We start from the raw sequence: 115,343 nt of genomic DNA, 5'->3' as shown, positions 1-115,343 counted from the left end.
GTCTCACGACGCATCGCAAAACTCTTCTCAAAACCTAATCAGTGACGCATGTCAACACTGGATTGATAAATTTTTATTGCATTTGCAGGTAGAGCGCGGACTCTCCGGCCATACGGTTAAAAATTACAGCCGCCAGCTAACCGAAGTAGCCAAACTATTGAATCTGCACGAATGGTCTGGGCTAACACCTAGCGACATCAAACGTGTGATGGCCGACGGAAAAATGTCGGGACACAGCGCGCGAAGTATTGCGCTTCGCCTCTCAGCACTGCGCACATTTTGCCATTACCTTATTGAGCATCAGCAGCTTTTCAGCAACCCATTAGAAGGTATCCAAGCACCCAAGCAAGGCAAGCCTTTACCTAAACAACTTAGTGTGGATGAAATGCAGCAGTTGCTCGGCGCACAAACAGGCAGTGAAGATGACGAGGGCATGCAACTGCGCGACAACGCCATGTTTGAGTTAATGTACGGCTGTGGATTGCGGTTGAATGAGTTGACAGGGCTTGACCTTGCCGACTGCCTAAAAGACGGTACGATTAGGGTAACGGGCAAAGGCAGTAAGCAGAGAATACTCCCACTTGGTAGACACGCACAAAAAGCACTTAATGCCTGGTTAAAGGCTAGGCCAGCCTATGCATCTCCTTATGAAAGTGCCGTGTTCGTAAGCAAACGCAAAACCCGGATATCAAATCGGCAGGTTGCAAACAGACTGGATAAAATGGCACAAACCCAATCAATTTCGCAGAAAGTCAGCCCTCACAAACTGCGCCATTCCTTTGCTACCCACGTACTAGAGTCAAGCGGTGACTTACGAGCCGTTCAAGAGTTGCTAGGGCACGCAAATTTATCTACTACACAGGTTTATACGCATCTCGACTTTCAGCATCTTGCGAATGTTTACGACGCTGCCCACCCCCGTGCACATAAAAGTAAAAACGACAAATAAACACACAATATTAAGGCTAGCCAGTTTATGCAGTTTTTTAAACCCGTTAACAAGGTGAAGGCCATGACCTTCGATCTTGACGATACGCTTTACGATAATGAACCGGTTATAAGACAGGCTGAGGCCGCGTTAGCTGCTCACTTAGCCGAGCACCACCCTCATGCGGCCACGCTCTCACCCCGTAATTGGTATGATTTAAAATGTGCCGCAATTAGACTAGACCCTCGCTTGGGATCTGACATGGGGCAACTGCGCAAAGTTATACTTACTGCAGCGCTGTCAGGCAAAAACTCAAGTACACTTTGCGTTGAAATAGCTAACGATGACAGTCACAACAGTCAGCTCAAGCAGGAAGTAGAAGCCTGTTTTAACTGTTTTTATGATGCGCGAAGCAATTTGACGCTAGCGCCAGATGTGCACCACATTCTTCAACACCTAAGCACACGCATGCCGCTTATTGGCATAACCAATGGCAATGTTGATGCGGATAAAATAGGGATTACGCCCTATTTTGACACTATCTTGCACGCAAGCCTGACACGCCCTATGAAGCCGGCAGTAGGCATGTTTAACGAGGCAGCAGCACTGTTAGAACTACCAGCTAGCCATATTTTACATGTGGGAGATAATCTTGTTAAGGATGTGTTGGGCGCAGTGAACGCAAACTTCCAAGCCGCTTGGTTCGCCTGCAATCGGCCCATGGATTTACACAATGAGCCGGTGTCGGTACTGCCTCACGTTGCGCTAAGCAGTTTATCTGACCTCGCTTATTTCTGTGAATAACAAACAGCCACGCTAATGGGCTAATGCCAGATCAGCATAAGATAGGTGTTAAGCGTTATCCTCTTTAGGTGTTGTCTTCTTTAGACGTTGTCCTCTTTAAGCATTGTCTTCTAGCACATTTTGCTGCATAGACTCGCAGGGGTTTTGGCAAATGGGCCGACCTACTACTTTTGCCGGTACACCTACTACGGTAACGTGGGGCGGAACGTTATTTAGCACCACACTGCCGGCGCCTACTTTAGAGCCCTCGCCAATTTCAATATTACCCAGTATTTTTGCACCAGCGCCCACTAGCACACCCTGTCGAATTTTAGGGTGGCGGTCGCCAGACTCGTTACCCGTACCGCCTAGTGTCACGCTTTGAAGAAGTGACACATTGTCTTCTATCACGGCTGTTTCACCTACAACAATGCCGGTGGCGTGGTCGAACATAACGCCTTTACCAATTTGTGCAGCCGGATGGATGTCTACGCTGAAGCTTGCCGAGTTACGGCTTTGAAGGAAAAGCGCTAGCTGGTGACGATTATGCATCCACAAATAATGTGCCATTCGGTGAACCTGCACCGCGTGAAAGCCTTTAAAATGGAGCAATGGCGTAAGATAGTCATCAACAGCAGCGTCGCGAGCTTTTATCGCTAAAATATCTGCCATTGCTGCCTCGCTAATGCCAGGCTCTAACAAATAAGCCTCGTCAAACACCTCACGAATAGCTAATGCAGGCATAACATCGTCGGCCATTTTGTTAGATAAAATAAAACTTAAGCACGACTCAAAGTTATGGTGAGCCAATACACTGGCGTGAACATAGCTCGATAACAAGGGTTCGTTATCAGCGACTACTTTTGCTTCTTGTTTCAAGGTTGACCAAAAATCGATGGGCATAGAAAGAGAAGTCATGGCATTTCCTGTTGGTGTATATCGCAGACGTCATAAACGATTGTCTTTGCCTAAAAGCGCAAAACGTTTGAAGAACCGAGTGTAGGACTCAGAGTTTACCTGAGATTACAGAATATCAATATAACACTAGTACCCAAGGTGAAGTTTTTTCGATCAACAAAGCTAAACAATTTCGTATTAGTTATTCCATTTAAGAACACTTAAAACTGCATTTTAAACGCGCAAAACTGGACTGTATAAATTAACAGGCAGCTGGCATAATAGCGGCGCGTTTAATTTGTATATGAAATAAGATAATAGGTGCCACACTATGGATGTATCCAGACTGCTAGATGAGCTAAACGACAAACAGCGTGAGGCTGTAGCAGCACCACTTTCAAACGCGCTTGTTTTGGCCGGCGCAGGAAGTGGCAAAACGCGGGTATTGGTGCATCGCATTGCATGGCTTATGGAAGTCGAGAATATCGCCCCCTTCTCAATTCTAGCCGTAACCTTTACGAATAAAGCCGCAAAAGAAATGCGCGGACGAATAGAGTCGTTAATGGGCAGAAGCCTGCACAACATGTGGATTGGCACCTTCCACGGCTTGGCACATCGCTTATTACGAGCCCATCACGCTAAAGCGAAATTACCTGAAAATTTTCAAATTATCGATTCAGACGACCAATACCGCCTTATCCGTCGCATACTAAAAGCCATGAACTTAGACGAAAAGCATTATCCGCCCCGTCAAATTCAGTGGTACATAAACGGCAATAAAGACGAAGGCTTGCGCCCGCAACACATTGAAACCCATGGCGATCATATTCAGAAAACCATGCGTGAAGTGTATACCGCTTATCAAGACGCCTGCGACCGCTCTGGCCTGGTAGACTTTGCTGAACTATTGCTTCGTGCCCACGAACTATGGGCGAAAAATCCAGAAGTGCTAGCGCATTACCAACGTCGATTTCGAGCTGTGTTGGTAGACGAATTCCAAGATACCAACAACATTCAATACGCCTGGCTGCGCATGCTGTGCAGCGGCGATAATAACAATATTATGATTGTTGGCGACGACGACCAATCGATTTACGGCTGGCGTGGCGCTAACGTAGACAACATTCAGCACTTCTTAAAAGACTTCGAATCACCTGCCACCATTCGCTTAGAACAGAATTATCGTTCCACCGGCAACATCTTAAAAGCAGCCAACACGGTAATCGACAACAATACTGGTCGTTTAGGTAAAGAGTTGTGGACAGAAGATAAGCAGGGCGAGCTTATCTCGGTGTACGCGGGGTTTAACGAACTAGATGAAGCCCGTTTTATCGTATCAAAAATTAAAGACTGGCTAAATCAGGGCCATGCGCTTAGTGATACCGCCATTTTATATAGAAACAACGCACAATCTCGTGTTTTAGAAGAAGCGTTACTTCACGAGGGTTTGGCGTATCGTATTTACGGTGGTCTACGATTCTTCGAGCGTCAAGAAATTAGAGATGCACTTGGCTATATGCGCATGGTAAGCCACCCTCACGATGATGCGGCTTTCGAGCGCGTGGTGAATACACCAAGTCGCGGTATTGGCGAAAAAACGCTGTCGCAAATTCGCGAGACCGCACGCTCTCACAACTGTTCCATGTGGCAGGCTAGCCAGCTACTTATTAACGAAGCCAGTTTGAAAGGTCGTGCCCTTAACGCCATTCAAAGTTTTGTGTTGCTAGTGACAGAGCTTGAGCAATCAACGGTTGATGACCCCCTTGAACAACAAGCAGATAAAGCAATACGCCAGTCTGGGCTCTACGCTATGTATCAGTCTGAACGCGGTGAAAAAGCCCAAGCGCGCCTGGAAAACTTGGAAGAACTGGTTACCGCATGTAAAACCTTTATTGTGCCCGATGAAGCTGAAGAAATGACGCCGCTAGCAGCGTTTTTAGCTCATGCATCGTTGGAAGCGGGCGATACACAAGCCGATAAAGACCAGGATGCGGTGCAAATGATGACCATACACACAGCGAAAGGCCTCGAGTTTCCGCTCGTGTTTTTAGCGGGTGTAGAAGAAGGCATGTTCCCCAGTCAAATGACCAATGATGAACCAGGCAGAATGGAAGAAGAGCGTCGTCTCTGCTATGTTGGTATGACTCGGGCTATGCAAAAGTTGTATATCACTTATGCCGAAAGTCGTAGATTATATGGTCAAGACAAATACCATACAGCGTCGCGCTTTATTCGTGAAATGCCCGATGATTGCATTGAAGAGGTTCGGCTAAAGTCGACGATATCGCGCCCCGTGCACAACAGATTTAGCCCAATGACGTCTCATGCGTCATTTGAAGAAACCGGCTTTAAGTTGGGCGAACGTGTGGTGCATCGCAAGTTTGGTGAGGGTATTGTGCTGAATTATGAAGGCAGCGGTGAGCACGCGCGCGTGCAAGTCAACTTTGATGAATTTGGCAGTAAGTGGCTGGTTCTCGCCTACGCAAAACTGGATAAAGCGTAGTACTAACACGGCAAGGTAGCCTGTATCTAAGTTGGATTATATGCAGCAACATGTGCTGGTCATTGAAAATGGCGATAACAACCTTGAAATTATATCGAGGCTGGTGAGGCGTGCAGGCTTAACCCCTGTCGGTGCTACCTCGCTTATGGAAGGGCGCGCTCGTTTCGCACAAAACACACCCGAAACTTTCTTATGCGCTATTATTGCTTATTCTTTGCCAGACGCACCGAAGGGCGAAGCTATCGACTTTGCCATTAACGCATACATTCCTACTATTGCCACCACGGAAAGTTTAGACACGCTCATTCGAGACAAAGTGCTCGAGCGGGACGTTGTCGACTATATTCCCAAAGAGAACGCGCAAAATTACGATTATCTTATCCGCCTTATAGCAAGGCTTGAGAAAAACAAATCTACTGGCGTTGTGGTTGTAAGTACCAACAGGGTACAGCGGACCCGAACGCTTTCCCTGCTTGAACGCCACAACTTCGTTGTTTATGAGTGCATTACAGCAAGTGAAGCCATGAGTGCCCTTTCCGACCACAAGCATATTAGATTGGTTATTACAGATAACACGCTTCCCGATATGTCGGGCACGGTATTTGTGGCGAGTTTACGAAAAGCATTTTCAAAAGAGCAACTGGCTATAATGGGCATTGCCGGCGGCCAAGGCATGCTAATGTCGGCGCACTTTATCAAAAGCGGAGCAAATGACTTTTTGCGGATACCCTATTGCCACGAAGAGTTTTTGTGCCGGGTTATGCAAAACGTGGAATATATTGAGAGTGTTGAAGCCATTAGACGCGCTGCAAATACCGACTATTTGACGGGTTTACCAAATAGAAGACATTTCTTTTATACCGTTACTATGCAGCATCAGCAGCTTTCAGATGAGCACGCATTGGCACTTATCGACCTTGATTTCTTTAAGTCTATCAACGATACCCACGGCCACGATGCGGGTGATGCCGTGCTTAAGGCAGTTGCCGCATTGATAGAGTTCTACTTTCCAGATGAAATTATTTCTAGATTCGGCGGTGAAGAGTTTTGTATTTACCTACCAGACACGCCCTTTAGTGAGGCTTATGAGCGGCTTGACGATTTTAGAAAGGTGGTAGAAGCTGAAGCTATTGAGCTACCAAAAACCACCACTCATATTACCTGCAGTATAGGTATGAGCGGAACCACCACACAGCGAATAGACAATCTCATCAGTGATGCAGACAAACAGCTTTATGCTGCTAAAAACAGCGGTCGCAACAAAGTCATGTTCGATAAAACCGCGCATTTAGCTTTTGAATAGAGCGCAGAGCCAACCTTTTTAAATACCGAAGTTACCGTCGCTGTTCTTGCATTTTCTTCTCTTGCATAGCCTGATCCTGCATTTTCTTAACCTGCACTCTTGCCTCAATTCGCTGTCTGCGAAAGTGAAATATAGAGTCTGCACTGAATACCGCTAACGCTAACCACACAAATGCAAAGGTGGTGAGTCGTGCCTCTTCTAACGGCTCGCCATAAAGGTAAACCGCTAAAATAAACATTAGCGTTGGGCCAATATATTGGAAGAAACCTAGGGTGGAATACATAATTCGGCGTGCCGCGGCGGTAAAGCACAGCAAAGGCGCGGTGGTAACAATACCCGCAGCGAAAATGAGCACGTTTAAATCGATGCTATTGTTGAGTAAGTTACTGTATTCAGACCCGTAAAGTATCCAATATCCTATCGCCAATGGAGATAGCATGAGGGTCTCGATAAACAAGCCAGGTAAGGAGTCTACCGCCACCTGCTTGCGTAAAAGCCCATAAACACTAAAGCTAGAAGCTAACACCAGCGCAATCCACGGTATTTCACCGTATGAAATAACCAAAATAGCTACACCAACCACAGCCAATATCACAGCGCTTCTCTGCAGCGTTCGCAACCTTTCTTGAAGAAAAATACGCCCTAGAAAGACATTAATGAGGGGGTTGATGTAATAGCCTAAGCTGGCATCAAGAAGGTGGTCGTTGTTGATGGCCCAAATAAACAGCAGCCAGTTAGCTCCAAGTAATAGGCCAGCAAAAAACAGAATTGTCATTACCCGCTTGTTTTTTAATGCGGTTATTACTTTCGGCCACTGTTTAAGCACCGCAATAAAGCCAACAAGCAGCACCACAGACCAAATAACCCTGTGCATTAATATTTCAGCCGCAGGCAGCACCATCAACTGCTTAAAGTAAACAGGTGCTACACCCCACATACTGTAGGCGGCTATTGCACAAATAACGCCTACTTGGGCGGCGGAAGCGGGCTTAGACAATGGTGGCTCCAAAATGAAAATAGGCAAAAAAGCGCGCTATTGTTTATTACAAATGCAGAATTCACAAGCACTGTCTTGTATATCGCCACATAATGTAGCGCTATACAGCGGCCTAAATGCAGTACCTAATGCAGAATAAATGCGTTAAACATTTTTAACGCACACTATTATTATTCACTGCCGCTGACTTTAGTTCGCGCTTACTAGAGCAGAAATAGCGTACCTAAACCGAGGAAAGCAACAAAGCCTACTATGTCGGTCACCGTTGTGAGTATCACGGAGCCAGAGAGCGCAGGGTCTATCTTAAGCTTGTCGAGGATAATAGGCACAAACACACCGGCTAGCGCCGCAGCTACAATATTGAACAAGATAGCAAAGCAAATAACCACGCCAAGCATAATATCGGTAAACCAAAAATAGGCGACTATACCAATAACCAAGGCCCAAATTACGCCATTCACGCCCCCTACTTTGAGCTCTTTTATCATTAAGGCTTTTATATTCGCGGGGGTAACTTGCCCAAGGGCCAAGCCCCTAACAATGAGCGTTAACGTTTGGCTACCGGCTATACCGCCCATGCTGGCTACCACTGGCATTAACACAGCTAATGCCACTACCTGCTGTAGCGTGCCTTCAAACAAACCGATAAACCACGATGCCATAAACGCCGTTAACAGGTTTATACCAAGCCAAAGCGCTCTGTTTTTGGCACTCTTTGCAACAGGGGAGAACAAATCTTCGTCTTCATCCATACCCGCTGATGCCATAACTTGGCGCTCATAAAACTCGTTAACAAGCTCGCTTGCCGAGGTAATATCCAGCCTGCCAAGAAGCGTGTTGTTTTCATCTACCACGGGCAGTGAGGCTAGCCCAGAGCGCTGAACGGTTATCGATGCATTCATAGCATCATCTTCACCTTTAAACGTGGTGATGTTTTCTTCCGCAAGTGCAAGCAGCGATTTGTCTTCTTCAGCCGAAAACAGCTTATTTATTTTAACAAGCGCTGTAAATTGCCCCGTTCGATTCACTAAATAGATACTGTCGCAATGCTGAGGAACGTCTTTTTTCAACAAGCGTAGCGCCTCTCTCACCTTCGCGTTAGAAGGAAGCACAAGCTGTTCGTGATTAACCCAGTGCCCTATTTGGTTATCTGGAAAAAGGGACGCCTCTCTAAAGTATTTACGTTCTTTTGAATCAAGAGATTCGTAGGCCAAATCCACAAGGCGCTTGGGAAGTGAATCTAAAAGCTCGAGTAAATCATCGGCATAAATATCAGCAAAAATGGAGGCCCACTCATTGTGAGGCGTATTATCAATGAGGATTTCACGAGGATCGCTACGCATCTCTACCAGTACGTTAAGCTTTTGCTCTCGTGGTATCCCTTCCCAAACCACTAAACGAGGCTCTACGGGCAGCGATTCAAGCAAGGTGGCGATATAAACATCGTCTTGACCGTTAAGCGCTGCTAATAGCGATGCAGGATCTTCGGCCATACCTTCAGCGACAATCTCTTCGATTAAATCTGGTAGTTGATCAGCCACACTCATACTCCTGTGAACACGCACTTATTAAATTGCTACCATCTAGAATATCATGTTGATACAAATGAAAATACTGACAGGTTATTTTCAATACGTGACAACAAAACGGTTTATCCACTTATTTTTCAGTAGCCAAAAATTTTCGCGCTGAATTTTAGTCTAGTTTTTGCAATTGCCCCGTGAAGCCAAGCCAAAAAAAGCGTAAGATCCCAGGCTATGACAACTGCATTAGCTACTAGCGACTTACCAGCCCATTCACATAACGCCGTGTCTCCAGAAAGCGTCCTAAAAGATGTCTTTGGTTACGGCGAGTTTCGCGATGGTCAAGGAGAAGTCATTCACCATGTGTGCCAAGGGGGGGACGCGCTGGTGTTGTTACCCACCGGCGGCGGCAAGTCGTTGTGTTACCAAATTCCTGCCTTAGTTCGTGAAGGCACAACCATTGTTGTATCGCCACTGATATCGTTAATGCAGGATCAGGTAGAACAGCTCAAAGCCCTTGGTGTTAAAGCCGACTACCTCAACTCCACGTTAGATGCCGAGACACAGGCAAACATTAACGATTCGCTGATTACCGGAAAACTCGACCTCCTGTACGTTTCTCCGGAAAGGCTAATGCAATACGCTTTTCAGCAATTGCTTGGTCGCGCCTCCATAGCACTGTTTGCTATTGATGAAGCACACTGCGTTTCCCACTGGGGGCACGACTTCCGACAAGACTATAGGGCGCTAGGTAAAATAAAGTCTCGCTTTTCACATATCCCTGTTATTGGCCTTACTGCGACTGCAGATACGGCCACTCAAGCCGATATTTTAACGCAGCTCAACTTAAACGCGCCTTTAGTTTACAAAGGCAGCTTTGATCGGCCAAATATTCGCTACCGCGTTATGTCCAAATACAAAGCCTTCGACCAAGTTGTAAGTTATGTAAAGCAACAGGAAGGTAGCGGAATTATTTACTGCAATAGCCGCGCAAAAGTTGACGACCTACACGCCAAATTATTCAGACTGGGCTTTCGCTGCGCCGCCTACCATGCAGGAATGGACAGTGATGAGCGCGAGTTGGTACAGCGTCAGTTTCTCAATGACAAAATAGATATCGTTGTTGCTACCGTTGCCTTTGGCATGGGTATAAATAAATCCAACGTGCGCTATGTTGTTCACCACGACGTACCCCGCAGTGTCGAAAGCTATTATCAAGAAACCGGACGGGCTGGTCGAGATGGGCTTGAATCTGAAGCATTGCTGCTGTTTGACGAAAAAGACGCAGCAAGGGTAAAGCAGTGGATAGAACAGGGGGAAAGTGGCGATAGAAACCATATTGAACTTCAAAAGTTCGCCGCCATGGAGGCTTTTTCCGAGGCACAAACTTGCCGAAGACAGGTATTGTTAAATTACTTTTCCCAATTTAGCGATAGCGCATGTGGCAACTGCGATATATGCCTAGATCCGCCTAAAATGATAGACGGGCTGGTAATTGCTCAAAAAGTCTTATCATGCATATTGCGTTTGTCGCAACAGGCCTCAAGCCAGTACATTATTGATGTATTACGCGGCAAGCAGCTTAAAAAGCTTCAAGAGGCAGGACACCATAAACTGTCTACCTATGGTATTGGCAAAGATAAATCGGATAGCTACTGGCACAACATTTTAAATCAGCTTGTGCACAAAGGTCTTATTCGCGTCGATATCACCGCCTATGCAGCACTGCGCTTAACAGAGGCCGCGCGCCCAGTACTTAAAGGAGAGGTGCCGGTACAGCTAGCGGTACCAAGATTGGAATTCAAGCCCGATAAAAAGACTAAGCAAGCACCAGCAAATTACGACCGCACATTATTCACTCGGCTTAAGCACCTGCGTAAAGTATTGGCGGAAGAAAATGAGGTACCGCCATACGTTGTGTTTAGCGACGCGACTCTTGTAGACATGGCCTGCAAGCTGCCCGTAAACCGCACTACTCTGCTAGAAGTGAGCGGCGTAGGGCAAACTAAACTCGACAGGTACGGCGACGCCTTTATAAAACTCATCGACGACTATATTCATAGAGACAGCTAGAGCCATAGAGACAGCGAGTGTTGATCCGCACCGCACATTTTTGTAACGCTAAAACAAAATCAGCATGTCCTAGGCGTAAGCGTACTCTCCACCTTTCTCAAGCGCACGCTTATAAGCTGGGCGCTCATGAACACGTTTCACGTATCCACGAATGGCGGCAAAATCATCAGCTCTACCGCTAGCTACCAAGGATTCTAGCGGAAATATCATTTGTACGTCGGCACCAGTAGGCTCGTCGCCAGCAAACCAAGTGTGATTGGCTAAATAAGACTCTACGTAACGAAGGCTTTGAGCCAAGTTGGGGCCGTAATATGCATTAATGATCCCGTCTACCAGCTTATCGGTGATGGGCTTAATGAAAAACGGTTTCGACCCTTTTTGTCGCGCCTTTTCCAGCACTAAGTTTGCCACTAGCGGCGGCATTAACGAACCCTCGGCGAAATGTAGCCAAAACCAATATTGTTGTAGCGCCTCTTCATCTTTAGGCGCAGCAAAACTCGATTCGGCATGATTTCGTACTAAATATTCTACAATGGCACCCGACTCAGCGATGGCGCCGTGTGGTGTTGATAGAACAGGAGAGCGACCAAGAGGATGCACTGCCCGAAGAGAATCAGGCGCTAGATTAGTGGTACTGTCTCGCTCATAAAATTCTATTTTGTAATCAACACCTAATTCTTCAAGCAACCATAAAATTCGTTGAGAGCGAGAATTATTTAAATGATGTAGTGTTAGCATATCTTTCCTTTAAACCCGTTGATTGTACTAGTGTGGAAACTAGGGTCTGTTAATCGCGTTATTGCTTTTGTTCTTGTGCTGTACTGTATACATTTATAACAGCCTGCAGGATTACTTATTACTGCCTGTTCATGTTGAATTGTCTGCATGTAATGAAAGCGGCTGCCCACGCTTATCGACCAGTTGCTGCTGCGTAAGTGCTGTAGTTAATCGCGTTTCTGTTCTTTTTTCTTTAACGCCTTTTATTTGCACCCAACTCATACTGCATTTAACGAAGAAAAAAGTCTGCTTTGTAATAACTATGTCGATATATTATCAGAACCTATACACTTCTACTTTTTGGTTTTTTAACACGCAAGCGATGTGAAAACTTATGCACAACCCTTCTCACCACTTTGTAACAGACATCATCAGCGCCCTTCACACTACACAAAGCAGTGTTCAAATAGCCGTACCTTTGCCTATGTCGCCGTTGAAAACTGAACAATGGGTAAACCAATTTATATCCCATTTTTCATTTCAGCCGTCGCAGCCAGATTGGGGTGCCGATAGGTATCAGGTGGTACTGACCTCTGCAGACCAAAACCCTTCCACCTCAGATAAAAAAGCATTTCAATGCTTGCTGTGCATCGAATGGTTATGTGAAGCCATATGGCTTGAACCTATTGGTAATGAGCATGTGGGAATGACGCAAAACCCTGGGTTTATTAGCGACTACTTAAAACAGCAAGCCGCGCTGGTTTGATCGGAAAACATCCATTTCCTTACGTTCACCTTTGAATTACACTAATTGAATGAAAATCAGATTGTTACCATCAACAGACAATAACAACATTACTGGCCTTTTTGCGTTGGTATGGGTAACGCTGATTTTTTTTAGCTTCTGCGGCGTCGCAACAGCTAGTGTCAGAGATATTGCCATTGATGAGTCTTTTGAAAAGGTGCTTATTAATGAATACGCCGTTACTACCTACGCTGCCAACTCCGCTACCTATTTCGACATTCTAGAAGGCACTCGTTCTTTCGCAACGCCTCAAACATCTATAGCGAATTCACGATTATGGATGTCAGCTAACATCAATCACACAGGTTTTAGTGCCATTTCCTTAGTACTTAATGTCGATCGCTTAAACCTGGACGATTTACAGATTTATCTGCTCAATGATAATAACCGTATCATTAAATCTTATCGTTATCAGGCAGGAAAAGGAGACCTCTCGCTGCCACAGCCAGCGCCAACTATTCGCCAAGCTTTCACTCTACAACCCTACCAAAATGTAAGGGTACTGATAGGAATTAAAGACAATGGGTTAACTCACATTCCTATCACTCTTTGGCAAAGGGGTTTACTCGAACAATACGATAAAAATATGCTGGTGACGCTGGGCGCAATATTGGGAGTATTTGCACTTATTATCGCGTATTTTTTACTGTCTTATTTTCACCAGCGCATAGCTACCCGATTTTGGCTTACCATGGCAACTGTCGCCATGCTGGCTACGTTTTTGATTTTTCAAAGCGGTCTTGGATTTTGGCCTAGCCTAACCAATGCCGCAGAATTGGCTTTTACCGCTAGCATCACTATGCTGCTGCTGTGCTTAGCAAAAGTTACGCATCACCTCTTTCCCCGTATTCCAATACATCTGCGCACTATCAATTTCGCCGTTGCACTAGCTGGTTTATATTGCTTGTTTGTCGCACCTGCTCAGGCGGTATTTATACTACTCATTGTCTTTGCGGCAGTGGGTTTGTGCCAGGTTTTACTGGCCATCGTGTTTAATGAAAATAAGCAAACAGGCCGCTTTTTTTCTATCGGCTGGCTTTCCCTTTTCGCTTTGTTGGCCTTGTGTGTGCAAGGCCTTTATCACCTCATGGTTTACACCTTCGACGTCATGCTAGCTATGCTGTTTTTCAGCGCTTTTAGTTTGCTGTGTTTTGGAATGGCGGCTATCGCAAAAGAGAAGTTATACAACCGCAGACAGCTGGTTAAAAAAGAAGAAATAATTACCGACTTAAATCAATTTTATGACCTCTTTAGGAATTCTGCTGAAGGTCATTACACCTCTACGTGGGATGGTACCTTGCTGTCGGTAAACCCAGCCATGTATAAGCTGTTTGGCTATGATGATGAAGAAGATATGCTGGCAACGGGAGAAAGTACTCTCGCGTTTTACGCAAATACTGAAGACAGGCAGCATCTACTTGGTGAACTGTCACAATGTGGCCATTTAACCGGAAAGGAAATAAGGGCTAAGCGCAAAAATGGCGATGAATTTTGGGTGTCACTGTCCTGCCGAATGCAGGAGAAAAGCGACGGCCCTCGCATTTTTGGTTCAATTATCGATATCACGGAGAAAAAGCAGTCCGACCTTAACCTGCAATATTTGGCTACCCACGACTCGCTAACCGGTGCCTTTAATCGCCGACAATTTGAGACTGAATTTAAGAAAAACGTAGCGTCGCCATCAACGCCCCCAGTGTGCTTATTATATTTAGATTTAGACAGGTTTAAGATTGTAAACGATACCTGCGGTCATAAAGCTGGGGATGTGTTAATTAAAGATATCGCGAAGGTAATTGAAAATACGCTTTCCAGTAATGCGCTCTTAGCTCGGCTAGGAGGTGATGAGTTTGGCGTCATTTATACCGAACTTGAAGAGCATGCCGTATATTCTAATGCAGAAGACATACTCAATGTGGTACATGACTACCGCTTCATGTGGAATAACCGAATTTTCAATTTGGGGGTTAGCATTGGCATGGTTGTCTGTGACGACGCTTCTGTCAGCGCAGGGCAATATTTAAGCATGGCTGATGCTGCATGTTACTTTGCCAAAGATCAGGGTAGAAATCAGATACACAGATATAACCGAAACGATGAGAGTATGCAGCGCTATCAGCGCGAACTCGACTGGGTATCGACCATTAACGGCGCGTTGGAAGAAAATCGCTTCGAGCTTTATTATCAGCCGTTGCGACCTCTTACAAAAGCGAACGATGGCTACTATTATGAAGTGTTGCTGCGTTTGCGTGAAGCCAATGGAAAAATAGTGGAGCCGGCTAATTTCCTGCCCACTGCAGAACGATTCGAAATGAATGTTAATGTGGATAAGTGGGTAGTAACTAATACCTTTAAATGGTTATCAGAAAACCCCGAGCATCTCGAAAAACTTAAACGCTGCAGCATAAACTTAAACGGCCATTCGCTAACAGACAGAGACTTTACGCTGTTTATTTTAAACGCGTTTGAAACCTATGGCATTCCTCACGATAAAATTTGCTTCGAAGTAATCGAGTCGGTGGCCATCATCAAATTAGACGACACGCTTGCATTTATGCAAACCTTCAATAATTTAGGCTGCTCATTCGCGCTAGACGACTTTGGTAGCGGCTTTTCTTCTTATAACTATTTAAAGAGCCTGCCTGTAGACCAAGTAAAGATAGACGGAATGTTTATTAAAGACATGCTCAACGACAGTATTGATACCGCCATGGTTGCATCGATTAAAGATGTGGCGAAAGCTATGGGAATGAAAACCGTTGCAGAATTTGTAGAAAATGAAGCCACTATGACTCAGCTTGGTAATATGGGAATAGACTTTGCTCAGGGCTACGGAGTTGCGAAGCCCGCACCATTACGCCATTTCACTCCGCTTTAATAACAAACCTTAATCCTTCCTTAAACAGGACTCAGGTTAACAAATAAAAAAGAGTGATAGGGCAAACACACCAAAACCCGTCTAAATGCGTATAATACTCCAAACAATACAATTCTATCGTTTGATTGCACAGTAAAAACAATACACACAACAAATGATATAATGTAACATTGACGAACAAATGTGCTGCCAAACCCAGCAGCAATCAGTGACGATATCCGGCTTGTAAAAGCTGAGATTATCCCCACATATGGCCTACTGTCCTAAGCGTAGAAGTAACATGAGTAGCAAACAGCCTAAATACGAATTTGTCAGTTCAGCGAAATTGCCAACACGACTTGGTGAATTCAAAATCCATGGTTTTGTAGAAGCCAGTGGCCAAGAGCATGTTGCTCTGTCTTACGGCAGCTGGAAAGAAGGCGACGTTGTCCCTATTCGTATTCATTCAGAGTGCCTTACCGGCGACTCACTTTTCAGTACCCGATGCGATTGCGGCTTTCAATTAGAAAAAGCCATGCAAAACATTGTCGATAACGGCTACGGTGTATTGCTTTACCTTCGTCAAGAAGGACGCGGTATAGGGCTACTCAACAAAATCCGTGCGTATAATCTCCAAGACAGTGGAATGGATACTGTAGAAGCCAACGAACATTTAGGCTTCGACGCCGACCTTCGCAGCTATGATATCTGTAAACTCATGCTCGATACGCTGAACATAAAGCGTGTAGAGTTGATGACTAACAATCCTAAAAAGCTTGCTGCTCTTGAAGCACTTGGTATTGATGTAGTGTCTAGACGTCCTATTGACCATGGCATTACGAAGGACAACAAGCAGTATTTAAAAACCAAAACAGAGAAGCTGGGGCATGCATTCGACCCTCACGTGTTTAAATAATATAAAATGATAATGAAAACGCCCGTTTCAATTTAGCGGGCGTTTTTTGTTTGCCCAGCGAAGCTGGCAAACCCGTCAGGTTGAAAGAAACCTGAATCACCCTGACTGAGGGGAAGATAATCCGAATGGCAAGGGCGTTCTAGTAGTTCGCGTTGAATAACAGTGTGTTAAACAACGGTGATCTTCCTACAGAGGACTTTCACCTCATTAGTTCATGCCCATGCTGGGCGTACACAAAGTCGCTGAAGATTTATCAATGCTCTCTAATACTTCTGCAAAGGTATCAGCATGGTGTTGATAATCCCACGTACTTCGAACCACTACGTAATCGAACTGGTTCCAATCAACATTTTTCTCATGCCATGAGAGCGTGGTCACCGACCACCTCAGTTCATTGAAATAAGGAATAAGCAATTCGTCATAGACAAAAAACGCTTCAAGATTATCGGTAGAAAGAAAAACAACCTGGGGCATAAAATGCTCTCAAAATAAGCACCCTCGAATAAGTGCTTTTTAATAAAAATTTCTCATGTTAACTGCCTGAATAGCCGTTAAATGATAGACCAAAGTCACATGTTAAAGGATGAGTGATTCGTTTATTATCTCGCCAATTTAGCAAGCCTCAATTATTTCATCTACACTTCAGTACGAACTTATACTTTAGTGTAAACACGTTGCGGAGACCAATATGCAGTACCCTTGGTTATTAGAAGGTCAAAAAATATTTCGCGTAGTCATTGTTGTTCAACTGATTATCGCTATTGTTATTGGCCTTATCACCGGAGAACTCCTTCCTGCGTTTATCTTTGGTATCCCTATTGCTGCCGTACCATTGGTACTCAGTATTCAGTCGCCCTATTCTGCCTTAAGCCGCCATGCGATGGCTATTGGGGTTCAACTGTTGACAGCGTTACATATTCATCAGTCTTTCGGCTTGATTGAAGTGCATTTTGAAATTTTTGTTCTACTTGCGTTTTTGTCTGTGTTTAGAGATTGGAAGGTAGTAGCGACGGGTACTGGCGTAGTGGCTGTACACCATATTAGTTTCTTCTTTTTACAATCTAGCGGCGCGTCCTTATTTATCTTTGAAGAAGGTCATGTCACTTTCTCAATTCTACTTTTACACGCCGTTTTTGCTGTGGCGGAAGGTGCGGTACTCATGTACATGTCTAAAGTAGCGCATGAAGAAGGCGCTGGTGCGGCAGAACTCACCCTTGCTATCAACAACATGCAAAAGATTGACAATAAATTAGATCTCACTGTAGATATTGATAGAAACAACAAAGTGTTGCGACCATTTGGCGAGCTAATCGACCAAGTAAGAGACCTTGTCCAGCTTGCCTCTTCGTTAACTGACGACGTAGTAACAGGCTGCGGAAAAATGGAAAATGCAGCAAATAACATGTTCGATATTAGTCATAAGACAGACCAAGAAATTGCTATGGTCTCGGCCTCGTCCGAAGAAATTGCGCAGACAATGCAGATGTCGACAGAACAAACGACCATTGCAAGCGACAAGGCACAGGCCGCTCAGGCGTCATCACAAGCTACTAAAGACTCTATCGGCACTACTAGCGCAACTATCAACTCGCTGCGAAGTACATTAAGAAGCGCCGAGAAAACTAACTCAGCATTAAACGAACAGTGTTCACATATATCCGACGCCATGCGTTCTATTACCGCAGTTGCCGAGCAAACAAACTTGCTAGCACTCAACGCAGCTATCGAGTCTGCCCGAGCCGGCGAACACGGTCGAGGCTTCGCTGTGGTAGCCGATGAAGTGCGAACACTAGCCATTCGCTCTAAAGAGAGTGCTGAACAAATTACAAGTATTACCGAACAACTTGTTTCGCAAACAGCCAGCTCGGTAGATCAAATGCAATCTTGCATCAGTTTGGTAGATGAGGCAGTAACCTCAAGTGAAAGCGCCACTAATGCCATGGCAGATATCATGCTGCAAATTGGTAACGCCAGTGAAAGTATGACTGAAATTGCCACGTCAGCAGTAGAGCAAGAAACAGCGTCGGCATCTATAGCCGAGAGCACAGCGCGATTAAGTGAATTCACGTCAAAGGAACTCGCGACGGCGGAATCACTTGCCAGCGAAGTGCAAGTGCTCTCTGGAGTTTCACAAAGAATGCGCACAGCTATCGAGCGATTCAAACTGTAATGAAAAAAGGGTTATCTTGGGCGCTGCTTGTCTTGTGGGCAGGCAGCTTACTGGCCGCTATGCTTGTTTATGGCCAACGGCAGCTGTCCGAGTTCGACCCCGACGGCATTTTACTGCACAAATCTACGTCGGTAGATTTCGACTTGCAGCTTACGCTTCTGCTAAAAAGCAACGACATCCCTAGCGCCAGTATTATTCACGTGGGTGCATCGGATAATTGTTACTGTGAAACACTGACTACTCCCCATCAAACACAGCTGCTTGCCAAGTTGGATGAATCTAAATATCAAATTGTCGATATAACGCTGGATAACGTGAGAGGTCTTGGCGATTTCCTCACCACAGTACCTGCGCTTATTGTTGTCGATGAGAACTATCAGCTACGCTATGTGGGCCCATATGCAACCGGTTACGGATGCTTTACGGGAAAAAACCTCGTTGAACAGGTAGCTAGCTATACCCACCAAACGCCTTATGTAGGCGCTGTAATCAATAGCGACGCTGTCGGCTGCTTCTGCTGAGTTGGCACGTGTAGTGCAGCTCTATTACACAAAGTTATTCTAAACTAGCCGCACAAGTGGCTACAGTGAAGGTCTTTGTTCACTCACTGTGAAACTATTGCACTGTCCACTTGCAAATGTGAAAAGCTTTCAAAGGGGATTGTACGTCATGACTAAAGCAAGAGAAGCGACACTTTATAGAATGGTGACCAACGAGCATATCTGCCCGTTCGGACTAAAATCAAAAGATTTGCTTGAGCGAAAAGGCTATAAAGTAGACGACAATCACTTAAGCTCAAGAGAACAGACCGACGCGTTTAAGGCAGAGCACGACGTAAAAACCACACCACAAACCTTTATTGAAGGGCGTCGTATTGGTGGTTACGACGATTTACGAGACTTTTTTAATCTCGAGCAAGAAGAAGACAAAGGGTCTCGCTATACGCCAATTATTGTCACCTTTTCACTCGCCGCACTAATGGTATGCGCAATAATGCTGAGCGGTGAATTTTCTTTTAGCCTAGAGCGGGCAATAATGGCGTTTATTGGCATTACCATGGTGTTGTTAGCCATGCAGAAACTTCAAGATTTAGTGGCGTTTTCTAACCAATTTATCACTTACGACCTACTCGCAATGCGTCATTTACGCTACGCCTATATCTACCCGTTTGCAGAGGCTTATGCCGGCCTTGGGATGCTAGCGAGCTTTCCTGCCTATATCGTTGCCCCCATCTCCTTATTTATTGGTAGTGTAGGCGCAGTGTCGGTGATAAAAGCGGTTTACATTGATAAGCGAGAGCTAAAATGCGCCTGCGTAGGCGGCAATTCAGACTTGCCGCTAGGCTTTATTTCGCTTACTGAAAACCTTGCCATGGTTGGTGCGGCTACTTACATGCTCGCGTTTTAGGGCTGGCTTAGCCCTTTTAAGTGAGCAACCACGCTGCGGCCAAGGGCGCTAAGGTCATATCCGCCCTCTAGCATACTCACAATGCGCCCTTCGCAGCAGGTGTCGGCAACGCGCCTGAGCGCTTGGCTAACCCAAAAATAATCGTCTTCTACGAGGCGTAAGTGAGCCATTGGATCTTCAGCATGTGCGTCAAAACCCGCTGAAATCAATATAAGCTGAGGCTGAAAATTGGTCAGCGCACTAAACCAATGCTGTACTTTTTCTCTGAACACGTCGCCGGTTATTCCCGCATCAAGGGGAACTGCCAGTATATTACTGGCTGATACCGGTGCACCGCTATGAGGGTAAAACGGATGCTGAAAGCTTGAACACAGCATTATGCGCTGATCGCCAGCCACTATTTGCTCTGTTCCATTGCCATGATGCACATCAAAATCGACAATCGCTACTCGCTGCAAATTGTAATTTTGCAATGCATAGCGCGCCGCTAAAACAATGTTATTAAACACGCAAAAACCCATGGCACTATCGTAGGTAGCGTGATGCCCAGGCGGGCGAGTAGCACAAAAAGCTTGGCGCTCGGTTCCTGCCATAACATAGTCTACTGCGTTACAGCCGGCTCCCGCAGACTCAAGGGCAGCGGCTAAACTGTACTTCATTAACCCGGTATCTTCATCTAGCCATGCTGTGGCGATCTTCTCGCCTGAATACATCGTTTTTTCATCGTCACTAAACGTAACTTGCGCAGCACGTTCAAATACACTTTTTATGTAATAAGGGTCGTGTGCCAACGATAAATACGCTTCGGGAATAGGTGTAGCGTCGCCGTGCTCGCAAATCATCTCTAACCCTGAGGACAGTAGCTGATCGTCTATGGCAAACAATCTGTCTGGCGATTCTGGGTGCTCTTTTCCTAAGTCGTGTTTTGTACCGTGTTTGCCACGGAAAATTTTTATAGTCATGTCAGTGACGCCACATCAAGTACCAACTCAACCTCACTCGGGTCGCCGGTAAATTTTCGCTTAAATTTAGCATGCTCAAAAATGGTAATCATGGGCATATTGTCTCCGCGCACGTATGCCATCATCTGGCTAATAGAGCGCTTTTTCGCGATATTAATGAGCTCTTTTAATAACAACTTCGCCATGCCCTTACCCTGTTGTGTTTCGCGGGTAACAAATGCCGCCTCACAGGTATTATCTGAAGGATTAAAATAAAAGCGTCCCACCGCATGAATAGTGATACGCGAGCCCTCTTGGCGAACTATACAAAGAGCCGCATCGGAACTTTGGTCCACGCTCACTAAATTACATGATTTTTCTCGCGACATTTGCTTAGGGTCGTAGTTATAGCGAAGGCGTAACGTCTCTTTGGTATGGGAATAAAAGAATTCCTGCAGTCGCCTTTCATCAGCAGGGTTTAGGGGGCGCATATAAAAACGTTCGCCCCGAATATCGAGTTTTTTAAGCTGAATAGCGCCGAGTTCCGGAATATCGGTAGGGTACTTTTCTTGGTAGTGCGGAACCCAGTAATGCTGGCGCACCTCTTCTAATAGCGCAGAGCGAAACTTAGGGTGGGCAACCCGAATGAGTTCAAGCGCTCTTTCTCGAATACTCTTACCTTTTAGCGACGCTATCCCATATTCGGTCACTACGTATTGCACATTTCCTCGCGAGGTAACCACACCTGCGCCTTCACTTATTTTTGGCGTAATACGCGACACTGTTTCATTTTGCGCTGTAGAGGGTAACGCGATAATAGCCTTGCCGCCTTTGCTGATTGAGGCCCCGGTTACAAAATCAACTTGCCCACCTATTCCACTATAAAAATCGTAGCCCAGAGAATCGGCAACAACCTGCCCGGTGAGATCTACTTCAAGGGCACTATTGATGGCTACCATGTTGTCATTTTTAGCGATATTAGTAGGCTTATTAACGTAACTGCTCGGATAAAACTCTATGTGCGGATTATTATCGATAAGCTCATAAAGCTTGCGAGTTCCGATGGCAAAGCTAGTCACCACTTTACCTGGGTGAAATGTTTTTTTCTTATTCGTGACTGCGCCAGACTCTAGTAGCTCGATAATACTGTCGGTGAGCATCTCGCTATGAATACCTAAATCTTTGTGCGTGCATAAATATTTCAGCGTAGCACTCGGTATTTTTCCTATCCCAAACTGTAGCGTTGCGCCGTCGTTTACTAACATTGCAACATACTGACCAATACGTTCAGCCACACTATCAATGGGAGGAGTAGATACTTCTACCAGCGGCTCATCGGCCTCTATGCAGGCGTGAATTTCACTAATGTGAATATAAGAATGACCCGCGGTGCGGGGGACATGAGAGTTAATTTGCGCAATCACTTTTTTACTATGTCGCTGTGCAGACATTGCAATATCTACCGCTGCACCTAGCGAGCAGTAGCCAAACTCATCAGGAGGGCTAACATTCACTAAGGCCGCATCTAATGCCAATGTACCGTCACTGAACAAGCTCGAAATTTCAGATAGAAATACGGGTGTATAGTCTGCCCGTCCTTCATCCACCGCTTTTCTTACCGCATCTCCGCCGATAAAAAAGGTGTTGGCTTTAAACAGGTTTTTATATTCCTCTTTTACCCAGCGTGTATCGCCTAACGCCAACATATGAACTAACTCGATGTCGCTAAAACCCTCGCTGTTATCTATGAGGTGTTGTACTAGGGCGTGAGGTACTGACGCGTTACCGCCAACAAAAACCCGACATCCGGATTTTATCAAAGAGGGCCAATCTGGCTCTTGAGGTAGACTAAATGCCATTTTCTTCTGCCTGTGTAAAATCACGATAGCTTGCGTTCATCATGCCATAAATTCGCTCACTTTCCTGCACTTATAAAAAACGAACAACTAAGCGATTAGTCTTATTAAAAGCATTCCACGGAAAACAAAAACGCCCACATAAAGTGGGCGCTTTTTGTAAAAGTGCGTGTAATAGCGTACCGAAATTCATATTGCTATAAAATTAGTAGCTATATATTTAATAGCGAAACTTTTCTAACCAATTTCTGAAGAAGGGTGAAATAACAGACTTGCTGTTTGCCAAACGGTGCCCGTCATTTAAAAGCAACAACTGTGCTTTTTGATGGCGAGCGTATTTGAGGCTGTTCTCGATAGGAATAATATCGTCGTTCCAACCGTGAACTACGCTCAGATAGCCGTCGTAAGGAAAACGCTGAATTTCATAATCTGGCATATATAGCGCGGGGGCCATCAGAAAAACCCCACGAGCGGATATTTGGCTAGCTGCCGCTAACGAAACGTAACCGCCCATGCTTGAACCCACCAAAATAACGTCGTTACACTTCTCAGCAATAGTGTCTTTCAGCCGTAATAATCGAGCCTCTGGGCAATCGAGGTCTTGATAGTCGATACTTTCAACACCAAAGCCCATATCACTTGCTACGTTAGAAAGTGTGGTAATTTTACTGCCCCATGGGCCACTTTCTTTTCCGTGAGAAAATACAACAGTCGTCATCTTGCTAATGTCCTTATTGAAAAGTCGATAGATTCAATATCACGCTAACTAAACCTCTTTTTGACCTTACATTACTTGTTTTGTTTATGGAATAGTTTTTCCACCATCACATAAAACATGGGAACAAAGAAAATAGCCAAGAAAGTGGCCGCGAACATTCCACCCATCACAGCAATACCAATGGCGTTTTGACTAGCAGCGCCTGCTCCACTAGCCAGCGCCAGCGGCGTTACACCTAAAATGAAAGCCATAGAGGTCATTAAAATAGGGCGGAAGCGCTGAGACGCGGCATTAGATACGGCAGTCATTAAATCGACACCCTTCTCATATTCTTCTTTCGCAAACTCCACAATTAAAATTGCGTTCTTTGCGGCTAAGCCCACTGTGGTTAAAAACGCCACCTGCAAATACACGTCATTGGGCAGATTAAATATAAACGCTGCAGTTACAGAACCAAGGATCCCCAACGGCACTACCAGCATTACCGCAAAAGGAACCGACCAGCTTTCATATAGAGCAGCAAGACATAAAAACACCACTAGAATAGAGATAGCATAAAGCATTGGGGCCTGCGAGCCTGCCTGCTGCTCTTCATAAGATAAGCCAGCCCATTCGATGCCGTAGCCCGGTGGTAACTGCGCAACCAACTTTTCCATTTCAGCAATGGCTTCTCCCGATGAAACACCCTCGGCAGGACTGCCCTGAATATTCACCGAAGAAATACCGTTAAAGCGTTCAAGTTTAGGTGACCCGTACACCCACTCTGTGCTGGCAAACGAGCTAAACGCCACCATTTCGCCGTTACTGTTGCGCACATACCATTTTTCAAGGTCGTCTGGCGTCATGCGATGTGGAATGTCACCCTGCATGTATACGCGCTTAATACGCCCTTTATCGATAAAATCATTAACGTAGCTCGAACCCCATGCAATTTGTAGAGTTCGGTTAATGTCACTTAAGTTCAGACCCAGTGCTGAGGCTTTCTCACTGTCGATGTTTATCTTAAATTGCGGCACATCGCTTAATCCGTTGGGGCGAACGCCCGCAAGTTTAAGGTTTTGCGCAGCCATACCTAGCAACTGGTTACGGGCGTTCATTAACGCTTCGTGACCATTACCACCTCGATCCACTAGCTGCATATCAAAACCCGTAGCGTTACCTAATTCCATAATAGGTGGCGGCACAATAGGAAATGCAGATGCATCTTCAATTTGACTAAAGGCACCAAACGCTCGGCCTAGTACAGCAAATGCCGAGCTATCCTCGTCGCGTTCGCTCCAATCATTCAAATTTATAAATGCCATGCCCGCATTTTGCGCTTGACCAGCAAAGCTAAATCCAACCACTGAAAACAGGCCGTTTACCGCCTCCTGCTCTTGATCGAGAAAATAATCTTCCGCTTGCTTTATCGACTCTAGAGTTCTTCCTGCGGTTGCTCCCGGAGGTGTGCTTACTAACACCATCATGCGGCCTTGGTCTTCATCGGGCAAAAATGCCCCTGGAAGCTGGCTGAAAATAAACGCCATACCACCCACTAACAAACCATACACAACAAAATAGCGCTTAGCCCGCTTCGCCATGTGAGTTGTTGTGCGCTGGTAGGAATCTCTACCTTTATTGAAAGTGCGATTAAACCAGCCAAAAAAGCCCTTATTTTTATCGTGATTTTCGGGGTGCTTTTTTAACAAGGTAGCGCAGAGCGAAGGAGATAAAACAATGGCCACTAATACTGAAAACGCCATTGCAGATACAATAGTTACCGAGAACTGACGATAAATAACTCCTGCAGAACCACTAAAGAAGGCCATGGGAATAAATACGGTAGAAAGCACAGCTGCAATACCCACCAGCGCGCCGGTAATTTGAGTCATAGATTTTTTGGTGGCTTCGGCGGGCGGCAGTCCCTCCTCTTCCATAATTCGCTCAACGTTTTCTACAACAACGATAGCATCGTCTACCAACAGCCCGATAGCTAACACCATAGCGAACATGGTAAGCACGTTTATGCTAAACCCAAATAACAAAAGCACTGCGAATGTACCAAGCAATACAACCGGCACGGCTATGGTAGGGATAAGCGTTGCACGCCAATTTTGCAAAAACAGCAGCATGACTAAAAACACCAGTATCACGGCTTCAATAAGTGTTTTCACCACAGACTCTATAGACAATTCAATGAAAGGAGAGCTATCAACGGGGTACACCACTTTCACACTATCTGGCAGGTTAGCTCTAAGCTCTTCTACACGAGCTTTTACGTCTTTTATTGTCTCAAGCGCATTTGCGCCCGAGCTTAAGCTAATGGCCATGCCCGACGCAGGACGCCTGTCATAGCGTACAATGACATCGTAACTTTGCGCGCCGAGTTCTACGCGGGCAACATCGCGCACTCTTACCTGTGAGCCATCGGTATTAACCCGCAGCACAATGTTTTCAAAATCTTTTTCTGTTTGTAGGCGGCTTTGCGCCTGAATAGTGGCATTAATTTGCTGATTATTAATGGCGGGTAAGCCACCTAACTGACCGGCAGAGACATCGGTGTTTTGCACTTGAACCGCAGCCTGTACGTCCACAGGCGTTAGGTTGTAACTGTTCAATTTATCCGGATCTAACCAAATACGCATAGAACGCTGTGCGCCGAATACGCGCACATTCCCCACGCCATTGACACGGGAAATGGGATCTTGAAACTGCGACACCAGTAGATCACTCAAATCGTACTGATTCATAGTGTCGTCTTCAGAATAAAAACCAACCGCTAATGCAAAAGCGCTGTTCGACTTAGATACAGTAACGCCCTGTTGTTGCACTTCACTTGGCAACAGCGGCAGCGCACCCTGCACTTTGTTTTGTGTTTGTACTTGCGCAATATCTGGGTCGGTACCGGGTTCAAACGTTAAGCTAATTGAAACACTGCTGTTCGAACTGCTAGCAGAAAAATAGCGTAAGTTATCAATGCCCGACAAGCTTTGCTCGATGACCTGTGTAACAGAGTTTTCTACGGTTTCTGCCGATGCTCCAGGATACGATGCACTAATAGTAACGGTAGGTGGCGCTACTTTAGGGTATTGCTCAATGGGAAGAGAAATAATGGCAAGCACACCTGCCATCATAGTAATAATTGCTAGCACCCATGCAAACACGGGTCTGTCTATAAAAAAGCGAGCCATAACTAAAAATTCCTTGCTTGCTTATCGTGAGCCGCGTGATGAGGGTTGCCATTCAGATGCATTCACTTTGGCACCTGGTTTAACTTTCTGATACCCGGTAACAATAACGCGATCACCTTCGCTAAGGCCGCCGTTAACTACATACTGGTCGCGATATATTTGCCCAACATTCAGCGTTCTGCCCTCTACGGTGCCGTCGTCTCCTACAACATATACTGACAGCGAGCCATTCGGCTGACGGGTAGTGGCTCTTTGTGGAACAAGCAAAGCATTCTCTCGCCCAGTTATTACATGGCCTTTTACAAACAGCCCTGGTAACAAAATGCTATCGGGGTTGGGCATTTCAGCACGCAACGTTACAGACCCGGTGCTTTCATCTACAGTCACTTCTGAAAACTTTACGCTACCTGTGTGCGAGTATTTCTCGCCACTTACCTCGTCTACAGTGAGTTCAACATCCATTGAACCTTGATTGCGCATAGATTGACGTAAGGTCAGTATTGAAGCACCCGACTCCTGCATATCAATGTAAACTGGATCGAGCTGAGTAATAACCGCAAGTTGCTGCGCCTGATTCGTAGTAACCAAGGTTCCCTCAGTAACAAATGAGCGACTTATTTGACCGCTTATTGGCGCGTAAACCTTGGTGTAGCCCATGCTGACCTTGGCAACGTCTACCGCTGCTTCTGCCACACTTATAGCTGCTTGGGCTTGCTCTTTTTGAGCAATAACATCGTCGTACTCTTGTTTACTTACTGCATTTTTCTCAACTAAGTCGTCGTATCGACGCGCCTTGGCTTCCAGTGTTTTTAGATTAGCTTGTGCACTCTTTAAATCTGCTTTTGCACTATTGAGTTGCGCTAAATAGCGCGCCTCATCTATTTGGTAAAGCTGCTGACCTTTTTTTACCTGCGCACCTTCTTCAAAAAGTCGCGCTGTAATAACACCATCAACTTGCGGCCTGACCTGAGATTGCCGTGACGGGCTTACGCGCCCAGGCAACACCATTTCGTGGGTAACAGGCTGTCTTTTAATAGTTATCACAGAAACCGAAGGCGCAGGCATGGACTGCTGAGAACCTGGTGATGATGCTGACTCGTTTGAACACCCAACAACGCCTAACACGGTGAGTAGTGTTGCAGTAAGATAAAAAATGCGACTCATAAATCTTCTTTTTCCCAATAACTTATTAAATGCGGGCGGCGAAATACCAACTACATTACCTCGCCAATGACGGCGAAATGCATCGAAAGGCCTTTTGACCAAGTTTAAATATGTATCTTTACAAACTGCCGGGATACTCACTTGTGGACTGAAGCCATTAGCTGTGGAGTACCGGTTTAGGTGTGGCATAGTTAGGTGATCGTTTAACGAATCTACGCTCTTATCCTGCGTATTGTGCGCGCTTATACTAAAGAATAAAAGACCGAGCGGCTGAATTTACAAATGTTGTCGTTAAACAGCCTTCGACGTTCTTTTAATCCTTATAATACCTACAAATCAGCGTTATTTTATTCTATTTAAACGAATAAAATTTTATCAATAATTGATATGCAGAAATAACGCGCTGAGCGCCTTCTACGCTGCCACCTTTGTCAGGATGCTGTTGCTGCAGCTTTTTTCTGTAGTGTTTTTTAACATCTGCTAACGTGACGTTGCATGATGCCTTTTCTTTCATTGATAAGTACGTAGTGTATGAAAACCCTAATACTTGGTGAGCATCGTCGATTTCGTGGTCGGTATAGGTCTCGAATTGAGCATGCCCCATTTGAGTCCAAAAGCTATCAAGCAACGCTTCTACGCTTTCTTTGTCTGTCTCTTCAAAATTTGACCAATTTAGATAGTAAGACGCCAATGCGTCGTGTGCGTCAACCGCATGGTTTTCAGGTTCGTCGCTGTTGTCGCTGCTATCTTGGCTACTTTTCTGGCTGCTTTTCTGGAAGCTTTCATAAGCGCTATCACATGAAGAGGTAGGTGCAGATAGCTGGATATTGAGTGCGTGAATATCTAACTCGCCAATGCCGCTCATGCGCCATTGATTTCGCAAGCAATACAAAGCGTGAAATAAGACAAAGTGAGTTTTAAATAGTACAAGAGGGTCTCGCAATGCCTCATCGTCAAATACCGAATAAGGCGGATTTTTAAGCTTTGAGATTAACTGGTATTCGCTAACCCCTTGTCTAAAAAGGTCAGTCATCGTTGATAGTATGTCCACGAGCAAATCAGCGAGTGCTTCATGTACTTGAGAACTACTGTTCTTTGTTTCCCTGTTATTTATTTCCATGTTCTTCGTTTTCAAGCTCACCTCGTTAAACATTATTGTTAACAGCAATCTAACCGTAACATGACTGTCTTGAAAGCGTTAACATGCCTGTCCTAAAAAGCGTTACTTGGCTGTCTGCAATAACCGGTCTGCAATCACCGGCAAAAAATGCTTCTCTGCTCGGTCTTTTGCAATAACGGGGGTACTTGCAAAATTATGTTGTGAAAGTAATCCAAAAAATCACAATGCCTGTTAAAGTAGGTCCATAACATAAAAGAAAAATAATGGAGTTAACGTGAAAGTATTAATTGCCTTAGCCAGCATAGTCGGCTTTTTAATGGTGGTTTTGCCCGGCCCCCTATATCAGTTTGCAGGTGTGAGCTTAGGTACTGCCTTTACATCGTTGCGCTTTGGCTTTTATGTAGGCGGCGCAGCCCTTATTCTTATTGTACTGCAAGTGCTAATTAACCGTAAAAATGTGAACTGGGGAAGTACAGTTGCTTGTGCAGTCTTGGCGCTCATAGCCGTAGCCATGCCGGTAAGCATGATGAGCAAGGCCAGTACCGTACCTCCTATTCATGACATTACTACCGACGTAACAAATCCACCTGCGTTCGTTGCCATTGCGCCGTTACGCGAAGGTGCGCCAAATGATATTAATTACGCTGGCGGCGAAATCACTAAACAGCAGCTTGAAGCTTATCCTGAAATAAAGACCCAGCTACTTCCACAGCCTGTAAACGAAGTTTACGTAGCTGCAGAGAAAACCATTGCTATTTTAGGATGGGATAACGTCACCGCTGGCGCTTTGCCCAACACGCTCGAAGCCACAGATACAACCACTTGGTTTGGCTTTAAGGACGATGTGGTAATTAGGCTAACGGAGAAAGGCGACGACACTTTGGTGGATGTGCGCAGTAAATCTCGCGTGGGCAAAAGTGACTTGGGTAAAAATGCTGAGCGTATTAATGAATTTTTTGCGGAGCTTAGAAAGCAACTTGGCTAACGCGTAACTTATTACTAGCCCTAATCAAAGCCCGTATAACGCAAGTTTTACGGGCTTTTTCATGTGTACATGAAGCACTACGGATGGCACTCAGCGAGTGTTAACTCATAATGTTATTGATTAAACAGCCTACTAGCGAGTACTGACCTTCATTTAGTTCCAACAGATAGTACCAACTGACTTTCATTTATATTTTCAAACACTTTCTTGCATCTAAAACGCAATGCCCCCCGTTCTGTTAATTAACTTGCTACTTCATTAAGGATAACTATGAACTCAGGTTATGCACTTTCAGCACTGTCTCTCAGCGTTGCATTGATTTTATCTCCATCGTCGGTTTTTGCATTAGACGACCCAGCCGAAGGTGACATAGAGCACATTCGGGTTAAGGGTAATATGTCACAAAAAAGTGGTGAATTTGTGTCTGCGTCTCAAGGCTGGGTGTCTGGAGATACTTTGCTAGAGCGCCCCATGCTGCGCACCGGCGAGATGCTTGAGTTCATTCCAGGCATGATGGTGACCCAGCACAGTGGATCAGGTAAAGCCAATCAATATTTTTTAAGGGGCTTTAATTTAGACCACGGAACCGACTTCACCGTGAGTGTCGACGGTATGCCCATTAACATGAGAAGTCATGGCCACGGTCAAGGTTACAGCGATTTGAACTTTGTTATTCCCGAAATGGTAGATAACCTGAGCTATTTTAAGGGCACCTATTATGCCAACATTGGCGACTTCTCCAGTGCCGGTGGCGCGTTCTTTAATCTAAGAAATTCTCTAGAAAAGAATCAACTGTTTCTCACTTTAGGTGAATATGGCTATCAACGAATTACCACGGTTAATCAGGCCGACATAGGTGACGGAAAAGCTATTGCCGCCCTTGAATATCAAACCTACGAAGGACCGTGGAGCGATATTAGCGAAGACGTCAGAAAGAAAAACGCCAATATCCGCTACATAACGCCGTTATTTGATGGAGAGTTAACGGTTACTGGAATGGCTTACGACAACAGCTGGAACGGCGCTGACCAAGTGCCGGCTCGCGCCATAGAAAGCGGCCTTATCGATCGCTTAGGCTCTATCGATACCCAAGTGGGAGGCGAATCGTCACGTTACTCTTTATCTGCGAATTACAAAAGCGACGACGTCAATGCATCGTTCTATGTTATCGACACAGACTTAACCTTATTTTCAAACTTCACTTATTTTCTCGACAACCCAGACACCGGCGACCAGTTTGAACAAGCCGATGACAGAAAAATCTACGGCGGCGAAATTTTTACTACCCTTCCCCTAGAAGTAACCGAGGGAAGCACTATTACCATGGGTGCCCAATGGCGCTTCGACGATATTGATAATGTTGGCTTATACCGTACGCAAAATCTTAAACGCCTTAGCACAATCAGAGAAGACGCAGTTAAGAGCAGCAGTTATTCATTATTCGCACAATCGAATATTGTACTTTCAGATGATCTGAGTCTTTCATTAGGTGGCCGCTATGATTATTTAGACGTTGAGGTAGATAGTGACTTAGCAGCAAACAGCGGCAATAAAGGAGACGGATTATTTACTCTTAAAGCCGCACTAAAGTACGCAGTAAGTGAAAACTTAACAGCGTTTGCCAATGTGGGTCAGGGCTTTCACTCAAACGATGCACGAGGAGCAACGATCAGTATTGACCCATCCACAGGTGACGCTACCGCCCCCTCGCCTTTGTTAGTAAAATCTTTAGGATATGAAACCGGATTAAATTACACAGACGGAAGAACCTTTAACATCTCGGCGGCGCTTTGGCGGTTAGAACTTGATAGCGAGTTACTGTACGTTGGCGATGCAGGCTTCACCGAACCCAGTCGCCCTTCCGAGCGCCACGGTATAGAGATAAGCGCCTATTATTGGGTAAACCATCACCTTACTACCGACATAGAAGCAGCCTATACAAAAGCACGCTTTAGCGACCGCGTTGAGGGCGAGGGAAGACATATCGACGGTACGGTTCCTGGTGTTATTAGCGCTGGCGCGACTTACTACCAAAACAGTAATCAATTAGGCATGAGCTATACATTGCGTGCCCGCTACCTGAGTTCACGCACCGTTGAAAGTTTTGATGAAGTTTCTCCACCTTCAACTTTTCTACTTAATGCTCAGGCGGTATACAGACAGCCCAACTGGGATATTACTTTGGAAGTGTTAAACGCCCTTGATAGTGACGACCACGATATTGACTATTTCTATGCTTCGCGATTACCCGGTGAGCCCGAGGGAGGCATTGAAGATTTGCACTATCACCCAGTAGAACCAAGAAATGTGCGTTTAACATTCGCGCTAAGGTACTAGGCTTGTAAGCCATCACTCTCGTTGTTTTGTTTGGGCATTTTCTTTGTAGTGTTTGTTTTGTTAATTTGTGATTGCAAACTCAAGAACAACTAAAAGTTTCTGCCCTTTTTTCAACACTCTTATCAAGCGAATAAAGCTTGAATTCATTCTAGGCTACATAAACATTAATTATTTGTTAACATGCTTTTTTAATGTAGTTTAACAACGTAATCTCTAACCTCGTTTTAGTAGGTCTGTTGGAGCATTCGTTGAATTCATTCGCTGGAAATATGCCTTATAAATCGTTATTCCTATGCACTGGTACCTCGTCGTTGCTGCTACCTTTTCTGTTTTTTTTGACCATACATTGTGCCAACGCGTCTGCAGCAGATGCAGAAACAACGCCTAATTCTCGCGCTGAGGCGCGTTCAATACCCTTAGTCTTCAGCGGTTCAACAATTAGAAAACGCTTTTTTTTCAGTGTTTACAAAATCAGTCACTTCATGGCCTGGCCCGCGGAAAAGTCGAGCAATCCCGACGAACTTATAAAACTCATCGCTGCAGGCGATCTGTCGCAACGGGTTGAAATAGAGTTTTTACGCGACGTTTCACGAGAGCAAGTAGAAGAGGCACTTATCGACGGTATTGAGCGTAATAACCCCGGTAAAGATTTGAGCGAAATTAAAAACGACATAATACGATTGTCAGAAGGCTTCGATAACGATATAACTGAGAAATCCCGATTGGTGTTAACTCGTATAGATAAAACGAAACTTATCGTACATTTCAATGAACAAAGAATTGTAGAAACAGACAACAGAGAACTCACTGAGGCACTCTGGTCAATTTGGTTTGGTCAAAAACCAATAGTAGATAATAAAGCATTGATAGCAAATCAACTGCGCTAAGAGTAATGAGGCGATTGTGTGAAGGTTGTAAAAGGCAGTATACGTTGTGATAGGTTTCTTGTGCCCTACCGTAATTATGGAGACAAACCAGACACCATTGTATGCATTAGCGGCGCTAAACAAACGATGGCAGTATGGCGAACGTTTGTTAAGCGTTTTGTTCCCTCTTTTTCGGTAGTTGTATTTGATTTACCCGGTACAGGTAGAGCGGAAATTCTATCGGGAGAACCACAGGTAACGTTTGAAGAACAACAGCAGGTACTGTTGAATGTTATCGCAGATACCGCAAAGACCGACAAAGTGGTGCTAGCCGCCGCGTCTTGGGGAACCATACTTGCAGCTTATATTGCGGCGAAATATCCTGCAAAAATCGAAAAAATGATACTAGGTAGCTTTGGCGTATCGACCAACGATACCATTTTAGACCTTATTCATCAGGGGCAGTCGGCGTTTAAGACCGGTGATTTTGAAAGTATCGCTCCACTTATGCTCGAATGCTTTGGGCAGTACATTCCCGAATCGCAAAAACAGCAAATGATAAACCAATTTTCGAACATGGACGAGAAAGAGCTGTTGAACTTTTACGAACACTGCGAGTTTGTAAAAACAAGCCGAGATATAAGTAAACTTATCAATCTTCGGGAAATAAAAGCGAAAACCTTGGTAATTTGCGGAGAGCACGACACCATTTTAGACCACGAAGGCATACGTGCTGCAGTAACTAAAATACCCAATTGTGTATACAAACTCGTGCCAGATACTGGGCATTTCCTCCATTGGGAAAAACCCGCTATATTAGACACTTACAGTCATTTCCTACATTCTACAGAAAGCGCCTGATTAATTTACAAGTACAGTGAAATTTATTGGTAAGTTAAGTGCCTAGTTGTTAACTCGTATTGCTGACTTACAGTGTCGACTGTTTCAGCAATACGCTATTCACTGCGTTGCAGAAGCTTTTACCAATCCGCACTAAAATCGTGATAACTCATTCGTTCATCGCAGCCTCATTGACTGTTTAATTTATACGCTACACTATGAATTGAGTAGTCATACAACAAAGCAAGTAAAAATTCAGCTAACCATTGTCGTACGCATGACTTGTCTAACACATGAATGGTGATAAACGATAGGCTGGCTAATAATTACTTAGAAAAATCAGAAAGCGACAAGGGACACACATGAAATCTATACAAAAGTGGTTCGTGCTATTGCTAGGCATAGCAGTAATGCCTGCTTATTCAGCTATTCTCATGAAACCTATCAAGGATCCAGACCTACAATACAAGGGTGAGTTACTTACCGGCACTTACAACGAAAACATTACCCACCCAGATGACTTGCTGGGATTTCCTATAGGGTCTCGCGTTGCAGACCCGACGCAAATACACAGCGCCATTATGCACTGGGCCGGGCAAAGTGACAGACTGCAAGTAGTTGAATATGCACGCACCCACGAAGGGCGCCCCCTTGTAGCTGTTTTTATATCAACACCGTCGGTGCTTAACGAATTAGATACGATTAAGCAGAACATTGAGCAACTCGCTAACCCCTTAAAAACAAGCGATAGCGAAGCAAGCAAACTTATTGATTCGCTGCCAGCCGTGGCTTGGATGGCGTACTCTATTCACGGAAACGAAACATCTGGCGCAGATGCCGCGCTAACAGCCATTTATCACTTAATAGCCAGTGAAGACAAAGACGTGGAAGCCCTGCTTGATGATATGGTAGTGGTTATCGACCCCATGATGAACCCAGACGGGCGCGCTAGGTTTGCCAAATCGCTCGAGCAATACCGCGGCACAGCACCTAATGTAGATGATCAATCTTTATTGCATCGTGGTGACTGGCCTTACGGCAGAACAAACCACTACTTTTTCGATTTAAACCGAGACTTCTTTTATCTCACGCAGCCTGAAACTGTGGGTCGAGTGGAAATGATAAACGACTGGCGCCCCCAGCTAATGATTGATGGTCACGAAATGGGAAGCCAAGACACCTATTTAATGGGTCCACCCCGCCAGCCACTAAATCAGAATATAGATCCTAACTTGCAAAAATGGGCAAAAACTTTTGCGCGCGATCAATCTTCAGCGTTCGATAAGAAAGGCTGGCGCTATTACACGGGTGAGTGGTTTGAAAATTGGTACCCAGGCTATTCAAATTACTCAGAATACCGCGGAACTATGCATATTCTATATGAACAGTCTCGCATGGCCGAAGACGGCGTTCGCCGCCCTGAAGGCACAGTGCAAACTTATATCGAATCGGTTCACCATCAGTTTGTTTCTACGCTAGCTAATTTAAAAACACTCGATAAAAACAGTAAAGCCATGTATCGAGATTATTGGCAGGGGCGCAAAAATAATGTGGCCTCAAAAGGCAAATTCGCCAATCGCACTTACGTGGTAATGGCAAATGATAACGTGGGAAGAACAAGCGCACTGGTAAGCCGTTTGCAGGCACAGGATATTAATGTGTATGTTGCGGATAAAGATATTGAAGTAGACCGTGCTACCACTCAATTAGGTGAAGTGAAAGAAGACCTGATCATTCCCAAGGGAAGCCTTGTTATACCCAACCGCCAGCCTGAAGCACCGCTTATTGCCGCTATCATGGAGTTTGACGCTGGCGTTAATGACGCAGTATTACTAGAAGAGCGCCAGAAGACTTTACGTGACGGCTCATCGCTTATGTACGATACAACAGCATGGAACCTGACCATGATGTACGGCCTTGAAAGCGTTACTGTACCCGAGAATATAACGCGTAATGTTAGCCCCTATTCACCAAACACACCTTCTCATGCGTTTGTTGATAACGCGATTGCATGGATAGTAGATGGTGCTGATGACCGTTCAGTGGCTTTTGCTGCAAGACTTATGGAACGCGGTGTTCATGTTCGCTATATCGATCGCGATTCTGAGTTTCAAGATACCACGTTCAATCGTGGTTCAATCGCCGTCACCGTTACAGACAACCCCAACAAAAAAGATCTCGCTCAAACCATCAAACAAACGGCTGACGAACTTAAAATATCTGTTACAGCAACGACTAGTGGGTTTGGAGAAGGTGATTTGCCTGAATGGGGTGGCAAGCACTTTGACTTACTCACCCAGCCACAAATTGCCATTTTAAGTCATGGTAACTTTGCTAGCTACGATGTAGGCGCTACCTGGTATAGCTTAGACACGCATCTGGGCATTCGTCATAGCCAAATAGATGTAAACTCGCTAAATCGCACCGACTTGCGCAGATATAACGTTATTATACTGCCTACCAGCTACGGCGCGCTAGATAAGCAAAAACAGACGCTTTTAGACGAGTGGGTTAAAAATGGCGGAACCCTTATTGCCCACGGACGAAGTGCGGCTGCATTGGCTAATAAAGACGGTATAGCTAAAGTCAAAACAATTGAAAACAGTTTTGAAAAGGCACTCGATTACGATATTTCTCTTACGCGAGAATATATGGCAGGTGAAGACAAGGTTGATAGAAAGGCAGCTATGTCTCATACCCTGGATGCAGACTACACATTCCCTTGGGACGACCTTCCTAAGCCACTGAAAGAAGACGAGCTAACGCGTCGCGACAAATGGCTAAGTCATTTTATGCCAAGTGGGGCTATGGTAGCTGGCAGAACTGACCAACAGCACTGGTTGACAGCAGGTACCCCTGAGGTATTGCCACTACTTTACAGCAACCAGCCGCTGCTTATGTCGGCAGATAATAGCGAAGCTGTGGTTAGAGCGGGCGTATTTGGTCCAAATGATAGTAAGAAGAAAACAGCTGGTGAGAGCAAAAAGACTGCCGACCGTTGGTTTACCCTACCAGAGAATAAAGCACTAAACGTAAGAATGAGTGGCCTGTTGTGGCCGGAAGCTCAGCAGCGTATTGCCAACACGGCGTACCTAACCCGCGAACGAAGTGGTAAAGGGCAAATTATCTTGTTCTCTGGCCAGCCTAACTTTAGAGGTGCTGCACTAGGCACAAACAGGCTATTACTCAATGCCATTGTGTATGGCCCGGGCCTAGGTAGTCAAAAGCATGTGTCGCTTTAATCAGCACTGAGGCAGCACTGAGACATAACAGAGTTATAAAAAACCAGGGGGCCGTGTTTTTACACAAAGAACACGGCCCCTTTTTAATTTTCGCTGATATATTCCGTTGCTGTGTATAAAGTGCCGTGCTCCAGTGACATCTTTGATAGAGGCCGCTTTTCACAGTTTTATGAAAAGTCACTGCCTCTGCAGTTATAGCAGTCGTCTACATTAACCGAACCTCCTAACGTTCACGGCTTTGTTTATTCCATTTACTACAAAATTAAGTTTCTCTACCCCGTTTAATTTAGGGCGAGCAAAGAGGTAGCCTTGAAACCGCTGAGCACCAGCATGCTGAAGCCACAGCCATTCGTCCATGGTCTCTACTCCCTCAACAATAAGAGGAATGCCCATAGAGTTAGCAAACTCATACACTGCTTCAAAGATAGCCTGTCGCGGTCCATTTTCATGAATATTGGTGGTAATTCTGCGGTCGAGCTTAATTTTATCTGGAAGAAAATCGGCGAGTAATGATAACCCCGCATAACCGGCACCAAAGTCATCTAGGGCAACCCGAATTTCTCTAGAACGCAAATTCTCTATAGCGTCAAAAAAAAGCGCTCCCTCTTCTATAATTTCCGATTCTGTAACTTCCAAAATCAACTGCTGTGGCTTTAAGTTGTTGTCTGATGCTAAACCGAGAAGATAATTCGTAATATCAGGGCAGTGCGTTATAGCACCGGGACATAGATTAATGGCTAACGCTTGGTCTGGGCGCAGTATTTGTGCACCCTGCGCAACAGCAATAGCCTTACTATTCAAATCAAATTGATACTTTTCACTTCCGTGAAAACTATCTAAAACATCTTCAGGAAAACGTCCGTCGTTACTGCGCAATAGCGCCTCGTAAGAAACAATAGCACCTTTATGTGTATCCACGATTGGTTGAAAGGCAAATTGAATGTCGGACTGAGCATAGGCCGCTACGCTGATCTCATCTTGAACCACAGACGCCCTTAGCGCCTTCAAATCCTTATTAGATAAGCACATGCGCCATTTTCCTGAAGCGAAACCGTTCAGTAAGCCAAAAATCCTGCTATCGCGATGAAGGGAAAGATCAGACGGCAACCAATAGGCACCGCTTTTTTGGTCGAGCTTTATTGTGCGTAATGCCCAATCGCCAAAATCACGTTGATGTATGGCGTTATCTGTAATTTTAACGATGTTGCCATGTCGCGGATCTTTTTGAATATGTTCATAAAGGCCTGCGATTAAATTTGACTCACCTTCAAGAACCTGAAAAAAATATTCCCCGTCGAAGAGCAAAATACCCGTTACATCATTGTTTAGATTGAAGGGCAAAGAGTCGCTAGTTACTTTATCAAGGTCAACTTGACTCATTTGTGCAGACGCTCTACTACGATATACCAGCTGTCTTATCACGCTAAAACCCTCTATGTGAGATATTGATTGCCCCTGCTTTTTCACCTAACTTCTAATAGTGAAAAAAATACCTCCCAAATAAAATGTAGTGCCATTTGTCTGTTTTTTCTAATTTCCATAGATTACAAATTTAAAACCCAACCATTTATGCTTCTAAAAATAAAATTGAATTTCCTTTTGCCGGTGGTTTGCAGAGATAACGACATGCCGCATTATGCAAAAAAATGCAAAAAATTAATTTCTACACTAAAGTTAAGTTCAGCCTTAAAAATCGCTTTGTTGTATCTAACCTTGAAGTTAAGCGAGTATCTACATGAACAAAAGTATAATTCCCCTTCATTGCGGCCTTACCCGGCTCTTTAAACTTATTCTTTTCCCTCTTTTTAGACGACCCCGCAGCCTTCTGAGCACAAGTTTATGTCTATGCATTATTGGCTATACCGTAATTGGCAACGCAGCAGTTGCTGAAGACAGCCATCACTGGCAGCAGTCACCACATCACCTTTCAGTACTTGCTGCCACCACATACACCGATAGTCACGGTAATGCTTTTACTCTCGGGATAGATTACGAATACCGCATGAATGACTTCCTTGGCGTAGGGGTGGTTGCCGAATATGCTTTTGGTGAACTTGACGCTTACACTTATCTTGCAGTAGCCGACTTACACATTACCAATAGTTTTATTGCTCAAGTGGGTCCAGGCGTTGAGTTTTTTGAAGGTGAAGAAATAGCAGTGGCGCGATTAGGTCTATTATACGAATTTGAAATATCAGGGTTTACGCTATCCCCGCAGCTTCATTACGATTATCACCACAATCATGATGATGCCATAGTGGCAGGTTTAGCAATTGGTATTGCTTTTTAAGAAAACAAAAACTTGGCAAGCATATTGTAAGTCTGTGGTCATAGAACGCAAAAAACGCTAAAACGACGAGAATTTGACTATGCGCTTACCTACCAAACAGCTAATTAATAAAATCGAACACCTGTCTAAAGACTTATCGCCTGCACAACTAACCCACTTCCTCGACATTATTGACGCCATGACGGCGCTGGCTGAAGACGCAGCAAAGGTTGACTTAAGCGGTGACAACACACCAACTCCCAGTGTTCCACAACCCTCATCGGCTATTCATTAGGTTTAACAAGCAAGCACGTTCTCAATTTGGTTTTGCCAAATACTGACAGCGAACCAAAATCTTGTTTTAAGATAGGAAGATGCTGATAGTCTAAATCGGCATCTTCGCGATCATCAATATTGGCGTGAGAGGACCGGTCTAACCGATTTCCAGATTCGTCATAAAACCCTTCACTGCCATCAGGATCATGCAAGTACAAACAGCGGTCATCGGCATGGGTTATCACCACCCAATGGGGCGCCTTAATTCCATAGAACTGGTAAGTACTTATAAGGCAAATAACGCCATAGCCCTTGTTCAACGCCGTCTCAATTTCGCTGAGCTCAATTTCTCTTTGATATATCGGTATTTGGGCATTCGTCGCCCGCTCAATAAAGTCTTTCTCTACAATACGCATAATCGATTTTTTATGCTCGCTGCGCACGCCATCCAAGAACAGATCGTTTATTTGCGTGGAGTATACTTCAACATCGAACCCGCGCTGATGGCCAGCTAAAGCAAGACCTAACGGATGACAACCGCCGTGTCCTGACGTCATAAAAACAGTAGTAGCTTGACGCCAAATATCAATTTCAGTGGTTTGATCGAGCGGAGTACCGCTTCGCACATGCTTCATAGCCATCATCAACGCACTTGGGCCGCAGGTAAACGCCGTGGTCTGTTTGTACCACGGATAATGCTTCATAGCATTAGCCATATTCGGGTGTAATACAGGCTTTTGAAAACGAAGAGCATCTACACCTGTGGCATAGTATTGGCGATAAATACCAAATTTACGGTATCCCAACTTTTTATACATGCGAATGGCTGCAAGGTTATCTTCAGCAACCTCTAGGCGAATAAACAACTTTTCTGCACTTAACACCATTTCTTCTAGCTTAATCAGCAGCGCTGGAGCAATGTTTTGCCCCCTAGCCTTTGCAAGCACCGCCAGTGAATACAAGCGAGCAGAACGGCTGCCTCTGCGCAAAATAACCAGGCCATAAGCTAAAACCTCACTCTCGGTTTCAGCAACTAGCAATATACCGTGTTCAGCTTTTATCCAGTAGCGCATGCGCCTGCGTGAAAGCCTATCGCTATCAAAGCAGCTAAGCTCAATTCGCTCCAGCGCATCAAGGTCGCTAATTTCTGCCAAGCGCAAATTTACGGCAGCGTTAGTCACCACAGGCTCCCATTTGTTACTAACGCCCACGGGCTTCTAACCTATTAACAAACTCCTGCATAATGATCATATAAAGCTCTTTACCTAGGTATAGGTCTTCCACTTTTGCCTCAATACTAGGGTTGTCGTTTACTTCTATCACGTATACTTTGCCGTTGGCCTGCTTAATATCAACGCCATACAGGCTTTTACCTATCATTGAGCAGGCTTTAATTGCCGCATCTAACACGGGCTTTGGCACTTCAAAGGTTGGCAGAGTTTCAAACCCACCGGACGTATTGGTTTTCGCGTCATGGTTGTATATTTGCCAATGGCCCCTCGCCATGTGATATCGACACGCATAAATAGGCCGGCCATTTAATACGCCAATGCGCCAATCAAATTCGGTAAAGATATATTCTTGAACTAACACCAGTGCAGATTCGTTTAGCATGGTTTCAAGCTTATCTTTCAGCTCATCATTATCTTTTACTTTAAATACGCCCATTGAAAATGAGCTTTCTGGCAATTTCAGTACCATCGGAAAGCCAAATTCATCGGCTAGCATTTGGCACGTTGATGTCGTGTTGTCAGACACAAAGTGACTGCGTGGCGAAGGCACCTTGTGATAGCTAAACGCATCGTGCAAATACACCTTATTACAACATTTTAAAATGCTGGTCGCGTCGTCTATCACCACTAACCCTTCCTGCTCCGCCTTACGAGCAATATGATAAGTTGGGTGGTTAATGGCGGTAGTTTCACGAATAAATAGCGCATCATAATGAGTAATGTTAGCTGCAGCTTGGGCCGCATTTACTACTTCAGCGTTAATACCAACGAGCTTTGCCGCTTTAATAAAATGCTTAATTGCTTTAGCGTCGCTAGGCGGTGTCGCTTCATTTTCATTACATAAAATCGCCATATCCCAGCGGGCTTGCTTTTGCTTACTTCCACGAAGCCAGGTTTTTTCTACGTAGTGTTGAAGCGCATTAGCTAATGCCGATTTATCCTCAGCGTTAGCCGTACACCAATCGCCGAATGCTACCGTCATTACCGTAGCGCTCGATTGTTTACTTATCGAAACACGCAAAAAGGGCGCTGGAAAACGTTCGAAGGCAAACTTTGCGATTGCGCTCATTGACGCTTTTTTAGTTGTTCCAAAAAATACATCACAGCTACTGTCATCAATGGCTTCATCGCTCAACGATTTTGGTAGCGTAACGGTTTTCATTTGAAGCGACTGTTCTTCACTTTCAATAATCAAATTATTAATGGTATTCACGCTTGGCAGTACTTTGTGCGTGCGCGCTTCGGCTAACAATGAACAGTAATAGCCCTTACTTAAATAGCGGTCGGTTGCGCACAAATTGATAACGCGCATTTTGCCCTCCCCTCGCTTGGGAAATTGCGAAAGGTATTGCTCAAAATCAACCACTTCGCAGTTTTGAAAGTGCAGTTGATGAGCATCAGATAGTGAATCGACAACAATTAATGTTGTTATCATTTTTAATTCCAAATAGGTACATGTCGCACACTACGTGCGACATTGAGTTGATTGCGCGGAATATAGACTTTTTTGATGCTATATCAATGGATGGGAAGCAGTATTTAAATGAAATAATTTGTCCTTAACGGTCATATTATTTTGCTCGTATTTATCTCTATTACTCCTAAACTTTGAAGGCTAAATTGAACGATTACTAGGAGACTACATGAAGTATTTAACATTATTAGCAAGTCTATTCTTATCTACATTAGCCATAGCTCAAGAACGACCTGTAGCTGATAAAGAAATAGTTTTAGAGTTAAAAGCCTATTGTATGGAGCTTGCAGAAGATGAAGGCACAGACAATAAGTCGCTAAATGAGTACCTACTAGACTGTATTAACGAGGAACTAGAAGCTGAGGGATACCAACCCATCACTGTAGTGCCAAGTTAAACCACCTCTTCTTGATCAGCGGCTTAAGTGTCGCTGTTTGCCAACTTTTAAGGCCATAGTTGCAGTCAATAGTAAGGTTGCATCGCTTTGCTCTGGCGTTTATGATTTAACGAAAAATAAACAGTTAAGTAACAGCTCGCTAAAAATCTAGATAGCTATTCGCGCTGTATTTTCGTGAAAGGAGAAATTATGAGCTGGGCAAGTAAAGGGCTATGTACCGTTGTTTTTCTTACGTCACTTGCATTGGTATACGCCATGGGCCAAACCAATATCAATAATTTCAATAGCGTAAAGAATTCCATTGAGGAGATTTACGAAGATCGCCTTGTGGTTAACGGCATGATTTACGAGCTTGCTGGGTTCCTGCACGAAAAAGAAGTTGCACTTGCCTCTCAAAACTATGAGTTCTTTGCCAATCAAAACGCAAAAATCAACAAACAAGCTTTCGCCATTATTAACGCGTTTAAGAAAACCTACTTAACAGACTTTGAAGCCTTCACGCTAAATCACTTTGAAACCAGCTTTAATGAGCTTGTGGCGTTAGAAAAAGATATCCCATTCTCTGAAGACCAGCCAGCTGACTCCGCAGCCATCGCAACGCTTTTACTAGACCTTAAGGCATTAAATAGCGATTTAGATAAACTGTCTGATATTCAGCTCGCCGAAGGCAAGAACAAGTTAGCAATCAGCAAAAAAGCTGCTGAATCGATGAATACCTACCGTTCACTTGAGAAGTACTTTTTAATCATCACAGCAGTGCTTATCTTTATCATTATTTTACTGCCTTCGTCGAAGGAAAAAGATGAGTTTGTGTCTGAGTAGTTTTATCGCTGCGAGTTTAAAGCTGTTTAGTAGTTTCGGTGCGGTAATGGCAGCTTAAGGTTAGGCATTATAATTTCACACCCAGCTTCTCGCGCATTTTTTGTTTTTCTAGCTCAACTTGAGAAAAGAATTCTTTGAAGAAAGGATGACCGAGTTCATCTTTATAAGCATAACGCAGTGCGGGGATATCAAACCAAACAAGCATTGGCCTATACGAATAACTTTCTAACAAAGCCGAGGCTTGCTCATATTCCTTTGCAATAATGAGTAATTCTAATTCCCACCATTCGAGGTGGTAGAATTGATAAGATTCGGGATACTGTTTTTTGTATTTCCGCAGTACATTTAACGCATTCTGAACTATCTCAGTTGCTTTTTGGTTTTCACCCAACTTTTTTAATATAAAAGCATAACCAGCTATACTATGAATTTGCGACAAAGTATTTTCTGGTGGAATCAGTTTATAAAATCTCTTTCGCAATTCAGATAATTGTTCCTCTTTTTGTGCCCGGTCAAAAAATATCAATGCATATTTACTAGGTAGCTCAAAATGATCCTTTATTAGCATTCGCTCCCAAAGTTCCTCAACGTTGATAGCCGGTAGCTGATTGGGTGTAAAATAGGTATCAAAGTAAACATAAGTCGACCAAAAACTCTTACTATTCAAATCAATACTGCTGATCAGTGTTTGAACAGTCGAATGGTCCTCTAAAAGTGATAGGTGATATATGTAAGCAGAAGTGAATCGCTGATTCGGATTTTGCTCATAAAGCAATTTATATTCTTTAAACCCCGCTTCGAAATCCATTAAAATTGTATAGAAGTCAACACCTTCGGTAGTAGCAGTAGTAATGAGTTTTTTCGCTTTATCCGGCTCCAAGCATTTTAATATTAAGTAACGAATTTGATTTTGAAGCGTTTTTTCTGCGCCACTTATATCTAAATTACTGATATTCTCATTTATCTGCCCGCATGGCGTAAACGACAATACCATTGTGTATACATAACCTCCTAAAAAATAAGAATCATAAGGGTAAGCGCGAATAGCTTTGCGATATAATTGCTGTGCTTTAGTTACTGAATATCCAAAATCATCATATGTACCAGCTAAAGTGATCAGAGCATCTTTGTTGAGTGGGTCAATAGCGAGAGCGCGCTCTGCCATTGCAGTTCTGTCTTTCTCGCTCATACTAGCATTTTCTGTAAATGAAACCTCCATCGCGGCAACATACGCGCCGAGCCCCAGTATTGCCGGCGCATCCGGATATTTTTGAAGCAGTTCTTCTAATATGTTAATGGCTTGCTTTATGCCCTCGCTAGTTTCGCGGTTGGCCAATGCTCTAGCTTTCACCAATTGCTCCACCTCGATATAACTTAGTTTATCTAATGCAGCTGAATAGCGGTCGTCTTTATGAATAAGATTGAGTTTAAGTGCGGCAGCAACCTGATCACTCACTTCTTCTTGCAGCGTAAAAATATCTTTGAGGGTACGGTCAAAATTATCAGAAAATAAGTGGCTACCAGTCTCGGCCTCAATAAGCTGCACAGTTATCCTTAAATTGTTGCCGCTTTTTCGCACGCTACCCTCAATGAGATAATCTGCGTCAAGCTCACTGGCAATAATCTTTAGGTCTTTGTTTACGCCCTTATAAGCGAAACTAGACGTACGCCCCAGCACTTTTAGCTCGCGAATACGCACTAGCGTATTAAGTAATTCTTCTGTTAACCCATCAACAAAGATTTCTTGGTCGTCTTCGGTACTCAGATTTAAGAAAGGCAATACTGCTAAAACTTTGACTTCTTCTGCCTGCGAGTCCGCTTCAACGTTTTGCGCCAGAAGTTCGCTTGATGCAGCGGGCTCGTTTTCGTTGGCCAATTCACTTTGATTTTCAGCAGCAGACGAGACCGAAGCTGGCTTTGCTGTGGCAGGCGATGTTGAAAGCCATATTTTATCTACAGCAACATAAGCAATCAAAAGCACAATAAGCGTTACTAAAAGGCGATTTATTTTTTGTCCGGTTTCGTGTGCAATTGAAACTTCATCGGGAACTTTACGGGTCGGCTTTACGCCTTCGGGGGTAAGCTCAAAGGCCCATGCGAATATGCAGGCTACGGGCAAACCTATGATAAGTACAACGGTAACACCGGTTCCAAAAGCAGTGGGCAGCTTTAAATAAGGAGAGACTACAGCAATAACTTGTAAAATAAGCCATGCCGTTACCATATACACGCTGGCTACTTTTACCACGTTACGGCGCTTTAACTCAGTGATAAACGACATGCGAGTCCTTTTGCTGTACAAAATACACTCAACCAGTATAGGTAGAATCTATGGCAGATACTAGCCTTTAATATACATATCTAATTTGTCATGGATTGCTGTAGCATCGGCGGGAGAAATAGCTTACACCACCTGCCCGGCTGCCCAGCCGCTGCTCCACGCCCATTGGAAGTTATAGCCTCCTAACCAGCCGGTGACATCCACTACTTCACCAATAAAATAGAGCCCTTCCACGTTGTTGGCCATCATGGTTTTTGAAGACAGTTCATTGGTATTCACGCCACCAATGGTCACTTCCGCTGTGCGATAACCCTCTGTGCCATTTGGCTTTATGTGCCAGTTTTCTAATGTGTTCGCTATATTCTCGCATTCCCCGTGAGACAGCTGCTTTACCGGCACGTTGCGCCATTCGTTTAACTCGATAAAACTTTGCGAAACACGTTTAGGGAAAATTTTATTTAAGCAGGTAGCGAGCAACGCATCAGGAGTTTGTGCCCTCGCGTTATTTAATAACTCGTGAGGGTCGTTATCGGGAGTCGTATTGATACTTAATGTATCGCCGGCTTCCCAGTAGCTGGAAATTTGTAGCATAGAAGGGCCACTCAGCCCTCGGTGGGTAAACAGCATAGCTTCTTTAAAGGTAGTGTCGTTACAGCTTGCATAAACATCTACTGCAACACCGCTCAAATCCGCCAGTGTTTCTTTGTCTTTGTCATGCAAGGTGAATGGCACCAGGGCGGCTCGGGTTGGCAACACATTTAAGCCAAACTGTTCGGCAATTTTGTAACCGAAAGGCGTAGCGCCTAATTTGGGCATACTTAACCCGCCGGTAGCAATTACCAAGGATTTGCACTGGTAATCACCATTACTGGTAGTGAGTGAATACCCACTTTCACTTTTTTCTACAGAAAGAATGTCACAGCGAGTGGTGACGGTCACCTGCGCCTTTTCGCATTCTTTAAGCAATAAATTTACAATGTCTTTTGCACTGTCGTCACAAAACAATTGGCCAAGGGTTTTCTCGTGATAACCAATGCCGTGCTCGGCAACTAAGCTAATGAAATCCCACTGGGTATATCGACTCAGGGCAGACTTACAAAAATGGGGGTTTTGCGAAAGGAAGTTCTCTGGGCCTGCGTACATATTGGTGAAATTGCAGCGCCCACCACCAGACATTAGGATTTTGCGCCCTACCTTTTTGGCGTGATCAAGTACTTCTACGCTACGCCCTCTTGCTCCCGCTTGCGCAGCACAAAAAAGCCCAGCAGCACCCGCACCAAGCACTATCACATCACGTTTAATCACGTATTAAGCCTCTCTTGGAAATACTGCTAACGGGTGGGTAGTAATAAGCTGTATATGGGCTCGTTCACCAGGCTTTATGGCATTTTCGTGGCTTACTCTCACTTTCAGCTGACTTCCGTTATCGAGCATAACTGCATACAAGCGACTTTCACCCTCATAGCGTACCCAGTCTACTGTACCGTTTGGCGAGGCATGACTTGCATCTAAACTTAAGTCATCGGGTCTTACCAATAAATCTACGTCGCCATGAGCATTTTGGAGCGGTGTACCAGGAACATTGCCGACATCCGTAATAACGGTGTTATCTACATTGTTTTCGCTATTGTCGAATTGAGCCTTTAGAAAGCTAGCCTCGCCCATAAAGCGGGCCACAAAACGACTGTTCGGCGTTGAATAACACACTTCCGGCGTGTCTAACTGCTCTAATACGCCTTTATTCAGTATACCTATTCTGTCGCCCACACTGAGAGCTTCTTCTTGATCGTGAGTAACCCAAATAGCGGGGACATCGGCTTTTTTAAGGGCATCTCGAATTTCCCAGCGTAAGCTATCTTTCAGCGCTGCATCTAGGTTAGACAGCGGCTCATCTAGTAGAACAAACGCTGGCTCATGAGCAAGTGTACGGGCTAACGCCACCCGCTGCTTTTGACCGCCAGACAAACTGGCAGGCTTTACATTGCGAAAGTTATCCAACCCCAACAGTGTTAGCCAATGATCGGCAAGGGACGTGTCTTTTAAACGGAAACACACATTTTGCTGCACGGTTAGATGCGGAAACAAAGCAAAATCTTGAAACACCATTCCCACGTTGCGCTTTTCTGGCGGAACATGCTTGGCAGGAGTACTTACCCAATTATCTAAGCGTACTTCGCCCTCTGAAACAGGAATTAGCCCTGCTAATGCTTGTAATATGGTGGTTTTTCCACAGCCTGTAGGCCCCACCAACATGAGAATTTCGTCTTGACCAAGTTCTAAATTTAACTTGTCGACTACTCGGGTAGCCCCATAATTCACTGACAAATTACTTACACTTAGCATTACGAACGTTCATCCTCGGTAACGGTAAATTGGGCTTTTCGCTCACCCGACAGCATTAGCACTAAACCAACACCTGACAATAGCACTAGTAACAACCCTGGCACTGCGGCGCGACCAAAATAACCAGCCTCGTAAACTCGCCACATGTAGGTAGCCAAGGTCTCAAATCCTGTTGGGCCAAGCATAAGAGTGGCAGGTAACTCTCGCATGGCTTCTAAGAACACCAATGCAGCGCCTGCTATCATACCACGAAGGGTTAAAGGTAGCGTAATTCGCATAAAGGCTTCTTTAGGCGTTGCGCCAAGTACTCTTGCCGCTTTCACTAAGCCTGAATCGATATTTTCAGCGGTAGTTCTTACACTGCCTACTGCCAATGGCAAAAAGCGCAGTACGTAAGCCATAACTAATAGCCCTAAAGTTTGATATAGCGCAGGAAGCTGCAGGCCAACATAAACCAATGCGGTACCCATAACGATGCCAGGTACACCAAAGCCAAAATAGGTAATGCGCTCCATAAGCCGCCCGGCTTTGCCGGCAATAGCCGCGTGTGCCACCGGAATTGCCAAGAGAACGGCTACCAGCGCAGCTAAGAAAGAAGCGTGAGCAGAGTTCCACGCATAGCTGAATTCAAACCCTCCGGTTCCTTCGCGAACCAACCATAAGGTGAAAATAGCAAGGGGTAATACAATCGCCATCAGCACAATGGGCATAGCGCTTAGTAGCATAAGGTTGCACTGCCAGCGTGGCGGGAACAAAGAAAGATGACGGCCAGGTCGCTCGGTCGCGCCGCTTATACGGCTTTCTATAAACAGAATGAGCCCCACTATCACCATTAATTGCAAACTCAGCATAGCGGCCTGACTTAAACCAAACGCGTTGTATTCGACAAAAATAACGCGGGTAAAAGTATCTAGCCCCATAATGGCGGGAGTACCAAAGTCGGACAATGCGTAAAGGGCCGCAAGCAATGCACCTGCACCAATGCTGTTAACTACTCGGGGCAGCACTACGCGCCACAAGCTTTCACCTAATGATAACCCAAGGGTTCTGGCGGCGTTCACAAGGCTGGCATCTAAACTGAGCAGGCTTGAGCGAGTTGTCATCATCACAAAGGGGTAAGTGTAGAGGCTCATGACTAATGCAGAACCCCATAAACCGCTTATGGGTGGAGTACTTATGCCAAGTACGTTTTCTATCTCGCCGCCTCGGCCAAATGAGAAATACATAGCAAATGCCCCAATATAGCTGGGTAGGGCCAGGGGAGCAGCAAGAACAATTAGCCAAAAACGTTTAAAGGGAAGATGTACGTACGCGGTGAATATGGCTAACGGCACACCAATCAACACAGATCCAATGATGGTAAGCAGCATTAGGGCCACCGTGTTTCCTAGCACTCTTATATTATGCGTATCAAAAAGTTGGGCACTATCTTGTGCTAGAGAAAACAAAACGCCGACGGGCAATAAAGCCATCAGCGCTATGAGTAGTGCCAGTGGATACGACTTTGGCCAATTTGTCACAGTACGCCGACATCCCTCATCATGTTAAGGGTTGGACGTAAGTCTGCTAATTTACGAAGATCTAACTCTGGCGGAGAAAGCGAACTTAAACTTGCCAATCCCTCCGGCGCTGCCACATCTTGCACAAGCGGAATTTCATAGGCTTCGCGAGCCAAGTAGCTTTGTACCTCATGGGTAAGCAAGTAACGGATAAAGTTAACAGGCAAGTCGCCCTCGCTTAACGCCACAATACCCGATGCATTCACCAAACAGCCGGCGTCGTTATTGGTGTAAGCCAATGCAACGTTAGCGTCTGGCTTGCCCGATTTTAAGCGTAATGTGTAATAGTGATTGGCGAAGCCGACATCTACTTCACCGCGTTCCACGCCCATTACCACACCAAGTTCGCCAGCGTACTTTTTAGCATTTTTATTAATACCTTTAAGCCAACTGCGCGTAGCGTTTTCGCCTTCCAGTATACGCATTGCAGTAACAAACGATTGAAACGATGAGTAGGCAGGCGCCCACCCAATTTTTAAATCGCTATCGGCTAATGCCATAATGCTGTCTGGAATTTGCTCTGGCTTTACGCGTTCTGTGTTGTAAGGAAGCGTTCGCACTCTACCCGTTACCGGCGACCAACTTGGGTATTGAAAGCCGTCTTTTAACTGGCTAGTAACAGTAGATGGAAGTGGCTTAGCGGCGCCTGAATCTGTCACCATACCAATTGAGCCAGTGTCTACTGCCCAAAAAAGGTCGGCGCGTTTAACACCCGCCTTGGTTTCAGCCACAATGGTATTGGCAAGTGCCGCGGAACCGCCGCGACGAACTTTAAGATTGAGTTTTGGATTTCTCTTTTTAATGGCATCGAGTACATTTTCATACAAGCCGCCCTCACCACGACCTAAATATAAGGTCAGGTCGCCTTCTAGTTTTGGCAAAGTTTCTACAGAAACACTGCCTGCGGCAGAGACTGCATGCGCTAAACTAAAGGGGACGCTGCCCAATACTCCGGCAGCCGCTAGGCCTTGTAAGAATGTTCTTCGTTGCATTAAGGTTCCTTAAAATACGTCTTTACGACCTTTTTCTGCTTCTACCAGCAGTGCACGTGCTTTATTAAGCTTAACCTGCATGGCTTCTACCACGTCTCTTACGCTATCAACGCTTTTATTGCTGGAAATAGCTTGTGGCAAAGTCACGTTGAAGTCTTTTTCTAGTGCTTCAACCAAGTCGGCGTCTTTGGCAATTAAATCACCTTCTACACCTTCAAAGCGTTGGAGGTAAGTGTCGTGAACCAAAGTGGTAGCTACTTCGTTAAGCTGCTCGGCATATTTGGCAACAACGCGATCTAAGCGCGTTTTTATATCGTCGATAACAGCCGGCCCAGTAGTTGGCTCTACTTCAGTAGTGCGAACTTGATCAACTAGTCCTCGCTGTTGATATTGGGATGCAAGTTTAACCGCGCCTAATGCTTGCCACAAGGCGTGATTCAGTTTCTCTTGCTCTTCTCGAACAACATCAATAGGTTTGCTTTCATCAATGGCAACTTTTACGCCGTAAATTCCCTGCCAAATTGACGCATAAATAGGCACGTATTGCGTTTCAATTGCAGAGTGAAAATCGACTTCTTCCCAGTATTCCATAAGGGCATCGGTTTTAAGATTTTTGTCTTTGCTTGCATAGGCATCAACAACTGAGCCAAACTTGCTTTCCAACCAATGAACTTCTTCAGTATATTCACCAATATGTGCGTGAAGATTATTTACGTGATCGCCAATTTCGCCGTTGGCTAGCGCACTGGTGGATACCATTGATAGCGACAAAAACGACGCAGTCAAAAGGGTACTTATTTTTTTCAATGTTATTGTCATATTGGTTCCTAAAACATTGTTCTTTCACGTTGGCATCTGCGCAAATGATACTTATTATCATTAACTAAGTAAAGGCAACTCATCTCGCCCATTGGTCGTATACCTACAGGTTATGCAAGAGCGCTGGGGGTTGAGGAAATAAACTATAGGGCATAATAATCTGCCCAAGCTTATATGCTAGGTCGAGCAAAGTAGATTTGTATGCGGCCAAAAAAAGCCCGCATAGTTTGTGGGCGTGTTATATGCGGGCGTTTTATATGCGTGAGGTTTACACCATGTGGCTGTTACAGACTATCTAGCATGGTTTGAGCATCACTCACATCGAAGCGGCCCGGATCTTCAACGTTCAGCTTTTTCACTTCGCCATCTTCTACATAAATAGAATAGCGAAGCGAGCGTACGCCACCAAAGTTGCTGGTGTTCATATCCATGCCTATTTGTCTTGTGAAGAATGCATTGCCGTCTGCCAACATTATAATTTCTTCAGCATTACTCGCTTTGCCCCATGCATCCATCACAAACGCATCGTTTACCGACAAACAAATAATGCTATCAATACCCTTCGCCTTAAATTTATCGGCAAGGGCAACATAACCGGGTAAGTGAGAGTGTGAACAGGTTGGTGTAAAAGCTCCTGGCACAGCAAACATTACCACCCGCTTCTCTGCGAAAAGCTCGTTAGTGCCGGGGTTAGTAATTTCACCGTCTACCAACAAACTAAAGTCTACCTCGGGCAAGGTACTACCAACTCGTATCATGCTACTCTCCTAGTTGTTATTACATAGATATACATCAAATCTGTGTTTTTTGCTTTCTATCGCCATAGTCGGTTTTTCTCCGGCTAACACCTCAGCACTGTTTGGGCGTTTTACCACCACGCGATGGGTAGCTAATTTCCGTGCAGGCGATAAAAGCGCATCTGCGTCTGGGTCGTGTCCCAACAGTTGTTGAAACAACCGCATTTCCTTTTTTACCAGCGCCGATTTCTTTTTGTGTGGGAACATAGGATCAAGATAAATGGCGTTTACGCTCTCACCTTCAAAGTATTGCATTACATCGGCACTATTTCCATGTTGAAGTGATAATAGGTCTGCTAAATCTGGATAATCCACTTTCAGTCTTCTTATGCCGTCTTCTAATAATGCAGCAACAATAGGCGAACGCTCTATCATAGTAACTTTACAGCCAACGCTGGCCAGTACAAATGCATCACGGCCAAGCCCCGGTGTGGCATCTATCACGTGCCAGCCGTCATTACCTTTCAAACCAATGGCTTTTACAATAGGCTCTTTGCGCCCGCCGCCGTGCTGTTTGCGATACAGGCTTGCGGGAGAAGCAAAATCGACCTCTACCGGCAGTACTTTTTTCTCACTTGCATCTGCTAAACCCAACACATTATTGTGAATTTGTAGATATAAGCCTGACTCTGGCTTTTCCTCTTGCGCATCTAAGGCGTGGTGCCACTTTTCCACCGAACTTTTAGTAAGTAAGTAGTCACTTTCGTAGAATTTGCTATCTTTAGGGGTAGCTAACACTAACGGAATAGACGATGGTGTCGAAGAAGAGGGCGAGTTATCAGGCATTACCGTATTGCTCCTTGTGTCCAATCCATCGATTAATAATAGCCTGCGCGTGAGAGGGATATTTTTCCCACATGGTATAGGCAATATCTTGAACTTTGGGAATAAGGGCGGCATCGCGCACCAGATCAGCTATTTTAAGCTCTGCTAAACCAGTTTGGCGCGTTCCCATAAACTCACCCGGCCCACGTATTTCTAAATCTTTTTGAGCAATGTAAAAACCATCGCTGCTCTCTCTTAACACACCTAAACGTTGTGTCGCAGTTTTTGAAAGCGGGCTTTGATACATAAGCACGCACTGACTTTCTACAGCACCACGGCCTACCCGCCCACGCAACTGATGTAATTGAGCAAGACCTAGTCGTTCGGGGTTTTCAATGATCATAATACTTGCATTAGGTACGTCTACACCTACCTCAATAACGGTAGTGGCTACCAGCAAGTCTAGCTTTCCGTCTTTAAAGTCGGCCATCACCTGTGCTTTTTCGGCGGGCTTTAAGCGCCCGTGCACCAGTCCAACTTGTAAGTCTGGAAGCGCCGTTCGTAGCGTTACCGCTGCGTCTTCTGCAGCCTGACATTCCAGAACCTCAGATTCGTCAATTAACGTGCACACCCAATAAGCTTGCCGACCGTTGTCTTTACACGCTTGGCGCACACGCTCTATAACATCGCCACGGCGTGTGTCAGGCAGTACCACTGTGGTAACTGGGGTACGCCCAGGCGGAAGTTCGTCAATAATTGACGTATCTAAATCGGCATACGCCGTCATAGCCAAGGTTCGCGGGATTGGTGTGGCTGTCATAATAAGCTGGTGCGGATATCGCCCTTGCTGTTCACCTTTATCGCGCAGAGCTAATCGCTGGTGAACTCCAAAACGGTGTTGTTCATCAACAATGACTAAGGCTAACTGTTGGTAATTCACGCTTTCTTGAAAAATAGCGTGAGTACCCACAAGCATTTGAACATCTCCCGCCTCAAGCCTTGCCAGTACCTCGCTACGTGCTTTACCTTTAAGCTTTCCGGCCAACCACCCTACTTCTATACCCAAAGGCGCTAGCCATTCTCTAAAGTTATTGGCGTGCTGTTCTGCTAATAATTCAGTAGGTGCCATTAACGCCACTTGATAGCCTGCGCCAATAGCCGACAGCGCTGCTAAGGCGGCAACCAGCGTTTTACCAGAGCCTACGTCCCCTTGTACCAGTCGCATCATGGGTCTGGCTTTTTGCATATCTTGCTGAATATCCTTTACTACTCGTTGCTGTGCACCGGTAGGCGAAAAAGGAAGCTGAGCCAGCATTTTTTCTATTAGCGTAGAATCAACCTTTATCGCTATTCCAGGCTGAGCGTCAGACTGTTTACGCACTTTTAGTACGCTGAGGTGGTGTGATAGTAGCTCTTCAAGAATAAGACGATATTGAGCCGGATGAAGCCCCTCTTCAATTTCATGAACATCAGCATCTGGCGGCGGCCGATGCACGGTATGCAGTGCCTCGTTGAGCGACACTTGATTGTCGTAAATACCCTCTGGCAGCAAATCTGTTAGCGCACCTTTGTCTAATAGGGCTAGCGCTTGTTCGGTTAAATTACGCAAGGTAAGTTGTTTAATACCCTCGGTTGTAGGGTATACCGGAGTTAAGGATTCTTCTGAGGGCGGAGCATCTTCGTCAACCACTTTGAATTCGGGGTGCATCATTTCAATGCCCCACTTGCCCGTGCGCACTTCACCAAAGCAGCGCACAATATTACCCGGTGTCATCATAGTGCGCTGCACGGCACCAAAGTGAAAAAAACGCAGCGTAATGGTGCCTGTACCATCGCTTATTTTTACCACCAGCATACGTTTTTTGCCGTACTGAATATCGGCGTTCATCACTTCACCCTGCACACTTACATGGGTAAAAGGACGACATTCAGCCACGCTATATATTCTGGTTCGGTCTTCGTAGCGAAGCGGCAGGTGAAAGAGGATATCTTGAAGGGTAAACAAGCCAATTTTATTGAGCTTTTCTGCCACCTTTGCGCCAACCCCTTTAAGGGCAGTAATAGGTGTGGTGGCGAGTGCTTGCATGCAGCCTTATCCTCAAGTCAAACGGTTGATTAGCGTAAAAAAACAATAAATGAAGTGTAAAGGATTGTCACTGAGTTGGCGAGTACGCTTTGGGCCAGTTTTGAACAACTGGCCATTTGCATAAATCAGAGTTTAGCTTGCTTCTAACGCCTCAGCTTCGGCTTTGGTAATTTGCATTTCGCGCCACCAGCTTTCGTCGGCATCTACTTCACCTATGTCGTTAATACGCGGCATAGGCAGGCCCTTTCGCATACAGAGCTTATACAATCTAGGGTATCCATTTTTAAACGCTAACGCATGGCACTCTTCTTCTGGCAACTGTTGGCGTTCATACATACCGGCTATGGTGCGCTGACGCTGAGCTTCGTAAAGCACAAGGGCTGCAGCAACCGATACGTTTAGCGACTGCACCATGCCCATCATAGGAATAACAATATCCTGATCGGCCATAGCAATGGCTTCGTCGGTGGCGCCGTACTTTTCTTGACCGAACAAAATCGCCGTCGGCTTAGTGTAATCTACGTCGCGAAAATCTACGGCAGTGTCAGACAGGTGTGTTACCAGCACCTGCATATTTTGGGCTTTGAGCGTATGCATGGCATCGCTAATATTGTCGTGATTTGTTTGGCGCACCCAGTCTTGGCTGCCCATCGCCGTACCGCGACGTATTTGGTATTTCTTTTCCCACACCGTATGCACTTGATGAATACCTACGGCATCGCAGGTACGCACTATGGCCGAAACATTATGCGGCTTGTGCACGTTTTCAAGGCAAACGGTAAGATCGGTTTGCCTTTTTTCCAGCACGGATCGTATGCGCTGGTAACGCTCAGGCGACATAGTTTACTCCGGTAATTCCATAACGCCGTCTATTTCAATTTGCGCGCCTTTTGGCAACGCAGAAACCTGTACAGCAGCGCGGGCTGGATAAGGCTTATTGAAGTAACGAGCCATAATTTCGTTTACCAACGCAAAGTGACCTAGGTCGATAAGGAAGATATTCACCTTAACTAAGTCATTGGTACTGCCACCGGCGGCTTCACATACCGCTTTAACGTTTTCAAAAACCTGTACCGCTTGCGCCTCAAATTCTTCAGACACCATTTCCATGGTTTCAGGAACCAGTGGAATTTGCCCTGAAAGATATACCGTAGTACCCGCTTTTGCGGCTTGGCTGTATGTACCAATAGCAGCAGGTGCCTTATCGGTCTGAATAATAGACTTAGACATAAATATTCCTAATGTTTTATAAAATTAGTGTCGAGATTGACTATGACGTGACACTTTTTGAACCTCTGGCATAGTGCGTATTTTCTTCATCACGCGGGCCAGGTGCACGCGATTATGCGTGGTAAGCTCTAGGTCAATAAAATAGATGTTACTCTCTTTTTCTTCGGTTTGCAGACCAATGATATTGGAATCGCACCCAGAAATGGTGTTCGTTAATGTTGCCAGTGTACCCTGGTGATTAAACAGCTCGATACGCAGTGATGCTTTGAATTCGCCCTGAGGTTCGTCATCCCACTGCATGGGTAACACACGCTGAGGTTCTTCTTTGCTAAGCTTGCGAATATTGTTACAGCCCGTTTGGTGAATGGTCATGCCTCGACCGGGGCTTAATACCGCCACAATTTCATCATCGGGAATAGGATGGCAGCAGCGCGAATAATTTACTAATAAACCTTCGGTACCACGAATGGCCACGTTACCTTTTTTATTCGATAGATCGGTTGTACTCTCGCCCAACAATCGTCTTGCTACTATGGCACTTAGCTCGTTTCCTAAACCAATGTCTATTAGCAGTTCGTCAAAATCATTGTGCTTGGTCTCTGCCACCACACGCTCAATATCTTCATGGGGTATCTCGTCTAACTTTACGCTGCCTAACGCATGTCGTAACAGTCTATTGCCCATATTTACAGCTTCTTGAGAATGCTGCTTACGCAGATATTGGCGAATACGGGTTCGCGCTCTGGCACTTACCACAAAATTAAGCCAGTTGGCGTTTGGTTTTGCTCTTGGAGAGGTAATAATTTCTACCGTCTGACCATTTTCAAGAGGTTTACTTAGGCTAAAGTTACGACGCTCAACACGCACCCCTACACAGGTGTTACCAATATCTGAGTGAACAGCATAAGCAAAGTCGACCGCAGTGGCCCCCATGGGCAATTCAATAATGCGGCCGTCGGGAGTAAACACGTAAATTTCATCGGGAAACAGGTCTGTTTTTACCGATTCAATAAATTCAAAAGAAGAGCTGGCCGACTGCTGTAGCTCTAACAAGCTTTGAGTCCATTTGCGAGCACGCAATTGCGCGGTAGTACCATTATCGCCCGGCTCTTTGTACAGCCAATGTGCAGCAACACCTTTGTCTGCCATTTGGTCCATTTCATGGGTACGAATTTGAATTTCAACCGGAATACCGTGTGGCCCAATAAGCGAGGTATGCAGCGATTGATAACCGTTAGTTCGAGGGATGGCAATATAATCTTTGAAGCGGTTTTCAATAGGCTTATAAAGCCCGTGCATGGCTCCAAAGGCGCGATAGCAGTTATCTACCGAGTCTACCACAATACGAAATGCGTAAACGTCCATGACTTCGCTAAACATCAGCTCTTTATTTTTCATCTTCCGATAAATAGAGTACAAATGCTTCTCGCGACCCAACACCTTCGACTCGATGTTATAGGCGTCTAAGCGCGTATTTAACTCTTCACGGATATTTTCGATAATTTCTTTTCGATTTCCACGGGCCTGACGCACCGCCGATTTAAGCGCACGATGGCGCATGGGGTACATGGCCTGAAAACCTAAATCTTCAAGCTCATTTTTAATATCGTGAATACCCAAGCGATGGGCAATAGGCGAATATATTTCTAGCGTTTCCAGTGCGATACGGCGGCGCTTATCTGGGCGAAGAGAGCCTAGGGTTCGCATGTTATGAGTTCTATCGGCAAGCTTGATAAGAATAACCCTGATGTCTTGCACCATGGCCATCATCATTTTTCGAAAGTTTTCTGCCTGAGCTTCTTGCTTACTGCTAAATGCAATTTTGTCGAGTTTGCTAACGCCTTCTACTAACTCGGCAACGGTATTACCAAAGGCTTTCGCTAAATCTTCTTGGCTGTAGTGGGTATCTTCAATAACATCGTGAAGTAATGCGGCCATGAGAGTTTCATGGTCTAAATGCATATCGGCAAGAATACTGGCCACTGCAACTGGGTGAGTAATATACGGATCGCCACTTGAGCGCATTTGTCCGTCGTGGGCTTCTTGCGCCAAAACGAAGGCATCTTGAACCAGCTGCACCAAGTCAGCGGGCAAGTACTCAACAACTTTCTGCTTTAAACCTTCAAACAAATACACAGCGTCAAACGGCCCCTAGTTACACTACTTCCTTAAGAATACGTTTATTTTCGCATTAATCCAATACGCTAAAAGCAAAGCGCCAGTGCTTTTTTCAAAGCACTGGCGCTAATTCACCTGTAAACCCCCTAAAAAGGGAGAATTACTGATCAGATAGGATATTAGCTACTGACGCGAATTCAGCATTGTCTTGCTGTTCTTGCGTGTGAAGCTCATCTTGTTCAAGAGATGCAGCTGTAACCAAACCTTCTTCAATTTCACGCAAAGCCGTTACGGTTGGCTTGTCGTTTTGAACGTCAACCATAGGATCTTTACCACCAGTGGCTAATTGACGAGCACGACGTGCAGCAACAAGCACTAGGTCAAAGCGGTTACCAATTTTATCTACGGCATCTTCTACAGTTACGCGAGCCATCTATTTCTCCGAAAATCAGGTTGAGCGAGGAATACAAAAAACAGCCACGCAGTATACACGCATAGGCTTTGCGATCCTAGTACTTTGTTGAAATATAACACAGCGTGATCGCGGTGATCTTACTGTTTTTTCCCTTCTACCAATAGTGGATTAAGTATTAGCAACCACAAGTAACAATTAAGCCGTACCAAGTAATGCGTCGAGCAAAGGCTGATGGCGAATTTGCTGTTTAACCGAGCGCAGACGCTGCGCAGTTACTATAGCTTCGAACTCACTAAGTGCGGTGGCAAAATCGTCGTTAACAATAATATGGCCAAATTCATTAAAATGAGACATTTCATCCACGGCTTGGGCCATTCTTCCTGCGATGACATCTTCGCTGTCTTGGCCGCGATGGTTTAATCGCTGCTCTAGCACCTCAAGCGAGGGCGGTAAGATAAAAATACCGCAAGTGTCTGGCATAAGCTCCTTCACTTGCCTGGCGCCCTGCCAATCGATATCTAAAAATACGTCGATACCGCGATAAAGAGTTTGCTCTATGGTAACGCGAGAAGTGCCATAGTAATTGCCAAACACTTCTGCATATTCGAAAAATACGCCCTGTTCAATAAGTGATTCAAATTGCTTTCTAGTAACAAAGTGATAATGCACGCCATCTATTTCGCCAGGCCTGGGTTGCCGCGTGGTGTGAGACACAGACACCTGCATTGGAGTATTGGTGTTACCCTCGTATTTTTCCATTAACGCCTTAATAAGGCTTGATTTCCCAGCGCCTGAAGGTGCTGCAAGAATAAATAAGTTACCGAGTAGTGAAGCCATGGGTAATAAAGTTTCGTTAAACTGTGGTGATTTTATATGTCGATGATAGCATATAAATCTGCTGTCCAGCAGACAACAATTGAGTTGTGCATAAAGCCGATAAAATACGACTAACAGGAATAAAAACAATGACCGAGCCGCTACTACAATGCGTAGAAAATACGCCCGCATCAACACCCGACGCCTGCGTTATTTGGCTACACGGGCTTGGCGACTCTGGCCATGGCTTCGCCCCCATTGTCCCTGAACTCAAGCTTCCCGGTTCTATGGCGGTTAAGTTTTTATTTCCTCATGCTCCAGAGCGCCCCATTACTATTAACGGCGGTATGCGAATGCGGGCATGGTACGACATTAAATCCCTCGATTTTGAAAGTCGTGCCGATTTAGACGGCGTTGAAGCATCTGCACAGCAAGTAGAGCAATTAATTCGCGCACAAATAGAAAGTGGCATCCCTGCTAGTCGCATTGTGCTGGCTGGATTTTCTCAAGGCGGCGTTATTGCGCTGCATTTAGCTCCTCGTTTCAGCGAAAAGCTCGCCGGCGTGATGGCATTATCCACCTATATGTGCGAGCCCTCACTACTTGCTGACCAAGCCAATGACGTAAACAAAGAAACGCCGATTATGATGGCCCATGGCGAACAAGATGAAGTAGTGCCGGTATTTATGGGTAATGCCGCGTATAAAACCATGGTGGAGAACGGTTACAACGCTACCTGGCAAACTTACACTATGCAGCACAACGTGTGCATGCAAGAGCTAAACGACATCAGCGCATGGCTTCAAAAAGTATTGGCCTAAACTACCTTGTTTCTGCCAGTCTTTTTCGCCTGATATAAATTATCGTCTGCGTGTTTAAGCGTAGCGTTAATATTGCCATCGGTAAGCGCCGTGGCTACTCCGAAACTTGCAGTAATGGGGTGATGAATGTCACCTCTGTCGAAGGGGTTTTGCTCTACTTTAATGCGGATCTTTTCAGCCAATTTTATTGCTTGTGTAAGTGTTGCTTTAGGGAAAATAACTAAAAATTCCTCGCCCCCAGTACGCGCCACGATATCAGTGGTGCGCACGGCACTTTTCATCAAACCAGTAAAGTATTGCAGTACTTCATCACCTACATCATGCCCATAGGAGTCGTTTATGACTTTAAAGTGGTCAATGTCTACTACCACCGTACTAAGTGGAAAATAGTCTGCGGGGTCTTTCGTCACTTTTTCAAAATACACTGCCTCTAAAAAACGACGATTAGGCAGCTTAGTAAGCGGATCTGTATTAGCCTGACGCATTCGCTCTAAGTTTTCCTCTAGCATTTCACGTCGGCTTTGATGCCAAAAGTTTTCAGCAATAAACGATACACAGATAAAGCATGCCATGGAGATAAGAAACCGAGACACGTCTGCTTCAGAATATTGTGCGTGAATCAGCTCTTGGTTAAACAACATAAACACAGCAAGTGCCATGGTGGCTGACACGTACAACATTGCTGGCTTGAAGCTCACCACAATTATCTGAATGAAAATGAGAGGGTAAAGAAAATACAGCCCGGTATTGTTGTAACCGCCGGTGTAAACAAGGGCATTGATGGTAAACATCACAATGAACCCGGCGAGATAGTAAGAAAAGTCCGCTTTAGGGAACTTATGCGACAAAAGCAGATTCAGGTAAATTATGACAGCAGATAGGGCTAGTGAACCCACTAAAAAGGGATTGTCCCCGCCATAGTTTATTCCTGCCATTACGGCCATAATGGTGCTGCCAACATAAGAAATAAAATAAAGCGTTAAGCGTCGTCGTTTAGATTCAGCCTCGTCCTTGTGAACGCTCTGCAATAAATTACGCAGAAATGAATGTTCCATATAACCTTCTTTTTCGATAAAGCGTGAGGACAGTGGTCAATCTGTCTTCACAAATATAGTATTTAAGACTTTATAATAACGCTCGGCGTTACTCGCCTACCGTTAATGTAACAAAGCAGTCAACGCAGTTGCCCAAATGCGTTTATTCGGCGTATTTATTCAGCACATTTGTTAAGTGTCGTTATTCCATATAAATATGAGGAAAACCAGCCGAAACCGAACATTTGCAAGTAATATGCGTATAATACCGCTTACATTTATTAGTAAACTTTTTTGTCAATATTAGCATAGCTTGTAATAACGTAAGGTTAATACGCGCTAATCAACTTGAGCAGCATTTTGGAAATCATAATAACCTAATGCTAGCATCGTATTCGTTTATCTTATTTATAGTCTGGAATTATCATGAGTAACCTCAACACTTCTCGCACCATTCGAATTGCAACCAGAAAAAGCGCACTTGCGCTGTGGCAAGCTGAGTATGTGAAAGCAAAGTTACTAGAGCATCATCCTTCTCTCACCGTTGAGTTGGTGCCAATGAGTACCCAAGGCGATAAAATTCTAGACACGCCGCTAGCAAAAATTGGTGGTAAAGGCTTGTTCATAAAAGAACTTGAAATTGCCATGTTAGAAGGCCGCGCAGATATTGCTGTGCATTCTATGAAAGATGTGCCGGTAGCATTCCCTGAAGAATTTGGATTACACGCCATTTGCGAGCGCGAAAATCCGTTTGATGCGTTTGTTTCTAACCACTACGACAGTCTTGATGCTCTGCCTAATGGGGCTGTGGTGGGAACCAGTAGTTTGCGCAGACAGTGTCAGATTCGTAAACATCGCCCAGATCTTGTGATTAAAGATCTTCGCGGTAACGTCAATACCCGTTTAGCCAAATTGGACGCCGGTGACTACGACGCTATTATTTTGGCCTCTGCTGGGCTTATCCGCTTAAAAATGCAAGACAGAATAAAAATGGCATTACCCGCCGAGGTGTCTTTACCCGCGGTAGGCCAAGGCGCAGTTGGCATTGAGTGTAGAAATGACGATAGTCAACTTATTGAATTACTCAGCGCGCTAAATCACAGTGAAACCCACGTTCGCGTTAGCGCAGAGCGAGCCATGAATGAACGCTTAGAGGGCGGATGTCAGGTACCTATTGGCAGTTTCGCTACTTTGGACGGAAACACGCTTACACTGACAGGCATGGTAGGCAAGCCCGATGGAAGCACCCTGCTATTTGCCTCGGCCACAGCTTCGGCAGAAAAAGCGAAAGACATTGGTATTGAAGTTGCCGAAGCATTGCTTGAACAAGGCGCTGGCGAAATTTTAAAAGCGCTTTACGAGTAAACCCTTCGTCATGCTTTTATTTACACGCCCTCTTCCTAAACTAGCAACGAGTGCAAAAGCATTTAGCGATGCTGGGATAAATGCGGTGGGCGTAGCTACTTGCGACATTATTGATGTTAAGTCTGAGTATTACGCCATTACCACATTTATGGCAGACAACCCTGTCGATATTATTATTGTTACCAGCGTTTACGCTGTCGCGGCAGCAGAGAACGCAGTAAAGTCTCTACTAAAAGAGCATGGCTCTTCTACTGCTTCTCAACATGCTCAGAATACACAAAGAAACCTACCGCTTATTATCGCAGTAGGTGACGCCACGAAGAAAAAGCTTACTAGCGCACTTTCGCAGATAAAACACCTCACCATCCTTACCCCAGAAAAGCATACTTCCGAGGGTATATTGGCTATGCCTCAACTTAATGAGGCAAATGACAAACAAGTGGTTATTATTAAAGGCGAAGGCGGTAGACAGGCTATAGCTGATGGGCTAGATGCAAAGGGTGCGTTGTGCCAGAGCTTCTGCGTTTACAGAACAGAGCAACTTGCAGACCCAATTTACACAAAAGGCTGGAAAGTTGAGGATGTTCGCGGCATTATCGCTACAAGCGAAGCAATGGCAGCACAACTATTACGAAGCCAAGGCAATCATATTTTGTCGTTACCTTGGTTAACGGTTAGCGAGCGAGTTGCAGCATCGCTAGAAGAAATTGGAGTGTCTAAGGTGTGTGTTTGTCACCGTGCCACTGACCAAGCGCTCATTGCTTGGGTAAAGGATAACTGGGAGTATTGAATGGCCGATAATAAAGCAAATGGCTCACAAGATGAAAGCGCCTCGAAAAGTAAGAGTACTTCACTAAAAAAAGATAGCTCACAAGATAACGGCGTGTCTGGTGCTGACGTGAAAAACAGCGCAGACCAACCCACTCATGCCAGTGCATCTAAACGCACAGCCAAAGGTGACAATAACAAAGCGAAAAAATCATCATCTGGCAATGGTCTTTTATGGTTTGTTGTTTTCATTCTCTTTGTGTTGGTTATCGGTCTTGGTGGCGCTGGATATTGGTACTATACCCAACAACAGGCAACGAGTAGCCAGGTGACCTCAGCACAACAGCAAAACTCAGCTCAGGTGCAAGCATTGGTAGCTGCACGAGATGAGGTGAACACTGCACTCAACCGCATAGCTCAAGATAACCAAACACTTAAAGACACCATTTCTAGCCTGCAAAAAGAAAATGAAAAACTGTCGCTGCAAGCGGAGTCTACCCTAGAGCAATTAAATCAAATGGAAGGACGTCGTCCAGCAGACTGGCTAATTGCAGAAGCAGATTATCTAGTGCGCATGGCCGGCAGAAAATTATGGTTAGAAAATGATGTTCGCACAGCCATTTTATTGTTAGTGAATGCTGACAAACGCTTAAAGTCTCTTGCTGACCCCTCTGTTCTGCCGGTAAGAGCCAGCCTAGCAGAAGATATTCAAACTCTACAACAGCTAAACCCAGTGTCGCAAAGTTCAGTTGCCCTTGCGTTAACCGGTATGGTAGCGCAAATAGATAAGCTACCTTTAGATACCTTTGAAAAGCCAGAAGACACATCAGCGCAAGACAATGCGCTCTCTGAATCTACCGACGACTGGAAAGACAACCTTGCTAAAGTTTGGCATTCGTTGGTGGATGACTTTTTAACGGTAAAATCTATTGAAGGCCCTATTGAACCGGTTCTGTCGTTAGAAGCTCAGTTTCTAATTAAAGAGCAGCTTCGCCTGCAGCTTATGCACGCTCAGTCTGCCGCCCTCACTGGCGATGCTGGACTTTACAAGCAGTCGTTACAATATTCGCAAACACTTCTTATCGAAAAGTTTGATATAGAGAAAAGTCAGGTAAGCGGCTTTGTCAACGCTGTTCAAAACTTATTAGAAACTGATATTTCTCGCCCAATTCCCACAGAGCTTGTGTCGCAGCAGCCGCTAGAGCGATTGTTAGACAGCCGCGTTAAACAAGTCTTTGGTCAAGGAGCAAGCGCACTATGAAATGGTTAGCTATTGCCCTAGCGGTATTAGCCGCATTTGTTGTCGCGCTTATTGTTGGCCCAATGATATTGGGAGACAAAGGCTATGTGTTAATTTCTTTAGGTGAAACCGCGGTTGAAATGACCGTTATCAGTTTTTGTATTTTGGTATTAGGTGCGCTGATAGCCTGGTATGTACTATCTCGTTTAGTGCTTTGGTCGCTTAGTTTGGTTACTGGATCGCACCGCTGGTTTGGAACGCTGGGAGAGCGCAAACGCAGACGCGCATTTTACGACGGCCTACATGCAATGGCAGCAGGCGATACCGAAATTGCTCAAAAGTCGCTCGCTAAAACCACCAATGGCGATTTTGAGGGGGTTAACTATTTGGCTTCGGCACAAATAGCCCACACCAACGGTGAATTAAGTAAAGCGCGTTATTTTTTAGAGCAAGCGTCAGATTTTTCCAACGCTGCTCTTCCCGCCACTATCATGCAGGCACGTATTGATGTGAGTGAAGACAAACACAATGACGCGCTGGAAAGACTAAACGCTCTTGGTGAAAAAGAGCAAGAAAACAAACAAGTGATTCGTTTGAAAGCGCAAATACTTGCAAAACTTGGCAAGTGGCAAGACCTTCAAAACAACCTTTCAAGCTGGCGCAAGGCACTTCCAAAAGACGATTACAAAACATGGTCGCAACGCATTGCAAAAGGCAAGTTTGCTGAAATAGCCAGTAAACAAGGTGCGGTTGAGCTAAAAAATTATTGGGAAAATCTCCCACGTAAAATGCGTCACGACGATACTTATCAAGCAGCTTATGTTCAGCAATTGCTCGACCAAGGTATGCACGCTGATGCACAGAAGCTACTAGTAGACTGGCAAAAGCGCGGTCCAAATAGCCTTTTATTCCCACTGTTTTCCCATCTCAATATTCCTGATGCGTCACCTGCACTGCGTTTATTAGAAAGCTGGATAAAACAAGACGAAGAAAACATTCAGCTCTACTCTACCTTAGGGCAAGTGGCATTTAATTCTGGCGACGATGTATTAGCTGAGAAAGCGCTGTTGAAAGCCACTAAGATGGCTTCACGCAAAGAAGACTTACTCCTTCTTTCAGCCATTAGTGAACGTAAACAAGATACTGCAACAGCACTTCAGTTTTATAAAGAAGGACAACAAATCGCTGGATAAAAACCATAACTTTTTCTAATGCATTTTTAGAGAAAAATTGTTTTGCTTTCACCAAGAAGGCTCCGTACAATCCGCACAAAATTTAGCCAGATAAATTGATGTTTAGCTGGCTTTTTCTTATCTTAAGTTTATGTATAAAGCAGCCACAACCTGCTACAGCTCACTAAGGAACCCTGTTGGATACGATTGAATTTATTCAAATTCGAAAGTTCATTGTTAAACTTGGCAAAATGCTGCACAAGTACGGTACGCCTGCATTTAGATTAGAAGCCTACCTTACGGAAATCGCCACGTACCTTGGTGTGCATGCGTCGTTTATTTCTACGCCCACGTCATTAACTATTGTTATTTGGAGCGATCGTCACGAAGACGAATATAATCATGCTGCTCGCCTTATGCCTGGTGAGTTAGATATGAATGCCCTTTCGCTCACCGACGAACTTGCCAGTTCACTGCTTAACGGCGAACTGTCATTAAGCGAAGCGAATACCCGGTTAGACGAAATAGATGCCATGGGCAGTCCGTATGGCAAAATTCCTACCGGTATTGCATTTGGCATGGCGACCGGTGCGTTTGCTATGCTAATGGGTGCAAGCTGGTCTGAAATTGGTTGGTCGAGCGCGCTTGGGTTATTAGCGTTTGTATGGACACTGTGGGCCGAGCGCTCAAAACGCGTTAACCTTATGCTTGAACCCATGACCGCATTTATTGCAGGTTTGCTAGCCTGCGCGGTTGGCAGCTACGTAGATCCGGGCATTAATATTCCCTTGGTGGTGCTATCGTCTGTTATTGTTTTTGTGCCGGGGTTAGCGCTTACTATGGGTTTAGCCGAGTTATCTTCTCGCAACATGGTGTCTGGCACTGCGCGCACTATGGACGCCATTATGCAGTTATTTAAGCTGTATTTTGGGGCATTTTTAGGTGTTACCGCAGGCTTTAATCTGTTTGGTGAGAATATTTATACACCCGCTCAGTCTCTGCCTTATTGGGCAACTTGGCTATCGGTTTTACTGCTTTGTATTGCTCTAGTCGCCATTTTTAGAACGCGAGTTAAGCACATTCCATGGGCGTTAGCTGCGGCCTTCATTGCCTATAGCGCTACAGCGTACAGCGCTGACTTTATGAGCCCGGGACTAGGTGCGTTTGTGGGCGCATTTGCGCTAGGTATTTTCGCAAATGGTTTTACTCGCATTGCTAATCAGCCCGCCACCATTGTTGCTATGCACGGGTTAATTGTGCTGGTACCGGGCTCTAAAACCTATATTGGACTCAACTCGTTTATGACGGGAAAAGACTTTGTGCAGGCAGATCATTTAGGCCAAGAAGTCTTTCTCATTTTTATGTCGTTAGTGGCAGGGCTTATATTTGCCAACGTAGTTATGCCCACGAAAAAGGCGCTGTAAAGCGCCTTTTAGCTGGCTATCGTTTAAAGCCACACAAGAACTAGTGTTTATCTCCCATTTATTTCAACAGCGCAATTAATGCTCTGCCTAACCTTGCATTTAATGCCCCTGCCGCAATAGCCTCGGCGGAATTTTCCATAAACTTAGCCGATAAACTACCACCAATTTGATTCGCCACTTCGTCGGTAGCTAAGTCGAAAATGCCCTGCGCAGCAATGTTTTGTGCCAATACTTTAAGCAGCTTCCAATTTCCCGCCGTACTTGGGCGTAAGCCATATACTCGCGCCATACGGCGAATAGTACGAAAGCTAATCCAGATAACAGCGAAGGTTTGAATTAAGTTATTAGGGCTTATAAAAGCTAAGCTACCGGCGGTAACCGATTCTTTGTTTAGCACCTTATGAGCTTTGGCTTGTATCGGCGTTAGCACAGTATCTTCATACAAACCCAACAACTCAGTGGCATTCATATCATCCTGCACCGACTGCTTGTAGCGAGCAAAGCACTGTTGGGCATAAGAGCCTTTCGAAAACCGCTGGCAGTGGGCGTTAAGCACTTTCTGAACATGGTTTTTACTGATGTTGCTTTGCGCCATAGCATCGTTTTTTTCGGTAAATAATGTACGAATAGCAGAAGCGTCTTTCATGGCAGTATTGACTTGCTTATAGCCTCGCCACTCTCGAAAGCTTAAATAGCTAAAGCTACTTACAAAGCCAATCAGTAATGCGCCCAAAACTCCCGTGCCCACAGGGTGCTCACTCACATTAGCGACCAAGGTGGTGTAAGCGTCGAAGGTAAAAAAGCCAAGCACACTCAACACACCAAAAATAAGCGTAGTGCCGCCTAGCGAGATGCCGCTATCTGTTGAGTCTACTACCCAACTGTCTTTTTCAACCTGGGCGGGAAGTTTAGTCTCTGGCGGCTCTATATCAAGGGTATTGGTAGTAACCTTCGAGCGATACGGTGCTTTGTAGCCACTATGTTCACTGGCTGTCTCTGGTGCTTGCTCAGACACCTTGTTGTCATTATCTGACATACTGTCTGAAGGGCTATCTGACTGACTTGTGTAAAACGGCCCGTCTTTGCGCTCGTTCATTGTTGATCTCCTTTGCCCAGCAAGAACTGTAGCAACCTGTCTACACCTTTGCCGGCCAATATTCTTGCTTTAAAGTCTGATGGTACTCGTGCATTGGGAACAGGAAAGTGCGCCCCCTCTTCCATCTCTTTTAATGTGCTTGGAACAGGTTCAAACACAGATTCAACATAGGCCCCGTCGCGGTTTTTGTAGCGAATAGCCTGCGGCGTGCTGCCCTCATCTGTAACCTGCATGGCCGATACCAGAAAGTGCTCAAATTCTATGGGCTTATCGGTAAAGCGCGCTCTTGCGCCCTCTGTAATTTGGGTAAGTAAGCTTAATAAGTTTTCACGCTGATTTACCGGAATAAGATCGGCCTTGGTAGCCACAAACGCCACTTTGCCAATTTGCTGTTTCTTTAACACATTGCGCGAAAACCAACTGCTTTGGCCATACACAAAGGTATCGGCCAAATGGCTTAACGTTTCTTTTAACTGATACAAATGCTGACGGCTATGATTAAGCCCTTCAAACAAATCGACCAAAATGATTTGTTTATCTGTTTCTTTAAAAATTGACTGCTTAAGCGGCTTTAGCCACTTCTTCTGAAACGTACCAAAGTGTTCTTCGAATGCTTTATACCAAGGGTGAGATACGTCGCTGGTAATGCTAGAAGGCAATGGCGTAAAGCCAAAGTGCTGCCAATCAAAATCGCTGGCGTCGAGTAAAAAACTGCCCGGTTGTAACAGCGATATACCATGGCGCTTGGCTTCTATCAGATATTCTCGGTAGGCCATAACTAACTGTTGAATACGCTCTGTTGTGGGCGGTTGCTCAAAATCAAAGGCATTAACCACCTGCTTCCAGTTTTTGGCAAAATGCTGTTGAGGCCCTCCGCTTAACTGAGCCCATGAGGAATCAGACCACTGCGCATACGTTTTGCTCAACATGGGAATGTCGGTTATCCACTCACCAGGATAATCGATAAACTCAAAAACCACATCGGTATGAGGCAGCAAGTGCTTTTTAATAGAGGCCGTTTGCTTTAACCGTACTATGAGCTTAAACCCAAAGGCTTGCTCGGTTGCTGCTGGCCATTTCCCCTGTTCAAGGGCGGCAATATTTTCTTCTTGGGGAAAAGGCGTGTAGCCATCAATGGGCTCAACGCGTATGTCTAACACCTGTGATGGCGGCAAGTAACGCAGTAGTGGTAAGCAGGCATAACCTTCCTCACTTCTGCTTTTAAGCATAGTGACCAAGCTGGTAAATAGCATCGACTTTCCGCTGCGACTTAGCCCAGTAATGGTAAACCTGTGAGTTTCCTTGCTGAAAACGTCGGCTAGAGTGTTACCTGTAAGCGACGCTGCTGTCATTGTTTTCTCTAACAGTGCAGCCATTTTATTTTGCGCCACTTTTTTTTGCGCCACTTTTTTTTGCGCCACTTTTTTCTGCATAATGGTGATTTGCTTCTCGTTATTGGCCAAGCGATAAGTAAATACAGCCATAACAGCGTTACACAAGCTGCGTAGACTCTATTTACTATAGTGGTTCTTCTTGCGATAAAAGCAAGGCTGGTGCCACAGTTTCAAGCCGTGCAAAAATGTAACAGGCGGTAAACAGAGTTAGTGCTCTTCAGTCAGCCCAAATAGCTTTTTCTTGATGCGATTTTTACTTGAATGCCAGTGATTCTTGGGCTTTTTCGGCGCGTTGTCGATAACGAGCTCAAAGTCGATTTCGGCTTTTGCGGTAGGCGGAACGTGGGCACAAAAAAAGGTTTCTATTGAAGATTGGGCCAACGTCTTCAGGCTCTCCCTGTATTGATTGGGGTGGCAAAGCGGATATGGCGGTACAAGCTTTCCCTTCACCTTCACCAACACATCGGCAATATAAGCTTGCTTGCTAGGAACATGCACTACAGACAGGTCATGATCGGTATGGCCTGGCGTGTAAAGTACTTGCCACTGTTTGAACACCGGCAAACGCTGTTTGTCTTTTAAAATAATATCGGGCGCTAACACTGGGTTATACCAAATAGGCGCTCTTTCTTTACCTATTCTGTCTGCTACCCACCAGGTTAATAGCAAGTCGATAACATGCGCTGTGCGCCCACCTAATCCGGTATACCATGCGGCTGCTTTAGGATGTGCTGCCACCTGCGCGCCGGTTCGAGCGCGAAGTCGCATTGCCCCACCGGCATGGTCGGGGTGCATATGAGTAACCACAATTAACTTGAGATCGCTTAGCGGCCTGCCCAACGTGCTAGTGATATACAGGCACACCTTATCAACATCGGCGCGGCTACAACCGTCTAGCAAAAGCAGCCCCTCGCTGTCTTCTGCGAGATAAATATGTTGTATATAACCTGGCAACGTATGAATTTTCATAAACTCACCTAAATAAGCACGTATTGCATGCTAGCAAAAATTATCTGGTTAGACCAGATTCGGCGAACAGCTGTAACATAAGTGCTTTTAACCACATTAAACCGGGCTCACCTTCGTGTTGACTGTGCCAATACAGATGAGTTTCCAAGGCGGGTAGCCCATAAGGAAGCGGTGCAGAAATTAGATTATCGCCGGAGATGGCATCGGCGACAGAGCCAGGTAAAGTAAGTATTGCGTTAGTGCAGGCGACTACGTCGGCAGCGGCACGGTAGTTTTGGCAGCGCCAAAGTGAAGGCCTATTTACGCCAAGTTGTTGCAAAGCAATCTCTTCAACCGACGCTCCCTTCGTTCGGTTAGATACAGTGATATGCCTGGCCTCTAAATAGGCTTTTTTATCTACATTATTCACCAACGGATTATTGCGGTTCATAAGAACCCTATAATTATCGCGGCGAAGTAAACTATGAGAAATAGGTTTGGGTACTGCTCGTCCGATATCAATGGCTAGATGCAAATTGCGATTATTTAAGTCTGCCTGCATAGAGTCTCGCTGTAAGCGTGTACTTACTATCTCAATGTTTGGTGCTTTTTCTTCTAGTGTTGCCAGCAAAGTAGGAAGCACTCCAAGTTCCAGTGATTCTTGCATAGCAATTACAAACCTTTGGTGACTGAGCGCAGGGTCGAAATGATTAAACTGCCCAAGCGCACTTCGTATTTGCGTAAGTGCATGCAAAACATCTGGAGCAAGTCGCTCACAAGCCGCTGTTGGTAGCATGTGCTGCTTGTCTCTTACAAAAAGCGGGTCGCCCAGTATTTCTCTGAACCGGCGCATAGCATGGCTTACTGCAGAGGGCGTAATGTGCAACGTTTCCGCAACTCTCGACATATTGCGCTGCTGCCACAGGGCTTCGAATACTTTTAATAAATTCAGGTCGAGCTTTTCAAATTGTCTACTATCGATCATCGTTTTCTTCCTCACCGTGCCCCGCTTGAACGTGCTACAAAAAGTGCATGGCGTATATCCAGTTAAATAACTAGGCTTCATGAACTAGTTAAGCACGCTGTGAACAGCATTCATAGTGTAGTGGGATTATATTTCATTTCATTCAACACTCTTATTTTACTAAGCTGTGCCACTAGAAGATGCATTAATCGTGTTGTTGAGCCGATTCAGTAGGGCAAGCCACCATTGAGCAAACTATTAGCAAAATATGCTTGCCGCCATATACGCAGACTAAAACCGAATACAATTTCACTATCGAGGGTAGCTATGGACTTTTCACATAACGACAAAACTAACGCAATGCTGGAAAAGCTAGATGCGTTTATTGCTGAGCATATCGAGCCTATCGAAAACGAGGTTTACGATTTTCATCATAAAGAAAATAACCATAGCGACTGGAAGAGCTGGAAGCTTCACCCAAAAACTGAAGAGCTGAAGAAAAAAGCGCGTGACGCGGGTTTAGCCAACTTGTTTTTACCCGATGGCGAATTAGGTAAAGGGCTTACCACGCTCGAATATGCGCCTATGGCTGAGCGTATGGGTAAGTTTTTATTTGCGCCTGAGATCTTTAATTGCAATGCACCAGATACCGGCAATATGGAAGTGCTTTATCACTTTGGTAACGACGAACAAAAAGCAAAATGGTTAACGCCGTTATTAGCTGGTGAAATACGCTCAGTATTTGGAATGACTGAACCAGATGTAGCGTCGTCCGATGCTACAAATATGGCGGCAACCATTATTGAAGATGGCGACGATGTTGTTATCAATGGTAAGAAATGGTGGTCTACCGGATTAGGCCATCCTAATGCAGCGTTTACTATTTTTATGGGGCTGTCGAATCCAGATAACGATAAGCACAGCCGCCACAGCATGGTGATAGTGCCACTTGATACACCAGGAATTACAATTAAACGCATGCTAGATGCCTATGGCGACTTTGATGCCCCATACGGCCACGGCGAAATGCATTTCGACAACGTGCGGGTAAGCAAAGCCAACGTAATTGCCGGTTTAGGTAAAGGGTTTGCAATAGCGCAGGGCCGATTAGGGCCGGGCAGAATTCATCACTGCATGCGCGCAATCGGCATGACAGAAAAATCGTTAGAATTGGCGCTTAAGCGAGGCCATGAACGTGTGGCTTTTGGTAAGCCTATTATTCGCTTAGGTGGTAATTTAGAGCGAGTTGCCGATGCACGTATGGCAATTGAACAAGCCAGACTGCTAACCCTTCACGCTGCCTGGAAAATCGATAACCTTGGTGTAAAACACGCCATGACAGAAATTTCAGCCATTAAAGTGGTAGTGCCTAATATGTTGCAAGATGTAGTAGACATGGCACTGCAATTACATGGTGGAGCCGGTATGTGCAGCGACTTCCCACTAGCGCGCTTTGCTGCAGGGGCGCGTGCCTTGCGCTTAGCCGACGGACCGGATGAAGTGCACAAAGGTATGGTATCTAGACTAGAGCTTAAGAAATACCAGTAAGCTAGGGTTAAATTACCTCGTATTTCAGCGCTTTATGCCAAACACAAAAATGCCGCTTTAGCTTATACTCTATTAAAAGAGCACAAACAAAGCGGCATTTCTTTATGTTGTTACTTTTAGCTTTTCACTTACCTAAAGCTTTAAAGGCTTAGTAAGTATAGCGTGCCTGCACGTAGTACATGCCGCCGTTAAAGCCAAACGGGCTTGCTTCTGAATATAGCTGACCTAGGCTACCCGCACTTGGGTTCTCTTCAGGATAAGTGTCGAACAAGTTGTTCGCACCCACTACTAAGTCAAGATATTCGTTGTAGCTATACACCACTTCAACATCAATCAATACTTCCGCATCGATATCGTCTACACCGTTACCCGTGTCGTCCCAACCACCGAAGTAGTTAGCTCTTACTAGGGTTCTGAAGTCGCCTTGAGTGTGTGTCCAAGAAATATTACCGCGCAAGTTAGGCAGCAAATCTTCTATGGCAGCAACACGTCCTTCGCCAATTGGGTTAAGTGTACCTACATCATCAACTTCTGTTTCGTTGTAGTTAGCCGCAAGTGTTAAGCGAGAGCTACCGCCCCATGCATCAAAACTGTAGTTACCTACAACATCGATACCGCGAGTTGTGGTATCAAAGCTGTTAGAGAAGAATCTGAACTGCGATAAATCATCTAGGCCAATAAAGTTTTGACGATCGATAATGCCCGCTGAATCAAGCTCAGTTAATGCTTCAGATACCGAGCCATAGTTAGCACCGCCACCTGCAAAGTTAAGTGCATCCAGGAAGTTTACGTTAGCACCTAGTGCTACGCGGTTTTCAAGCTCGATATTGTAGAAGTCGACAGTCCAGCTCATATCTGCGATATCAGCAGAGAAACCAATTGAGAAGTTTTTCGCTTCCTCTGGGCCTAAGTCTGGACGACCGTTACCTTGGCTTTCGATGAAGTCGGCAGCTAACTGACCGGCTGCTGATGACAGTGGCAATGTACCCTGGTCAATAAGCACGCCGTTTACGTTTTGCGTAGTTACGTTAGTGATATTTGCCTGGCCAGCTGTTGGTGCGTGGAAGCCAGTTGAATAAGCACTACGAATACGGAAATCGTCAGTTACGTGAAAGATACCCGCTAATTTAAAATCGGTAGTATCACCAAACTCACTAAAGTCCTCACGACGAACCGCCGCTTGTAACGTAAGAGACTCAGTAACATCAGCTTCTAAATCAACATAGAACGCAGTACTGTCTTGCGAAGCACTGGTGTCGCTTGGGAAACCACCGAAGCCGTTAGAGCTTGATGAAAACCCTTGGCTTGCCAATGGACCTAACGCAAATGACGCTGCATCACCGGCGAACAAATCAAACTCTTCTTTGCGGTATTCGGCACCAAATGCCACGTTCAACTCTGATTCAAAGCCAACATCAACACCGTAAACAAAGTTAAGGTTAAACAAGGTTTCTGTTTGTTCCTGACCACCCGGTTTAAAGTCGCGAGGCGTATCTGGACCAAGTGACGCATTAATGGTGTTGTTGATAAAGAAGTCGGTTCTGTTAGAGCCGCGCTGTGCGCTCACATCGTAGTAAAGGCCGTTACCTATTTCTAAGTCGCCGCGTAAACCTACAGTGAAAGCCATATCCTCATTGTCACCACCAAAGCGAGGAACAAAGCCCGTTGGAATGGTTTCGATGAACGAGAAACAGTTATCGTCTGCTTGAACCTGTGCAAGGAAATCTGGGTCTGGAAAGACATTACCGTTTCCGCCAATAGGAATACCGGCAATACAGCTTCCGCCTACACCCACACCGTCTAAATCACCCACTAGCACAGAGTGAACACCGTTCGGATCTTCAAGACCAGTGAGTGGATCAACCAATGGACCTGCATACACACCACCGCGCTGGCTGCCTTCTGTAACCGGGTTACGATAGAAGAAGCCGCCGGTTACTGTACGCTGACCGTAGTTACCGAAAAGATATAATTCAGCCGCATCACTAAACTCGTAACCTGAGTTGATAAATACTTTTACGTCGTCTTCAACGTCTGGCTGCCCCCAGTACTGAGGAACTTCGTTGGTGTAAGCGTTAATGGTAGAGAAGTCTGATTGAGCAAGATAGCCCGCATCAACCATACCGGCCACATCGTCACGAACCACAGAGCGAATAGTGCCTTCAACATCGCGAACTTCAGCCGTTACGTTTACAAAACCGCTGGTGCCGAGGGAGAAACCTGCGTTGGCAGAAATGGTGTAATTGTCGCCATCGCCTTCATAGGTAGAGCCGTAATTTGCACGCAATTCGAAACCTTCGTCGTTGTCGCGTAACAAGAAGTTAAGTACACCGGCAATGGCATCAGAACCATACTGAGACGATGCACCATCGCGCAATACTTCAACCTGTTTAAGGGCAAGTGAAGGTATCGCTGAAATGTCTACACCTTGTGCACCATCAGAAATACCACCACCTAAGAATGAGATAATAGAGCCACGGTGTCTACGCTTACCGTTAACCAACACAAGCACGTTATCTGGTGATAAACCACGCATGTTCGCCGGACGAACAATGGTTGCCGCATCACTAATAGGCTGTGTGTTTACATCGAAAGACGGTACGTTAGTACGAAGCATATCTTGAACGTCAGAAGACGAGTTTTGACGGAATTCATCACCGCTAATCACATCAACAGGTACTGGAGAATCTGCCGCAGAGCGGTTGGTCATTCGCGTACCAGTGACAATAATATTTTCAAAACTTTCTTTTTCTTCTTCCGTTTCCTGCGCTAATGCGGGGAAAGAAAGTGCGGCAAATAATGGTAATGAGCCAGCAAGCAGCGCTGACGTAATACGATTAAGTTTGCGACCCTTTGGGAAGTTACTTTTGTTCACTGTGTGTCTCCTTCAAGACGTGGTGTTTGTATAAATATTATTCTTATTATGTTTGGTAATGTGTAATACGACGCGGTGACGTGTCATCTCAACCTGCGTGCAAATTATGCTACAACAACATAGGTTATTAGTGCAAACATTTCGTTAATTTGATTCAGATGAAAGACTTGTAACTTTTATATATTAAAAATATATAAATTTAGGATGAATATTTTTATATAAAAATTAACCAAGGGGACACAACTGATTAAAAAATACTCATTAAAGTTAACAACAAAATTACATTCTTAAACGATTCAAACTTTACGTATTTCTCCTATTTTCATCCGGTCTTTACCCCTTCCTTTTGCGTCATAAATTAAATGACAACCCTGTATAAATGAAAACATTCAGTAACATATAAGCCATTGAAACTTAGAGACATAGCTTTTTGAAAAGCGTACATTCCAGCCGCTGTGTACTTTTGGTTTCCCAACCATCAACACGTTATAAAAAAGGAATGAATATATGAAAAAACTAATTCTTGCTGCTGCATTAAGTGCTATTTCTGCAGGCTCTTTCGCTGCAGCTCCTGCATGGGATTTCGTGCAAGGCAGCTACGTAATGACCGACTTTGATGATTCTGATTTTGAATACGAGCCAGATGGCTTTGCTATTTCTGCATCGAAGCTTGTTACCGACAGCGTTTTTGTTACCGGTGACTACTCTCAACAAAACGACGATATTTTTGGTTTAGAAGTAGATTTAGACATGCTGACATTGGGCTTAGGCTATCGCTATGCCCTCTCTGACCAAACAGACTTGTTCGGTATTGTTAGCTATGAAGATATTGAAGTGTCTGGTGCGGGTGAATCTGACGGTGAAGATGGTTACGGCTTGACTGCAGGTGCACGCTCTATGGTAATGGACAATGTAGAGCTGCGCGGTGCGGTGAAATATATAGACAGCGATAGCGGCAGCGACACGTCAATTATTATTGGAGCTGATTACTTCTTTTCTCCTGCCTTCGCTGTGGGTGTAGGTTATGAAGCATCTGATGATTTAAGTACATTTGCACTAAACGCACGTTATAACTTCTAATTAGTAGCGGCACCATTATGGCGTTACGTTTTGCAATGTTGTTGTTTTAAGCGCTAACTGTAAAGCCAGGTATGTGAATTTCATACCTGGCTTTTTTTATTTTTTCCCTTACTTGCTTCTCAAAATATTTTACAAACCACGAACCCTTTTGCCCCTTGATACGTCTTTACTTCATTAATTAGGTATGGAGTATGTATGCTAGTTCAAATTTTGAAGATGGTGATCGTGTTTTTAACTGAGCTTATCGAACTTCTTTTACGTCATGGATGATTTAGAAATTGAAATTTTAGTATTAGAGGCTCAGATGGGCTCCCGCTATGCCGTGCAGAAATTGTATGAACATTTTAACCACTCTCTTAAAAAGTATGTGTACGTTCGCGTTAAAAATAAAATGATAGCCGAGGACATCACGCAAAATGTATGGCTTAAAGTTTATCGAAGGATAAATAGGTTGAACAACGTTTCACTGTTTAAAAGTTGGTTGTTTAAAGCGCTAATTTGGGAGTTAAATGACTGGTATCGAAAGTCAAATCGAGAAGTTTTGTTACCCGACCCACAGAATGAACACGTTTACGAAACCGATGGTTCGAAAGACTTCGATTTATTTCCCTTGCTTCAACAATTAGACAGTAGCGAGAGAGAAACCGCAGAGCTTTACTATGTAAACGATCTTTCTGTTCGAGAAGTGAGTCTGGTACTTGGCGTCCCTGAGGGAACCATAAAGTCGAGGTTACATCGGGCAAGAACTACGCTCAAAGCAGTTATTGAAAAAAATGAGAGGAAATAAGCGATGAAAAATGAAATCGATGAAAAGATAAAACGTGAATTGCAAAAGCAATCCGAAGAACTCGATGAGCTTATAGACGGAGGGCTTAAAAGTTACCTCAAGCTTGGTTTCGAATCCAGATTCGTCGGAATAATGAAAATTGGCTACCTACTGGCCATTCTATTTACCTTTTTGCTTGTTTGGTGTGGATATGAGTTTTTTAATGCGTCGAGCGATAATCAGGTTTTTTGGGGAGTGTGCTTTATTTTGAGCGTTAATATTCAAATTGCAGTGAAGTTATGGATCTTTATGCAGACTAATCAAAATATTCTGTCAAAAGAACTGCGTTTAATGCAGCTACGTCAGAATTCGAATGGTTAGCGTTTAAATACCCGTAATCGCAAAATCTATCGCGTCGATAAGTAAAGCTCTTGATTCCACAAGCGTTCCAACTGCGACTTTAAAAGTGTCTATTGGAACGGTTGTTATTTGCTGTGAGAGAAAAACATAGCCGACACCGTCAAAATCAATTTCAGGAGTTAGTGTAATTCTCTAAGCTCGCCTAGAGAATTAAACTCGAAACATGAGTGCTAGTGCATTACTGTATATGATATCTAAATTACAGTGTGGCGCTTATGCATTTTACTCCAACCAACATTGAAGATTTACCCACTCCCTGCTGCTTGATAGACAAAGCCAAATTGCTGCGGAATATCGCTCGGTTATCCGCGCATATTGGTAATTTGCAATGCACGTTACGCCCTCACGTTAAAACCCATAAGTCGATTGAGGTAACTAAGGCCATCATTGATGCTGGCAACGTTAAAGGCATTACGGTTTCAACATTAAAAGAGGCAGACTATTTTTTTAAACACGGCATGAACGATATTTTGTATGCGGTGGGTATTACACCAAACAAAATAGCTCACGTAGCGCAGCTTATTCAGCAAGGCTGTGACCTAACCATAGTCATTGATAACGAAGATATGCTGTCGCTCGTGCTTGATAAAATGGCGGAGCACAACTGCGTGTTCAAAGTCATTATTGAGCTAGACACCGACGGGCATCGCTCTGGGGTAAACCCTCACTCACATGCGCTTCTCTCTATTGCCAAACACATCAAAAATAGTGCTCATGCAAAGTTTGAGGGGGTTATGACCCACGCGGGTGAGTCTTATGCCTGCTTTACTGAAAAAGCAAAGCAAGACATGGCGGCGCAAGAGCGTGACCTTACCTTACACGCAGTAAAGCGTTTATTTGAGGTGGGAATACATTGCAATACAGTTTCTATTGGCTCTACCCCTACCGCATTTGCGGTTGACCAACTAGACGGAATAACCGAGGTACGCGCAGGCGTATACGTTTTTTTCGACTTGGTTATGGCGGGATTAGGTGTATGCGACATAGACGATATTGCTATGTCGGTATTAGGCACGGTAATAGGCCATCAAAAAGATAAAGGCTGGGTAATCACCGATGCAGGTTGGATGGCCATGTCGAGAGATAGAGGTACTGCCGACCACCCGCAAGATTATGGCTACGGGTTAGTCTCTCCTTCAGGCAGCCACGAGGCGCGCTATATTATGAGCGACGCCAATCAAGAGCACGGTATTATTACTGAGGTTTCAAATGCAAGCCCAGAAAGCCATTCAGAAAAGCATATAGACAGTTCCTTAAATAGCTCTGCAGAGAACAACGACAGTATTTTCACTCAATTTCCAGCAGCAAAAGCCATAGAAATCTTGCCTAATCATGCATGCGCCACCGCGGCGCAATACGACCATTATTATGTTGTAGAAAATGGGGTTGTCATAGATAAGTGGCTGTCGATCGGGGGATGGTGAAGAAGTTGCTTGCCACAAAAGTGGCAAGCGGTTTTTTTGCTTTGGTTTTAATCTCGCAGTGTTAAGGCCTTAACCATTCAAACCTTAAACCTTTTGCTGTTCGATTTTTAAAGCCTTTCCAGTGCGTATGCTCTGGTTTTTCTTCGCCACTTTCATCTTTAGCCCAAACGCCTTCATTTGAATAAGGCACCAAATCTAAATATCTATTCATTGCATCGTTGTTTTTTAAATACTTTCCTAACCATGCAGTTGCGAAGTGCTGGGCAATATTATTCATTCGTGTATTGGCCCAAACTGGGTCGGTGTAATGTTCACTCACATTAATGCCTAGCTCAGTATTAAAGTAAAAACTTTCCTCGGGCGCCGGCATCGGTGCTCCTGCACCGTGATTGGCGTTTTCATAAGTGAGAAGTGCGCGCTCAGTATTTTGCGCCTTACCCCATATGGCCCTCACACCATTCTCATAGCCCGATACATCATCGACAGAACCCGCAACAAACAACATGGGAATATCAATTTCCCCTAACCCTTTTTCATTCCACAAACGATAATTCATTCCCCAAGGCGCAAACGCTATCACTGTTTTAATGCGTGGGTCTGGCCTGCTCGATTGTGAAGCTGCCCCACTTTGATACATGCTCAAAAGACCCGATGGTACCAACATATCAGACGTTACTGCTTGTTCAGTTATGCCTGCTCCACTCATGATAACAGCACCATATCCGCCCATAGAGTAACCAATGATGGCGCTATTGTTTATATCCACCATTCCATGCAAAAAGAAGCTGGGCATTGCGTTCATTTTTTCCATTTCATCTAGAACAAATCCTTGATCTAATGGGCGATTAACCAGCGTTGACTGAAAGCTTGCGAGAGTACGGTAGGTAGAGTCAGTATGGTCAATAGCAGCAACTATGTACCCTTTAGATGCCAAATTTTCTCCCAAATGCGCCATTAAATAGCGGTTACCTGGGTAACCGTGAGAAATCACAATGAAAGGAAAAGCCTCACTATCCTTTAGCGGTTTCGCATCGCGCATTGCCTTTCCGCTAATCTCAATTTCTGTTGTTCCATCTCGCAAATAAGTGGTTTGTATCTTACCACCGTTAGCATCGTCAGCTGCTGGGTACCAAAGCTCCACTGAGAGCGGTCTGTCGTATCTTGGGATCACGGGGGAATCTGGGTCGGTGGTATCAATATTGACCACATCAATTTGGTTTGGATTAACAAGCTCAAGTGTACGCACACCCACCTTATGTTTTCCATAAGCAGCTAATTTTGGGGCATCGGGTCGCTGTGTATCAATTCTGTTTTGGCCGTTCACACTTGTGCTTATTACCAGCGTCATGGACAAGAAAGTAAGTAATGTGACAAAGCTAGATGGGTACAAATTTTTCATTGAATGCACTCTTTTTAAAAGCATTAGTAGTTGGTTTGCTATTGATAGTACGTAAAAAGTAATACTCTTTAGCTATCAGTAAAAACAAAAAAGCCAGCGGTAATAAATCACCGCTGGCTTATACTTATTGCCAATTCTAGTATCTTAGGCGCGCTTGAATACCAAAGTATCTGTCTGCATCGCGAGGTATCTGATATCGGAAGTTGTCACCGCTATACGTAGTGACAAAGCTCTCATCAGTGAGGTTTTTACCAATTAAAGATATACGAACGTCATCATCGTTAAACGAGAACGCTAGGCTCGCGTTTACAATTCCATAATCTGGCAACAATGCTTCAGGGTTTGTCTCGGCAGTTGTACCTGGACCACCCGCAAATATTTCGTCGGTATAAACGTAAGATGCGTTTAAGTAAACGTCCATATCGTTAAGCTCCCAAACGTATTCACCGCTTAGAGAATATTTTAAATCTGGTGAGAATGGTAAGTCGGCACCTGATCTGCCATCGCATGTATCTAAACCTACAGGGCATCTAAACTCATCAACGGTAGCATCTACGGTAGCCATTCCACCGAACAAGCTAAATTGATCGCTCACTTGCCAAATAAAGTCAACTTCCGCGCCTTCGGTAATAATAGACCCTGCATTGGTTAAACGAGTAATGAAGACTCCGTCTAACAATTCTGGGTTATTAGCCTGGAAACCGTCAATTTCTGTGCGGAATACTGCCGCATTAAAAACGAAGTCACGGCTAGCGTATTTATATCCTAATTCATAGGCATCAGAGGTTTCAGGGCCAATGGGGAGCGTATCGTTTGGCGACATATTGTAAAAGACGTTAAACGCAGGACCTTTGTAACCTTGCGAGAAGGTAAAATACGCCATGCTGTTATCGTTGATGTCGTACTGCACGCCAAGCTTACCAGACAAGTCGGTTTCGTCGGTTTCACCATCAAAGTCTGTGTCAAAACCACGAACGCCCACACCGGTCCTCGCATACTCATCGTTACTGCGGCGATTGTGAGAAAAGCTCACTTCGTCTTTCGTGTAACGAAGACCAAATAATAAGCGCAAATCGTCGTTAATGTGGTATTTACCGTCAGCAAATACAGCGTAGTTTAGAAACTCAGTTTCCATAAAGGCTGTGGCGCTTACAATATCATTTGCCAAACAACTTAAAGACTCATCTTCAATGAACTGATTTACTTGTTCTTCACTGGGGTTTTCTACGCCTAACGTGCCGCTTAAATAAGCACTAATTGCTGCAGGGAATTGCCCGTTATTGTTCTGGCAACTTGCGTCTCGCGTAAAGCTACGGTTTGATTTTTGTTGCCACCAGAACACACCACCTTGATACTCAAGTGCGTTCCCAAGTGGAGAGGCAATACGGAACTCCTGCGACACTTGGTTCCAGTCTTGTGGACCTATATCGTGCAATTGAAATGGCACTCCAAATACAGGGAACGGTTCATCCCCAGCGGTAGAGGTAAAATCACCCTCACGGAATTCAGTGTTTGCCCAGTCGCGATATGCGGTAATAGAGGTAAACTGATGGTCGCCTATCATCGTGTCAAACTGCATTGAGAAAGCAGTATGCTCGTCGATGGTGCGTGTTTCAAAATCGTGATCTACTTGTCGTTGGCTTAAATCTAAGTCTCCTACACCAGTGCTATCAGGCGATGCCTCAGACTGGTGTCGACCACTTGGCGTTAACTCTAAATCTGCACAGCAGTCATCATTTGACTTCATATTTTCAAATATGAAAAGCATTTCGGTATCATCAGAAATACGATAATCGAGCATAGCTCGCACGCCTTCTCTGTCGTAACCGTTAACCATTTCATTGTTGAAAACGTTTTCAATGTAGCCGTCAAAGCCAGATTTCATAACAGTAATACTGCCGCTGGCGTCTTCATTCAAGGCACCATGCATACTGCCTCGTAAACGATATTCATTACCTTGGAATAACGTAGCTTCTAGCATTCCACCAAACTCATCCCGTGGACGTTTGGTTGTAATGTTAACTACACCGGCCGATGCATTTTTACCGAACAGGGTACCTTGAGGGCCACGCAAAACCTCAATTCTTTCAAGGTCGTAAAGATCCATAAATGCCTGACCAGAACGACCAAGAACAACACCATCTACCACGGTTGATACACTTGGTTCTGCAGCAACACTAAAAGATATAGTACCAACACCACGAACGGTGATTGCCGAGTTACGCGTTGTATTTCCTTTTCGAAAGCTTACAGAAGGCACTAATGCCTGAAGGCCCTCAATATTATTAGCGAAGGCCGCATTAATTTGGTCTTCGCGCAATACTGAAACGGCAACAGGAATATCGCTAATACTCTCCACACGCTTTTGTGACGTTACTACAATTTTTTCGAGTGACTTTTCGTCAACAGCGTCTTCAACCTGTTCATTGTCTTGCGCATAGCCGTGTGCACTGAAGAGTAATCCTGATGTCATTGCAAGCGTTACCGCTCGACTAACAATCGACCTTCTTGTTTTCATGTTGTTCTCCAAGGAATTCGCCTTTTATGCTTCTCGCCATTCACTATTTACGTTGAACTTATCCAACTTCGAAACATTGAAAGGCGTGTTAACTGCAGGGCCGAAGCATGTGTTTTATTTTTTAATAATTGGCTACATTGCCATTTCATTTTAATTATTGTCTTATAGAAGAAATCTTATGTCTGATGTCTTATATAAGAGATATAAAGTTAAACAATTGTAAATGCATTTGCAAACGGTATGTTAATTTTTTTGATGTGTTTTTGAGTATGGCGAGGATAAGCAGAGACAATATATGTGTCTCTGCGTATTAATTACGTGCCCACTGCCAAGCGCTTAAGACTTTGCACATACTTTGCTCGCCACCATTTCAAACTAATTCCAATGGCAATAAAGCATGTTGCCCATAGTGAAATTAAAATAGGGATAAACGATTGACTTAAACCGCCCACAAAGCCTATTGGTGAGAACATTAAATATAGCGTTGCTATAAGGCTTAAGAGCACAATGGCGCATGGAATAGCGTAGCGCCATGGCGTCATATTCACTTCTGCTTTTAATGTAAACTGCCATGGGGTGCTTCTTGGATACATGTGCCCAATGGTCAGCATAATTGCCAGTTCAATCACAAATAAAATGGCGTAAATATGAATGAAGTTAATATCTACCTCCCACACAAATTTTAGCAACCCGTATGCAATAACATGGAAAATAATAGCCACCTTTGCTGCTAATGCAGGGACATGCCTTGTAAATAGCCCCACTAATACAATTGTGATAACCGGTATATTATAAAAGCCGGTAAATATACGAATTATTTGCCACAACCCGTCAGGGGCTAGCATAAGTAACGGCGCGGTAATAAAAGACAGCAACGCAATAACCAAGCTGGTAATTTTCGCAACGCGAATTATCTTTTCATCGCTCACATTGTCTTTCTTAAAGGGCTTATACACGTCTAAACAAAACAATGTAGCTGCGCTGTTAAGCAGTGAATTAAAAGAACTAAACACGGCACCAAGAAGCACGGCTAAAAAGAAGCCAGACAGATATTGTGGTAGAACATCTTTCACTAAATGCGGATAGGCGAGATCGATAGTTTGCAGGCTTTCATCTTGATATAGGTGATATGCAATTACACCCGGAAGCATCATCATAAAGGGCACTAGTACTTTGAAATATCCTGAAAAAAGCACGCCTTTTTGACCTTCTACTAAATTTTTAGCCCCAAGCGTACGCTGGATAACATACTGGTTGGTGCCCCAATAGAAGAGGTTAGCTAATATCATTCCGGTAAAAATGGTGCCGAAGGGTACGGGATCGTCGGGCCCACCTATTGCATTCAGCTTTTCAGTTTCCGTAGTAGCAATAGTAGTTAAACCGGCGCTAAAGCTGCCATCTCCTAAAGCTATAAGCCCAAGTATTGGCACCAGTAACCCAACGATAAGTAGGCCAACACCATTAATCGTGTCTGACACCGCCACCGCTTTTAAACCACCAAAAATTGCGTAAAGCGCACCTACAGTACCTACAACGACAATCGTTAATACGAGACTTGCTTCGTAGCTCAAATTTAACAGGCCCGGAACATCGAACAACCGCAATACAGCAATAGAGCCGGAATAAAGTACCGAAGGAATTGTGACCAAGGAGTATCCCACCATGAATAGCACCACAGTCATTCGGCGTACACTGTCGTCAAATCGATCTCTTAAAAACTCTGGTAAAGTGGAAAATGCTCCTACTAAGTAGCGGGGTAAAAATACCAGGGCCATAATAATAGTTGAAACACCCGCGGTAACTTCCCACGCCATAGCGCTTAAGTTATAGCCAAAAGCAGAACCGTTTAGCCCAATCAGCTGTTCAGCAGACAAATTGGTTAAAATCATAGAGCCGGCAATAAAGGTTCCGGTTAGTCCTCGACCAGCGAGGAAGTAACCATCTTGAGTATTCACCTCGCCTTTTGTTTTCATATAAGAAATGACGGCCACTAAAAGCATAAACGCCATACATGACAACAATGTAAGGGTGATATCCATTATTACTCCTCGCCAGCTATTGTGCAGGCCATAAGGTTACATTCGACATATCCATGTCGGTATGCTGAACATCAGGCCCTAATTCAATGCGACTGCCTTTTTTCGCAAATACTGCAATGTCGTTCAACGCCAGTGTTTCTTCTCTATAGACGCCGCCGCTTACCACTTCTTCGCTTGCGAAACGCACCCATTCTCCTTTCGGCAGGTAATATTTCAACTTCCCACCCGGCACCACGCATGGGACAACGAGCAAGTCATCACCACACATAAATTGCTGTTCGAAACTGTGAGATAGCGGTTCATCTGGAAACGCGAGTACCATGGCACGTTGCAGCGGTAGCCCTGTTTCTGTTGCCTGTTTCGCCACTTTTTGTAGATAAGGGATAAGTTGATACCTTAGCTTTATTGCCTCGAATACGGCAGCTGAGGCTGCCTCGCCATAAGACCACGGTTCGCGAGGGCCTATACCGTGAAGCCGCATATGAGCGCTGAATACAGACGCTTGGGTCCAACGCACATACAGCTCTGCATCTCGTGTATCTTTATAAAAGCCGCCAATATCGGTTGCAAAGAAAGGACCACCAGACAGTCCCCAAGACAAACTACCACGGATACTGGCCGCTAAACCTTGCCAATCGGCCTGCGGGTCTCCTCCCCACTGTGACGGATAACGCTGACTGCCTGTCCACGCAGAACGGCTAAATAAAAATGGGCCTGTTTTGCAGTATTTTTCGGCTGCCTCATATACACAGCGGTTATAGAGCATGCTATAAACATTGTGCAGGCGATTTCCGGAGTCACCGCTGTACGAGAGCATATTGTCATCTTCTAACTGCTCACCAAAGTCGGCTTTTATCATATCTATGCCTAAATCGAAGAGAGGCTTATGCGACTCCCTCCAAAATTCGTAGGCTTCTGGGTGGGTAAAATCGAGAATACCCGAATCTGGCAGTGGGGTGAGCACTTCACCAAACGGGCTTAGGTCCCATTCGTAGCGATAGGCTTTGCCTGTGCGCTTGTCTTTAATTAACCAACCTTTTTCAGCGGCCTTTTTAAACAAAGGGTTCTTCACTGAAATCATGGGGTATTCCCATACACAAATTTTAAACCCTAACGCCTTTAACTCATCAATAACGGGTTTCGGATCGGCATAGCGTGACGGGTCCCACTCAAATGCAAAGCGCGTATCTGTGTCTTGCCACGCTCTGCCGTCGAGAGTAATCACGTCGCAGGGCATTTCCTTTTCACGAACCTCTCGCGCTACCGCTAAAAGCTCTTCTGCGTCTTTGTAATACGCCTTTGAAAGAATGACGCCCAAGCTCCAAGTTGGTGGTGTTGGTGCGAAGCCGGTAAGCTGACTGTAGGTGTGAATGCTGTTTGCTGGAGTATCTTCATGATAGAGAAACATATCTAGCAGCGAGTCTTCGACTAAACATACATAAGCGCGCTGAGACCAAAGCGCATAACCTACTCCGTGAGTGACAGGCGATGTAGTATGTACAAATAAGTTCCAGCCATCGGGACTCCACGCATAAGGCGTATTCTTGTAAGATTTTTCCGCATTAACACCCAACGCATCGTGATTGTATGACCGAATTAATTGACCTCGCTTATCTAGCTTCGCCCACTTTTCGCCCAGCCCATATACGGCCTCATCATATCCGAGTTCTAAGCTAATCAACCAGCCAGCATCTGTTTTTGCAAAAGGCGGTAAGCGATGCTGGCGAACAAAGTGTCCATCTGTTGCACTTTGCTGCACCAAGGTTTCGCCCTTATAAAGCTTGAAATGCAGAGGTGAAGCGCATAACTCCAAGCGATACTGGCCACCAGTCACACAGTATTTATCATTATCACCAGAGAGTGTCAGTGATTCATTTTTTGGTGTGGCAGTGAGCATGCCGTAGGCCGCTTGATTATCATCAGCACTTTGAATTCTTAACCCATAATTACTTATGGACATTCTAAGTTCGCCTAGCTGAGTAGGTACAATGAGAATTTCGTCACTCTCAAGGTGTGGTGGTTGGACAATTTCTGCCGGGTCAATGGCGTTCCAATCTGGCTCAATTACACTAAAAGCGTTACTCATTTCATCACTACTCTACATGTCTTGTATAAGACATAAGTTAATGAAATGTAACTATGGTGTCAATCAGCATTTTCTCTTTATAACGAAACGTAAACTAACAGGCAAAACCCTCAAAGGGAAATCAATTGAACTGATGCCGAGCAAGCAATCTTCTCAATAAAAGTACGCTATACATCTTGTGTGTGATATAACAAAAGAAAAATAGTCATTAGGTTTCGGATTTATGTCTTCCTCTCAATTTGACCATAAGCTCGGCGGGCCTAGCCTTGCCTTTCAGCCTCTTTATCAGCAAGTTGGCGAATATATTAAGCAGCTCATTGTTGAACGCAGATGGCAGCCTGGCGAAATGCTTCCTAGTGAATTTAAACTGGCCGACGAATTTAATGTAAGCCAGGGAACGGTGCGAAAAGCGCTCACACTACTCACAGACACCAAAATAGTCACAAGGCGACAAGGCGTAGGTACGTTTGTTTCGGAACACACAGCGCAAGACGCTCTATTTCGCTTTTTTCCTCTTCAAGCTGATGGCAAAGGAGCCGACCTTCCAAAGGCAGAACTGTTAAGTAAAGAACGTATTTCACCTACCAATGCCGTTCAGCAGGCCCTTTCTATTACTGCTAAAGACAAGGTAATTAAATTAAAGCGCAGACGTATACTCGATAACGAATTCTGTATGCTGGAAACCATCTATTTACCAGCCAAGATGTTTACCGGCATAAACAACCGCGAAGACATTCCGCACACGCTGTATCACTTTTATCAAACCGACTATAACTTAACGGTGTTTAAAACCCGCGACAGCATAAAGGCTATTTTAGCGTCTAAAGAAGATGCTGAGTGCTTACACGTAGAGGAGGGCACACCGCTTTTGCTTGTCACGCGAATAACAGAGTCGATAGAAGGTAAATTAATAGAATACCGCGAGAGTAAATGTCGTACCGACCATTATCATTATCAGGTGGAACTAGATTAGCCTTAGAATGATTTAGTATCCACTTTCTCTACCAAAATTGACTTTCCAATTTATAAAGCTCCTCTTACCAGCCCTAAAACCTACCTTACCCCATTAACTTTGTTAACAGATTGTTGACTTAACCCTACCTGTATAATAACTTATGTCTTATACAAGACCAATGTTTGAATTAAGCATACTAGCGACATTATTTAATAATGAAGGGTGAATAACGCGATGGATAAAATACCAGAGGTAGGGTTTGGCTTTTGGAAAGTAGACACTGCCATATGTGCAGACACTACCTACGAGGCTATCAAAGCAGGATATCGTCACTTAGATTGCGCTACAGATTACGGCAATGAGAAAGAAGTTGGTGAGGGAATAGCGCGCGCCATTTCTGAAGGTATCTGTAAACGGGAAGAGTTGTGGATCACGTCGAAACTGTGGAACACCTTTCATGCGCCAGAACACGTATCACTTGCGCTAGATAAAACACTGAGTGATTTACAGCTCGACTATCTAGATTTATATCTTATCCATTTCCCGATAGCTCAGAAGTTTGTTCCCATTGAAACTCGCTATCCTCCAGAGTGGTTTTACGACCCAGAAGCCTCAGAACCAAAAATGGAATTAGCGCCTATCCCGCTATACAAAACTTGGGCTGCAATGGAAGAGTTGGTTGATGAAGGCAAAGTAAAACAGATTGGTGTGTGTAATTACAACACCGGCCTCATTCACGACCTAATGAGCTACGCACGCGTGAAACCTTCCATGCTGCAAATAGAATCTCACCCCTACCTTACACAAGAAAGGTTAATAAGACTGGCAAAAGATTATGGGCTAGCGGTCACAGCCTTCTCTCCTCTTGGTGCCCTCTCTTACCTAGAACTAGAAATGGCAGATAAGACAGAGTCTGTGCTAGAGCAAAGCGTAGTGATAGCAGCTGCACAGGCCCATAATAAAACCCCCGCTCAAATAGTGCTGCGTTGGGGTATTCAACGCGGTAACGCCATTATCCCTAAAACGTCAAAAGTTGAGCGTATGAAAGAGAATATTGCTCTTTTCGACTTCAACCTAACCGATGAAGAAATGCAGGCTATATCTGCGCTAAATATGAACCGACGCTTTAATGATCCTGGACACTTCTGCGAAGCAGCCTTTAACCGTTTCCACCCTATTTACGACTAGGAGCTAAAAATGAAAAGCGTTAATGAGACCTCCAGTGTTGAGTATGCCAACATAGCAACCCAGCACACATACAACGGTGAAGAATTTCCGGCTATTGTTGTAAATAGCACTGGATGCAAAACAGTTGCAGATACCGTAGAGTTTGTAAGGGCTAATCAGGCTGAACTAGAGGCTAAGTTGGCCGATACTGGTTCCCTATTGTTTCGCGGCTTTCCACTCGATTCGGCAGAGGCCTTCGACGTTTTTTCGGCCGGCTTTGGCTATCCTAATTTTACTTATCAAGAATCGTTATCTAACGCAGTAAGAATTAACTTTACCGAACGGGTTTTCACCGCCAACGAGGCGCCTAAAGACATAGAAATATTTCTACACCATGAAATGGCGCAAACACCAATTTCACCTAGTAAGGTATTCTTCTTTTGTCAGTCTGCTGCTGACGAAGGTGGAGCGACTCCGCTATGCCGCTCTGATAAGTTGTTTGAAGCATTGAAAGCCGAAGACCCAAGTCTTGCTAACGACTTTAAAGAGAAAGGTCTGAAATATACCACTGCAATGCCGGCCGCAGACGATGCCAATTCAGGCCAAGGCAGAAGCTGGAAAAGCACACTAAGTGTTGAAACAGTGGAAGAGGCAGAGACCAAGCTGAGTGAATTGGGTTATTCATGGGAGTGGCTCGACGATGGTAGTTTAAAGGCTATAACGCCTGTTTTACCAGCTGTTGTTGAGCTTGGCGACGGCGCGGAAGTTTTCTATAACCAGCTTATCGCTGCTTATAAAGGCTGGAAGGGCGTAAAAGAAAACCCATCTTCAGCTATTACCTTTGGTGATGGTACACCTATACCTAAAGAGGGTTTAGAGCGTATCTCAGAGCTAGCGGAAACCTTTACCTTCGACCTTGAGTGGCAAGATGGTGATGTGGCTATTGTCGATAATTACCGAACAATGCACGGCCGCCGTCCTTACGGGGGCGACAGAAAGCGTGTAGTGCTAGTAGCACTCGTGGCTTCTGATCGGTAATTAACATGAATGACATAGCAGTTAAGTGTAAAAATATTTGGCCGGGCTTAGGCATTGCTACCATTACCGGAATGGCAGCGCTTTTTCTCAGTGAACATTACAACGCACCTGCTATGTTATTTGCTCTACTGCTTGGTATGGCAGTGTCATTTTTGTATCAAGAAGACGCTCCCTGTGCTTGCGGTATCGATTTTACCGCAAGCACATTACTGCGAGCGGGAGTGGTCCTTCTAGGCCTACGGGTTGCACTTGGCGATTTAGTAGTGCTGGGTTGGCAAACAGCATTCATGCTGACTGGCGCTATATTTACCACCATAGTGCTGGGCGTTTTTCTTGCTAAAGCCTTTGGTTTGCAAAAGCGCTTTGGCGCACTTACTGGTGGTTCGGTAGCCATTTGCGGGGCATCGGCCGCACTGGCTATTTCAACAATTCTGCCCAAAGGGGAGAACCACGAACGAGACACCCTGCTAACTGTTATTGGCGTTACTGCCATGTCGACTATCGCGATGATTGTATATCCCATCATTGCTGCACAAGTAAACATGAACAATGTAGAAGCAGGAATATTTTTAGGTGGAACCATTCACGATGTAGCACAGGTGGTGGGCGCAGGGTATTCAGTTTCGGAAGAAGCTGGAGATATGGCCACATTGACCAAACTTGTGCGCGTGGCCATGCTCATGCCCGTGGTGCTTATTATGATGCTGATTATAAAACGTTTTTACACAGCAAATCAGCAGTTAGACGAAGGCGACGTGCCTAAAGTCCCGCTGTTTTTAGTGGGCTTTATTACCATGATGCTACTCAATAGCTTTGTTACGTTACCCGACTACATTGTTGAAACAGGGGCCCAAGTATCGCGTTTCTTTTTAGTTGTGTCGATCACCGCTATTGGTATGAAGTCTAACTTGGGTAAGCTTGCCGAAGTAGGCGCTTTACCCATAATGATGATATTAGCCGAAACCATTTGGATAGCGTTACTCATTTTGGGCTACTTGTACTTTCTATAATTCGCCTGTGTAGATAGGCAGTAGCGCAGCGATACAAACCAAACAAAACGTCTGTAATTTTAAAAGGTAAAAGCAGTGAAAAAACGCGGCCTTCATGAACTTTACGCCATCAATGCTGAAAAAGCAGACCACACCGTATTTGGCAGAACCAGTAACCCACTGAGCCGTCGAGGCTTTTTATCTGGGTTAAAAACGCTGTCGGTACTGCTTGGCGCCGAAGTGGTTTACGGTCAGTTCATGCCGGCAGGGCTTATTCCCGCTGCTTTCGCACAATCGGACACCCCTTTTAAAATAGAAGGTAAAGACGGGCTAGTGGTTCTAAACGACCGTCCAGTAAATGCGGAAACGCCCGCGCATCTGCTTGATGACAAGGTTACACCGGCAAACCGTCTTTTCGTGCGTAACAACGGTATTGTGCCAACCGCGCCAAACCCAGATACCTGGACACTCACCATAGAAGGTGAATCCGCTAAACAATCAATAACATTCACCCTCAATGAGTTAAAACAACGCTTTAAACATTACACCTACCAACTCACGTTAGAGTGCGGCGGTAACGGCAGGGCTGAGTTTTCTCCAGCTGCCACGGGGAATCAGTGGACCACCGGCGCAGTAGGCTGCCCAAAATGGACGGGCGTTCGGCTAAAAGACGTATTGCAAGCCGTGGGCGTAAAAGATGACGCCGTATATATTGGTTACTATGGCAACGATCAGCATTTAAGCAGAACGCCCGGCAAAGCCGCAATTTCGCGAGGCGTTCCTATTAGTAAAGCCATGGAAGATGAGTCGCTTATTGCGTGGGAAATGAACGGAGAGCCGTTACCCGTTATGAATGGTTTTCCGTTACGCTTGGTGTTTGGTGGCTGGCCTGCTTCCACAAGCGGCAAGTGGCTAAGCAAAATTGTTATTCGAAACCAAGTACACGATGGCGCAAAAATGCTAGGTAAAGCCTACCGTGTTCCGTGCGAGCCTGTGGCACCAGGAGTCAGCGTTCCCGACGACGAAATGTGTATTATTGAAGCTATGCCTGTAAAGTCGCTTATCACCTACCCTAAGTCGGGCGTAGAACAAAAGCTCTCAAAACCTTTGACGGTAAGGGGGCACGCGTGGTGCGGTTCAACAAACGTAAAAGAGATGTTTACCTCTATCGACTTTGGCCAAACTTGGCAACGAGCCGAGCTATCTCGTCCAGTAAACAGACATGCTTGGCAACATTTCACCTCTAATATTTCATTCCCTCAAAAAGGCTACTATGAAATATGGGCAAAAGCGGTAGATGAAACAGGTAAAGCCCAACCCATGGTGCTACCTGGTTGGAATCCAAAAGGTTATTTGAACAATGCATGCCATCGCATTGCTGTAAAAGTGGTAGCGTAAAGATGAATGATGTAGAAGATACAAATCTACCAATCATAGGAGCTCTGCTATGTCTTTAGCGTTACGTACAATTTGTATTGCGCTTTGCGTAACCGGGCTTACCGTCATTTTTGCAAGTAGATCAGCGGTAGCCGAACCTGCAACAGATCCTCAGTCGGGTTTAGTAATAGCTGAAGGCTCGAACCTAGTTTTAGCTCACTGTAGCGCATGCCATTCAACCTCGCTTATTACGCAAAACGCCATGAGTAAAAAGCGTTGGTTAGAAACTATCAGGTGGATGCAAGACACACAAAAATTGTGGCCATTAGGTGACGCAGAGCCGGTTATTTTAGATTACTTAGCGAAGTGGTACGGCCCTAAAGAATCAGCGCGACGTCCGCCGCTTGCCCCTCACCTTATGCCGGAAAAGTAACTCACCTTGAGAGTAAGTCAACGTATCGACAGACCTGTTTTTAATCTAATTGACCTGGAACATCCATAGTCTTGTGAAGGACACGAATTATCGAGATTGTATCAATCTCATTGGTATAGATGACCAAGTGACTCCTATACAAGCCAATTCTCACTGGCGGTACATAATTTTTTTGTAGGCGATATTTATCGGGAAAATTACACAAGCTTTTTATGAAACTACCTAGTTCATCCAAGTATTCGTCTGCACACTCTATTCCCCAATTTTCTGCGCCATAAAGTCAGATTTCAATCAAATCTGTCCTTGCTGCATTAGTTTGTATTATTTTCAAGCTACTTACCTAATAGCTCTCTGCCACTTTGCTTAATATATTCAATATCCAGCTCTCCAGCCGAACCACTGCTAATCCCCTCATTTACAGCAGCTTGCATCGCCTTTTTCTTGAGTAAAGCATAATCGTTTGCTGACAATAAAACGCCCTGCTCTTTTCCATTTCGCGTTATAGAGATGGGACTAGCCTGAGCTCCAAGTAGTAGCTCACCAAAATTATTCTTTGCTTCTGTCGCCGAAACTGACTTCATACGAAAACCACTCATTGCCCTTAATTATTTTAGCTATTTTAGCTATTTTAGCTAAAATACGCGATAGCGCAATTAGCACTAACCAATAATACCCAGCTCTACCGCGCGAAGTACGGCGCGGGTACGATCGCGCGCACCTAACTTTGCTAAAATAGTCGACACCTGGTTTTTTACTGTGCCTTCCGATTTATAAAGCGCTGCCGCTATTTCTCGATTGCTGCAGCCAGAGGCCATTAAGCGCAGAATTTCTTTCTCTTTGCTGGAAAGAGGCTCTACCTGTTCGGGCTCTTCCGTTTCAGTGTTTAGCCCTTGCAGGCTATTAATCAGCGTAGTGGTAATGGCAGGCTGAATAAGCGACTCGCCGGCATTCACGGCCTCTATCCCTTCTACAAGAGTTTCTAGCGATACGTCTTTTAGCAAATACCCTTTTGCGCCAGCGCGCAAGGCGCCCATTAGGTTTTCATGATCGTCAAAGGTGGTAAGCATAATGGTTGGAATAAGCGCATTGGCTTGTTTAAGCGCATTAAGTAACTCTATGCCTGTCATGCGCGGCATGCGAATATCCAACAGCATAACATCAGCGCAGCCGGGGTTGTTTTGTAACCACTTCATGGCCTCGAGCCCGTCGTTAGCTTGGCCCACCACTTCTACTTTGTCAGAAAGACTAAGCAAGCTACACAATCCCTGTCGTAACAATTGTTGGTCGTCTACCACTAATACCTTAATCATTTCGCCTCCGGCAGCTTATAATCATTGCGCCTCCGGCAGTATTAGCAAGGTATGAAAACCTCCATCGCTGTTGATAAACGTTGCACTGCCATTTAACTCACTAATGCGTTCTTGAATACCTTTGAGACCATTTCCCTGAATAACATTATTAGTATTAGCGCTAGCGCCATTGTCCTTAATATCTATGCATAATTGGGCGGCTTTTTTATAAATGCTAATCACCAGCTCGTCGGCTTTACTGTGGCGCATAGTGTTAGTAAGACTTTCTTGAATACAGCGCAGCAAATTAGTGGCCTGAAGCAGCGTTAAATTGCTGATATCAGTTTGGCAATCAACCTCTACCCGAATCTTATTTTTTAAAGGCTCGGTAAGCGCATCAAGGGCTTGCAGTAAATTAAGCTGCCCAAATTCACGCATGTCTGATACCGCCTCGCGAACGTCTGCAAGCAGCAGCTTGGCAATGCTTAAGCACTGGTCGATAGTTGGGCGCTGATCGGGAGACGCCGTGCGAGATGCCACCTGCAAATGCAGCGACAGCCCTGTTAAATGATGACCCACTAAATCGTGAATATCGCGAGCAATGCGGGTGCGCTCGTCTTTTCGGCTAGCTTGCTGCATCAAATCTTGTAACGCCCGTAGCTCTCTATTCGCCTCTTCCGCTCGTTCGGTTTGTCGTTCCGCGTTTTTTCGGCTTTCCATCATAACCAAGGCAAACAAATTGAATGTCCAAAAAAGCAGTGCGTTTATCCACAAACTGCTATTAGCCTGCCATACCCAGCTATACACCAGCCACGGTACAGCTGACCAAATTGGCGACAGCAAAAGTGCCCGTTTAAACGGCATAAAATAAGGTAGTAGCGCAGACCAAATTACCAGCAAAATAGCGTTGAAGGTCATTGGGCTTAAAGCAAAAAGTACTAACACAAGCGCGTATTCAATGCCCACTAATACGCTGCGAATTACTTCACTTTTCCCAACAGGATTGTCTTGAGTAACCAGTAAAAAGCCAAAGCTGAACAGAACAAAGCACAACATAATCGCAACGATGTTTGTTGTGTTAATCCTTTCGGAACCAATAAGTAACCAAGCATTGGTTGCTGCAACAACCAAGATAGTTATGAGCGCTCCACTTTGTTCGGGAGCAATACGTAATTGAGATAGTTTCATAAGGCTCAGTATTGGTTAATTACGCGTTTTTTGGAATAGGCCAAAAGTCATTTTTCACATCGTGACTTTCGCCACTGATGATCCCGTTTCCTTCTAGATACACTTCTCAATACACCGCCCTCGCTTATTGAGACAGTCACTTTTAAACGAGCACTTATTAGGACAGTCACTTGTAAACGGCGAATTTTACTAGGGCGTTATCGAGACACCACTTATCAAGACAGGCACTTTTACAGGCTGTGATTTTTACCAGAACAATTGGAGATTTTAGATGAGCTATTCATACCAAGCTATTTTATATAGCCACATACTAGCCGGCGCTATTGCTCTGGTGCTTTTTTGGGTACCGGTTACCGCTCGTAAAGGCGCGTTTAACCACAAAAAGTTTGGCGCGCATTATCGCCGCGCAATGCTGTGGACCATTGCCAGCGGCGCAGTGCTGGCTGGCGTGTGGCTATTTATACCCGTTGCCGTTAACCCTAATTTGGTCGATAACCCAGCTGGCGTGGCAAACTTGCAGCGCTTTGCCATCTTTTTACTGCATTTGGCGGTGCAAATGTACGCGTCTGTAATGATGGGACAGTGGGCGCTTGATGCTAAACAAAGCCGCCGTTCGCTTCGCTGTTTTAGCCGTACTGCACCAGCGGTACTACTAACCGCTACAAGCCTATATATCGGAGTTATCGGCATTATGAATCAGCATATTCTCATGCTCATTTTTGCTCCGCTAGGGCTTTCTATTAGTATTGGTCAGCTTCGCTTTATTTTTGCCAAGCAAGTAGCGCCCAAAGCTTGGTTGGTAGAGCATCTTGGCGGCTATATCGGGTCTGGCATTGCCGCGTATACTGCGTTTGCAGCATTTGGCGGGCGCACCTTATTTAGCGATATTGGCGCATGGCAGTATGCTTTCTGGATTTTGCCAGGGCTAATAGGTGGCATAGCGATTAGCCGCCTATCACGGCAGTACAGAACAAGCACTGCAGAAAATACGCGGCAAGCGTGATCTCATTTAGCGGCGCTAGCTTTTCACAGGCGAATGGGCAACAACCCTACGCCGAGGCTTTTTAGGCGATTTTCTGAACAGGTAAAAATACAGTCCTGTCAGCGCAAGCAAAACTGGGCTTAAACCCAACACACACCACAGTATTTTGCTAGGTAACCCTGCAAAGTACCCAAAGTGCAATTTTCTAAACATATCAACAAATACCGCCCAGCCTGATTCCTCTCTTACATCAAATGTGGCCAATACCTCACCTGAGTCGCGGTTATAGGTAACCACCGAGGAATATTCGCTTGAAAGGTACGGCTTGTTAGGCACTTCGCCAAACACATTAATGTGTGCTTCAGGCTCGTAGGGAAATGTAAGATAAGTGGGCCGGTGACCTTCAATAGCCTTAGACGACCCATAAACCAGCTGCTGAAAATCGAGATTTGGGCTGTAAATGGCCTCGGTAACATAGGCGTGTTCGTCGCCATGTTCTAAGGTTTCGTGTATCACTTCAGAGGCATTCCAATAGCCCCCGGTAAACGCCAAAATAAGCAGCACCGGTGAAGATAATATGCCTATTAGCTTATGCACATCGCTAAAAAAGATGCGCCTAGCCGCATGCAAGCGCAGAGTGAATAGCTTAGTCCAAAACTTGCGATGCAATATTATGCCTGTCACGCTAAGCACTAGCAGCATAAGAGAAAACACAAACCCGAAGGATGTGCCTATCACGCCCAGCAAAAAGGTGTAATGCAGCGACAGTAACCAGTCGGTAATATCATGAGTAACAGGCACAGGGGTAGATAACAGCGTGGCCGAATACTGGTCGACATACAGCTTGTACCATTCGCCCTCAGACTTACTAATAAGGTACGCCGCATCGCTGCGCTGCTTGTTATCAAATAGCTCCCAACTTCCTAATATAAAGTCGGGATGGGTGGCTTCTACTTTATTAATTAACTGATTTAAGTTTTCACGAGGCCGGCCTTCTGCTGCCTGCACACTCATGTGCGAGGGCATTAACCACGTATCAATTTCAGGTTTAAATACCAGTATGCTACCGGTAATCGAAATAACAAAAAGCGGCACCATTGCGATGAGTGCCGTTATAGAGTGCCACTTAAACAGAGTTTTGCGCATGTTTACCTTCCATCTTTAGCCCATGTGCCCCAAACGAGGCACACGGTAAACCGTTATGCCGTTACAGCGACCAGGTTGCGCTTAACATATAGCTTGCAGGCGCACCGTAAAAACCTTGGGCCCAGTACAAGCTATTAATGTATTTTTCATCTGTTACGTTGTTGGCGTTTAAGGCTACCGAGAAGTTATCAGACACACGATATCTGGCCATTAAATCGATAATGGCATAGGCATCTTGGCGCGTAACAATGGTGTCGCCTGCGTTTGCGAACCCTTCACCCACAACGCCCTGTACTCGCGACGTGTCGTCTTGCCAGCGCGCATTCACACCTACAGACAGTTTGTCGAAACTTGCAGGCGTGTAGGTTGCAGCAAACTTAAGCAGTCGCTCTGGCGTGTAGTCGGCCACCAGCTCGTTACCATCAATGGTGAAATCGGTATAACCAATGCTGGTTTGTAGGCCTGGTAGTAGCTCACCGGCCACTTCAAATTCATAACCGCTAGACTCTATACCTGTAGCGCCAATAAAACGCTGTTCGCCTGGCGGTAGGTCGGCCGTTGCTGGGTCGGGTATGGCTAAGTTCTCTTGCACAATGTCGAAGTAAGCTACTGTGGCAATAAGGCGGTCTTCAAAAAACTCGCTTTTAAAGCCCACTTCTTTACTCTCGCCCACAATAGGTGCCAGGGTGTTGTTGTTTATGTCTAGCTCGGTTTGAGACAAGAAGGTTTCTGTGTAGCTGGCATAGGCAGAAATGGAATCGTTTAGCGCATACACCACGCCAACATAAGGGATAAATTCGCTGTCTTCAGCGTCTTGTGCAACATCGTAAGACAAGCCGCTGGTATCCCATCTGTTCTGGCGGCCGCCCGCGGTAACGTGCAAGTCATCCGTTAAGCTAAAGCGCGTAGTGAAATACACTGCCGACTGCTCGGTATCAACATCGGCGCCCGTTAGCCCATCTACAAGGGTAGGAATGGGTGCATTGCCATCCCACGTTTCAAGCGGCGGCATTGCAGGGAAGCCATTGCCCGTTGTGAAATCGTACAACGACATATCTTCAAAGGTCATAGAGGCATGGTTTACCCCTACTACAAACTCGTGCGAGCGGCCAAAAAGATTAAAATCACCGGTTAGGTATACGTCAATTAAATCGGTTTCTTCATCGTGATCATATTCGCTGGCATAACCGGTGAGGCCAAGACCTGTTTCGCGATTTGGCGTGCCAAATACATAAAATAGTTCAGAGTCTTCATCGGTCACTTTACGAGAGTAAGTAGCACGCATGTACCAGTTATTGGCAAACACATGATCTAGCTCTACCAAGGTATTGTGCTTTTCAACATCCCAATACGACCAATCGGCTGAGGTGCTGGTAGACACATCAAAATTGGTGGCTGTACCGTCGGAATAAAACAGCGGGTTAGCCCCCCAGTTATTACCGTCGGCGTTGTTGGTGTGATACGAGTGACTTACCGAGAACGTGGTGCTATCTGAAATATTGTACTCTGCGAACAAATAAGCCACTTGGCGCTCTTGCTCGTAACGGTCGAGATAAGACTCTTGCGACTGAGACACCGCCACGCCGCGAATACCAAAATCTTCATTTACGCGATACGTACCGTCTACTTCAATACGGCGATTGTCCCAGCTGCCCACTAAGCCTTGTACGGTTAGGCCGTTTTGCATGCCTGGGCGCTTGCGAATAAAGTTAACCGTAGCAGAGGGGTTGCCCACGCCGGTCATTAACCCATTTGCACCGCGAATAATTTCAATGCGTTCGTAAATGGCCGAGTCTTCATCGCCGTGGTTATTGCCTCGAATAAGCGGCAGACCAATACCATCAATTTGGAAATTGTTAATGTCGAAACCACGTGCACTGTAATAGGTACGGCTAGTCTCTACTCGTTGCACGTTAACGCCGGTGGCGGTATCGAGCACATCGTTAATGCCATTTAGCTGATAGTCGTCGAACTGCGCACTGGTAATAACCGATACCGACTGAGGAATGTCTTTAATGGGCAAGTTAATACGCGACGCACCACTGGCCTTGTGCGCGCCATACCCTTCAATGTAAGAGCCTCTTACTTCAATATTTTCTATTTCAGAGCTATCGATATCAGAGCCATTCATTTCAGTGCTGTTCATTTCAGAGCCGCTCACTTCAGAGCTGTCTGCTTCAGCACTTGTATTTGCGGTTGCGGAATAACTCATTGCAGAAGCAATTGCCAAGGTAAGGATTGACCATTTCATAAGTACACACTTTTTGTTGTTCGGTTATTTATGGTCGCAAGATTTTACACATCGCCACACTAATGTAAATAGCAATAGTTATCATTTGCATATCTTTTAAGATTAGGAGAGCGAGGTTAGTAAATGATTAGCGCAGAAATAAATCTCCTTCCCAATCAATTTTATGTATCTATATATGTACATAATTGTGTAAAAGTGCTATTTGTTCATATATAGATACATTTATGGTGCAGATAATGAGCAGAGAATCTATCGGTAATCAGTTAAAGGCAGAACGAAAACGTCACCGGATGAGCCAAGACGACGTTGCCAACAAACTCAAAACAGCACGCCCCCGGATTTCGCAAATTGAGAATGGCCGTTATCAAGGGTCATTACAATTGCTTGAGCGTTACTTAACTCTGATGGGGTTAGAGTTAACAGCCACCCCTATTAAGCGTCGGCCGACATTAGATGAACTGGAGTCTATTTACGATGACGACTGATTCAATTCTCGCAAGCCTGCCTGAAAGGGTTCGACAGATGAAGGTTCATGTGGCCGGGCAAACTTCTGGTACTTTAAATCGGACAGCTCAGTTTAACTATACGTATACCAATGAGAATTTTCCGGTATCCCTAACGATGCCATATCAAGTTGAGCCGTATACGCGGGGTGCACTGCATCCAATATTCACGCAGAATCTGCCTGAGGGTTACTTGCGCCGGTATATTTCTGAAAAGCTTATCCGCTACGCTAATGTTGATGATATGTATTTGTTGGCGCTCATGGGCGACAAAGGCATAGGCCACTTATCCTATAATGCGGGGATTGCGTTGTCAGAGCCTGAGCCCATCGCCATTAACGACATACTGCACTGGTCTGGCAAGGGAAGTTTATTTCCACAACTGTTAGATCGTTACTACCTAAATGGTATGGCGTCCGGCGTTCAGCCTAAGGTGGTGGTATCCCGCTCAACTCTCTTACAAAAAGACCTTATTGTTAAAACCTATGATGATGAATTCCCGCTGCTGACAGTGAACGAGTTCGTGTGCATGAAATGCGCTGAATATTGTGGCCTTGAAACTCCTAAAGTATGGCTATCCGATGATTTACAGCACTACGTGGTAGAACGTTTCGACGTCGATAATGACGGAAATAAAATGGGTATCGAGGACTACGCCACGCTCATGGGGCGCACGGGCGACCAAAAGTACTTGGGCAGCTATGAGAATATAATGAGGGCCACACTGCGCAATACGCACTCTCCTGAAGAGGCGGACAAGATGTTCGCGCTAATAGCCTTTAATTGCTTGATTGGAAACGGAGACGCGCACCTTAAAAATTTCTCACTGCAATACGACATAAACCAGTCAAATGTAAAACTCAGCCCAGTGTATGACGTTACTCATACGCTCATATATCCAACCATTGATAACGCAATGGCACTGAAAATGCGCAAGAGCAAAGCTTTCCCTACGAGGCGGGATTTAATCGAGTTTGCCTTTAATGCAGGGGTATCTCGCTCTTTTGCTGCAGATAAGGTTGATAACATAGCCCAGGGTATTCTCGAATGCCTTGCATCAATGAATGAGGTTTCTCTTATGGAAGGATTAAAGGAGTCGATAGAAAAGCATGTAAGTGACACTATGGCTAAGCAGCAGGTATATAGTGTCTATCGACATGATAAGAAGAAAAAGTATGAATAAACTATAATGCGGGCAGACTGGTAATTTACCTTTTCTGGATTCCCACTTATCACTTACCTTAAAGGGTATTAATGGTATGCTGGTTTTCAGTTAGGTAGCGGCCAAATCAGCAAATGCATACGGCGCGCAAAAACACCTGCACTGCATACAAAGAGGGATTTTTAGTATTGAAAACAACCATTAACCATTACAGTGCTAACGCAGAACACTACTACTCGCTTTATCAATCGATAAGTGCAGACAGTGTGCATGGCTACCTTGAACAAGCACTTGCTAACACACAGCCCACTACTGCATTAGACGTTGGCGCAGGCAGTGGGCGCGACGCTAATTGGCTGGCCGCAAAAGGTTGGCAAGTAACTGCAACAGAGCCTGCCGAAGCATTACTGAAATTAGCCAAGCAACATTCCAACGAAAGAGTGACTTGGTGTGACGCCGCCCTACCCGCGCTGGCAAATTTACCTACCCCACACCAACACAAACACCAACACTTCGACCTTATTTTGCTTTCTGCCGTATGGATGCACCTGCCCAGCGAAGAAAGGCCAGCAACCATAAAGCGCCTTAGCGAACTACTATCAGACACAGGCAAAATGTATATAAGCCTGCGCTTTGGACCAAGTGACCCAGAACGGCCTATGTACCCAGTAAGCTATGAGGAACTGCAAGCATTGGCAGCAGAAAGTGGTTTAACAGCGCGTAATTTGAACCCGGTTCCTAGTAAAGATGGGTTACAGCGAAGTGATGTTGAGTGGGTGACGGTTGAAGTAAAGCGACAGAGATAAAACGCTTCAGCTATTGATACAAAATACTTTACTTCGTTATTACTGGTTTAGATGGAATACTTGAGTTTATTCATCAAATGATTTAGAAGTAAAACATTCAACGGATTGGTATCTAAGTTAGCGGTTTGACTAAAAATACTACGTACTATTCAACTAACGCTTCTTCGCTTGCTGAACAATACGACAGCGTTCCCTTTGAATATGTGCATAAAGAGTGGCTAAAGGTTATTCCTAAAGAAGGAATGGTACTTGACGTGGGCGCAGGCTCGGGTCGAGATGCTCGCTATCTGGCCGCAAAAGGTTTAGGCGTAGTTGCGGTTGAACCGGCCACTGGTATTCGTGAAATAGCAAGAGAATATACAGTTTCAAACCCGATTCACTGGGTATCAGATTCATTACCAGAACTTGCTGAAGTTTTTCGATTACAAACCAAGTTTGATTTAATTCTGCTAAGCGCAGTGTGGATGCATATAACGCCGTCATCACGAGAACGTGCGTTCAGAAAACTCTCATGTTTATTGAAGCCCAATGGCAAGCTCATAATATCGCTGAACCATGGTTGCTGTTCTGACGAACGCACCATGTATCCCGTTTCGAGTGATGAGCTAGCGCAATTGGCAAGCCAATTCGGGCTCACGTATCGATTGCTTACCCCTGAGAGGTCAAACGATGAACTTGCTCATGCAGACGTCAAGCAGGAAACGGTTTTACTCACGCTACCTGACAATGGTACCGGTGCTTTTCCGCTAATTCGCAATATTGTAATAAACGATAGCAAAGCTTCCACCTACAAAATTGCACTACTTAGAACCCTTCTGAGAATTGCTGAGGGCCACCCAGGAGCGGTTTTAAACCAAACCAGTGAACACGTAAGTTTACCTGTCGGATTAGTCGCGCTTTATTGGTTGAAATTATATAAACCTCTAATTGATAAGTTCGACATGCAGCAAAATTCCAATCCTGATAAAGGTTTAGGTTTTATAAGCGAAGGCGGTTGGCATCAGATCTCATCATATTCAAGCAATGATTTTTATATTGGTGCACGTTATTCAGATAGCGATACGATACAAGGACTATATCGAGCACTTAAAGATATATCGTCAACTATAAAAAAGATGCCAGCTAAATACACAACGTTACCCGGCACTAATGAAAGTGTATTTCACGTTGAGCTTAACAAAACTTACAAACCTAAAACCGACCTACATTTAGACTTAAATTTTTTGTCTTCGCTGGGAAAATTTTATGTACCCGCCCACATTTGGGATTCGCTAACCCAGTTTAGCGTTTGGATTGAACCTACTTTAATAAACGAGTGGTCATCCTTGATGGCAGGTTATGCTTTAAACAAACAAAAGCCCTTTACCAAAGTAGATTACCTTAATGCTCTTAAATGGGAGGACCCAGAACGCACCACTTCTAGAATTAGAGATCGAGTTAACGACTTGCTGACAAGCGAAAGCGTAACATGTTGCTGGTCAGGTAAGATGCTAAGTCTCTCTGACTACGCTATAGATCATGCATTTCCGTTCGCGCGATGGCCGAATAACGACCTCTGGAATCTATTACCCACAAAATCAAAAATAAACGCAAATAAATCAGATAAATTACCCACAGGTATGAAGCTCTCAAGTTCACGGGAGCATATCGTTTCTTGGTGGAATCAAGGTTGGAAAAACAATCAATCGGAGTTTTTTAGCCAAGCCAATTTAGCGCTTCCAAACCTTAGGCCCGACAACACGAGCTTTGATGATGTATTTGAGGCGCTTACTCTCCAGAGAGATCGCATAAGGGCACTGCAGCAGCTGAAAGAATGGGGCTAGTGTTATAGCTTTAGCGGCAATTGAAATAAGTTTAGGGAAGAACAATGACAGTCCGAGTTACTTTAAAAGAAGATAGTAAACACATTCGTAGAGAATACAAAACTCATGCTCGAGCTATTGGCGCTCTGGGGAGATGGTTCAATAATAACAAAGGAATTGCGATTCTTTACCAGCCTGGGCAAGAGCCTGTTGTTTATAAAGGCAAGCACGAACTTCCAGCGCAAAAAGTTAAATCTCGAACAAATTTTTACAGAACAAAAGCGTGGCGCGAGTTGCGCCTTTCCGTTCTGCTTACTTCAGACGGCCGATGCAAGATCTGCGGCAGTAGCTCAGAAAAAGGGGCAATGTTACACATAGACCATATCAAGCCGCGCAGCCTCTATCCAGAGCTTGCATTGGAAAAAAGTAACTTACAGGTACTATGTGAAGACTGTAATATTGCCAAGTCTAACAAAGATTCTTAGATTTCATTCTTTCATTTAATTTAATTGGCTAAAGAATTTTCCTATTTTAAATAACTGCGATTAAAGTGCTGGTTGAACGCAATGCACAAAAGTATTCGAACCCATGCCCCTTGCCTCCGGAGGCCAACGCTCTATCCAGCTGAGCTAGGGCTGAATACATTTTTCACTTCGCTCCGAGAAAGCACACAAGAACTTTCCAATGCTATCTCACGCCTGCCGTTGCTTTATATAACACATGAACCTTTTCGTGGCCGTATTACTTTTTACATCTAGGCTTACGCTTTGTTTACTATACGCATCGGGCTGCTCTTTATACAAAAACAGGCAAACTGCCAAGAAGTTAAAATCGATATCGTTGTTTATAAGGGAATTAAGCAAAGTAAGCTGTTCCAGTAATATTTGCTCACTTGGAGACAATTCATTACTTCGTCTGCTTTTCATTATTTCAAAGTCTTCAGCAATCATGGCCTCTGTGTAACCAGCAGAGGTAAGCGCATAACCCAGAATCTGCTTTGCCGCTGAGGCAATGCTATCTTTATTGTTTTCATTGCCTGATGATTTTTGAGCCACATTATTTTCGCTGCATGCCATCATAAAAAGCACCGCAGGGTCGACCGCATTGAGCCGTATGGCGATATCTTCGATAGACCGATAAAACCGTGGATGGGAAATGTTGTCGATAAAGGCATTAATAATAGCTCGGTAAACCACGTTGGCTCTCCATTTATCCTGCTTTTCTGTGCAACCATGATTCATTGATGTTACGCATTTTCGCTGCTCGCGTGTAATTAAAATCTAGCAATACACCAAGAAATAAGTCAGTTAAGCTTTGCTCGACACCTAAACACTTCGTGATTAAATTGAGCTATGTTAATCTTACGAACACTCATATAGTGTTGATACTCCTCTTTCAACGGTTCAACACACATCAAGGAAGATTTATGAACAAACTAATTACCCTAATCACGATACTATTTATTTCATCGCCAGCTTTTTCTGCCTCTAGCTTCGAGCCGTCTAAATACAATTGTTCAGGTATCGAAAAGCGCATCAAAAATATAAATTCCAAAATGCGCTCTGGTTACAGCGCTAGAGAAGGTGAAAAGTTAAGAGAAGAACTCAGAATACTTAAAGAGCATCGCTATGCTTGTAAGAAAAAACGTTTTTCAACCAAGTAAAATGTGTTGATAAACGCTTAGTTCAACTTCAGGTTCTTTTAATGCACATAGCCCATGCGCCACGCGCATTTCCCTCAAAAATCTATTTCAGCCAGCGTAAAAAATCACGCTCTAGCTGAGCAATTGGCCGCCCGTAAAGCTTCTGTATATCGTGCGAAGAAAGCGCTGCACACCCATTTTCTGACTCTTTTAATAAAAGGCGGCTCATAAATTGTTTTTCCTTTGCCATCATAAATGAAACAAAGGCCCAACTAGTTGCGTAGTATCGCTGTGTATCGTTATCCCAACTATTACGTGTGCTTGCAAATAGATTATTGAGGGACACGGGCTGGTTTTGCAAAAGATATGACCGCCAATGACTTTGCGACAGGTTTTCAGCATACTCCGCCATTCCTTCGTTAAGCCACCTTGCTATTTGGCCATACCAATGCTGATTTATCGTATGCACTATTTCGTGCGCCACCGTATTTGCAGTACTTTCGTCATCGCGAATAAGCACAACAGACTCATTATTCCCTGATGTGTAAAAGCCTGCAGTGGGTGTTTTCAACGATGACTTTTTCTTGCTGTAGTTATTGTATGAGTCTTTCGTTTTGAAGCTTCTTACGTTAGCCACAACTGGCACTATTGCAGCTTCAGGCGTTATCTCTCCAAACATTTTCATGGCTCTATTTACTTTTTCAGTAGATGTTTTACGAACCGAGTACGACAAATTTTGAGAAAGAAAATTTATGGATATTTTGTCTGGCTTTATTACTCCCGCCACTCTCAACGACGTTTTGCTATTAATTACTTGTGGCTTATCGCTGATATGACGAGTCCCATCAACATCAATCCATGTATATAGCGTTTTATCTGAAGGCGGCTTTTTCTTATCTATACAAGTTGAATAACTTGATGCTAAGTGCTTTCGAGTTTTGTTGTAATGAATTACTGGCCTAGCTATAGGCTGTTGAGGAGATATTACTGAAAACGCATCTTGTATGGGGTGTTCAATGCGAATAGATTCCGCACGTGCAAACAGTTCATGTAGCCAATACGGTAATGCAATGCTTTGCCTTGCAACATATAACACTATTAGCGTGTTTATCAAAAAGGCTATCGTAATGAGCGTTACCTTTAAGCAAAGTCCTTTTGCTTTTGCCATTTTTGCTTCCTTTCATCCAGCCATCTTTGCTTACCGAGACTACAAAAAACAAAACAGGTTTTCGAGTTTTAATTTAGTTAAAAGGTATAGGCTTGAATAAAACTGGCTATGGGTATGGCAAACCAAAATACCCTTTTTCTTCCCCAAGTCGTAATAACTTATACGCCAATACCCAAAAACTAAACACCTATAATCTCAACGCATTAAAAACGAGGCTGTTATCAAAAAAGGTCTTACATTTTTCTTACTACTGACCACGCTCGTACTCGCTGGCGCTATTTGGTTTTTTCAAACCCAGCATAGTAACACTAAGCCAGGCTATATCGAGCCATGGCGTAGTAGCGTGTGGAACAACGCCTTGTGCAACTTTTTTACGGTAAACAGCGATAAGCGAGATGTGGAACTACTGCATGAAGCATTAACTAACGCTCTGGGTGACAAAGAGCCTGTTTTTGATGAAGAGGCTGTTGCTAAAGAGATTGTTGCTAAAGAAAGCACCGCTGAACCCACAAATATTACAGAGCAAGCTTGCTCTGCAGTTACTAGTTCATCTGCTAACTTACCCGCTGGCCTACCGTCTAATTTATCTTCTAGCCTATCGGGCCGGGAAACTCGCTTGCTCGAAATGCTACAGGCGGTAACGGTATTACCTAGCCCGCCATCAAACACAATGAGTGCTGACGTATTAACGCTTACCTCTTTTATTGAACAGTATGGCCCACTTGCTCGCGCCGATATGCGCATTTATGAGGTAGATGTAGCTAACCAGCTTTTTGCCTACGAACTGCGCTTTGAGGATGCTCGCGCATATGTAATGTACAACTTCTCTTTTGATACCCATCCATTGCCGTTACCCCTTGGCTTTATGGCTTCAACCAAAGTTACGCTGTACAGAACAGACAACCCAGAGTTTAAGCGCTTTGTGACCAGCGGCCCGTTAAGTATTACGTATCACTCTGCCGTTGTGGTTATTGTTGACTGAATTAAATTATAGGTTGCCGGCACATAGGATTTGTATAGTCTGATATACTCGTAAGTACGAAGTAAAATTATTCGAATGCAGTTAATTCGTGAGAGCTTCGGTGGAGCGTGTATGGTATTTAAGGCAACAATTTTTTTCTTTTTAGCGATTGTGAGTTTCGGGCTTGCTAGTGAAACACACATTAATGCTGAGCCTGCGCATCAAACTGATGCAAATAAAGTAAAATGGCCCGATACTCAACCCGTTTTGCGCTTTGCAATAAATCATTTCCCTCCCTACTCCATATTGTCAGAGGGCAAGCCCCCAGCTGGAATAAATGTTGAAGCTATGAAAATAGTTGCCGAGCAGCTGAACATGCGTTTGAAGTTTATGGAATGTCCTTTTGCGCGCTGTATTGTGTTACTTGAAAAGGGTCTGGTAGATGTTTTTGTTGGGGTAACGCACAGCGCCGAAAGAGAAGAATTTTTGCACTTTATCGAACCTCCTGTTGCACCAGGCAGTGTGCAAACCTTTTACGCGAGAGCGGGTTCATCCATCTCCATTAATGAGTTTGCCGATCTTGACGGGTTAATTGTCGGCCTTTTACGTCATAGCCTATACTTCCCTGAATTTGATAAGGCCACAAATTTTGCGAAAGTAGAAGCCAACACACACTTGCAGCTTATCGATTTATTGCTCAATAAACGCATAGACGCCTTCGTTGGCTCTGAACAAAGGTTTAATTACCTGCTGCAAGAACAAGGCTTATCTAACAAAATTTCGCAGCAAACCTTTCACATAACCGAAGACAGAAAGGTGTACCTTGCACTGTCGAAGCACTCTGTACATTCGGATTTAACAGAATCATTCAGCAAAGCTCTCAGCTACGCAAAAAACAAAGGCGTTTTTGAAACACCTTTTGATAGGAGTAGTAGCGAGTAAGTTGAAATGGCTATTTTTTGCATCATAATATGAAATAGCCAGTTAAAAGGAGGGCTATATGAAAAGCGCGGTTTCAAAGAATGCTAATCAAAAAAGTCGATTTATACCAAATATGGCAAATTTTGAAGTAAGCCTGAGCTACGAAGGTCTTTCGCTGAAAAAAGTTAGTGAACGGAAGACCATCAACGATTTAAAACGGAAGTATGCAAGGTAAGTACGCGGTATCTCAGGATAGATGCAAATATTGCAGGCGTAAATTTAGATTTATCTCCGCTTGAGGCAATATTTTCTCTGGCAATCTCACCGAAAGCCGACTGCAACAATAGACCTCTTTAATCTCTGCGCTACTCTTTCACCCTTAAGACATAAAATTTATCTAACGCCTCTTGTACCGTTAGGTTTTCATCGGCTAGCAAATATTTTTTTACCTCGCGAATAACTAGATTTCTGTTCTGATTGTATTGCTTTGCAAAGGCTTCGCAGGGCTTCTCGATTGCGTCTAATAACCTGCGCGCTTCCACCGAGCGATGAAACGCCTCTATCGCTTTATCGAAGCTCTCACCGTTTTCAAAGTACAGCTCGCTTAAACGGCCCTTTTTAATTTGATAGGTACTGCTGGCGTACTCTAGTGCTAATTTGAAGTTTTCAAATGTTTGGTCAAATACTTGATAAGACTTGTCTAGAGCTTTGCCCACTCGGGTAATGCTGCCGCCAATTTCGTGGTCGAAACCGTTGAATTTAAGTCGCGACACAGTTTCTTTGCCTAAATTTATGCCCGCGCTTAAGCTAATTTGAAACGCTTTGTCCATTTCCTCCAGCTCTTCTGGGCTCCACATGTTATATACCGTTATAGCCTTTTTGTATTTCTCTGCAAGCAGCGCTTTTAAAACATCGAAACGGGTTTGCAACGTGCCGTTGTTTTTCTTTTTCAGTATATCGAAGCACTCATTGCAGGAGAGAACGGCAATAAATTCTGCTTCGCTATTTGCATCGCGCCAGTGGTGAATAAAGGATATAGGAGGAATGTAGTCGGTGTGATTAGCTTCGCAGCCACAGTAAAAGCAGCGATTAAAGTCTGAAGAGTTTACGGCCACCAGCGGCTCGTAATATTTTTCGTAGTTCATGCTTTTACCGCCTGTTTTTAGTCACCCATTTCTGCTTTACAGGTTCACCAATAAAAAGTAACCGTTCTTTCAATTACGCTGACAAACGGTAAGTCGATCGTTGTCATTTCTTTGGTCTATTGAATATGATGAGTAGGCACAACTAAGTTCCATATTGAATTTGAAATAGATGCTGCATAGTCACATTTTATACTAATCAATGTATATTTTAACTTTATATAATAATCTGCATAAACTTGCTTTATACACATTTCTGCATAAACTAATTTTATTCACTATTGTGCATAAAAGCTGATATGAAAATTAACACACCAAAAGATTTAGGCGCGGTTTTTAGAGACAGTCGTAAGCTCAAAGGCTGGACTCAAGCAGATTTAGCAGAACGCATTGGCGTATATCAAAGGGATATTTCCAACTGTGAAACAAAAACTGAAAAAGTCTCGGCCGAAATGCTCCTCAAACTGTGTGCGGCACTAAACTTAGAGTTTAATGTCGGCAAACTGAACAATGATGAAGAGTCTACGCAGGTTACTCCACTTGCTAAAAAGTCGTTGAGATTCTAATGGGACGAAAGTCACATACCAAAACCCTTTATTGCTCTATGAATGGATTTCCAGTCGGTGATTTATATTTAAAAAATGGGCGCATAAGCTTTAAGTACTCCCCAGACTGGTTAGAGGTAGAAGGAAGCCGTGCTATTTCTCTGAGCATGCCCATGCAAAGAGCTGAGATATCGGGAGACGCTGTACATGCTTATTTTGATAACTTGCTGCCCGATACAGGCGCTATCAGAGAGCATATTAAAGACAAATTAGGTGCAGATAGTGCTAACCCCTTCGACTTGTTAGCCAAGATTGGAAAAGATTGTGTGGGTGCGCTTACATTTACAGAAACTCCTGCAACAGGAGGAATACCCTCTCTAACGCTTTCACCATTGTCTGAGGGTGAATTAGCACAAATTATCAGAGACACTCGCTTTGAAAAAATGTTGGGTATGCACTCAGGCGATGACTTTAGAATTTCTCTTGCTGGTGCTCAGGAAAAAACAGCACTGACTCTATGGAGAGGAAAATGGTGCAGGCCACACGGCTCAACGCCAACAACGCACATATTTAAGCCACCTATTCTTCATCATGAAAGCTTGGGAGTAGACTTATCTTCGAGTGTAGACAATGAATGGTTTTGCCAGACGTTTATGAAAAACTTGGGTTTAGATGTCGCCAATTGTGACATTGCACAATTTGAAGATCAAAAGGTACTTGTGGTCGAGCGCTTTGATCGTAAAGTTGAATCAGACGTTATTTTAAGACTTCCTCAAGAGGATATTTGTCAGGCGCTAGGAAAAGTAAGTGGCTCAAAGTATGAAGAACAAGGCGGCCCGGGCTCCCAAGAAGTTATGAAATTACTTTCTGGCTCAAGAAACGCCTATAAAGATAGACTCGAATTTTTGCGTGTGCAGATTGTGTATTGGCTACTTGCAGCAGTTGATGGTCATGGCAAGAACTTCACTATTACACTCAATCAGGATGGCTACCGACTGGCTCCATTTTATGACGTGCTCAGTGCTTATCCTTATTTTGGGCAAGGGAATATTCAGGCACAAAAAATAAAGATGGCAATGAAAGTCTACAGTAAGAACACACACTACAGATGGAATGAAATTATGCCTAGGCACTGGCCTGAACATGGTAAAAAGCAGGGAATAAGTGAAGCTCAAACGCTCGCTATTATGACGTCGTTAGTGGACAAGGTAGAACCAGCATTACGATCATCTTTACAGGAAGCTAATATGCTTTTTGACAAAGAGGTTGGTGAGGCTATAACCGAGAATATACTGACATGTTTGCGCAAAATATCTCACTTTTTAAAGAGATAGTTGGTGGGCGCTGATAGCTCACGGCGCCATTTCTTTTTTACTTTAACTGACGTTAGCTATCTCTAGCCTATCACTCTTCAATTTCAATACTAAATTCTGGCATGGCCTGAATCACTTTTTTCACTGTGCAGCTGTTGGCAGACGCCAAAAGTGGCTTTTTATATTTCTCTGGGAAATCGTCAGGCAAGGTTACTTTAATAGCGAATGCCTTTTTAAATTTATCTTCGGCATTGCTGCTGTGGTCTTGGCTAATACTGATCCCGTCTGTGCTGATGTCTCTGGCTTCACAGAATTTGCGAATAAAAAACGCTGCGCATAAAGGCATGCTAGCTAAGAAATAATCAAACGGCTCAGGGTAAGACTCATCGCCCCCGGCTGATACGCTTTGGTCACTGATGATTTGATGCTTGCCAAAACTGGCCTGTAGTTTTTGCCCTTCCAAAAGTGCGATATCTATTTTCATAACGGTAACCTTATATTCAATTAAGCTAATAAATGATGTGTTGATCCTGAAAGGAGTTGTACGCGGAGTCAAGGTTATTGTGCGCTTTGACACTAACAATAGTGAAGCACCGTTGTTAAACGGCATTTATCAACACAATGCCGCGCAAGTCAATGAACAACGTATCGCTAACTAACACTTGCTGCGCTCCTAGGTTCGTATCACATGTATTTATACAGTGAACACTCAACGAAATACCCCTTTTTTGTATTAACGGTTAGTTTTTCTCACACGTTGCTAGTGGGTTTAGTCGAATAATCATTGGCCATTCATACATAAAATCAACAGCTTCTACATTTTCGATATGCACCACCGAACGGTCGTCTATACTCATGTCCATGTTAAGCCAAATATCTGCGTTACAAGCGTAGCCTGTTATTTAGCGTATCGGCTGATTCAAAAACACTGATTAACCATGGCGCGAAACTCAATAGCAAACTCGGCTGTGTGATGTGTTGCGCAACTAAGAACTTACAATTAAAAATAACAATGTGGAGTTTCTGTTACATGAAAAAGGCTATCTCGATTGTATTGTGTATTTACTGCCTCATTTTTCAATTGGCTTCGGCACAAGAGAATAATGCTGCACTGGTTCCTTTGCCATCGCTAGACGACTTTACTAAGGGGGAAGACGGTTGGAGCTTCGGCCTAGGCTTAGGTATTGAATACGAAACCGCCTACGAAGGCTCGGATGAATTTGGGTTAGAACTTCAACCTGCAGGAGCCGTGCAGTGGCGCAGCGGCGATAATATTTTTTATTTTGCCGGAGAGGCATTTGGCTGGCGAGGACTTCAAGGTGACAAATGGCTGTTAGAAGCCTTATTAGGTTTTGAAGAAGGCCGCGAAGAAGGTGATTCTGACGATGGAAACCTCGATGGCTTAGGTGAACAAGATGAAGGGTTTGAATTGGTGCTTCAAGCACGACGGTCATTTACTGATGACTGGCGTTACTGGTTGGTTAGCCGAGTAGTAACCGGCGGAGATGGAAATTTAGGGTTATTTGGCATAGGCCGCCGCTTTGGCGACCAAATTGACGGTACCGGCCATGAAATTAACTTGGTAGCCGTGTTCCACGATAGTGAGTATGCCAATAGAGGTTTCGGCATAAACGCCGAGCAAGCACAAGCCTCTGGATTGGCTGAAACTAACTTAAGCGGTGGCCTGCGTTCCATTGGCGTTGACTATAGTTTTCGACACTATATCAATGACAGTTGGCAACTTTATGGCGAGGCACTTTTTGAGTATTACAGCAGTGACGTACAAGATAGCCCTATCGCGCGAAGCGATTACGAAACCGAGGTTGGCGTGGGATTTATTTATATTTTCTAGGGCGTAGAGAGCTTTGCTCTCTACATCTTCATGTCCGAACCGTGGCCATTTGTGGAATTTCTATTCAGCGCCGATCCAATTGTCTCGATTTGTGAGGCTATCGTTTCACCCACATATGGCCAAAACTCCTTGCGATTTAAGGTACGTTCACGGATATCTTTAGGGACAAATCGTAACATTTCTCTTTCAAAGTCTAATTTCGTCTCATCCGACGTCAGAATGGATCCACTGTGTATCTGTAGATTTTTGAGAAAACCTTTCTGAGTTTTACCACGCATTACAAGCTTCTTTTTTACCAGTGAAGCTTCAATCGGAACGTTCTGTTGGCTTAGCCATGCTAAGTCCCACACGTCCCGTGGTTTTATCCGGCGCTCTCGAAACGCTAACGCAATCAGCTTGTCGGCCAGTATCTCTTTGCTGCTTTGTACCGGAATTGGTAAGCCTTCAATAGGCGAATTTATATCATAAAAATTTTTAGCAGGGCGCTGAACCTTATCAAATGAATCATAGCGGCAAATATCGAT

General features: G+C 44.7%; 99 protein-coding genes and 1 pseudogene (2 of these 100 cut by a window edge). 50 read left to right on the top strand and 50 right to left on the bottom strand.

The window, feature by feature from the left end:
• Together xerC and BM528_RS00965 are read left to right on the top strand one after the other, a co-directional pair.
• Positions 1–949: the 3' portion of a tyrosine recombinase XerC gene (gene xerC, locus BM528_RS00970; RefSeq protein WP_083595155.1), read on the top strand. It extends 2 nt beyond the left edge of the window; only the last 949 of its 951 coding nucleotides appear in the window; the start codon is cut by the window's left edge — 1 of its three bases falls inside, at position 1; it ends in the stop codon at positions 947–949.
• A gap of 27 nt (positions 950–976) precedes the next feature.
• The gene (locus BM528_RS00965) at positions 977–1,732 is read left to right on the top strand and encodes an HAD-IA family hydrolase (protein WP_071978287.1); all 756 of its coding nucleotides are present in this window, start codon (positions 977–979) and stop codon (positions 1,730–1,732) included.
• Positions 1,733–1,828: 96 nt separating this feature from the next.
• On the opposite strand, the gene cysE is transcribed toward BM528_RS00965, so the two are convergent.
• The gene (cysE, locus tag BM528_RS00960; protein WP_198033584.1) at positions 1,829–2,629 is read right to left on the bottom strand and encodes a serine O-acetyltransferase; all 801 of its coding nucleotides are present in this window, start codon (positions 2,627–2,629) and stop codon (positions 1,829–1,831) included.
• Positions 2,630–2,939: 310 nt separating this feature from the next.
• Here cysE and uvrD point away from each other — a divergent pair, with 310 nt between their 5' ends.
• On the top strand, positions 2,940–5,111 hold the full coding sequence (gene uvrD / locus BM528_RS00955) for a DNA helicase II (RefSeq protein WP_071978286.1): 2,172 nt from the start codon (positions 2,940–2,942) through the stop codon (positions 5,109–5,111).
• A gap of 40 nt (positions 5,112–5,151) precedes the next feature.
• A complete protein-coding gene (locus tag BM528_RS00950) occupies positions 5,152–6,414 on the top strand; it encodes a GGDEF domain-containing response regulator (protein ID WP_071978285.1) in 1,263 nt (420 codons plus the stop codon).
• Positions 6,415–6,445: 31 nt separating this feature from the next.
• Here the strand turns inward: BM528_RS00950 and rarD are convergent, their stop codons facing one another.
• Both rarD and BM528_RS00940 read right to left on the bottom strand, forming a co-directional pair.
• Positions 6,446–7,411 carry an EamA family transporter RarD gene (rarD, locus tag BM528_RS00945; RefSeq protein ID WP_071978284.1) on the bottom strand — a complete coding sequence of 322 codons (966 nt, stop codon included), beginning with the start codon at positions 7,409–7,411 and terminating at the stop codon, positions 6,446–6,448.
• Between the two features lie 203 nt (positions 7,412–7,614).
• On the bottom strand, positions 7,615–8,952 hold the full coding sequence (locus BM528_RS00940) for a magnesium transporter (protein ID WP_071978283.1): 1,338 nt from the start codon (positions 8,950–8,952) through the stop codon (positions 7,615–7,617).
• 216 nt (positions 8,953–9,168) lie between these two features.
• On the opposite strand from BM528_RS00940, the gene recQ reads away from it, so the two are divergent.
• Positions 9,169–11,007, top strand: a complete 1,839-nt coding sequence (recQ, locus tag BM528_RS00935) for a DNA helicase RecQ (RefSeq protein ID WP_071978282.1) — start codon at positions 9,169–9,171, stop codon at positions 11,005–11,007.
• Between the two features lie 69 nt (positions 11,008–11,076).
• Here the strand turns inward: recQ and BM528_RS00930 are convergent, their stop codons facing one another.
• On the bottom strand, positions 11,077–11,745 hold the full coding sequence (locus BM528_RS00930; protein ID WP_071978281.1) for a glutathione S-transferase: 669 nt from the start codon (positions 11,743–11,745) through the stop codon (positions 11,077–11,079).
• A gap of 373 nt (positions 11,746–12,118) precedes the next feature.
• Here BM528_RS00930 and BM528_RS00925 point away from each other — a divergent pair, with 373 nt between their 5' ends.
• From BM528_RS00925 to ribA, 3 genes are all read left to right on the top strand, one after another.
• Positions 12,119–12,490, top strand: a complete 372-nt coding sequence (locus BM528_RS00925; protein WP_071978280.1) for a hypothetical protein — start codon at positions 12,119–12,121, stop codon at positions 12,488–12,490.
• Positions 12,491–12,539: 49 nt separating this feature from the next.
• The gene (locus BM528_RS00920; RefSeq protein WP_071978279.1) at positions 12,540–15,404 is read left to right on the top strand and encodes an EAL domain-containing protein; all 2,865 of its coding nucleotides are present in this window, start codon (positions 12,540–12,542) and stop codon (positions 15,402–15,404) included.
• A gap of 280 nt (positions 15,405–15,684) precedes the next feature.
• Positions 15,685–16,299, top strand: a complete 615-nt coding sequence (gene ribA, locus BM528_RS00915) for a GTP cyclohydrolase II (protein ID WP_071978278.1) — start codon at positions 15,685–15,687, stop codon at positions 16,297–16,299.
• A gap of 207 nt (positions 16,300–16,506) precedes the next feature.
• Here ribA and BM528_RS00910 read toward each other — a convergent pair whose 3' ends face one another.
• Complete coding sequence (locus tag BM528_RS00910; RefSeq protein ID WP_071978277.1) at positions 16,507–16,773, bottom strand: hypothetical protein; 267 nt, start codon at positions 16,771–16,773, stop codon at positions 16,507–16,509.
• 214 nt (positions 16,774–16,987) lie between these two features.
• Here BM528_RS00910 and BM528_RS00905 point away from each other — a divergent pair, with 214 nt between their 5' ends.
• From BM528_RS00905 to BM528_RS00895, 3 genes are all read left to right on the top strand, one after another.
• Positions 16,988–18,469 (top strand): methyl-accepting chemotaxis protein, encoded by a 1,482-nt coding sequence (locus BM528_RS00905; RefSeq protein ID WP_071978276.1) that lies wholly within the window; start codon positions 16,988–16,990, stop codon positions 18,467–18,469.
• Positions 18,469–18,990 carry a DUF6436 domain-containing protein gene (locus tag BM528_RS00900; protein ID WP_071978275.1) on the top strand — a complete coding sequence of 174 codons (522 nt, stop codon included), beginning with the start codon at positions 18,469–18,471 and terminating at the stop codon, positions 18,988–18,990. Before BM528_RS00905 ends, BM528_RS00900 begins: the two co-directional genes overlap by 1 nt.
• A 148-nt stretch (positions 18,991–19,138) precedes the next feature.
• Positions 19,139–19,876, top strand: coding sequence for a MauE/DoxX family redox-associated membrane protein (locus tag BM528_RS00895; protein WP_071978274.1), 738 nt, complete (start codon positions 19,139–19,141; stop codon positions 19,874–19,876).
• Here the strand turns inward: BM528_RS00895 and BM528_RS00890 are convergent.
• From BM528_RS00890 to BM528_RS00865, 6 genes are all read right to left on the bottom strand, one after another.
• On the bottom strand, positions 19,873–20,838 hold the full coding sequence (locus tag BM528_RS00890; RefSeq protein ID WP_071978273.1) for a histone deacetylase family protein: 966 nt from the start codon (positions 20,836–20,838) through the stop codon (positions 19,873–19,875). The genes BM528_RS00895 and BM528_RS00890 overlap by 4 nt on opposite strands.
• The gene (locus BM528_RS00885) at positions 20,835–22,676 is read right to left on the bottom strand and encodes a bifunctional acetyl-CoA hydrolase/transferase family protein/GNAT family N-acetyltransferase (protein WP_071978272.1); all 1,842 of its coding nucleotides are present in this window, start codon (positions 22,674–22,676) and stop codon (positions 20,835–20,837) included. Before BM528_RS00885 ends, BM528_RS00890 begins: the two co-directional genes overlap by 4 nt.
• Before the next feature lie 217 nt (positions 22,677–22,893).
• Positions 22,894–23,391 carry an alpha/beta hydrolase gene (locus BM528_RS00880; RefSeq protein WP_071978271.1) on the bottom strand — a complete coding sequence of 166 codons (498 nt, stop codon included), beginning with the start codon at positions 23,389–23,391 and terminating at the stop codon, positions 22,894–22,896.
• 71 nt (positions 23,392–23,462) lie between these two features.
• Positions 23,463–26,561, bottom strand: coding sequence for an efflux RND transporter permease subunit (locus BM528_RS00875; protein WP_071978270.1), 3,099 nt, complete (start codon positions 26,559–26,561; stop codon positions 23,463–23,465).
• Between the two features lie 21 nt (positions 26,562–26,582).
• Entirely contained in the window at positions 26,583–27,725 is a 1,143-nt protein-coding gene (locus BM528_RS00870) for an efflux RND transporter periplasmic adaptor subunit (protein ID WP_071978269.1), read from the bottom strand.
• Between the two features lie 352 nt (positions 27,726–28,077).
• Positions 28,078–28,845 (bottom strand): DNA-J related domain-containing protein, encoded by a 768-nt coding sequence (locus BM528_RS00865; protein WP_071978268.1) that lies wholly within the window; start codon positions 28,843–28,845, stop codon positions 28,078–28,080.
• 274 nt (positions 28,846–29,119) lie between these two features.
• Here BM528_RS00865 and BM528_RS00860 point away from each other — a divergent pair, with 274 nt between their 5' ends.
• The 5 genes from BM528_RS00860 (at position 29,120) to BM528_RS00840 (ending at position 37,115) form a co-directional block, all read left to right on the top strand.
• On the top strand, positions 29,120–29,830 hold the full coding sequence (locus BM528_RS00860) for a DUF1499 domain-containing protein (protein WP_071978267.1): 711 nt from the start codon (positions 29,120–29,122) through the stop codon (positions 29,828–29,830).
• A 270-nt stretch (positions 29,831–30,100) separates the two neighbouring features.
• Positions 30,101–32,167, top strand: coding sequence for a TonB-dependent receptor (locus tag BM528_RS00855; protein WP_083595153.1), 2,067 nt, complete (start codon positions 30,101–30,103; stop codon positions 32,165–32,167).
• A gap of 269 nt (positions 32,168–32,436) precedes the next feature.
• Complete coding sequence (locus BM528_RS00850) at positions 32,437–33,054, top strand: chalcone isomerase family protein (protein WP_071978266.1); 618 nt, start codon at positions 32,437–32,439, stop codon at positions 33,052–33,054.
• 18 nt (positions 33,055–33,072) lie between these two features.
• Positions 33,073–33,894 carry an alpha/beta fold hydrolase gene (locus BM528_RS00845; protein WP_071978265.1) on the top strand — a complete coding sequence of 274 codons (822 nt, stop codon included), beginning with the start codon at positions 33,073–33,075 and terminating at the stop codon, positions 33,892–33,894.
• A 341-nt stretch (positions 33,895–34,235) separates the two neighbouring features.
• The gene (locus BM528_RS00840; RefSeq protein ID WP_071978264.1) at positions 34,236–37,115 is read left to right on the top strand and encodes a M14 family metallopeptidase; all 2,880 of its coding nucleotides are present in this window, start codon (positions 34,236–34,238) and stop codon (positions 37,113–37,115) included.
• A 210-nt stretch (positions 37,116–37,325) separates the two neighbouring features.
• On the opposite strand, the gene BM528_RS00835 is transcribed toward BM528_RS00840, so the two are convergent.
• Complete coding sequence (locus BM528_RS00835; RefSeq protein ID WP_071981086.1) at positions 37,326–38,537, bottom strand: diguanylate phosphodiesterase; 1,212 nt, start codon at positions 38,535–38,537, stop codon at positions 37,326–37,328.
• A 313-nt stretch (positions 38,538–38,850) separates the two neighbouring features.
• On the opposite strand from BM528_RS00835, the gene BM528_RS00830 reads away from it, so the two are divergent.
• Positions 38,851–39,405: a hypothetical protein gene (locus BM528_RS00830; protein WP_232230538.1), complete on the top strand. Its 555-nt coding sequence runs from the start codon at positions 38,851–38,853 to the stop codon at positions 39,403–39,405.
• A gap of 79 nt (positions 39,406–39,484) precedes the next feature.
• Positions 39,485–39,679, top strand: coding sequence for a hypothetical protein (locus BM528_RS00825; RefSeq protein ID WP_071978263.1), 195 nt, complete (start codon positions 39,485–39,487; stop codon positions 39,677–39,679).
• Here the strand turns inward: BM528_RS00825 and BM528_RS00820 are convergent.
• Complete coding sequence (locus BM528_RS00820; RefSeq protein ID WP_232230537.1) at positions 39,669–40,841, bottom strand: GNAT family N-acetyltransferase/peptidase C39 family protein; 1,173 nt, start codon at positions 40,839–40,841, stop codon at positions 39,669–39,671. The genes BM528_RS00825 and BM528_RS00820 overlap by 11 nt on opposite strands.
• 19 nt (positions 40,842–40,860) lie before the next feature.
• Positions 40,861–42,327, bottom strand: coding sequence for a RimK family protein (locus tag BM528_RS00815; protein ID WP_071978261.1), 1,467 nt, complete (start codon positions 42,325–42,327; stop codon positions 40,861–40,863).
• Between the two features lie 208 nt (positions 42,328–42,535).
• Here BM528_RS00815 and BM528_RS00810 point away from each other — a divergent pair, with 208 nt between their 5' ends.
• Positions 42,536–42,763 carry a hypothetical protein gene (locus BM528_RS00810; RefSeq protein WP_071978260.1) on the top strand — a complete coding sequence of 76 codons (228 nt, stop codon included), beginning with the start codon at positions 42,536–42,538 and terminating at the stop codon, positions 42,761–42,763.
• Between the two features lie 189 nt (positions 42,764–42,952).
• The gene (locus tag BM528_RS00805) at positions 42,953–43,585 is read left to right on the top strand and encodes an MCP four helix bundle domain-containing protein (protein WP_071978259.1); all 633 of its coding nucleotides are present in this window, start codon (positions 42,953–42,955) and stop codon (positions 43,583–43,585) included.
• Between the two features lie 67 nt (positions 43,586–43,652).
• Here the strand turns inward: BM528_RS00805 and BM528_RS00800 are convergent, their stop codons facing one another.
• The 14 genes from BM528_RS00800 to gmk all read right to left on the bottom strand — a co-directional run bounded on the left by BM528_RS00800 (position 43,653) and on the right by gmk (position 59,827).
• Entirely contained in the window at positions 43,653–45,833 is a 2,181-nt protein-coding gene (locus BM528_RS00800) for a hypothetical protein (RefSeq protein ID WP_156844016.1), read from the bottom strand.
• 156 nt (positions 45,834–45,989) lie between these two features.
• Positions 45,990–47,171: an NAD(P)/FAD-dependent oxidoreductase gene (locus BM528_RS00795; protein WP_071978257.1), complete on the bottom strand. Its 1,182-nt coding sequence runs from the start codon at positions 47,169–47,171 to the stop codon at positions 45,990–45,992.
• Between the two features lie 3 nt (positions 47,172–47,174).
• Positions 47,175–48,209 carry an ABC transporter ATP-binding protein gene (locus BM528_RS00790; protein WP_071978256.1) on the bottom strand — a complete coding sequence of 345 codons (1,035 nt, stop codon included), beginning with the start codon at positions 48,207–48,209 and terminating at the stop codon, positions 47,175–47,177.
• Complete coding sequence (locus BM528_RS00785) at positions 48,209–49,729, bottom strand: ABC transporter permease (protein WP_083595151.1); 1,521 nt, start codon at positions 49,727–49,729, stop codon at positions 48,209–48,211. Before BM528_RS00785 ends, BM528_RS00790 begins: the two co-directional genes overlap by 1 nt.
• The gene (locus BM528_RS00780; protein WP_071978255.1) at positions 49,726–50,760 is read right to left on the bottom strand and encodes an extracellular solute-binding protein; all 1,035 of its coding nucleotides are present in this window, start codon (positions 50,758–50,760) and stop codon (positions 49,726–49,728) included. The genes BM528_RS00785 and BM528_RS00780 overlap by 4 nt, the downstream gene beginning before the upstream one ends.
• A gap of 9 nt (positions 50,761–50,769) precedes the next feature.
• The gene (locus tag BM528_RS00775) at positions 50,770–51,579 is read right to left on the bottom strand and encodes a hypothetical protein (RefSeq protein WP_071978254.1); all 810 of its coding nucleotides are present in this window, start codon (positions 51,577–51,579) and stop codon (positions 50,770–50,772) included.
• Between the two features lie 284 nt (positions 51,580–51,863).
• Positions 51,864–52,337, bottom strand: a complete 474-nt coding sequence (locus BM528_RS00770) for a peroxiredoxin (RefSeq protein WP_071978253.1) — start codon at positions 52,335–52,337, stop codon at positions 51,864–51,866.
• 9 nt (positions 52,338–52,346) lie between these two features.
• A complete protein-coding gene (locus tag BM528_RS00765) occupies positions 52,347–53,162 on the bottom strand; it encodes a class I SAM-dependent methyltransferase (RefSeq protein ID WP_071978252.1) in 816 nt (271 codons plus the stop codon).
• Positions 53,155–55,227 (bottom strand): ATP-dependent DNA helicase RecG, encoded by a 2,073-nt coding sequence (gene recG / locus BM528_RS00760; RefSeq protein ID WP_071978251.1) that lies wholly within the window; start codon positions 55,225–55,227, stop codon positions 53,155–53,157. The genes BM528_RS00765 and recG overlap by 8 nt, the downstream gene beginning before the upstream one ends.
• A 132-nt stretch (positions 55,228–55,359) precedes the next feature.
• Entirely contained in the window at positions 55,360–56,067 is a 708-nt protein-coding gene (gene trmH, locus BM528_RS00755) for a tRNA (guanosine(18)-2'-O)-methyltransferase TrmH (protein WP_071978250.1), read from the bottom strand.
• 3 nt (positions 56,068–56,070) lie between these two features.
• Entirely contained in the window at positions 56,071–56,457 is a 387-nt protein-coding gene (locus tag BM528_RS00750; protein WP_071978249.1) for a RidA family protein, read from the bottom strand.
• 24 nt (positions 56,458–56,481) lie between these two features.
• Positions 56,482–58,593: a bifunctional GTP diphosphokinase/guanosine-3',5'-bis pyrophosphate 3'-pyrophosphohydrolase gene (spoT, locus tag BM528_RS00745; protein WP_071978248.1), complete on the bottom strand. Its 2,112-nt coding sequence runs from the start codon at positions 58,591–58,593 to the stop codon at positions 56,482–56,484.
• A 142-nt stretch (positions 58,594–58,735) separates the two neighbouring features.
• Entirely contained in the window at positions 58,736–59,008 is a 273-nt protein-coding gene (gene rpoZ, locus BM528_RS00740) for a DNA-directed RNA polymerase subunit omega (protein ID WP_071978247.1), read from the bottom strand.
• Between the two features lie 177 nt (positions 59,009–59,185).
• Complete coding sequence (gene gmk / locus BM528_RS00735) at positions 59,186–59,827, bottom strand: guanylate kinase (protein WP_071978246.1); 642 nt, start codon at positions 59,825–59,827, stop codon at positions 59,186–59,188.
• 128 nt (positions 59,828–59,955) lie between these two features.
• Here gmk and BM528_RS00730 point away from each other — a divergent pair, with 128 nt between their 5' ends.
• Positions 59,956–60,627: an alpha/beta hydrolase gene (locus BM528_RS00730; protein ID WP_071978245.1), complete on the top strand. Its 672-nt coding sequence runs from the start codon at positions 59,956–59,958 to the stop codon at positions 60,625–60,627.
• Here the strand turns inward: BM528_RS00730 and BM528_RS00725 are convergent.
• Complete coding sequence (locus BM528_RS00725) at positions 60,624–61,682, bottom strand: GGDEF domain-containing protein (RefSeq protein ID WP_071978244.1); 1,059 nt, start codon at positions 61,680–61,682, stop codon at positions 60,624–60,626. The two genes, BM528_RS00730 and BM528_RS00725, sit on opposite strands and share 4 nt — an antisense overlap.
• 405 nt (positions 61,683–62,087) lie before the next feature.
• On the opposite strand from BM528_RS00725, the gene hemC reads away from it, so the two are divergent.
• The 5 genes from hemC to BM528_RS00700 all read left to right on the top strand — a co-directional run bounded on the left by hemC (position 62,088) and on the right by BM528_RS00700 (position 67,630).
• Complete coding sequence (gene hemC, locus BM528_RS00720; protein WP_071978243.1) at positions 62,088–63,026, top strand: hydroxymethylbilane synthase; 939 nt, start codon at positions 62,088–62,090, stop codon at positions 63,024–63,026.
• A 10-nt stretch (positions 63,027–63,036) separates the two neighbouring features.
• Positions 63,037–63,816: a uroporphyrinogen-III synthase gene (locus BM528_RS00715; protein WP_071978242.1), complete on the top strand. Its 780-nt coding sequence runs from the start codon at positions 63,037–63,039 to the stop codon at positions 63,814–63,816.
• Positions 63,817–65,055, top strand: a complete 1,239-nt coding sequence (locus BM528_RS00710; RefSeq protein ID WP_071978241.1) for a uroporphyrinogen-III C-methyltransferase — start codon at positions 63,817–63,819, stop codon at positions 65,053–65,055.
• Entirely contained in the window at positions 65,052–66,227 is a 1,176-nt protein-coding gene (locus BM528_RS00705) for a heme biosynthesis HemY N-terminal domain-containing protein (protein ID WP_071978240.1), read from the top strand. Before BM528_RS00710 ends, BM528_RS00705 begins: the two co-directional genes overlap by 4 nt.
• A 176-nt stretch (positions 66,228–66,403) precedes the next feature.
• Positions 66,404–67,630, top strand: a complete 1,227-nt coding sequence (locus BM528_RS00700; protein ID WP_071978239.1) for a threonine/serine ThrE exporter family protein — start codon at positions 66,404–66,406, stop codon at positions 67,628–67,630.
• Between the two features lie 58 nt (positions 67,631–67,688).
• Here BM528_RS00700 and BM528_RS00695 read toward each other — a convergent pair whose 3' ends face one another.
• The 4 genes from BM528_RS00695 to BM528_RS00680 all read right to left on the bottom strand — a co-directional run bounded on the left by BM528_RS00695 (position 67,689) and on the right by BM528_RS00680 (position 72,053).
• A complete protein-coding gene (locus BM528_RS00695; protein ID WP_071978238.1) occupies positions 67,689–68,726 on the bottom strand; it encodes a YcjF family protein in 1,038 nt (345 codons plus the stop codon).
• Entirely contained in the window at positions 68,723–70,102 is a 1,380-nt protein-coding gene (locus BM528_RS00690) for a YcjX family protein (RefSeq protein ID WP_071981083.1), read from the bottom strand. The genes BM528_RS00695 and BM528_RS00690 overlap by 4 nt, the downstream gene beginning before the upstream one ends.
• A gap of 225 nt (positions 70,103–70,327) precedes the next feature.
• Positions 70,328–71,089: an MBL fold metallo-hydrolase gene (locus tag BM528_RS00685; protein ID WP_071978237.1), complete on the bottom strand. Its 762-nt coding sequence runs from the start codon at positions 71,087–71,089 to the stop codon at positions 70,328–70,330.
• Between the two features lie 40 nt (positions 71,090–71,129).
• Positions 71,130–72,053 (bottom strand): LysR family transcriptional regulator, encoded by a 924-nt coding sequence (locus tag BM528_RS00680; protein ID WP_071978236.1) that lies wholly within the window; start codon positions 72,051–72,053, stop codon positions 71,130–71,132.
• A gap of 306 nt (positions 72,054–72,359) precedes the next feature.
• On the opposite strand from BM528_RS00680, the gene BM528_RS00675 reads away from it, so the two are divergent.
• Positions 72,360–73,580 carry an acyl-CoA dehydrogenase family protein gene (locus BM528_RS00675; protein ID WP_071978235.1) on the top strand — a complete coding sequence of 407 codons (1,221 nt, stop codon included), beginning with the start codon at positions 72,360–72,362 and terminating at the stop codon, positions 73,578–73,580.
• A 148-nt stretch (positions 73,581–73,728) separates the two neighbouring features.
• On the opposite strand, the gene BM528_RS00670 is transcribed toward BM528_RS00675, so the two are convergent.
• Positions 73,729–76,455: a TonB-dependent receptor plug domain-containing protein gene (locus BM528_RS00670; protein WP_232230535.1), complete on the bottom strand. Its 2,727-nt coding sequence runs from the start codon at positions 76,453–76,455 to the stop codon at positions 73,729–73,731.
• Between the two features lie 507 nt (positions 76,456–76,962).
• Between BM528_RS00670 and BM528_RS00665 the strand changes: the two genes are divergently transcribed.
• From BM528_RS00665 to BM528_RS00655, 3 genes are all read left to right on the top strand, one after another.
• Complete coding sequence (locus BM528_RS00665; protein ID WP_071978234.1) at positions 76,963–77,535, top strand: outer membrane beta-barrel protein; 573 nt, start codon at positions 76,963–76,965, stop codon at positions 77,533–77,535.
• A gap of 262 nt (positions 77,536–77,797) precedes the next feature.
• The gene (locus BM528_RS00660) at positions 77,798–78,322 is read left to right on the top strand and encodes an RNA polymerase sigma factor (RefSeq protein ID WP_071978233.1); all 525 of its coding nucleotides are present in this window, start codon (positions 77,798–77,800) and stop codon (positions 78,320–78,322) included.
• A 3-nt stretch (positions 78,323–78,325) separates the two neighbouring features.
• Complete coding sequence (locus BM528_RS00655) at positions 78,326–78,682, top strand: DUF6768 family protein (protein ID WP_071978232.1); 357 nt, start codon at positions 78,326–78,328, stop codon at positions 78,680–78,682.
• 3 nt (positions 78,683–78,685) lie between these two features.
• Here the strand turns inward: BM528_RS00655 and BM528_RS18930 are convergent, their stop codons facing one another.
• Positions 78,686–78,850, bottom strand: coding sequence for a CcdB family protein (locus tag BM528_RS18930; RefSeq protein WP_071981081.1), 165 nt, complete (start codon positions 78,848–78,850; stop codon positions 78,686–78,688).
• Between the two features lie 86 nt (positions 78,851–78,936).
• Here BM528_RS18930 and BM528_RS00645 point away from each other — a divergent pair, with 86 nt between their 5' ends.
• Entirely contained in the window at positions 78,937–80,145 is a 1,209-nt protein-coding gene (locus BM528_RS00645) for an alanine racemase (protein ID WP_071978231.1), read from the top strand.
• 61 nt (positions 80,146–80,206) lie between these two features.
• On the opposite strand, the gene BM528_RS00640 is transcribed toward BM528_RS00645, so the two are convergent.
• From BM528_RS00640 to BM528_RS00625, 4 genes are all read right to left on the bottom strand, one after another.
• Positions 80,207–81,544: an alpha/beta hydrolase family protein gene (locus tag BM528_RS00640; RefSeq protein ID WP_232230534.1), complete on the bottom strand. Its 1,338-nt coding sequence runs from the start codon at positions 81,542–81,544 to the stop codon at positions 80,207–80,209.
• Positions 81,545–81,680: 136 nt separating this feature from the next.
• Positions 81,681–84,062: a TonB-dependent receptor gene (locus BM528_RS00635; RefSeq protein ID WP_071978230.1), complete on the bottom strand. Its 2,382-nt coding sequence runs from the start codon at positions 84,060–84,062 to the stop codon at positions 81,681–81,683.
• A gap of 314 nt (positions 84,063–84,376) precedes the next feature.
• Positions 84,377–86,101 carry a solute:sodium symporter family transporter gene (locus BM528_RS00630; protein WP_071978229.1) on the bottom strand — a complete coding sequence of 575 codons (1,725 nt, stop codon included), beginning with the start codon at positions 86,099–86,101 and terminating at the stop codon, positions 84,377–84,379.
• A gap of 16 nt (positions 86,102–86,117) precedes the next feature.
• Entirely contained in the window at positions 86,118–88,187 is a 2,070-nt protein-coding gene (locus BM528_RS00625; protein WP_071978228.1) for a glycoside hydrolase family 31 protein, read from the bottom strand.
• A gap of 223 nt (positions 88,188–88,410) precedes the next feature.
• On the opposite strand from BM528_RS00625, the gene BM528_RS00620 reads away from it, so the two are divergent.
• From BM528_RS00620 to BM528_RS00595, 6 genes are all read left to right on the top strand, one after another.
• Positions 88,411–89,160, top strand: a complete 750-nt coding sequence (locus BM528_RS00620; protein ID WP_071978227.1) for a GntR family transcriptional regulator — start codon at positions 88,411–88,413, stop codon at positions 89,158–89,160.
• 216 nt (positions 89,161–89,376) lie between these two features.
• The gene (locus BM528_RS00615) at positions 89,377–90,330 is read left to right on the top strand and encodes an aldo/keto reductase (protein WP_083595147.1); all 954 of its coding nucleotides are present in this window, start codon (positions 89,377–89,379) and stop codon (positions 90,328–90,330) included.
• Between the two features lie 9 nt (positions 90,331–90,339).
• Entirely contained in the window at positions 90,340–91,347 is a 1,008-nt protein-coding gene (locus BM528_RS00610) for a TauD/TfdA family dioxygenase (protein WP_083595145.1), read from the top strand.
• Between the two features lie 5 nt (positions 91,348–91,352).
• A complete protein-coding gene (locus tag BM528_RS00605) occupies positions 91,353–92,357 on the top strand; it encodes a YeiH family protein (RefSeq protein WP_071978225.1) in 1,005 nt (334 codons plus the stop codon).
• A 108-nt stretch (positions 92,358–92,465) separates the two neighbouring features.
• Entirely contained in the window at positions 92,466–93,734 is a 1,269-nt protein-coding gene (locus BM528_RS00600; protein WP_442855905.1) for a sulfite oxidase, read from the top strand.
• A 49-nt stretch (positions 93,735–93,783) separates the two neighbouring features.
• Positions 93,784–94,146 (top strand): hypothetical protein, encoded by a 363-nt coding sequence (locus tag BM528_RS00595; protein WP_071978223.1) that lies wholly within the window; start codon positions 93,784–93,786, stop codon positions 94,144–94,146.
• A gap of 40 nt (positions 94,147–94,186) precedes the next feature.
• Here BM528_RS00595 and BM528_RS18995 read toward each other — a convergent pair.
• The 4 genes and pseudogenes from BM528_RS18995 to BM528_RS00575 form a co-directional block, all read right to left on the bottom strand.
• A pseudogene (locus BM528_RS18995) lies at positions 94,187–94,405 on the bottom strand (type II toxin-antitoxin system RelE/ParE family toxin); the annotation flags it as partial.
• Positions 94,406–94,478: 73 nt separating this feature from the next.
• Positions 94,479–94,727 (bottom strand): type II toxin-antitoxin system Phd/YefM family antitoxin, encoded by a 249-nt coding sequence (locus tag BM528_RS00585; RefSeq protein WP_071981078.1) that lies wholly within the window; start codon positions 94,725–94,727, stop codon positions 94,479–94,481.
• Between the two features lie 78 nt (positions 94,728–94,805).
• A complete protein-coding gene (locus BM528_RS00580) occupies positions 94,806–95,456 on the bottom strand; it encodes a response regulator (protein ID WP_071978222.1) in 651 nt (216 codons plus the stop codon).
• A gap of 21 nt (positions 95,457–95,477) precedes the next feature.
• Positions 95,478–96,623, bottom strand: coding sequence for an ATP-binding protein (locus BM528_RS00575; protein ID WP_071978221.1), 1,146 nt, complete (start codon positions 96,621–96,623; stop codon positions 95,478–95,480).
• Positions 96,624–96,894: 271 nt separating this feature from the next.
• On the opposite strand from BM528_RS00575, the gene BM528_RS00570 reads away from it, so the two are divergent.
• On the top strand, positions 96,895–97,626 hold the full coding sequence (locus BM528_RS00570) for a hypothetical protein (RefSeq protein WP_071978220.1): 732 nt from the start codon (positions 96,895–96,897) through the stop codon (positions 97,624–97,626).
• 15 nt (positions 97,627–97,641) lie between these two features.
• On the opposite strand, the gene BM528_RS00565 is transcribed toward BM528_RS00570, so the two are convergent.
• Positions 97,642–98,751 (bottom strand): PepSY-associated TM helix domain-containing protein, encoded by a 1,110-nt coding sequence (locus BM528_RS00565; protein WP_071978219.1) that lies wholly within the window; start codon positions 98,749–98,751, stop codon positions 97,642–97,644.
• A gap of 61 nt (positions 98,752–98,812) precedes the next feature.
• On the bottom strand, positions 98,813–100,897 hold the full coding sequence (locus tag BM528_RS00560; RefSeq protein WP_232230621.1) for a TonB-dependent siderophore receptor: 2,085 nt from the start codon (positions 100,895–100,897) through the stop codon (positions 98,813–98,815).
• A 341-nt stretch (positions 100,898–101,238) separates the two neighbouring features.
• On the opposite strand from BM528_RS00560, the gene BM528_RS00555 reads away from it, so the two are divergent.
• The 5 genes from BM528_RS00555 (at position 101,239) to BM528_RS18315 (ending at position 105,760) form a co-directional block, all read left to right on the top strand.
• Positions 101,239–101,487, top strand: coding sequence for a helix-turn-helix transcriptional regulator (locus tag BM528_RS00555; RefSeq protein WP_071978217.1), 249 nt, complete (start codon positions 101,239–101,241; stop codon positions 101,485–101,487).
• Positions 101,477–102,688, top strand: coding sequence for a type II toxin-antitoxin system HipA family toxin (locus BM528_RS00550; protein ID WP_071978216.1), 1,212 nt, complete (start codon positions 101,477–101,479; stop codon positions 102,686–102,688). The genes BM528_RS00555 and BM528_RS00550 overlap by 11 nt, the downstream gene beginning before the upstream one ends.
• A 167-nt stretch (positions 102,689–102,855) precedes the next feature.
• A complete protein-coding gene (locus tag BM528_RS00545) occupies positions 102,856–103,473 on the top strand; it encodes a class I SAM-dependent methyltransferase (RefSeq protein WP_232230533.1) in 618 nt (205 codons plus the stop codon).
• A gap of 125 nt (positions 103,474–103,598) precedes the next feature.
• On the top strand, positions 103,599–105,296 hold the full coding sequence (locus tag BM528_RS00540) for a class I SAM-dependent methyltransferase (RefSeq protein ID WP_071978214.1): 1,698 nt from the start codon (positions 103,599–103,601) through the stop codon (positions 105,294–105,296).
• 44 nt (positions 105,297–105,340) lie between these two features.
• Entirely contained in the window at positions 105,341–105,760 is a 420-nt protein-coding gene (locus tag BM528_RS18315) for an HNH endonuclease (RefSeq protein ID WP_083595139.1), read from the top strand.
• A 207-nt stretch (positions 105,761–105,967) separates the two neighbouring features.
• On the opposite strand, the gene BM528_RS00525 is transcribed toward BM528_RS18315, so the two are convergent.
• The gene (locus tag BM528_RS00525; protein WP_071978213.1) at positions 105,968–106,516 is read right to left on the bottom strand and encodes a hypothetical protein; all 549 of its coding nucleotides are present in this window, start codon (positions 106,514–106,516) and stop codon (positions 105,968–105,970) included.
• 185 nt (positions 106,517–106,701) lie between these two features.
• On the opposite strand from BM528_RS00525, the gene BM528_RS00520 reads away from it, so the two are divergent.
• Complete coding sequence (locus BM528_RS00520; protein WP_071978212.1) at positions 106,702–106,938, top strand: hypothetical protein; 237 nt, start codon at positions 106,702–106,704, stop codon at positions 106,936–106,938.
• Positions 106,939–107,020: 82 nt separating this feature from the next.
• Here BM528_RS00520 and BM528_RS00515 read toward each other — a convergent pair whose 3' ends face one another.
• Positions 107,021–108,085, bottom strand: a complete 1,065-nt coding sequence (locus BM528_RS00515) for a collagenase (protein ID WP_071978211.1) — start codon at positions 108,083–108,085, stop codon at positions 107,021–107,023.
• A 343-nt stretch (positions 108,086–108,428) separates the two neighbouring features.
• Here BM528_RS00515 and BM528_RS00510 point away from each other — a divergent pair, with 343 nt between their 5' ends.
• The 3 genes from BM528_RS00510 to BM528_RS18600 all read left to right on the top strand — a co-directional run bounded on the left by BM528_RS00510 (position 108,429) and on the right by BM528_RS18600 (position 110,202).
• Positions 108,429–109,067: a hypothetical protein gene (locus tag BM528_RS00510; protein WP_071978210.1), complete on the top strand. Its 639-nt coding sequence runs from the start codon at positions 108,429–108,431 to the stop codon at positions 109,065–109,067.
• 75 nt (positions 109,068–109,142) lie between these two features.
• The gene (locus BM528_RS00505) at positions 109,143–109,988 is read left to right on the top strand and encodes a substrate-binding periplasmic protein (RefSeq protein WP_083595137.1); all 846 of its coding nucleotides are present in this window, start codon (positions 109,143–109,145) and stop codon (positions 109,986–109,988) included.
• 58 nt (positions 109,989–110,046) lie between these two features.
• A complete protein-coding gene (locus BM528_RS18600; RefSeq protein ID WP_198033582.1) occupies positions 110,047–110,202 on the top strand; it encodes a hypothetical protein in 156 nt (51 codons plus the stop codon).
• A 130-nt stretch (positions 110,203–110,332) separates the two neighbouring features.
• Here the strand turns inward: BM528_RS18600 and BM528_RS00500 are convergent, their stop codons facing one another.
• The gene (locus tag BM528_RS00500; RefSeq protein WP_071978208.1) at positions 110,333–111,112 is read right to left on the bottom strand and encodes a hypothetical protein; all 780 of its coding nucleotides are present in this window, start codon (positions 111,110–111,112) and stop codon (positions 110,333–110,335) included.
• A gap of 296 nt (positions 111,113–111,408) precedes the next feature.
• Here BM528_RS00500 and BM528_RS00495 point away from each other — a divergent pair, with 296 nt between their 5' ends.
• Positions 111,409–111,675: a helix-turn-helix domain-containing protein gene (locus BM528_RS00495; RefSeq protein WP_071978207.1), complete on the top strand. Its 267-nt coding sequence runs from the start codon at positions 111,409–111,411 to the stop codon at positions 111,673–111,675.
• Entirely contained in the window at positions 111,675–112,988 is a 1,314-nt protein-coding gene (locus tag BM528_RS00490) for a type II toxin-antitoxin system HipA family toxin (RefSeq protein WP_071978206.1), read from the top strand. Before BM528_RS00495 ends, BM528_RS00490 begins: the two co-directional genes overlap by 1 nt.
• A gap of 70 nt (positions 112,989–113,058) precedes the next feature.
• On the opposite strand, the gene BM528_RS00485 is transcribed toward BM528_RS00490, so the two are convergent.
• Positions 113,059–113,451, bottom strand: coding sequence for an OsmC family protein (locus tag BM528_RS00485; protein ID WP_071978205.1), 393 nt, complete (start codon positions 113,449–113,451; stop codon positions 113,059–113,061).
• A 546-nt stretch (positions 113,452–113,997) separates the two neighbouring features.
• Here BM528_RS00485 and BM528_RS00480 point away from each other — a divergent pair.
• On the top strand, positions 113,998–114,819 hold the full coding sequence (locus BM528_RS00480) for a MipA/OmpV family protein (protein WP_071978204.1): 822 nt from the start codon (positions 113,998–114,000) through the stop codon (positions 114,817–114,819).
• A 20-nt stretch (positions 114,820–114,839) separates the two neighbouring features.
• On the opposite strand, the gene BM528_RS00475 is transcribed toward BM528_RS00480, so the two are convergent.
• On the bottom strand, positions 114,840–115,343 hold the 3' portion of the coding sequence (locus BM528_RS00475) for a nucleotidyl transferase AbiEii/AbiGii toxin family protein (RefSeq protein ID WP_071978203.1). It continues 396 nt past the right edge of the window; 504 of the gene's 900 nt are visible here — the last part of the coding sequence; its start codon lies beyond the right edge, outside the window; the stop codon is at positions 114,840–114,842.

It is taken from the genome of Alteromonas sp. RW2A1, from assembly GCF_001886475.1.
GTDB classification, from domain to species: domain Bacteria; phylum Pseudomonadota; class Gammaproteobacteria; order Enterobacterales; family Alteromonadaceae; genus Alteromonas; species Alteromonas hispanica.
Note: the sequence above shows the minus strand (reverse complement) of the source record. Positions and strands in the feature narration are given on the sequence as shown.

What these genes read in the sequence shown, in the direction of transcription:
- BM528_RS00620 (WP_071978227.1), top strand. Translation starts at nt 88,411, where the DNA reads ATGTCTTCCTCTCAATTTGACCATAAGCTCGGCGGGCCTAGCCTTGCC.
- BM528_RS00505 (WP_083595137.1), top strand. Translation starts at nt 109,143, where the DNA reads ATGCAGTTAATTCGTGAGAGCTTCGGTGGAGCGTGTATGGTATTTAAG.
- ribA (WP_071978278.1), top strand. Translation starts at nt 15,685, where the DNA reads ATGAGTAGCAAACAGCCTAAATACGAATTTGTCAGTTCAGCGAAATTG.
- BM528_RS00520 (WP_071978212.1), top strand. Translation starts at nt 106,702, where the DNA reads ATGAACAAACTAATTACCCTAATCACGATACTATTTATTTCATCGCCA.
- BM528_RS00885 (WP_071978272.1), bottom strand. Translation starts at nt 22,676, where the DNA reads ATGGCATTTAGTCTACCTCAAGAGCCAGATTGGCCCTCTTTGATAAAA.
- BM528_RS00875 (WP_071978270.1), bottom strand. Translation starts at nt 26,561, where the DNA reads ATGGCTCGCTTTTTTATAGACAGACCCGTGTTTGCATGGGTGCTAGCA.
- BM528_RS00625 (WP_071978228.1), bottom strand. Translation starts at nt 88,187, where the DNA reads ATGAGTAACGCTTTTAGTGTAATTGAGCCAGATTGGAACGCCATTGAC.
- BM528_RS00560 (WP_232230621.1), bottom strand. Translation starts at nt 100,897, where the DNA reads ATGAACAGCACTGAAATGAATGGCTCTGATATCGATAGCTCTGAAATA.
- BM528_RS00770 (WP_071978253.1), bottom strand. Translation starts at nt 52,337, where the DNA reads ATGATACGAGTTGGTAGTACCTTGCCCGAGGTAGACTTTAGTTTGTTG.
- BM528_RS00805 (WP_071978259.1), top strand. Translation starts at nt 42,953, where the DNA reads ATGAGCTGGGCAAGTAAAGGGCTATGTACCGTTGTTTTTCTTACGTCA.
- BM528_RS00500 (WP_071978208.1), bottom strand. Translation starts at nt 111,112, where the DNA reads ATGAACTACGAAAAATATTACGAGCCGCTGGTGGCCGTAAACTCTTCA.
- BM528_RS00865 (WP_071978268.1), bottom strand. Translation starts at nt 28,845, where the DNA reads ATGGAAATAAATAACAGGGAAACAAAGAACAGTAGTTCTCAAGTACAT.
- BM528_RS00920 (WP_071978279.1), top strand. Translation starts at nt 12,540, where the DNA reads ATGAAAATCAGATTGTTACCATCAACAGACAATAACAACATTACTGGC.
- BM528_RS00485 (WP_071978205.1), bottom strand. Translation starts at nt 113,451, where the DNA reads ATGAAAATAGATATCGCACTTTTGGAAGGGCAAAAACTACAGGCCAGT.
- BM528_RS00825 (WP_071978263.1), top strand. Translation starts at nt 39,485, where the DNA reads ATGCGCTTACCTACCAAACAGCTAATTAATAAAATCGAACACCTGTCT.
- BM528_RS00905 (WP_071978276.1), top strand. Translation starts at nt 16,988, where the DNA reads ATGCAGTACCCTTGGTTATTAGAAGGTCAAAAAATATTTCGCGTAGTC.
- rpoZ (WP_071978247.1), bottom strand. Translation starts at nt 59,008, where the DNA reads ATGGCTCGCGTAACTGTAGAAGATGCCGTAGATAAAATTGGTAACCGC.
- hemC (WP_071978243.1), top strand. Translation starts at nt 62,088, where the DNA reads ATGAGTAACCTCAACACTTCTCGCACCATTCGAATTGCAACCAGAAAA.
- BM528_RS00635 (WP_071978230.1), bottom strand. Translation starts at nt 84,062, where the DNA reads ATGAAAACAAGAAGGTCGATTGTTAGTCGAGCGGTAACGCTTGCAATG.
- BM528_RS00775 (WP_071978254.1), bottom strand. Translation starts at nt 51,579, where the DNA reads ATGACAATAACATTGAAAAAAATAAGTACCCTTTTGACTGCGTCGTTT.
- BM528_RS18600 (WP_198033582.1), top strand. Translation starts at nt 110,047, where the DNA reads ATGAAAAGCGCGGTTTCAAAGAATGCTAATCAAAAAAGTCGATTTATA.
- BM528_RS00930 (WP_071978281.1), bottom strand. Translation starts at nt 11,745, where the DNA reads ATGCTAACACTACATCATTTAAATAATTCTCGCTCTCAACGAATTTTA.
- BM528_RS00615 (WP_083595147.1), top strand. Translation starts at nt 89,377, where the DNA reads ATGGATAAAATACCAGAGGTAGGGTTTGGCTTTTGGAAAGTAGACACT.
- BM528_RS00780 (WP_071978255.1), bottom strand. Translation starts at nt 50,760, where the DNA reads ATGCAACGAAGAACATTCTTACAAGGCCTAGCGGCTGCCGGAGTATTG.
- BM528_RS00575 (WP_071978221.1), bottom strand. Translation starts at nt 96,623, where the DNA reads ATGAAACTATCTCAATTACGTATTGCTCCCGAACAAAGTGGAGCGCTC.
- BM528_RS00840 (WP_071978264.1), top strand. Translation starts at nt 34,236, where the DNA reads ATGAAATCTATACAAAAGTGGTTCGTGCTATTGCTAGGCATAGCAGTA.
- BM528_RS00595 (WP_071978223.1), top strand. Translation starts at nt 93,784, where the DNA reads ATGTCTTTAGCGTTACGTACAATTTGTATTGCGCTTTGCGTAACCGGG.
- BM528_RS00565 (WP_071978219.1), bottom strand. Translation starts at nt 98,751, where the DNA reads ATGCGCAAAACTCTGTTTAAGTGGCACTCTATAACGGCACTCATCGCA.
- BM528_RS00900 (WP_071978275.1), top strand. Translation starts at nt 18,469, where the DNA reads ATGAAAAAAGGGTTATCTTGGGCGCTGCTTGTCTTGTGGGCAGGCAGC.
- BM528_RS00630 (WP_071978229.1), bottom strand. Translation starts at nt 86,101, where the DNA reads ATGGATATCACCCTTACATTGTTGTCATGTATGGCGTTTATGCTTTTA.
- BM528_RS00480 (WP_071978204.1), top strand. Translation starts at nt 113,998, where the DNA reads ATGAAAAAGGCTATCTCGATTGTATTGTGTATTTACTGCCTCATTTTT.
- BM528_RS00810 (WP_071978260.1), top strand. Translation starts at nt 42,536, where the DNA reads ATGAAGTATTTAACATTATTAGCAAGTCTATTCTTATCTACATTAGCC.
- uvrD (WP_071978286.1), top strand. Translation starts at nt 2,940, where the DNA reads ATGGATGTATCCAGACTGCTAGATGAGCTAAACGACAAACAGCGTGAG.
- cysE (WP_198033584.1), bottom strand. Translation starts at nt 2,629, where the DNA reads ATGACTTCTCTTTCTATGCCCATCGATTTTTGGTCAACCTTGAAACAA.
- BM528_RS00645 (WP_071978231.1), top strand. Translation starts at nt 78,937, where the DNA reads ATGCATTTTACTCCAACCAACATTGAAGATTTACCCACTCCCTGCTGC.
- BM528_RS00815 (WP_071978261.1), bottom strand. Translation starts at nt 42,327, where the DNA reads ATGATAACAACATTAATTGTTGTCGATTCACTATCTGATGCTCATCAA.
- BM528_RS18315 (WP_083595139.1), top strand. Translation starts at nt 105,341, where the DNA reads ATGACAGTCCGAGTTACTTTAAAAGAAGATAGTAAACACATTCGTAGA.
- BM528_RS00925 (WP_071978280.1), top strand. Translation starts at nt 12,119, where the DNA reads ATGCACAACCCTTCTCACCACTTTGTAACAGACATCATCAGCGCCCTT.
- BM528_RS00890 (WP_071978273.1), bottom strand. Translation starts at nt 20,838, where the DNA reads ATGACTATAAAAATTTTCCGTGGCAAACACGGTACAAAACACGACTTA.
- BM528_RS00570 (WP_071978220.1), top strand. Translation starts at nt 96,895, where the DNA reads ATGAGCTATTCATACCAAGCTATTTTATATAGCCACATACTAGCCGGC.
- BM528_RS00695 (WP_071978238.1), bottom strand. Translation starts at nt 68,726, where the DNA reads ATGAACGAGCGCAAAGACGGGCCGTTTTACACAAGTCAGTCAGATAGC.
- BM528_RS00715 (WP_071978242.1), top strand. Translation starts at nt 63,037, where the DNA reads ATGCTTTTATTTACACGCCCTCTTCCTAAACTAGCAACGAGTGCAAAA.
- BM528_RS00950 (WP_071978285.1), top strand. Translation starts at nt 5,152, where the DNA reads ATGCAGCAACATGTGCTGGTCATTGAAAATGGCGATAACAACCTTGAA.
- gmk (WP_071978246.1), bottom strand. Translation starts at nt 59,827, where the DNA reads ATGGCTTCACTACTCGGTAACTTATTTATTCTTGCAGCACCTTCAGGC.
- BM528_RS00610 (WP_083595145.1), top strand. Translation starts at nt 90,340, where the DNA reads ATGAAAAGCGTTAATGAGACCTCCAGTGTTGAGTATGCCAACATAGCA.
- BM528_RS00690 (WP_071981083.1), bottom strand. Translation starts at nt 70,102, where the DNA reads ATGGCTGCACTGTTAGAGAAAACAATGACAGCAGCGTCGCTTACAGGT.
- BM528_RS00910 (WP_071978277.1), bottom strand. Translation starts at nt 16,773, where the DNA reads ATGCCCCAGGTTGTTTTTCTTTCTACCGATAATCTTGAAGCGTTTTTT.
- BM528_RS00580 (WP_071978222.1), bottom strand. Translation starts at nt 95,456, where the DNA reads ATGATTAAGGTATTAGTGGTAGACGACCAACAATTGTTACGACAGGGA.
- BM528_RS00495 (WP_071978207.1), top strand. Translation starts at nt 111,409, where the DNA reads ATGAAAATTAACACACCAAAAGATTTAGGCGCGGTTTTTAGAGACAGT.
- BM528_RS00550 (WP_071978216.1), top strand. Translation starts at nt 101,477, where the DNA reads ATGACGACTGATTCAATTCTCGCAAGCCTGCCTGAAAGGGTTCGACAG.
- BM528_RS00830 (WP_232230538.1), top strand. Translation starts at nt 38,851, where the DNA reads ATGAACAAAAGTATAATTCCCCTTCATTGCGGCCTTACCCGGCTCTTT.
- BM528_RS00665 (WP_071978234.1), top strand. Translation starts at nt 76,963, where the DNA reads ATGAAAAAACTAATTCTTGCTGCTGCATTAAGTGCTATTTCTGCAGGC.
- BM528_RS00750 (WP_071978249.1), bottom strand. Translation starts at nt 56,457, where the DNA reads ATGTCTAAGTCTATTATTCAGACCGATAAGGCACCTGCTGCTATTGGT.
- BM528_RS00640 (WP_232230534.1), bottom strand. Translation starts at nt 81,544, where the DNA reads ATGAAAAATTTGTACCCATCTAGCTTTGTCACATTACTTACTTTCTTG.
- BM528_RS00705 (WP_071978240.1), top strand. Translation starts at nt 65,052, where the DNA reads ATGAAATGGTTAGCTATTGCCCTAGCGGTATTAGCCGCATTTGTTGTC.
- BM528_RS00555 (WP_071978217.1), top strand. Translation starts at nt 101,239, where the DNA reads ATGAGCAGAGAATCTATCGGTAATCAGTTAAAGGCAGAACGAAAACGT.
- BM528_RS00655 (WP_071978232.1), top strand. Translation starts at nt 78,326, where the DNA reads ATGAAAAATGAAATCGATGAAAAGATAAAACGTGAATTGCAAAAGCAA.
- BM528_RS00525 (WP_071978213.1), bottom strand. Translation starts at nt 106,516, where the DNA reads ATGAATCATGGTTGCACAGAAAAGCAGGATAAATGGAGAGCCAACGTG.
- BM528_RS00605 (WP_071978225.1), top strand. Translation starts at nt 91,353, where the DNA reads ATGAATGACATAGCAGTTAAGTGTAAAAATATTTGGCCGGGCTTAGGC.
- BM528_RS00515 (WP_071978211.1), bottom strand. Translation starts at nt 108,085, where the DNA reads ATGGCAAAAGCAAAAGGACTTTGCTTAAAGGTAACGCTCATTACGATA.
- recG (WP_071978251.1), bottom strand. Translation starts at nt 55,227, where the DNA reads ATGCAAGCACTCGCCACCACACCTATTACTGCCCTTAAAGGGGTTGGC.
- BM528_RS00850 (WP_071978266.1), top strand. Translation starts at nt 32,437, where the DNA reads ATGCCTTATAAATCGTTATTCCTATGCACTGGTACCTCGTCGTTGCTG.
- BM528_RS00680 (WP_071978236.1), bottom strand. Translation starts at nt 72,053, where the DNA reads ATGATCGATAGTAGACAATTTGAAAAGCTCGACCTGAATTTATTAAAA.
- BM528_RS00870 (WP_071978269.1), bottom strand. Translation starts at nt 27,725, where the DNA reads ATGAGTCGCATTTTTTATCTTACTGCAACACTACTCACCGTGTTAGGC.
- BM528_RS00790 (WP_071978256.1), bottom strand. Translation starts at nt 48,209, where the DNA reads ATGCTAAGTGTAAGTAATTTGTCAGTGAATTATGGGGCTACCCGAGTA.
- BM528_RS00685 (WP_071978237.1), bottom strand. Translation starts at nt 71,089, where the DNA reads ATGAAAATTCATACGTTGCCAGGTTATATACAACATATTTATCTCGCA.
- BM528_RS00880 (WP_071978271.1), bottom strand. Translation starts at nt 23,391, where the DNA reads ATGACGACTGTTGTATTTTCTCACGGAAAAGAAAGTGGCCCATGGGGC.
- BM528_RS00855 (WP_083595153.1), top strand. Translation starts at nt 30,101, where the DNA reads ATGAACTCAGGTTATGCACTTTCAGCACTGTCTCTCAGCGTTGCATTG.
- BM528_RS00675 (WP_071978235.1), top strand. Translation starts at nt 72,360, where the DNA reads ATGGACTTTTCACATAACGACAAAACTAACGCAATGCTGGAAAAGCTA.
- BM528_RS00710 (WP_071978241.1), top strand. Translation starts at nt 63,817, where the DNA reads ATGGCCGATAATAAAGCAAATGGCTCACAAGATGAAAGCGCCTCGAAA.
- BM528_RS00730 (WP_071978245.1), top strand. Translation starts at nt 59,956, where the DNA reads ATGACCGAGCCGCTACTACAATGCGTAGAAAATACGCCCGCATCAACA.
- BM528_RS00490 (WP_071978206.1), top strand. Translation starts at nt 111,675, where the DNA reads ATGGGACGAAAGTCACATACCAAAACCCTTTATTGCTCTATGAATGGA.
- BM528_RS00585 (WP_071981078.1), bottom strand. Translation starts at nt 94,727, where the DNA reads ATGAAGTCAGTTTCGGCGACAGAAGCAAAGAATAATTTTGGTGAGCTA.
- BM528_RS00895 (WP_071978274.1), top strand. Translation starts at nt 19,139, where the DNA reads ATGACTAAAGCAAGAGAAGCGACACTTTATAGAATGGTGACCAACGAG.
- BM528_RS00660 (WP_071978233.1), top strand. Translation starts at nt 77,798, where the DNA reads ATGGATGATTTAGAAATTGAAATTTTAGTATTAGAGGCTCAGATGGGC.
- recQ (WP_071978282.1), top strand. Translation starts at nt 9,169, where the DNA reads ATGACAACTGCATTAGCTACTAGCGACTTACCAGCCCATTCACATAAC.
- trmH (WP_071978250.1), bottom strand. Translation starts at nt 56,067, where the DNA reads ATGTCGCCTGAGCGTTACCAGCGCATACGATCCGTGCTGGAAAAAAGG.
- BM528_RS00765 (WP_071978252.1), bottom strand. Translation starts at nt 53,162, where the DNA reads ATGCCTGATAACTCGCCCTCTTCTTCGACACCATCGTCTATTCCGTTA.
- BM528_RS00725 (WP_071978244.1), bottom strand. Translation starts at nt 61,682, where the DNA reads ATGGAACATTCATTTCTGCGTAATTTATTGCAGAGCGTTCACAAGGAC.
- BM528_RS00965 (WP_071978287.1), top strand. Translation starts at nt 977, where the DNA reads ATGCAGTTTTTTAAACCCGTTAACAAGGTGAAGGCCATGACCTTCGAT.